The sequence below is a fragment of the Pseudosulfitobacter pseudonitzschiae genome (assembly GCF_900129395.1).
Classification (GTDB): domain Bacteria; phylum Pseudomonadota; class Alphaproteobacteria; order Rhodobacterales; family Rhodobacteraceae; genus Pseudosulfitobacter; species Pseudosulfitobacter pseudonitzschiae.
In genome coordinates this window covers 1-88,260 of record NZ_FQVP01000012.1, presented here as the reverse complement: position 1 = coordinate 88,260, position 88,260 = coordinate 1, and the positions used below count along the sequence as shown (strand labels likewise).

Sequence of the window (88,260 nt, the reverse complement as noted above, 5' to 3'; positions counted from 1 at the left end):
GATGTCGCCCTTGGACACCAACTGGCCAATGGCCTCCGGCGTGTCACCCCAGAAACCCGAAGCGCACCCGATGCGCAGTTGTCGATCCGACATATACCCCCCTATCTGCCCGTCCATTCCGGCGCGCGCTTTGTGTCACGAACAGCACGCTGTCCGGCCCGAAAAGCCGTGAATGCCGCCCGTAGCTGCAGAAATCCCGAAGGACGCTCTCTTTCGATTACGTCCGATGGCCCCCGTTTCCGCACCGCGCGCAACGGCGTCAAATCGCAAAAAGCGCGGCTTGCAAATATTTCTAACATATGTTTGATTTTGGTCAACAGGTCAATCTGACATTCTGCTCGGGAGGAAAACCATGAACAGTCAAGACAGTACGGTGATGGCCGATCTGCAAGCCATCAGGGCAAACTACTCGCTGACCAGTGAGCAGCGACAGATCGTCGATCACGTGGATCGCGTATCGCGCGAGGTGCTGCACCCGCTGCAGGCGCGTATGGACGCTGAGGATTGGTGGCCTGACGATCTGTTCAAGCAGATGGGAGAACTCGGCCTTCTGGGGATCACTGCGCCCGAGGAAATGGGCGGCTCCGGTCAGAACGAATTCACCCAGGCGCTGGTGTCCGAAGTGATCTCGAAATGGAATCCGGCGGTGGGTCTGTCGCACGGGGCACACGACAACCTGTGTCTGAACAACCTGCTGCGCAACGGCTCCGAGGAGCAGGTAAAGAAGTATGTGCCTGGCCTGTGTTCCGGTGATCTGGTCGGAGCCCTGGGGCTGACCGAACCCGGCGCGGGCTCGGATGCGCTTGGCTCCATGGCCACCACCGCGCGCCGCGACGGTGAAGACTATATCATCAACGGCTCGAAGATTTACATCACGAACGGGCCGATCGCCGATGTGGTCCTGCTTTATGCCAAGACTGACAAATCCAAGGGCGCCAAGGGCATTTCGGCGTTTATCATCGAAACCGACAATCCCGGGTTCAAGGTAGCGCAGAAGCTGGACAAGATGGGCTTTCGCGGCTCGCCAACCGGCGAGCTGGTGTTCGACGAGTGCCGCGTGCCGGCCTCTGCCATGGTGGGTGCCGAAAACAGCGGTGTATCAGTGGTGATGAGCGGGTTGGATCTGGAGCGCGCGATGGTCACTTCTGTCTGCGTCGGCATGGCCGAGCGGGCGCTGGAACTGGGTCTGGAGTATGCAAAGATCCGCGAACAATTCGGCAAACCCATCGCAAGTTTCCAGATGGTTCAGTCGAAACTAGCCGAGATTTACACCGAGGTCGAAACCGCCCGCGCCTTCAGCTATCGCGCGCTGGCGGCCTGTGTCGGTTTGCCCAAGGGGGCCGGAGGACGTGGCGAGATTCACAAGCTGACCGCCGCCGCCTGCCTTTACGCGGGCGAAGCGTTCAACAAGGCCGTCACCGAAGCCTGCCACATCCATGGCGGTTCGGGTTACATGCAGGACACCGAGATCAACCGGTTGTTCCGCGCCAACAAACTTTTGGAGATCGGTGCGGGCACCAGTGAAGTCCGCAAGATCATCATCGCCGAAGAACTTTTGCGCGCCTGAGGGAGGACCCAGCCATGAACAAGCAATTACGCAACGACATCGACCTTCCGACACATTTCATGACCGATGAACAGCAGGCGCTGGCCGATCAGGCCGGCAAGTTCTTCATGTCGGAGTTTCATCATCTGAACGCGGAAATGGACGACACCGATGATCTGCCGCCGTCGGTCTTTCCCAAGCTGGGCGAGATGGGCTATCTTGGCCTCAACGTGCCGCTGGAATACGGCGGGGCCGGGCTCGATTTCACCTCCGCCTGCATCATAAGCGAGGAATTGTCGCGCGCCTCTGCCGCGATCGGTCTTAGCCAGGTGGCGCATGATAACCTGTGCGTCAACAATATCTATCGCAACGCCAGTGAGGATCTGCGCCGCAAGTATTTGCCCGGGCTGTGCGACGGCACGCTGATCGGCGCTTTGGGCCTGACCGAACCCGGTGCCGGCTCCGATGCGCTTGGCTCGATGCGGACCACGGCGAAAAAGGATGGCGACGACTATATTCTGAACGGCGCCAAGATCTACATCACCAACGGGCCGATTGCGGATCTGGTGCTGGTCTATGCCAAGACCTCGCCCGAAAAGGGGGCCAAGGGCATTTCCGCCTTTATCGTGGAAACCGACACGCCCGGCTTCAAGGTGGCGCAGAAGCTCAACAAGATGGGGTTCCGCGGATCGCCGACCGGCGAATTGGTGTTCGAGGATTGCCGTGTGCCCGCCAAGAACATGGTCGGCAAGCTGGACGGTGGTGTTGCGGTGACAATGTCGGGGCTGGACCTGGAGCGCGCTATCGTCTGTTTCAATGCTCTGGGCATTGCGCAGCGGGCGCTGGATATCTCTATTGATTACGCCAAGACGCGCAAGCAGTTCGACAAACCGATCGCCAGTTTCCAGATGGTACAGGCGATGCTGGCCGACATGTACACACGGATCGAGGCGGCGCGCAGTCTGTCACTGAAAACCGTCGCCATGTGCGAGGGTCTGGAAGAAGGCGAAGGCGGGCGCGGCGAAATTCACAAACTGACGGCAGCGGCGATCTTCAAGGCTGCCGAGGCGACATCATTTGTGCTGGACAAGGCTGTTCAGATCCATGGCGGATCGGGCTATATGCGCGATACGGAAGTGAACCGGCTTTACCGGACCGGGCGCGTGCTCGAGGTCGGTGCGGGCACTCAGGAAGTGCGCAAGCTGATCATCGCCGGCGAGCTTCTTAAGGAATGAGGGGAAAGACATGAGCGACCGAAAGACACCGCGTTATGCCTCTGACCTCATGGCGGGTCAGGTGGCCCTCGTCACCGGTTCCGGATCGGGCATGGGCCGGGCCACGGCGCTTGAGATGGCGTCTTGCGGGGCCAGGCTGGCCCTGTTCGCACGCCGCGAGGAGCCGCTGGAAGAAACCGCCGAGATGATTCGCACCGCGGGGGGCGAGGCGTTTGTCGTGCCCGGCGACACCCGCGATGAGGCCAGTATCGAAACCGCGATGGGGCGGATCAAGGAGCACTACGGACAGCTTGACGTTCTGGTGAACAATGCGGGTGGTCAGTATATTGCCTCGGCCCGCGACATCACGAACAAGGGTTTCGAGGCGGTGATTCGCAACAACCTGATCGGGTCGTGGCAGATGACCCGCGCGGCGGCGGATCATTTCATGTATGACTCCGGCGGCTCGGTCGTATTCGTTACCGCGATTTCGGGCCGTACGGCCCTGACCGGTTTCGCGCATACCGTTGCTGCACGCGCCGGCGTGACCGGGATGATGAAGACGCTGGCCGCCGAATGGGGCGAATACGGGATTCGTCTGAACTGCGTTGCGCCGGGCACGATCAAGACCGACGCGCTCGGGCGCTATCCCATTCCGCCAGACCGGTGGAAGGATCTGAACCGGTCGGTCCTGAATCGCATGGGCGCGGCAGAGGACATCGCGGGTACGATCATCTTCCTTGCGTCCGATTTGGGGAATTTCATTACCGGCGAGGATATCTATGTTGACGGCGGTGAAACACTGCATATGGGCCATGATGCCCGCGACATGATCAATCCGGACATGTTCGAGAAACGAGAGCGCGGAGACGGGAAAAATGAGTGAACCCAATGTCCTTCTGGATATCAAAGACCGCATCGCGACTGTTACCCTGAATGACCCGGAACGCCGTAATCCGATTACCGGAAACGATATGATCGAGGCACTTCTGGAAAAGTTTGCAAAAGTGCAGGCCGACCCCGAAGTCAGCGTCATGATCCTCACGGGTGCTGGTTCCGCTTTTTGTGCGGGCGGCGACATCAAGGAGATGAACGACCCCGACGGTGTTTTTCGAAAAGAGCCGTTGGCGGCGGCGCAAAGCTATGTCGACGGCGTGCAGAGATTGCCGCAGGCGCTTTACAACCTCGATATTCCGACCATTGCAGCGGTCAACGGTGCGGCGGTCGGTGCGGGGTGTGACCTGACCATGATGTGCGACATGCGCATTGCGTCGGAAAAGGCGAAGTTCGGTGAGGTGTTTCTGAACCTCGGGATCATTCCGGGCGACGCGGGCAGCTGGTTCCTGCTGCGCCGTCTGGGCCATCAAAGGGCAGCCGATCTGACGTTTTCGGGCCGCATGGTCGCGGCCGATGAGGCGCTAGAGATCGGCATGGTGCTGGAGGTAGTGCCGCATGACACCCTGTTGGAGCGTGCCCGCGAACGTGCAGCGGTGATTGCTGCGAAACCGCCACGGGCGGTACGGATCGCCAAGCGCCTGATGCGCAACGCCGAACGGATGGATTTGCCGGATTTCCTGAATTCCGCGGCGGCCTATCAGGCCTTGATGCATCAGACCGAGGACCACCATGAGGCAGTCTCTGCGTTCATCGAGAAACGAAAACCCCACTTCACGGGGCGCTAAGGAAAGAACGCATGGCTGAAATCAGCAGAGAATATATGGAGCAGATCGCGCAGATGTGGAATGCGCGCGGCAAGGGGCTGATTACCCACATGGCGCTCGAGATCGAAAATGTGTCGAGCGAAGGCGTTCGGGTGCGGATGCCGTTCAATCCGGACTTTTGTGTGGATAAGGATCAGACCCTGCTTCACGGTGGCATTCTGACCGCCTTGCTGGACAGTGTTTTCGGGTTGGCGAACTTTGTGACCATCAAGGGGGTCAGCTCGATGGCGACCCTGGACCTCAGGGTTGATTATCTGCGGGCCGCACGGTCGCGCGCAGACGTCATCGTCAGCGCGCATTGTTTTCGGAAAACCCGCCATATCGCCTTTAATGCCGGCAACATCTGGTTCGATGGCCACGAGGATGCGGAAATCGCCCGTGGAACCGCCTCGTTCGCTTTGACCCGCGGTGACACCAGCCTTCTAGAAGCGATGACCAAAGGAAAAGCCTCGTAATGAACTTGCAAACCGTCAATGCCAACGTGGCCAGGGTGCCGTTTTTCCGGTTTCTGAATTTCGAGGTTCAGAGCATGGACGACTTTCATGCCGAAGCCGAGATGACTTTTGAAGCTCATCATATCGGAAACCCGATCATGGAGCATTATCATGGCGGCATCATCGCCAGCTTCATGGAAGCGACAGCCGCTATTGCCGTCCAACCAGATTTCACCGAAGTTCCGGCCAAGCCGATCAATCTGACCGTGGATTATCTTCGGCCTGGCGTGAAGGGTCCGCTGTATGCCCGTGCGAATGTCACCCGCAAGGGCAAGCGTATCGCGAGTGTCAGTGTAATTACATGGCAGACGGGTCGGGAAAAACAGGTTGCAGAAGGACTGTATCACTTCCTGTTGGTCTGATCACAACCCTTGAACGGTCAGTTGGCCGTTTCGTGTTCGGTGTAGGGGGTCGTCTCTCTTGAGCAAACCCCTTCGAGAAGCAGTTTGATAAGCATGCCGGAGAATTCGGGCAGCGAAAGATACCCGTCTTTTGCGGGTTCATTCGGGTCGAACCACTCCACCGTCCAGTTCAGTGCCCCCAGCATCACCTGGCGCAATGGGACGATCTTGATATCCGACCGGATAGCACCGTCATCCTGCGCTTCGCGCAGGACCCTGTCCCATAGTCTTCCGTATTCATGACGAATTCCTCTGTGCCGTTCCCTGAAACTGTTGGGTAGCATCCCATAGCTTCGGATGTTCGCAGACGTGAACTCGCTCGCCTTGAAAAGAAAATCCAGATGCGTCCAGATTGCTGTCGCTATCCTTGCGTGATGATCGTAAGGGGCCTCAAAATCCTGAACTGCTGCGCTTACACCCGTCAGAAGGTCGCTCAACCCGGCGTTCAGAACCTCGTCCACGATCGCTTCCTTGGACTTGAAATGGTAGTAGACGCTGCCCGCCTTCATCTCCGCTTCGTCGGCGATCTGTCTCAGCGTGGTTGCTTTGTAACCATTGTCCCTGAGAACGCGCGCTGCGGCGATCAGGATTTCCGCGCGGCTCTTCTCGGCCTTGCCGATGGGGTCGGGGATGTCGACAGAGTTGGCGGCTTTCGTCTTTAGTCCTGTCGTGACGACCATGTGCCGGGAACACATTCCATCAAGTATCAGCTTGCTCATGCGTTCGGCGAGAACATGCACCGGATAGCGATCCACATCATACCATTCCACTGTCCAGTTCATGGCACTCAGTATGAACTGGCGGATTGCAGCCACGGAGATGTCGACCCTCAGGTGGCCCGCATTTTTCGCATTATTCAAAAAGCAACTCCAGACCCGCGCATAAGCCGCGCGCAACTCACGGTGCGGAGCGCGTGCCTCATCGGACAACATCGGGTAGTTGCGGATATTGGCAGAGGTAAAGTCGCTGTCGGTCAGCAGATAGGTCAGGTGCGTTTCGATGAGCAATGCAAAGGTTTTGCGAAAATCATGGGAATCCCCTTTCGTCGACCGGACGATCTCACTGACCTTCTCGTAGAGTTGCCGCACACCAATATCCAGAACCTCGCTCAGAATCTGGTCTTTGGATTGAAAATGGTAATAGATACTTCCGGCTTCTATGCCGGATACCTGCGCAATGTCGCGCATCGTCGTGGCGTTGTAGCCTTCGTGCCGGAACAGGCGAGCGGCCGCAACGAGGATACCGCCTCGTGTCCGCTCCGACTTGCTCATTTCATCGTCGGTTCTCTTGATGGCATCAGTATATCTCACCATTCGTTGTCGATACTGAACAGTCACAACACTGTCCATTGTAATAAATCTAACAACTGTTAGAATACACCAAAGAAGGCTTCGAATCAAGTTCTTTGCCAAGATGTAAGCGGAAGAGGAGGATCTCTCTATGCGAGGGTTGAATGGAAAACGTGTAATCCTGACAGGTGGCGGTAGCGGCATCGGTCGGGCCGTATGTGAACGGTTCGGCGAAGAAGGTGCCGAAGTTGCCGTTTTCGATATGAACGAAGAGGGGGCGCAGGAAACTGTCCAGCATATTCTGGACGCCGGAGGCAAAGCGAAGGCGTTCAAAGTGGACATTACCGACCGTGCTCAGGTCGACAAGGCGGTGGCCGAGTTCGAGGCCGGTGGACCGGTCGACATCCTTGTGAACAACGCTGGTTGGGATGTGGTCAAGCCGTTCCTCGACAGCGATGCAGAACACTGGAAGAAGCTTATCGACATCAATCTATACGGGCCGTTGAACATGCATCACGCTGTACTCCCCGGTATGGTCGAGAATGGTAGAGGCCGCGTGGTCAACATCGCCTCCGACGCCGGTCGCGTGGGATCATCGGGAGAGTCCGTTTATGCAGCCTGCAAGGGGGGAATAATTGCATTTACCAAGACTGTCGCGCGTGAACTGGCTCGCAAGGGCATCCAGTTGAATGCAGTTGCACCCGGTCCGACCGACACACCGCTTCTTGCCCAATTCGCCCAGGGCGATACCGGTGCCAAGATCGCCGAAGGCCTCAAACGGGCCATACCGATGAAACGCCTTGGCCAGCCAAGTGACTATCCCGGGATCATTTGTTTCCTGGCGTCGGATGATGCGGGCTTCATCACCGGCCAGGTTATTTCGGTTTCCGGTGGCTTGTCGATGCACGGTTGATCGCCTGGCAGCCGTGCTTGCTCTAATGCGCAGCTGCCAAGCCATTTCCGAAGTTACCTCCCCAACTGGTCGCGCCTTCAGTGCGGCCTTTTTTCATTGACGAAAGATGACAAATAACCCGGTAGCCTCCGAGATTAAGCGGTTCAGCCCGGTTGCCGCTTTTTCGGATGGCTCTGGCACTACCACCGCCGAGTACCCGGCGCGCTGTACCGAAACCCTGAATGCCATCACGGCCCTTTGAAAGGAAACGGAATGATTACTGTATTTGGAGCAACCGGCACCACCGGCGCCCCCCTTGTCGATACACTGTTGGCAAAGGGCGCCAAAGTGCGTGCTGTCACCAGCGATCCGAGCAAGCTCGGCAAACTCAGGGACAAGGGATGCGAGGCGGTCACTGCAAGCTTCTCCGACCTTTCCGCGCTCGAACAGGCTTGCACCGGGGCGGACAGGATCTATCTGGTCACGCCTGCGCATCTGGACATGCGCCAATGGAAAGCAAACGCGATTGCGGCGGCCAAGTCAGCAGGCGTGCAGCACGTCGTTCTGGCCACCGGGCTTGGGGCATCGCCCAAGGCGGGGCTGACCTTTGGCAAGTGGCATTCCGAAGCTCAGGAATTGCTGAAGGAAAGCGGTCTGGACTGGACCTTTATCCAGCCGACCTATTTCATGCAGAACCTGCTGTGGCAGGCCGACAGTATCGCGAAGACCGGCGTTTATCATGATGATCTGGGCGGGCCGGTGTCCTGGATCGACGCCCGCGACATTGCCGATGTCGCTGCCGAGGCGCTGACCGGCGCAGGCCACGCGGGCAAGGGTTATGGCCTGACCGGGCCCAAAGCCCTGACCGGCGAAGATATTGCCGCAATACTGTCAGACGAGACCGGACGCTCTATCACCTCAACGCCCTTGTCGGCCGAGGACGCCAAGGGCGCGATGGTCGCCGCCGGGATGCAGGACGAGGTCGCTGCGGCCATGGTCGAACTGGCTTCCATCGCGCCCAAAGGTTACCTCGGCGGCATCGAGACCACCGTGAGCGACGTGCTCGGTCGTCCGGCGCGCTGCTTCCGCGATTTCGTTGCCGAGAATCGTGATGCTTTCGTCCGATAACTGGGTGGCGGTGCCGCTCTATCTTGAGCTGGCACCGCCTGCGGACGCTGCGGCGCAGGTCGCCCATCTATTTGTGTTCCGCGACACCGGCGCGTTGAGCGGGCGCGGCAGCGGGCGTTTCGCCACCGATCTCTTCACCCTTTCGGTGACAGGTGGCGACAGGGCGCAAATATCGCTTGCGCCACCCCGCCCGGATTTTACCCGCCGACAGTCTTCCTTTTGCGGCATCGTGGCCGGGCTACGGCTGTCGGCCCGACCGGAACATATGCCAGAGGCCGCAACGCTGGAGTCCTTGGCATTGGCATTGGCCCGCGTTCGGGAGAGTGATGATGGCCTGCCATCGCTTGTTTCAGCGCTGGACGATGTTGCATGTAGGCTGAGCTTCGCGGCGCGCCCGAAGGCGGTTAGCGATCGGACCGAACGGCGCAGGACGCGCGCCGATACCGGGATTTCACGACGGCGGCTCACCGCCACCCGGCGATTTCGCCGGCTGCTGGAACAGCTCGCGGGCCCCACCCCGCCGTTGAGCGATCTGGCGCTGGACGCGGGCTACTACGATCAATCGCATATGTCGGCGGTCTGCCGGGCCTATGCCGGCAGACCGCCGGGTGCGCTGCGGTCTCAGGCGACCCCGCGCCCTTTTGGCCTTTCGTTACAAGATGCACGCCTCAAGGATCGGCTACGATTGCTCATCACGGATGACTGCAAGGAGTGAGATCATAGTATGGCACAATTCGATCCGAGGAACCCAGATTTTGACGCGCGCGTGCGCGAAAGTTTCGAACGCCAGAAGGTGATGCACACGCTGGGGATCGGCATTGCCGACCTCTCGCCCGGTCATATCGTTCTGGAGATGGCAAACAGCGATGCGCTGACCCAGCAGCACGGGTTTCTGCATGCCGGTATTGTCTCGACCGCGCTGGACAGCGCCTGCGGATATGCGGCGTTTTCGCTGATGCCCGCGGACGCGGCAGTGCTGACGGCGGAATTCAAGATCAACCTGCTCAACCCCGCCGACGGGGAGCGGTTTCGATTCGTCGCCGACGTGGTGAAACCGGGCAGAACGCTCACGGTCTGCGAGGCGCGCGCCTACGCAATGAAGGGGCAGGATGAAAAACTTGTTGCCACGATGACCGGAACGCTGATGGCGCTGGTGGGACGGACGGGCGTTGCCGGGTGACCATCACCCCGACAACGGCTGCGGTGTTGGGCCGACGCCTGTGAACCGGCCACCGCACATCCGGGCGACCGGGTCGTTTCATCGGAAAGCTGGATCAGCTGTTCCAGCGTTTCGCAGTTTCAACCAAACGTTGACCATAGGACCGCGCCGTGTCCAGATCGCCGCCAGCCGGATATTCCTCGGGGGAGCTGTCGGAGGGGGCAATCGCGAGAAGACCGGAATATCCGCCCGTCCAGTTCATCTTTTCCGGGCCGTCCGCCTTGGTGTTGGCGGGCATGAGACCGACGCCGCACCAGAGCTGGCCGTGTTGCTGCGACAGGGTAATGAAATACTGGATGGTCGAGAACTTGTCACCATTTGCTGTCGCAGAAGTGGTAAAGCCACCGGCGATCTTGTCCTTCCAGTTCTGCGTGAACCAGGGCTTCGAGCTGGCATCGGCGAATTTCTTGAACTGCCAGGCGGGGGCGCCCATGTAGGTCGGGCTGCCATAGACGATGGCATCGGCCGCATCGAGCGCCGCCCAGGCCGCCGCGTCCAACTCTCCGTCTTCAGACAGTTTCAGCAATTCAACCTCGGCGCCTTCGACACCCCTGGCCCCTTCGGCGACGGCATTGGCCTGAACGTCCGTGTGGCCATATCCGCTGTAATAGACAATCGCTAGCTTCGTCATGGTCGGTACACCTTTTGCTTAATTTGGAATAGCCATGACTTAGGAAAGACGGTTACTAAAAGAAAGCTGATTGTTTTTCAAAACCTGATCAGTGGTCCGAAGGCCCGTCATTGATAATCAACTTCGTAGCTTACTAAGCTATTGATAAATAAAAATATAATAGCACGACCGCGGGTCTCCGGCCGAGTTCTGAGCGCAGCTGCACAGCAATTGTGCGCCGGGTCACTCTTCAGGTGCAAGATTCTTCATCATTCAGACGGGCTTCGAGCACATGGCGCTGAACCTTGCCACTGGTCGATCTCGGGAAATCATCGAACGAAATAAACCGAATTTCGCGGGGCCGCTTGTATCCGGCCAGATACTCCCGGCAAAGCTGCATCAGTTCTTGCGCCTGTGGACCTCCATCGACGCAGGCGACGAAGGCCACCGGGCTTTCGCCCCATTTCGCGTCGAAGGCGCGCACCACTGCAGCGTCGACCACACGCGGATGCGCAAGAAGCACCCGCTCGATTTCCGCTGGATACACGTTTTCGCCGCCCGTCTTTATCAGGTATTTCGCCCGGTCCACGAAGTCGATGGTGCCATCGGGATTGCGTCGGAACAGATCGCCCATGTGAAAGAACCCGTTGCGAAAGTCGCGGGCGTTGGTGTCGTCGGCGTTCCAGTATCCCGAAAACAGGGTCGGACCCCGCACCGCCATTTCGCCAGGCATTCCAACCGGCACCTCGTCGCCGTTGGGATCGACCAACCGAACCTCGCAGAAGGCGCTGACGCGCTTGGACAATGTCTGTGGCACGACACCGGGGGCGATCAGGTCGGCGGTTCCCGGCGGCAGCCCGGTCTCGGTGGCCCCGAAGGAATTCAGATAGGGCGTGGCCAGAAGGCCTGTCAGCTCCGCAATCTGATGCGGTGGCACCAGATCGGCCATCGCGCCGCAAACTTTGATCCCTTTTACGGGCAGCGGATTGGCGCGTCGTTCCGCAATGAAGGCCTCCAGCGTGCCCGGCATCATCACGAACCAACCGATTTTGTGGCGTGACAGCGCCGCGTTGATGACCGCGGACTGCAACCCGTCCACCATGACCACGGTACCGCCGCGCAAAAGCGTCGCAAGGGCATGATCGGTGGAGGCCATGTGAAACATCGGTGCCCAGGCGATGAATCCGTCGCCGGGATCAAGCGCCAGTTGCGCGGCAAAGACCATGGACCGCGCGATGTGCGCGCGATGGCTGATGAGCGCCCCTTTGGGCAATCCGGTGGTTCCCGAAGTGTAAAGGATCGTCAGCCCCGCCTCCGGATCGTCCACCAGGGTGCCGACGCGCGCGTCTGGCCGTGCCCCGGCCAGGGCTGATTCCAGCTCGGGCCCGATTTCCAAACAGGGGGTTGAGGCAATATCCTGATATGCCGCCTTGAGGCCGGGTTCGACAAGCGCCAGAACCGGTTCGACCAGTTCGACGCAATGCCGCAATTCGTCCGGCGCAAGCCGCCAGTTCAGGCAGGCAACGATCGCGCCGATCCCCGCCGCAGCCAGTTGCAGCTCCAGGTACTCTGCCCGGTTGTGCGACAGAATCGCAATCCTGTCCCCCGGTGCTATGCCCCTGGCCAGAAACACGGACGCCAGCCGGTCAACCCGGTCGTGCAATTCGGCATAGGTCAACCGGTTGCTGCCGTCCTCCACGGCCAGAGCCTCCGCGCAGTTGCGCACACGGGTTCGAAAGATTGAGTACAGATCGGCGCGGCCGGCGCGCATCACTTCGGGCAGCATTGTCTTCTCCCTCGCTCTTGAGCCTCAGAGACTTTGCGCCAAACGCACCCCTTCATCAATAGCGCGCAGAGCGTCGAGTTCTGCCGCCTCCTTTGCACCACCAATCATCGTGACGGTGACACCCTGTGCAATGAGCTCCTCAGCCAAAGCCCGTTCCGGTTCCTGACCGGTGCACAGCACGATGGTATCGGCGGCTATGATCTTTGGCTCGCCGTCCATGACAATATGCAGCCCCGCGTCGTCGATGCGGTCGTAGACCACGCCGCCCAGAGCCTCGACCCCATGCTTGCGCAGCGCATTGCGCAGGATCCAACCGGTCGAGACGCCAAGACCCGCGCCCGCTTTCGAGGTTTTACGCTGTAGCATGACGACCTTGCGGCGTGATGGTTTCGGGGCCAACGGATCGCCCGCCAACGCCCCCGACGTGGTGAAATGCGGGTCCACGCCCCAGGTTTCGCAGAACGCGTCGGTGTTGTGGGTTTCGGCCGGTTCGGTCACGAGGAACTCGGCAACGTCATGCCCGATGCCCCCTGCCCCCATCACCACGACGGTGTCACCGGCCGCGCGGTTGCCCGACAGGATCTCGGCATAGGTCGCGACACTGGGATGGTCGATGCCCGGCAGATCGGGAATCCGCGGCGTGACCCCGGTCGAGATGACCACATGGTCAAAGTCAGTGAGATCATCCGACCCGGCGCGCTGTCCGAGGCGCAGCTTGACGCCGTGTTTTTGCAACTGGCCCCCATAGTACCGCAAGGTCTCGTTGAACTCGTCTTTGCCCGGTGCCGCTTGCGCCAGATTTAACTGACCCCCCAGTTTGTCTTGCGCTTCGAACAGGGTAACGTCATGGCCCAGCATTGCTGCCTCAGAAGCTGTGGCCATGCCCGCGGCGCCACCGCCGACAACGGCCACTTTTTTGGGTGATTCGGTCGGACTGTCCCGAAATTCGGTTTCGCGTCCGGCCCGTGGGTTGACGAGACAGCCGACCGGTCGATCCGAAAAGATGAAATCCAGACAGGCCTGATTGCAGGCAATACAGGTATTGATCTCGTCCGCGCGGCCCTCGCGCGTCTTTTTGACGAAATGCGGATCGGCCAGAAAGGGCCGTGCCATCGAGATCATGTCCGCCTCGCCGGAAGCAAGTATGTCCTCTGCGATCTCGGGCGTGTTGATTCGGTTTGAGGCGACCACCGGAATAGAAACCGCAGCTTTCACGTTGGCCGCCGCCTGACGCCAGGCGCCGCGCGGCACCTGATAGGCGATCGTCGGCACGCGGGCCTCGTGCCAGCCGATGCCGGTGTTCAGAATATCGGCACCCGCTGCCTCGATCTTGCGCGCCAGGTCTGCGATTTCCTCGGCGGGCGCGCCGCCCTCGACCAGATCGGCGGCGGAAATCCGATAGATGACAAGAAAGTCCGACCCGCAGCGTTCGCGCACCGCGCGCACGATCTCAACCGAAAAACGGTGGCGGTTCTCGGCGCTGCCACCCCATTCGTCTTCACGCTTGTTGGTATGGGTGACTGTGAATTCATTGATAAGGTATCCTTCGGAGCCCATGATCTCGACGCCATCGAACCCCGCTGCCTGCGCGTTTTCGGCGGCTTTCGCAAAATCCTCGATAGTGCGGCGGATATCGGCATCGGTCATCTCGCGCGGAACAAAGCGGTTGATCGGGGCGCGGATCGGGCTTGGGGCGACGCAGCCCTCGATTTTTGCATAGCGCCCGGCGTGCAGAAGCTGCGCGCAAATCAGACTGCCTTCGGCCTGGACCGCCTCGCAGATCGGACGCAGGCTGCGCGCGTCCTCCGGGTCGTCAATACGTGGCCCTTCGGGATCGAACATGCCCTCGGCATTGGGCGCAAATCCGCCCGTAACCAGAATCGCCGCCTCTCCCCGCGCCCTTTCGGCGTAAAAGGCAATCTGCCGCGCAATACTGTCGGGCTCGGTTTCCAGCCGGGTATGCATCGAGCCCATGATGACACGATTTCGCAACATGTGTTGCCCTGCGCGTATCGGCGAAAGCATGGTTCCGAAGCTTTTCTTTTGCATGTCTGTCATTGTGAGGATCCTCCTAAAACTCCGCTTGATCTGTATTCTAACATTTGTTAGATTTTAGGGAAGAACATATTTCGGTCATGGGGAGGATCGCGGGTGCAATTCCAGCCAACAGAAGATCAAAAGGCCTTTCGCGAAACGGCAAAGAGGTTTGCCACCGAGAAGCTGGCGTCGAGTTATCAAGAGCGCGCAAGCGGCCACACCTTCGACCGGGCGCTGATCAAACAGATGGGTGCGCTGGGGTTGATCGGTGCCGATCTGCCCGAGGAGTTTGGCGGGCTTGGCGAAAGCTCGGTCACGTCCGGCCTGATCGTCGAAGAAATCGCCTATGCCGATTTCAACGCCAGCTATGTGCAGCTTCTGGGCTCTCTCATGGGCGGCATGGTGGCGCAGCACGCTTCGAAAGAGATTGCGTCGGAATGGGTGCCCAAGGTTGTGTCCGGCGAAGCGGTCATCGGGCTGGGTCTGACCGAACCACGCGGCGGGTCGGACGCGGCGAACCTGATTCTGAAGGCCGAGAAATCCGGCAACGGCTGGCGTCTGAACGGCGAAAAGACATCTATGAGCTTTGCCAGTCAAGCCGATGCCGCGGTGGTTTTTGCCCGCACCGGCGATCCGGACGCAGGCGCGCGTGGGGTCAGCGCCTTTTTCGTTGATCTGAACCAGGAGGGTATCAAGCGCACCCATTTCGACGACATCGGCACAAAACCTGTCGGGCGCGGATCGGTGTTTTTCGACGACGTTTTTGTACCGGCGGAAAACATGATGGCTGAACAAGACCGCGCCTTTGGTACCATCATGGCCGGGTTCGACTATTCCCGCGCGCTGATCGGGTTGGAATGTCTGGGTGCCGCCCAGGCGTCGGTTGACGAAACCTGGGCGTATGTCCAGGAGCGCGAAGCCTTCGGCGCGCCCCTTGTGCAGTATCAGGGTGTCAGCTTTCCGCTGGCCGAGGCAGAAACCCAGCTGACCATGATGCGCCAGCTTTGCTATTATACGCTGGACCTGCGCGACCGTGGTCTGCCCCACACATCGCAAGCGGCGATGTGCAAGTGGTACCTGCCCAAGACAGCCTGCGAGATCCTGCACCAGTGTCTGATCCTGCACGGGCACTATGGCTACACAACCGACCTGCCGCACCATCAACGCTACAACGACGTTCTCGGCCTGCAGATCGGTGACGGCACCGCGCAGATCCAGAAGCTGGTGATCGCCCGCGAAAAAGTCGGGCGGATGGCGCTGCAATACGACAAGAGGGCGAAGGGAGGTTCGAAATGAGCGATCCCGTCATCGCCAGTATCGAGGGTGCGACCGGCATCATTGATCTGGCCCGCCCCGAGAAGTTCAATTGCCTGTCACTGGACGTGCATGAGCGCATCGCTGCCGCGCGTGCGGAATTCGAGGCGAACCCGGACATTCGGGCGATCCTCATTCGCGCGCAGGGCAAGCACTTTTGCACCGGTGCCGACCTGAATGAAGTGAAAGGTAAATTGAATGATCCCGCCGCGCTGGACCACTTCATCGCCTTCGGCATGAAGAACCTGCGCGCGCTCGAAACGTCCTCCCTCCCTGTCGTGGTGGCGGTGCAGGGGCTGTGTCTGGCCGGCGGGATCGAACTGATGTTGGCCTGTGACGTGTGCTTTGCGGGCGAAAGCGCGCAATTCGGCGATCAGCACGCGCAATTCGGCCTGATCCCGGGTTGGGGCGGGTCGCAGCGGCTGACGCGGCTGATGGGCCAACGCCGGGCACTCGATCTGATGTTTTCGGCCCGGTGGCTAAAGGCGGGCGAAGCCAGGGAGGCCGGTCTGGTCAACTATGTCGTGCCGGATGCGGAATTGCACGAGGCCGCGCTGGAATATTGCCAGACGATCGCGGGCCGCTCGCGCAACGGTATCGCCGAGATGAAGCGCCTGGCACGCGAAGGTGCAGACCTTGGCATCGACCAGCAAATGCGGCTTGAGCGTGACGCCGCCGTGCGCGCCCTGCCCAGTGATGATGTCGCAGAGGGGCTCGACGCCTTCGAGAACCGCCGCAAACCCGCTTTCAAGAGTTGAGTAGACACCATGGATTTTACCCTGAACGACGAACAACGCCAGATTTACGAATACGGCGGTCAGCTGGCGCAGAAATACGACAATGCCTATTGGCTGGATCACGCCCGCAAGCATGAATTCCCTCACGACATGTTCAAACAGATTGCCGATGACGGTTTTCTGGGGATCATGGTGCCCGAGGAATACGGCGGCGCAGGTCTGGGCATGACTGAAATGGCCCTGTTCATGGAAGGCACCGCCAACCACGGCATACCGCTGCTGATGATGGTGGTCGGTCCGACCATGTCGCTGGCGCATATCGCCAGCCACGGGTCCGAATTCCACAAGAAAGAGCTTCTTCCGGCAGCATGTCGCGGCGACATCCAGTTTTGTTTCGCGATCACCGAACCGGGCGCCGGATCCAACACGATGAAGGCCACCACGCTGGCCAAGCGCCGGGGCAACCGGTTCAGCCTGTCGGGCGAAAAGACCTTTATCACCGGCGCCGAGGTATCCGATTATTGCCTGGTGGTGGCGCGGACAAAGCCGCATGATGAAGTGAGCCGCAAGACCGATGGCTTTACACTCTTTGCCGTGGACCTGAAGAAAAAAGGCGTCGAAAAGCAGCGGGTGAAGATTTCGATCCCCCTGCCCGAGGAACAATGGACCCTGTTCTTCGACGAGGTCGATCTGGGCCCCGAAGATGTGGTGGGCGAGGTGGACGAGGGATTCTCGATCCTGTTCGACAGCCTCAACCCCGAACGGATTATCCTTGCCGCGTTGTGCTGCGGCATCGGACGGTTCGCGCTGAACAAGGGTGTGGCCTATGCATCCGAGCGCAGTGTTTTCGGCCAGCCCATCGGCGCGCACCAAGGTGTACAGCACCCGATGGCCAAGGCGCACACTGCGGTCGAGATGGCCAGCCTGATGACCCGTCGTGCAGCGTGGGAATTCGACAACAAGCTGCCTGCCGGAGCGTCTTCGAACATGGCAAAATACGCCGCCGCCGAAGCGGGGATCGAAGCCGTGGATGCCGCGCTTCAGGCCCATGGCGGATCGGGCTTTACCGAAGATACGGGGCTTTACGAAATGTATCCGCTGGTCCGCCTGCTGCGCACGGCACCGGTGAACCGCGAACTTTGCCTCAGCTATATTGGCGAAAAGGTCATGGGGCTGCCGCGATCCTATTGATCGCGCGGCCGGGAAGGGAGGACGACATGCAATTTGGAATGCGCTTCCGGCGGCAGGACGCCGCCGACAAGGTGAACGACCGCTTCTGGCACGAGATCGAGGGTAAGCCGCTTGATGAGGTGCGCCGTATTCAGGAAGAACGGCTGCGCGATCAGATGGCCTATCTCAAGGCGAATTCTACCTTCTATCAGGAGAAGTTCGCCGAGGCGGGCGTGGATTTCGATGACATCCGCACCATCGAGGACCTGCAGAAACTCCCCTTCACCTACAAGACCGAAATCCGAGAAAGCCTGGCCGCCGAACCGCCCTTTGGCAAGCACCGTGCTGCGCCGATGTCGGACATTATCCAGATGCAGGCGTCGTCCGGGACCACCGGCAACCCGTCCTATGTGGCGCTGACCGAAGCGGATACCGAGATGTGGCACGAGATGACGGCGCGCTGTTTCTTCGCCAACGGCGTGCGTCCCGGTGACATGGTACTGCACGCGTTTTCGCTGGCCAAAGGCTTTGTCGGGGGCATTCCCGTGATGCAGGGCCTGCAGTACATGGGCACAATCGACGTACCGGTCGGGGCCGACGGCGGTGCGGAACGGCTGTTGCGCGCCTGTGCCGATACACGCCCGCGCTGCATTGTCGGGGCCCCGAATTTCGTTCTGCACCTGGCGGAAAAAGCGCCGGAAGTGCTGGGCTGCAAGGCCAGCGAACTGGGCGTCGAGCAGATCGTCGTCGGCGGCGAACCCGGCGGCGGTATTCCAGCCATCCGTGCCAAGATCGAAGCGGCCTGGGGCGCGAAATGCACCGAGATGCTGGGCGGCACCGATCTGGGCGTGACTTACTGGGCCGAATGCGATGCCCAATCGGGGATGCATATGGTCAATATGGATTATATCATCACCGAACTGCTCGACCCCGAAAGCGGCGAAATCATTCCTTGGAAAAAAGGCGCCGAGGGCGAAATGATCTATACTGCAATCGGTCGTCAGGCGAGTCCGGTCGTGCGCTTTCGGTCAGGTGACTATATCGAGGTCATCGACACCGAATGCACCTGCGGCCGCACCGGTCCGAAAATCCGTTGCACCGGACGGACCGATGACATGCTGATCGTGCGGGGGGCCAACGTGTTCCCGTCGGCCATCAACAGCGTGATCACCGAAATGGTGCCCGAAACCAACGGAGTCATGCGCATCGTGGCCGATTTCGAAGGCCACACCACGCAGGGCGCGCTGACGGTGATCGTGGAACGCGGCACTGACCGCAATACGGCAGATGATGCTGGCCTCAAGAAAAAGATTGAACAGCGCCTGCGTGACGCCCTTGTCTTCAAGGCTGACGTTCATCTCGTGGCCGCCGACACCTTTGAAAAACCCGGCGCCGCCAAGGTCGCCTTTGTTCTGAGAGAATACCCTGACTTGCCATGACGAAAATGAAATCCCTCCTCGACACCGGATCTGATGATTTCCGCAAGAACAACGCGCAGTATCGCGAAAAAATCGACGAACTGCATGCGCTTCGGCTCACGCAGCGGGTTGGTGGACCTGAGAAGGTGCGGAATCGACACATCGAAAAAGGCAAAATTCTGCCGCGCGAGCGCATTGAACGCCTGGTCGATCCGGGTACGCCGTTTCTTGAACTCGGCGAACTGGCCGGACTGAACATGCACAAGGGCGTGCCGCCGGGTGCCGGCATCATTACCGGGATCGGTGTGATCGAAGGCCGCCAATGTATGATCATCGCCAATGACGCCACTGTTAAGGGCGGCACCTATTTCGGGATCACCTGTCGCAAACATGTGCGCGCGCAGAAAATTGCCTGGAAAAACCGCCTGCCCGTCATCACGCTGGTCGATTCCGGTGGCGCGTTTCTGCCCGATCAGGCGAATCTGTTCCCCGACGAAGGCCAGTTCGGTTCGATCTTCCATCAGCAGGTCGGCATGTCGGGCGATGGTGTGCCGCAGATCGCCGTGGTCATGGGGCCCTGCACGGCGGGCGGCGCCTACATCCCCGCGCTCTGTGACGAAGTGGTGATCGTGCGCGGTCAGGGCTTTATGTATCTGGGCGGGCCGGAACTAACCTTTGCCGCAACCGGTGAAAAGGTCGAAGCCGAAGAACTGGGAGGCGGCAAGATGCACTCCTCCGTCTCCGGCGTAACCGACCATTTGGCCGAGGATGACGCGCATGCGTTGGCGATCACCCGCGATATCGTCAGCCACTTGGGCGAAAAGCCCCTGCCCCGCAAAACACCCACCGAACCGCGTGCGCCTGCTTACCCGACCGAGGAAATCTACGGCATCATCAGCCGCGATCCCAAGGTGCCGACCGATAACCGCGAAATCATCGCGCGTCTGGTGGATGACAGCGATTTCCACGAGTTCAAGCCATTGTACGGTGACACGATCATGACCGGCTGGGGCCGCATCCACGGCCACGAAGTTGGCATTATCGCCAACACCGGCGTGCTGTTCGTCGAGGCTGCGCTGAAGGCCACCCATTTCATCAACCTCTGCGTCCAGCGCGATATTCCGCTTCTGTTTCTGGCGGATGTGAACGGCTTTATGGTGGGCCGCGAGGTCGAGCAGATGGGCATCGCCAAGGCCGGTGCAAAGATGATCACCGCGATGTCCTCGGCACGGGTGCCTAAATTCACCATCATCACCGGCGGATCCTATGGGGCCGGGTATCTGGCAATGTTGGGCCGCCCGTTCCAACCCGATGCAATGTTTGCCTGGCCAACCGGTCGATCGGCGATCATGGGTCCGGAACAGGCCGCCAGCGTGCTGGCACAGGTCCGCGCCCAAATCAACGAACGCGAAGGCGAAAGCTGGACGCCGGAAGAGGAGGAAGCCTTCAAGGCGCCCATCCGCAAGGAATACGAGGATTTCCAAGGTGCTTACAATTTTGCCTCGAACCTGTGGATCGACAGTGTGATCGAGCCTTGTGAAACCCGCGATGTCATGGCGCTGATGCTGGATGTGACGTCGCGCAGACCCAAGGTCGAAACCAATTTCGGCGTGTTCAGGATGTGAGGCCCGAGAAATGAAAATCAAAACACTTCTCATCGCCAATCGCGGCGAAATTGCCTGCCGGATCGCGCGCACCGCGCGGGCCAGCGGTATCACCCCTGTCGGCGTGCACTCGCAAGCTGACGCCGACGCCCTTCATGTCCGCGAAATCGGACACTCCGTCTGTATCGGCGGCGGCCCGGCATCCGAAAGCTATCTGAAGATCGACGCGGTGATCGACGCCGCGAAATCGGTCGGCGCGGATGCGATCCACCCCGGGTATGGCTTTCTCGCAGAGAACTCCGAATTCGCCCGTGCGGTAGAAGCCGCCGGAATGATCTTTATGGGGCCGACACCCGACACGCTTGACCGTTTCGGCGACAAGGCCAGCGCCAAAAAAGCCGCCGTTGCGGCCAGCGTCCCGGTCATTTCAGGTGCCGAAGGCGCGCGGTCCGATCCACACGAAATTGCCACCGAGGTGCGTGCGATGGGCCTGCCTGTTCTGCTCAAGGCTGTCGGCGGCGGTGGCGGGCGCGGCCAACGGCTGGTGACCGACGAGACCACACTTGAGGAAGACATCGAAGGCGCGCTGCGTGAGGCAAGGTCCACCTTCGGCTCCGAAGGGCTGTTGCTCGAGCGGTTCCTGCCAGAGGCCCGCCATGTCGAGGTGCAGATCGCGGGCGACGGCAAGGGCCATGTGGTGCATCTGTTCGAACGCGACTGCACGCTACAGCGCCGTCATCAGAAAGTTATCGAAGAAGCTCCGGCATGGGGGCTCCCCCGCACGCTGCTGGACCAAATCGCGCAGGACGCGGTGCGCCTGGGTGAAACGCTTGATTATCGCGGTCTGGGCACGGTCGAATTTCTGGTCGCAGGGGAGGAGTATTACTTCCTTGAGGTAAACCCCCGTATTCAGGTGGAGCACCCTGTCACCGAGGCAATAACCGGGCTTGATCTGGTCGCGCTTCATCTGCGCATCGCCGAAGGCGCGGGCCTTGGCCTGGTTCAGGACGATCTGGCAATCAACGGCCATGCGGTCGAGGCACGGCTTTACGCCGAAGACCCGGCAATGCAGTTCGCCCCCTCGACAGGCACGCTGACGACACTCAGCCTGCCGGATGGTCTGCGCATCGACAGCGGTGTCGAAGAAGGCGACGCGGTAACGCCGTTCTACGATCCGATGATCGCCAAGCTGATCGTTCACGCACCTGACCGGGAAACCGCCCTGGCCCGGCTGGCGACGGCGCTTGATCATGTCGCGGTCGAAGGTGTGCAAACCAACCGGGCTTTCCTGACGGCGTTGGCGCGCAACCCTGAATTTGAACAGATGCAGGTGCATACCCGCTGGATCGACGGCAAACTCGACGCGCTGACACAATCAGGTCCCCTTGCCCGCCCCGAATTATGGAAGGCCGCCGCGGCCATTCTTTTCGTGGCGGCATCGCGCAGCGACGCAAGCGCCAATCCATGGACCAACCGCGACACCTTTACCGGTTGGCGGCTTGGCCTGGGTGGCGGTCCGATCGAGGTGGTACAGCGTGTCACGCTGACCGATTCCGCCGACACCTCCGAGGAATTGCGTGTCGGACCCGTCAAAGCACGCGGAAGGTACACCGTCCTGACGGAAAACGGAATTGCGGCGACACTGTCGATGCGTGAAGTCGCGCCGGGCCGTTGGCGCGTGAGCGAGGGTGACACGGTCTACCTCATCGACGCACGGATTCACGCAGGCGTAATCGAGATGGCCACACCCGAGGGCCGGCTCGTCTACCGCCCGGCCGCGCCTTTGGACTTTGCTGGAGGCGATGCGGCGGCGGATCGGGCCGTGGCCTCACCGCTTACCGGCATGATCGTCGAAATCAAGGTGGCCGATGGTCAACCCGTGGCCGAAGGCGACGTGATCGCGGTCATGGAATCCATGAAACTTGAAATATCGATCCGCGCTGCCGCAGCAGGGATCGCCAGCAACATATCCGTCTCGAATGGGGACATGGTCGATCGCGGCCAGGTCATCGCCGAGATACTGCCATCCGAGGAGTGATAAGATGAGCGACTTTCCCAAATTCGTCGAGTTCAGAGAAGAAGGCCCGCGCGAGGGCTTTCAGATCGAAAAGAAGATTTACCCGATCGAAAAGCGGATCGAACTGATCGACATGCTCAGCGAAACCGGTTTGAAACGCATTCAGGTCGGCAGCTTCGTCAGCCCGAAATACGTGCCGCAAATGGCCGATACCGGCGAGCTGTTCCAGCGTATCAAGCGCAAGCCGGGAGTGAACTACACGTCGCTTTGGCTGAACGACAAGGGGTTTCGCAAGGCACTGACCGCGCATGAGGTCGATATCGACCCGCGCCTGTTATTCTATCCATCCGAGGCGTTTGCGCAATCGAACAACAATTGTTCTTCCGCCGAAATGCGCGAGAAGCAACGTGACTGGGTCCGGCTTTACAAGGAAGAAGGCTATACCGTCGACGCCGCCTACGTGATGACGGCCTTCGGCTGCAACTTCGAAGGCCCGATTTCGCAAGAGCGCATTCTCGACGATTTCCGCTTTATCCTCGCGCTTTGCGAGGAGGAACAGATCCCTGTGCCAATACTTGTCGTCGCGGATACAATGGGGTGGGGAAACCCCGAAGCAGTGAAGCGGATGATCGGTGCCCTGCGCGAACTGGCCCCGGACGCCCGGATCGGCATGCACATCCACGACACGCGTGGGCTTGGTATCGCCAATCTCCACGCCGCCCTTTCGATGGGCGTGGACATGTTCGAAAGCTCGGTCGCCGGTCTTGGGGGCTGTCCTTTCGCGGGTCACGGCCATGCGCGCGCTGCTGGCAATGTCTGCACCGAGGACGCGGTTTTCCTGTGCCATGAGCTGGGCATCGAAACCGGCATCGACCTGGACAAGCTGATCGCGGCCGCGCTCAAGGCGGAAGAGATCATCGAAGCGCCGCTCATGGGCCGCGTCATGCATACCGGCGGTCTCGACAAATACCGCAAGACAAGCTGAGGGAGGACGAAGATGTCAAAGGCACTTGATGGAAAGGTTGTTCTGGTCACCGGAGCGGGTGGCGGGATCGGTCGAGATATTGCGCTGATGGCTGCGGCCGAAGGCGCCGCCGTGGTGGTTAACGATCTGGGCGCGTCGCTGAAAGGCACCGGCCAGACGGAAACTGCGGCGCAAAAGGTGGTTGAGGAAATCAAGGCAGCGGGCGGCGACGCGATTGCCGACGCCGGCAGCGTCACCGAACCGGACGCCGCGCGCGCGATGATCGAGGCTGGCGTCAAGGAATTCGGCCGCATAGACGCCGTGGTGAACAACGCCGGCATCCTGCGCGACTGCTTCTTCCACAAGATGACCTACGAGGATTTCGACGCGGTGGTGAAGGTCCATCTTTACGGTGCCTTCAACACCAGCCGCGCCGCCGCCGACTATTTCCGCGAACAGGAAAGCGGGGCATTGGTGCATATGACTTCGACCTCGGGGCTGATCGGCAACTTCGCCCAGGCGAACTATTCCGCCGCCAAGCTGGGCATCGCCGCCTTTTCGAAATCGGTGGCGCTGGACCTCAAGCGCTGGAACGTGCGGTCGAACTGCATCGCGCCCTTCGCCTGGAGTCGGATGATCTCGTCGATCAAGACCGACACGGAGGAACAGAAGGCGCGCGTCGCCAAGATCAAGGAGATGACACCGGCGAAGGTTGCGCCAATGGCCTGTTTCCTGATGAGCGACCGTGCGGCAGATGTGTCGGGGCAGATCTTCGCGGTGCGCAAGAACGAGATATTCCTGTTCAACCAGCCTCGCCCCCTGCGCTCCGTCCATTCCGGTGAAGGCTGGACCGCAGATGAAATCGCCGAGCGCGCTATTCCCGCGCTCAAGTCGCAATTCACACCGCTGGAAGTATCAGCGGATGTCTTTCCGTGGGATCCGGTCTGATGGCTAAACGCAAAGAGAAAATTACCTCCGACATCGGCTGGAGCACCCCCGACCAAATCAGTGTGCGGGGGCTCGACCTGCCGAATGAGATTTTGGGCCACATGAATCTCGGCGATCTCGCCTTTCTGCAACTGACGGGCCGCAAGGCCACGCCCGAAGAAAGCCGCGTTTTCAACGCCATCGTGATTACCCTGGTCGAACATGGCATCACGCCGTCGGCCCTGGCCGCACGCATGACCTATATGGGTGCGCCGGAGTCGCTTCAGGCGGCTGTCGCGGCTGGGCTGTGCGGGTTGGGCACCGTGTTTGTCGGCTCGATGGAGGGCGCATCGAAGATGCTTTACGAGGCGCTGCCCGAGGACAAGCTTGGCACCGGCGCCGATCTGGACGCCATCGCGCTGGAGACCGTCGAGAAATTCCGCGCCCAAAAGGCCATCGTGCCGGGCTTGGGCCATCCTGTGCACAAGCCGGTCGATCCGCGTGCTCCGCGCCTGTTCGAAATTGCGGCGCAGAACGGCAAATCCGGTGAATACATTGAGTTGATACAGAAGATACAGGCCGTTGCCGAAGAGAAGTCCGGCAAGATGCTGCCGATCAATGCCACCGGTGCAATCGGTGCGATCTGCTGCGAATTCGGCTTTCCCTGGAAGATCGTGCGCGGTTTCGGTGTCATGGCACGCGCCATCGGGCTGGTCGGTCATATCCTTGAAGAAAGCGAGAACCCGATTTCCTATGAGCTGTGGCAGCGCGCCGAAGAGGAAATCCTCGAAACTTCCGGCCCCGGAGCATCCTGAGCCATGCAAACATCGGCCCCTGAAACCCATAATGATCTGCGCGACGCGTTGCGTGCGCTCTGCGCGCAGTTCCCGCCCGAATACCATCGCAACTTCGGCGAGGATAACACCTACCCCGAGGAGTTTGTCGATGCCCTTACCCGTGAAGGTTGGTTGGCGGCAATGATCCCCGAGGAGTACGGCGGATCGGGTCTCGGCCTGACCGAAGCCTCGATCATCATGGAAGAGGTGAACCGTTGTGGCGGCAACGCGGGTCACTGTCATGGGCAAATGTACAACATGGGCACGCTTTTGCGGCACGGTTCAGACGCGCAAAAGCAGCAATACCTGCCCGGTATCGCCAGCGGCGAGCTGCGCCTGCAATCCATGGCCGTGACCGAACCGACCACCGGAACCGACACCACCAAGCTCAAGACTACAGCTGTCAAAAAAGGCGACCGCTATGTGATCAACGGTCAGAAGGTCTGGATCAGCCGTATCCAGCATTCTGACCTGATGATCCTGTTGGCGCGGACCACCCCGTTGAAGGACGTCCAGAAGAAATCACAGGGCCTGTCGATCTTCATGGTCGATCTGAAAGAGGCCATCGGCAATGGTATGGAGGTCCGTCCCATTGCCAATATGCCGGGACACGAGACCAACGAAGTGTTCTTCGACAACCTCGAAATTCCCGCCGAGAACCTGATCGGCACCGAAGGGCGCGGCTTCTACCATATCCTGGACGGGTTGAACGCGGAGCGGACCCTGATCGCGGCGGAGTGTATCGGCGACGGCTACTGGTTTGTGGACAAGGCCCGCGCCTATGCCGGCGAGCGCATCGTGTTCGACCGCCCCATCGGACAAAATCAGGGTGTGCAGTTTCCCATCGCCAAGGCCTATGTGAACGTCGAGGCGGCCAACCTGATGCGCTTTGAGGCTTGTCGGCGTTTTGATGCGGGGCAGGAATGCGGAGCGCAGGCAAACATGGCCAAGCTGCTGGCCGCCGATGCCAGCTGGGAGGCGGGCAACGCCTGTATCCAGACCCACGGAGGCTTCGGCTTCGCGCGGGAATACGATGTCGAGCGCAAGTTTCGGGAGGCCCGGTTGTATCAGGTGGCCCCGATCTCGACCAACCTTATCCTGTCCTATGTCGGCGAGCATATTCTCGGTATGCCGCGGTCTTTCTGAGGAACGCCTGATGCAGATCGATCTTGAATCGCTCAAGCCCTGGCTGGGACGGACCGAAACCAAAGAGGACATCCTGACGCCGAGCCTGATAGACAGGTTCCGCGCCACGTTCGACGCGCATCTTTGGGCCGGTGCGGGCGACGTCCCGCTGGGAATTCACTGGTGTCTGACCCTCGATTCTGCACCGGGAGGCTCTCTCTCGGACGATGGGCATTCTCCACAAGGCAGGTTCCTGCCCCCTGTTCCGTTGCCCTCGCGGATGTGGGCCGGGAGCGATGTCACGCATATCGCGCCGCTCACTGTCGGGCAAACGGTCACGCGCCGTTCGACCATCGGGGACATAACCGCCAAACAAGGGCGCAGCGGAACCTTGGTTTTTGTAGCCGTCAATCACGAGTATTCGAATGGCGAAAAGGTCTGCATTCAGGAAAAGCAGACTATTGTCTATAAAGACATCAGCCGATCGCAATCCGAAAAGCACACGTTCGTAGCCCCGGACCCGACGACGCTCAGATCGCGCCTCACCCCGGATTCGGTGCTGTTGTTTCGCTATTCGGCGCTGACGTTCAATGGCCACCGTATCCATTATGACCAGCCCTATACGACCGAAGTCGAAGCCTATCGCGGACTTGTCGTGCATGGCCCCCTGCAGGCAACGCTGCTCCTGAACCTTGCAGCGGATGCCTTGAACAAGGCTCCTCAAGGATTTTTATTCCGAGGCCTCGCTCCGCTCACCCTGCCCTGTGAAATACAGCTAAATTGCCGACCCGATGGCACCACAGGTACGGTCTGGTGTCAGGACGAAACCGGCGTGCGTTGTTCTTCCGCCGATTACTCCGCGACCTGATTATTTATGCGAAGTTATCAGAGTCAGTTGTTGATTTATTTTTCTAACATGTGTTAGTTTTAGATAACCGCTCGGTGGAAAAGCCGGGCAAACTTCCGGCAAAGATTCCGGGAAAAGCGCGGGGAGGAGCGTTGATGCGAGGAGACCTCGACGTCAATCGGGTGGCAGTTCATGCCTTGTCGATTGACCGCACAACATGCTGTCGCAGGCAGATGTGGATCACGGTGTGACCACATCTTCGGAATTGGCGCCTTTGGCGGTTCGCGGCGCGACACTGAAATTCGGCGGTGTGACCGCGCTGGACGACGTAAGCATCACTGTGAATGACGACGAGTTGCTTGCAATCATCGGTCCGAACGGTGCCGGCAAAACGTCGCTTCTAAATGTCACGGCAGGGTTTTACCGCCCACAGAAGGGACACGTCGAACTCTCCGGCAAAAACGTGACGGGCCTGCGCGTGGATCAGATCGCCCGGCGCGGTCTGGCGCGTACCTTTCAGGGCACCCATCTTTTCGCCGGCCAGACCGTGGTCGAAAACATCATGATCGGTCGGCACATGCTGATGAAATCGAATGTGATCCAGGCGTTTTTCCAGTTTGGTCCCGTGATGCGCGAGGAATCGGAGCATCGAGAAGCGGCCGAGGAGATCATTGATTTTCTGGAGATCGAGGCGATCCGAAACAGGCCCGTGGGCACATTGGGTTACGGGCTGCGCAAGCGGGTCGATCTGGGGCGTGCGCTGGCGCAGGAACCATCAATCCTGCTGATGGACGAACCGATGGCGGGCATGAACTCGGAAGAGAAAGAAGACCTGGCGCGCTTCATTCTCGATGTGCGCGAGGCGCGCAAGATACCGGTGGTTCTGGTCGAACATGACATGGGCGTGGTGATGGATCTTGCCGACCGGATCGTGGTGCTGGATTTCGGACGGGTGATTGCCGAAGGCACGCCCGAGGAGATTCAGAAAAACCCGGCTGTGATCAAGGCATATCTGGGGTAGCGGAATGGTCAAGCAACGAACAGCAATGGTTTATTCCGACCCGGCAGTGACGCAAAGTGAAACCCTGCCCCAGGTCCTGCTGGCCCGCGCGCTTTCCGAGCCCGGCGGGCTTGCCGAACGGCACAAGCGTCTGGGTATCTGGCGCGAATTCACGTGGGCAAATGTGCTGGAAAGGGTCCGTGCGTTGGCGCTCGGGCTGGAGAGCAAAGGCCTGAAAGCCGGCGATTCCGTCATGTTGATCGGGGAAAATGAGCCCGAGCATTTCTGGGCGGAATACGCGGTACAGTCGCTGGGCGGGAAAGTCCTGTCTGTCTATCCCGACCAGACCGCCGAGGAGATCCTCTATCTCGCTCAGGATTCGCAGACCCGTATTTTTCTGGCGCAAGATCAGGAACAGGTCGATAAATGTCTCGAGGTCGCGGATGAGTATGACGGTGCCATTGCGATCGTGTACTGGGACGGGTCGGGCCTGTGGGGCTACGACCATCCGCTGCTGGATTCCTTCGAAAGCGTAAGCGACGCCGGGCGGCAGATCCACGACAGCGACCCAACCCGCTTTGAAGAGCACGTCAAGCGCGGAAAAGCAGAAGATACCGCGCTACTGTCCTATACGTCTGGGACGACGGGCAAGCCGAAGGGTGTCGTCATCAGTTATCGCTATCTGTTCGATAACTGCTCTCGGGTGATGGGTGCGATCGACATCGCGCCGGGGACGGAATACCTGACATACATTTCTCCCGCCTGGGTGACGGAACAGATCTTTGGCCTGTCGATCGGACTGATCGCGCCCATGGTGGTGAACTTTCCCGAAGGCCCGGAGGACGTGCTGACAAATATCCGCGAACTGGCGGTCGACGCGCTCGTGTTCAGCCCGCGCCAGTGGGAGAACCTTGCCTCCATCGTTCAGGCCCGGATGCTGGGGGCCGGTAAGGTCCGCAACGCGATGTACGATTGGGGCATGAAGGTCGGTCGCGCGGTTCACGTCGAACGGTTGGAAGGGCGCACCCCAAGTCTTGCCGCGCGGTTGCAACTGCCTCTCGCCGAGGCGCTGGTCCTGCACCACCTGCGCGACAATCTCGGTCTCGGCAAAGCCCGGAATGCGCTGAGCGGTGGTGCCCTGATGGCACCGGACGTCTTTCGCATGTTCCACGCCATGGGCGTGAAGCTGCGCAATGTCTACGGGGCGACAGAAATCGGGTTGCTGACCGCGCATGTGGGCGACAGCTATCAGCTGGAGACGAGCGGCAGCTGGATGCCGAGCAATACCGCCTATGGCGAACCGCTGGAATACCGGGTTTCCCCCGAGGGCGAGCTTCAGGTTCGCGGCGGATCGGGTTTCGGAGGCTATCACGGCAAACCTGACAAGTCAGCCGAGGCGCTGACCGATGACGGCTGGTATGAAACTGGCGACGCCGTGTCGATGACAAACGACGGCGAGCTGTTGTTCTTTGACCGTGTCAAGGACATGCGCCGGCTGGCAAACGGGCACAGTTATCCGCCGCAATTCATCGAGACACGGTTGCGCTACAGCCCTTTCATCAAGGATCTGATGACCCTGGGCGACGAGACCCGAGATTTCGTGAGCGCGCTGATAAATATCGACATGGAAGTTCTCGGGCGTTGGGCAGAAGAGAACAAGATCAGCTTTTCGACCTATACCGACCTGTCGCAGAAGCCGGAGATTCTGGATCTTATCAAAGGCGAAGTGGCACGGATCAACACCCTTCTTCCGGAAGGTTCACGCGTTGCCCGGTTCGCTAATTTCCCAAAGGAACTCGACCCGGACGAAGGCGAGCTGACCCGCAGCCGGAAACTCCGTCGGGCGTTTCTCGAAGAGCGGTATGAGAAGCTTGTTCAGGCGATCTATGACGGCAAGGCGGAGACCGACCTTGAAATCGCCGTGACCTATCAGGACGGTCGGCAAGGCGTGCTGAAGGCCACGGTTCGGGTATCGGATGTGGAAAATGCATCAAAGGCTGCCGGTCGGCAGTCGCAAACCTAAGGGAGGTCGACAAGAATGGTCTATTTCATCAATGACATTATAACCGGGGCTTTGATCGGCCTGTTGTACGCATTGGTCGCCATGGGATTTGTCGTGATCTACCGCGCCAGCAAGGTGTTCAACTTCGCGCAGGGCGAACTTGTGATCATCGGTGGTTTCATCGTTTGGTTCACGACAATGCAGGTCGGGCTAAGCCTGTGGTTGTCGATACCTCTATCGTTGGTTCTGGCGGGTCTGGTCGGATATGCGATCGAACGGATCTTCCTGACAAAGCTGATCGGTGAATCCGTGTTTTCGATGGTCATGGTCACCGTCGGCCTGCTGATCTTGTTGCGCGGGCTCGTGCTGCTGCTGTTCGGCCCCGCTGTCCGGCCCTTCCCGATCATCTTTCCGTTAAAGCCGCTTTTTCTCGGAGATATGTTGATCCCGATGAACCTTTTGATCGGCGGGATCATCACCGTCGTCGCGGCTGTTGGCCTGTCGTGGTTCTTTAACCGGACCCGGTCTGGCCTGCGGATGACCGCCGTGGCGGAGGATCATGTCGTCGCCTCCTCGATGGGGATCTCCGTGAAGGGATCGATTGCCTTCGCGTGGATCTTGGGATCAATCCTGTCCACGATCGGTGCGATGATCTTTCTCAGCGGCAAGTCGCTGACCTTCCTCGCGTCCGATATCGGGTTCGCGGCGCTCCCCGTTGCGCTGTTTGCCGGGCTCGAATCCATCGGCGGTCTGATCCTTGCCGGGGTGATCATCGGTGTGGCGCAGAGTCTGACCACAAACTACCTCGATCCGATGATCGGCGGTTCGCTGGGCAGTGTCGTGCCCTATATAATCATGCTCGCCATCTTGCTGGTACGGCCCACGGGGCTGTTCGGCTGGCGCACGATCGAGAGGGTGTAAGTCATGGATCCTTCCGGCATTTTCCCCACCAGCTATCGCACCGACAGGCGTGTTGTCCGTACGCGCTGGCAAATGGCTGCTCTCGCGCTTTTCGTCGGTCTCATGCTGGCAGCGCCCTACCTCGTGAGCGGACGCATCGTCGCAATTCTGAACATGATGATGATCAGCGCGGTCATCGCCGTCGGGCTTCAGATCTGCACCGGATATGCGGGGCAAATCAACCTTGGCCAGGCCGCGTTCATGGGTGTCGGGGCCTATACCGCCGCGATTCTGGCATCGAAAACGGGTCTCACATTCCTTCTGACGATCCCGCTGGCCGGGTTATCTGCTGCGCTGTTCGGTTTTCTCTTCGGGCTGACCGCGGCACGGATCAAGGGGTTCTACCTTGCCCTCACCACCATTGCGGCGCAGTTCATCTTTCACTTTGCCGTCCTGAACCTGCCCTCGAACTGGATGGGCGGATCGAACGGCATTACCGTGCCTCCCGCAGAGCTATTCGGGCTGCGTTTCGTCGGCGAAACCGCGCAATTCTACATGAATTTCGCGGTCACTGCGATTATGATCGCAGGTGCGTTCGGTATTGTGCGCTCGCGCTTCGGACGTGCCTTCGTGGCGGTCAGGGACGACGATGTGGCGGCCGGGATCATGGGGATCAATGTCGCGGCCACCAAGGCGAATGCCTTTCTCATCGGAGCGTTCTATGCCGGGGTCGGCGGGGCACTCTGGGCCTATATGATACGCTTTGTGGGTGTCGATCAATTCACCCTCTTCCATTCAATCTTTTTCGTGGCGATGATCATCGTCGGCGGCATGGGATCCATTGTGGGCGCATTGGTCGGGGTGTTCGTCATCCGCATCATCCAGGAAATCATCGCGACCGTCGGCCCGAATATCGCCGATTCGGTATCTTTTCTGGGCGGCGACATCGTGTTCGCGGGCATGAACGTCATTCTGGGCGGCGTGATCGCATTGTTCATGATCCTGGAACCCAAGGGGCTGATGCACCGCTGGAATATTATGAAATCGTCTTACCGTATCTGGCCGTTCCCCTACTGACCGATAGAACGGCTTTCAACCTGGGAGGAATAACAATGACCTACAAGACACGACACGGGCTTCGCGGCATGCTGGCCGCAGGTGCCATGGCCCTCGCGGCGACCATACCGCTGAAGGCACAGGCCGAAACGACGTATAACCTTGCCCTCCTATCGGACTTCTCCGGCCCCTATGCCGATATCATGCCGACACTGGCTTCGAGCCGCGAAGCGGTTTTCGACTGGTGGAACGCCACCAGCGGTCAGAAACTTGGTGTGAAGCTGAACTATAAGAACTACGAAACCCGTTATGACGCCGCCCAGGTGGCGAGCCTTTGGCCGGGAATCAAATCGGAACTGGACCCGATTGCGGTCGTCGGCCTTGGCGGACCGGATGTTGCCGCCCTTTCCGAGCGCCTGCCGGAAGACAAGATCCCGATGTTCATGGCGACAGCCGCCTACGGCTATGCCTGGCAATCCGACGCGTGGATTTTCAATCCGCGTCCGACCTATTCGCACGAGAGCGCTGGCTTCCTGAGCTGGATGCGTGAACAGCGCGGCGGTGACGAACCCCTCAAGGTCGCAATCCTGGCGTCCGAAGCCTCGCCCGCCTACGTCGACATGGCAAAGGGCCTGGAACTCTACGCAGAAGAACATCCCGAAGAGCTCGATCTGGTCGAGATCATCTATACCGAGGTGCAACCAACGGATCTGACGGCCCAGATGCGCCGCGTCGCGCGGGCAGGTGCCGAGGCGCTGATCGTCCAGACGAACACCTCTATCGTGGTTGCGGCGAAACGTGGATTGCAGGCCAACGGTGCCGACATCCCGATCATGATGAGCTCGCATAACGGGCTCCCTGCCTCGGGCGGCGCGCTTGGCGGACTTGATCAGCTCGAAGGCGATTACGAGGCCTACGGCATGGCAGTTGCTGCGGATGAAGACACACCCGCGCGGCAATTCTATGAAACGCTGGCTGCGGATTATGGCCTGGAAGCACCTTGGAACGTTGTCACGGCGATGGGTATTTCCCAAGGGCTTTATACCGTGGCCGTAATCGGCCACGCGATCGAGGAGAACGGGGCCGAAGGTCTGACCGGCGAGAAAGTACGCGAGGCGCTCTTTGCCCAGCCGATCACAGCGGAGGAAACCCAAGGGTTCCTGCCGACGCTGACCTTCACCCCCGATGCGCCATTTCCTCTGAAAGGTCTTCAAGTGAATGTTGGCACCGTCAAGGACGGCAAGATCACCATCGAAGCAACGGGCGTGGATGTTCCCGACGTCAAGAAGTGGTGAACACAACCGGGCGCCGCGATCGCGGCGCCCGTTCTGAACCCTAACCCCGGGCACAATACCATGCTGGAACTCAACAACGTAGAAGTGACCTATTCCGATGTCATCCTGGCGCTCAAGGGCGTTTCGATGAATGTGCGCGAAGGTCAGTGTGTTGCGCTGCTCGGCGGCAACGGGGCGGGGAAAAGCACGACGCTGAAAGCTATTTCAGGCACGTTGAAGTCGGAGGACGGAACTGTTTCGGCGGGCTCCATCACGCTGAACGGCACGCCGATCCAGAACATGGAAGCGTCAAACGTGGTCAAGACCGGTCTCATCCATGTGATGGAAGGGCGGCGCGTGCTGCGCCACCTCACGTCCGAGCAGAACCTTATCGTAGGCGGGCATATGGTGCCCAACTCCGCTGAGCTGAAAAACCGGCTGGATCATGTCTATACTTTGATACCTCGCCTGACCGAGCTACGCAGCCGAACCGCCGGATTCATGTCCGGTGGCGAGCAACAGCTGCTGCTGATCGGTCGCGCCATGATGGCGAAACCCAAGATCATCGCCATTGACGAGCCATCGCTCGGGCTCGCCCCGATGATGATCCGGGATGTCTACGCGGTGCTTAGGCAACTCAAATCCGAAGGGACGACCTTTTTCCTGGTCGAGCAGAACAGCGCCGCGGCGCTGTCGATCGCGGACTATGCCTATGTGATGGAAAACGGGCGTATCGTGATGGATGGCCCCGCCGACAAACTCGCGGACAACGAGGACATCAAGGAATTCTATCTCGGTGTCACCGCGTCGGGCGAACGCAAAAGCTATCGCGACATCAAACACTATCGGCGTCGCAAGAGATGGCTTGGATAGAAAGGGACAGACTATGAGTGAACTGCTCGACATCAAGGGCCGTACCGCATTTGTAACCGGTGCCGGACAGGGGGTGGGCCGTCAGGTCGCGCTGTATCTGGCGCAGCACGGAGCTGGCGCCGTTGTGGTCAATGATTTCCACGCCGAGCGCGCAGAAAGCGTTGCTGCGGAGGTGGAAGCCGCAGGCGTCAAGGCGCTTCCGTTGGCATTTGACGTATCCGATTTCGAGGCCGTTGGCGCAGCCTTTGCCGAAGCGCAGGGAACCTTTGGCGGCGTTGATATCCTGGTCAACAATGCGGGCAACGCCGGGCCGACGTCCCGGCTTGACGATCTTGTGCCGTTCTGGGAATCTGACCCAACCGAATGGCGTCGTTGGATGGCCACGAATTACGACGGGGTGCTGAACTGTACCCGCCACGCGATGCCGTTGATGGTCAAAGGCGGCTATGGGCGGATCGTGACCGTCATCTCTGACGCGGGCCGCGTCGGAGAGCCGCATCTGGCGGTATACTCCGGTGCCAAGGCGGGAGCCGCGGGCTTTATGCGGGCCATTGCAAAGGCCGGTGGCCGGTTCGGGATCACCGCGAATTGCGTCGCCCTCGGCGGAACACGCACGCCGGCGGTCGCCGATCTGATCCCCGACGCAGAGACCGAGAAGCGGGCCCTGTCGCAATATGTGATCCGCCGGTTGGGAGAGCCGGAAGACCCTGCCGGCATGATCCTGTTTCTGTGCTCGGACGCGGCGAGTTGGATCACCGGACAGACCTATCCGGTGAATGGGGGGTATTCCTTTGCCTGCTAGGGCCGAATGTGGGCGGGCGACTTTAGTCGGATCCGCCCGCGAACACGCTGTCATTGTCAGCGCCAAGCTCGGGCGGAAGGCCCGAAATTCCGGATACAAAGTCATTGAATTTCAAGGGCTGAACCAGGAAAGTCTCGGTTTTGCCGCTGTCATGCGCGACGGTGCGCAGCAATTGCCGTGCACGTACATGCGGGTCGTCCAGCGTTTCGACCAACGAATTGAGCGGCCCCCAAGGCACGCCCGCGGTGTCAAACAGAACTCCCCAATCGGCACGCGTTTTGCTGACCAGCACCGCCGCGATCTCTTCGCGCAGTGCGTCCTTGCGGGCGACGCGGTCACGGCCTTTCAATCCGGCCAGGTCCGGCTTGCCGATCACATCGCAGAACGGCTTCCAGAACCAGTCCTCATGCGCGATGGACAGCGTCATCAGCTTGCCATCCTTGCAGGTGAAAACGCCATAGGCCGGTTCGGAGATGAATTCGCCCAACGGCGTGCCATTCGCGGCTGGAACGAGGAAGGCGGTGAGCATGGAGACCACTGCGTCCGACATCGAGACGTCCACGTACCTCCCCTGCCCCGTGCGCTCGCTGGAAACGACCGCCGACAGAATCGCAATGGCCGCGAACAGCGCCGCGCCGACATCCGCAAGTGGAATGGTCGGCAGCGGTCCGGGCTGTCCGGCATCCGCCTGATCGGCCAGCAGCCCACCGACACCTTCGTAGCTCAGATCGTGGCCCGCCCGGTCTCGATAGGGACCATCCTGCCCGTATCCCGAGATCGACACGTAAACGAGGCGCGGATTGATCGCGCGCATGTCTTCGAAACCGGCGCCGAGCGCCGCCAGTTTGCCGGGTCGGAACCCCTCGACGATGACATCGGCACCTTTAGCCAGATCGTGAAACTGTGCCATTCCTTCGGTCGATTTCAGGTCGAGCGCAACGCTGCGCTTGCCCCGGTTCAGCGCCCGGAACAGGGGTGGAAACTGCCGGGCCGGATCGCCGATACCCGGCCTTTCGACCATGATGACCTCGGCGCCCATGTCCGCGAGCAGCATTGTTGCATAAGGACCGGGGAATTGTTCGGCGAGGCTGAGAATTTTCATGCCGGCCAGGGGTGCAGTGCTCATATCAGGCTCCATCTGTCGTTTTCCGCGCGAGCGGGTCCGCCTCATAGCAGCGTATTTCAGCAAGAAAAGCAAGCCGAAAACCTAAAATACTGTTTTTATTCATGAGGTTAACGTGACTGAAGCACCCCCGACCCTATCCGTCGAACGTATGTCCAGAACCGAATGGATCACCCTCCAGCGGACTGACCAGATGAACGCCATGTCCATGCAGATGTTGCATGAGATGACCGCCGCCCTGGAGAACGCGATGTCCGACGACGCAGTCCGCGCCATCGTTCTGACCGGATCGGGGCGGGCGTTCTGTGCCGGTGCGGATCTCAAGGAAGTCGCCGGTTCCAATCATGAACCCGGCCAGCCGGACCTGCTCGATCTGGTCGATCATACCTTCGGCCTGATGCGCGACGGCCCCAAACCCGTGATTGCCGCTGTGAACGGGCTTGCCATGGCAGGAGGGCTCGAAATGGTGATGGCCTGCGATCTGGTCTTTGCCGCTGAAAGCGCCAAACTGGGCGATGCCCATTCCAATTTCGGCGTGTTTCCGGGGGCCGGGGGCGCAGCGATTTTGCCACGGCGGATCGGTCTGAACCGCGCCAAATACCTGCTGTTCTCGGGCGAAAACGTATCCGCACAGGACATGATGGACTGGGGACTGGTGAACAAGGTAGTCCCGGATGCGGAACTGCACGACGCCGTCCAAGCCTTCACCGACAAGCTGGCCGACAAAAGCCCTGCCGTGCTGCGCCGCATGAAAGCGGTCGCGAACCGGTCACTGAACGTCGACGAAGCTGCCGCCTTGTCTGAAGAAATGCTGAATCTGCGCGCGCACATGAGGTCGTGGGATATGCGCGAAGGTCTGGCGGCTTTCAATGAAAAGCGCAAACCGCAGTTTCGCGGCTACTGAACAAGGAGACTGCAAGATGCAGGATATCTATGTCGTTGGCGTCGGGATGACGCCGTTCGGGAAATTCCGGGACAAGACCATCAAGGACATGACGGGCGAAGCCGTCACCGCCGCGCTTTCGGACGCCGGGGTGACCGCTGATCGCATCGACGGTGCATTCTTCTCGAACGCGGTGCAGGGTCATATGGACGGCCAGCACATGATCCGGGGCGAGATCGCGTTGCGCGAGATGGGCATTCAGGGCATTCCGGTGGTCAACGTCGAAAACGCCTGTGCCAGCGCCTCGACCGGGTTCAAGCTGGCCGTGGATTTTCTCAAGGCAGGGAACGGTGATTGCTGTTTGGCCGTGGGTGCCGAGAAAATGTATTCGGATGACCGCGCGCTGATGTTCTCGGCCTTCGACAGCGGTTGGGATGTCAGCAATGGCGAAGAAGTCGCGCGGCGTCTGGCCGATCTGGGCGCCGGGGTCGAGGAACCGGAAGGGTCGAAATCGCCCAAGCCCTACAGCGTGTTCATGGATGTCTATGCCGGTTTCGCGCGGCTGCACATGAAGACCTTCGGCACGACGCAGGAACAGTTCGCGGCCGTCTCTGCCAAGAACCACGCGCATTCCGCGCATAATCCGCTGGCACAATACCGCGATGCGATGACAGTTGAACAGGTTCTGCACGCGCCGCCCATCACCTACCCGCTGACCCTTCCGATGTGCGCGCCGATCTCCGATGGCGCGGCCGCGGCGGTTCTGTGCACCGGCGAAGGGCTCAAGCGGCTGGGTCTCGATTCATCCCGCGCGATCAAGGTCAAGGCCGCGATCCTGCGCTCAGGCACCGACCGTCCGCCGGAGGATTACAAAAACCACCTGACCCGCCTTGCAGCACTTCAGGCCTATGAACAGGCGGGGCTTGGCCCAGAAGACATGTCGGTCGCCGAGGTACATGACGCCACCGCCGTGGGCGAAGTCATCCAGATCGAGAACCTCGGTTTTGTCCCGTTTGGCGAGGGTGGGCCAGCCAGCCTGCGCGGCGAAACAAAGATCGGCGGGCGGATCCCCGTGAACCCCTCTGGCGGGCTGGAATCCAAGGGGCACCCGGTCGGGGCCACCGGGATCGGACAGGTTTTCGAACTGGTCACGCAACTGCGGGGCGAGGCTGGCGCGCGTCAGGTCGAAGGTGCGAAGAATGCCATCGCCGAAAACGGTGGCGGCCTGCACGGCGTCGAAGAGGCCGCTGCCTGTGTCACCATTCTGGGCCGTTGAAACAAGGAAAAGAATATGGAAAACGTGATCGCCGCCGCTCAGGCAATCTATACAGACGAGCAGCGCATGTTGCTGGAAAACTTCCGCAAGATGGCCGAAGCGGAGTTCGCTCCGTTGGCAGAAAAATACGAGGATCTCGGCCACCCGCCGGATGCGGACACGCTGAAATCCCTGTTCGCCAAGGTCGAGGAATTCGGCCTGATCAGCGGACTGATACCGGAGGAAGACGGCGGTGCCGGGATCGACCGGATGACCTACGGCATCCTCTACGAGGAACTGGCCCGCATCTGGGCCGATTTGGCGATTGCGGTGCTGATCCAGGGCCATGCTGTTTTCGCGGTCAACCTGCTGGGCGATGCGGCGCAAAAAGAGACATATCTGAAGCCGCTCCTGCGCAGTGAACGCATTTGTGCCACCTGCATTTCCGAACCGGAAGTCGGCTCGAACGTGCGCGAGGTGAAGACCCGCGCGGAACGTAAGGGGGACAAGATTTTCGTTACGGGCCAAAAGCTATGGATTTCCAACGGGGCGCAATCGGACTTCGCAATCGTGGTCTGTAATCTCGACGATGGGATCTCCATGGTCATCGTCGATCGCGACAAGGGGGGCTATGAAAGCCGCGAGTTGCGCAAGATGGGGCTTGTCGGTGCCTCGACCTGCGAATTGTTCTTTGACCGGGCCGAAACGACGGACGCCCATGTTCTGGGGAACTCCGGCGGCGGTCTGTTCCAGACACTGAAGCTGTTCGAAAGCGCGCGTGTGTTTGTCGGCCTGACCAGCATCGGCATCGCCCAGGCCGCGCTGGAATGCGCCGTCAAATACGCGCAGGACCGCGAGCAGCACGGAAAGCGGATTGGCGGGCATCAGTTGATCCAGGGGTATCTGGCCGACATGGCCACCCATCTAGATGCAGGACGGCTGTTGTGCCAGCGCGGGCTGCAACTTCTTGATATGGGCGTGCGCTGCGACACCCAGACCTCGATGGCAAAATGGTATGCAACCGAGATGGCCGTCGAAATCGCCGGAAAAGCGGTGCAGATCCACGGCGGTAACGGCATCACCAAGGAATTTCCCGTCGAACGCCACTTCCGCAATGCGAAAGTCATGCCGATCCCGGATGGCACCACCGAGATTCAGAAGCTGGTGATCGGGCGGAACCTGACAGGGTTGAACGCGTTCTGAAAGCGATTCCTGCCCTGACAATGTAGGACCGCGCAAGTGACAAGGTTCGCGCGGCAGCGCGCACCTGCCACAGACGGCGTCGGGCCTTTGGCCCGTGCACATCGGGTTCTCCGTTTATCGAAGGGCGATTGCAGCTTCATGCGATTGCGCTGGCCGAAACCAATGTGGTGTTCTCACAAGCGGATGCTGGATCGCCTGGTTCTGACCGATCGGACGGCCGAACACGATGCGTTCGCGCGCATAGGCCGCCGCATTTTCCAGAACGTACATCCCGAACCCGACCTCTGCCGAAGCGACGACAATCCGCTCGGCGTTCCGTCCGTGCAGCAGGACCTTGAAGCACGGCGACGCGCAAAGGTGAATATGTGCGTGGTGTCAAGGACGACGTCCGGTTCAGTGACGCCAAAGCAGGAGCGGTGTGCCCCCCGGATCAGCGGCCGCAGCATCCGGGCCTTCCGTTCGTCGGTGCCAAAGCCGACCACAGGTTGCAGCCCGAAAATGTTGATCTGCACCGCAGAATTGGCCGCCGCACCGTAGCGCCCGATCTCCTGCATGACCAGAGATGCCTTGTTGATGCCGGGACCCGATCCGCCACTGCTCTTCCATGGTCACGCCATAGAAGCCGCCCTTTGCGATCTCGGCGGTGAAAACGTCGCAGCGGATATGGGCGATATGGGCTATGACCGGTCGGCCTTCGGGATCAAACAGGCGCGAGACGACACGGGCCACCGGCTCGCTGAAGGTGACGCCCAGCAAGTGGGCGGTGGCGACATCGGCCCGGACGATAGTGATGATCTGGTAGCCCGACAGGTCCGTCAGGCCGGTATGATCGCGCGACAGTTGCGAATAAAGCTGCGTTTCGTCGGCACCCTCGGGCAGCATGTCAAAATAGTGCTGCGGCAACCACAGATCGGCCAGCGAATAGGGCTGCGCCTTGGTATAATGGCGCTTGCGCACATGAAGCTGCGGCGTTTCCATCCCCGTCAGGTCGCGGCCAAGATCGGAAAGCGCCAGCGGATCGTGGGCGGGCGCGCGCGGCTTGATCTGCTCGGCCTGCGCGATGACAAAGATGCGCAGTCCGAGTGCGCTTTCGATCAGGCCCGCACTGCGCAGAACCCCCAAGGCCTGACGGACGGCCCCGTTCCTGTGTGGGACTGGGCAACCAAAGACGCTCAGATCCCTGCCGGTGGGCACGTCTACTTCGACTCTCAGCCCGGCTGCTCGTTATGCGGCTGAGATCCGGGCCAACCGTGCATAGGTTCGGCAACGTCGATCCCGACTCTGAAGACACATTGATATGGTACGAAAGCGGGCGAATTGGGTCAAACTTGCCGCACGGCGTTACCACCGAGCATAGCCACATCCGAGGATGGGAACCCGCGGTGGTGTAGCAAACCCGGTCAGCTGATCCGTGCGTTCATCCAATTCAGAACCGAAGCCACGTCTGCGACCGGTGAGGTTTGGCCGCATCAAATGACGGGCCGCACTAAATGGATCTATAGCGTGATCGTCGACTGCAGACCTGCTCGTGTCCATTCGAGACCCATCTTTGGTAAGGGTGTATCTGAAATCACGACAGACGGGATCCCGATGATCCACAGACTCTTGGATCATGACCTTTCTTTCCCAGATTCCGAACAATTTCTTCACGCATGATCTTAACAATCTCGTTTTCGGATCGCAGGATGACATCCGTTGGGGCACCAACCCCGACGGCGAAAAGACGAGAACTCTGGTGGCTGGGGAAAGGCATGGAGATCAATCCCGCGCCTTTGACAACTTGATCGGTGGAAAGATAGTACCCCTTGGCGCGGGTCTGGGCCAACGAGGCGACGAAGGCCTTCACGTCCACTGCCGGTTCGTCGGGCGCACGGTAGGCATTGATTCTTCGCAACAGACGGCACACTTCTTCATCGCTGAAGCGGCTCATCAGAACCCGCCCAAGCCCCGAAATTCCCAGCGGTCGTCGCGTGCCAAGTGAAATGTGGTGGATCGGCGACTTTTTCGGACGGATCAGGTGCACATATTCCGCGTCGTCACCGTTCTTGGTTGCCAGGACCACCACATGCCGGGTCCGTTCCGAAATAGCCTTCAGCAGCCGCTGAATGATGCCTTCACCGAACAGGTCGGGATTCATCCATGACCCCAAAAGCGGAACCCGCTCGGTGGGGAAATAGCTCTTCCGTTTAGCGTCGTGGGTCAGGAACCCCAACTCGACCAAACTTTTCAGGAGCGCCGAGGTGCTCGATTGCGGATACCCCAATTCCTTGGAGACCTCCACGACCGATAGCGGTCGACGAACCTCGTCGAAATACACCAAGGTCTGGCATGTGCGCGCGACCGATTTCACAATGGGGGTCCCGCGTGCCTTCACCGAAGCCCGATGCGCGTCATCCATAATCCCCTCCCGGCATACTATTATATGAACAGTATTCAGAAAGTAGAATGGCGGCGGATGTAATTTCTGTCAACTGTTAGAAAATTACACAAAGCCCGCCACATGCGTCGGAGGCTCGAGAAGGTGTCGGGTACGGGTGTCAGTTGCCTCCTCTCCTCGTGGGGATAATTACGCCATCTGCGGCCACGGCGCCTTGGCCACTCGGACCGATGATCAACGGGTTGACGTCAATGGTCTCAAGCGCGGCGCCGTGATGGGCCGCAAAGGCTGACAGGCGCGCGAGCGCGTCGGCGAGCGCGTCGATGTCGCGTTCGGGCGCGCCGCGGAATGCGTCCAGCAGCTTGCGACCGTGGATTTCGTCGATCATACGACGCGCTTCGGCGGGGCCGAAAGGGGCAACCCGGAAGGACACGTCCCCCAGGGCCTCGACCAGCACCCCGCCCAGACCGAACATCACCACCGGCCCGAATGCCGGATCCTGGGTCACGCCGAGTATAGCCTCCAGCCCCGGTGCGGCCTGTTCTGCCACAACCAGCCCGTCGATCCGCGCATCGGGCGCTTTCTCTGACGCCAGTTCCAGTATACGCGCCCCGGCAGAGCGGACCTCTTCGACCGAGCGCAGGTTCAGCGCCACGCCACCGATATCGGATTTATGCAGGATGTCAGGCGAGGCAATCTTGAGCACGATCGGAAAGCCTATCTCCTGCGCCGCCTCGGCTGCCGCTTCCGGGGTCTTGGCCAGAATTTCGCGCACGATCCCGATGCCGGCCTCGGCAAGCAGCGCCTTGGCCTCGATCTCGTTCACCATGCCGTCCGGCAACGGCGACAGGTCCGGCAGTTCGGGTATCGGGTCGTCTTCGCCCGCGCGCGCAAAGGATTTGGCGAAATAGCGCAATGCGGCCATCGCGCGGACCGCACGGGTCGGTTCCTCGAACACGATGAACCCCGACTTTTCATATGCGGCACGACCCTCGGGTTCGGTCAGCGAGCAGAACAGCATCGGCCTGCCGGGGTACTTCTCGCGGATGCGCTCCAGCCCGGTCCGGATGGCTTCGTTCATGTCGGCAACAAGACCGACCGTGGACATGAAGATGATGGCACCGTCAATTTCGCCGTCGCCAAACAACACATCCATGTTGGTTTCCAGCAGGTCGATCTGGTTCACCAATTGCGCCGTCACATCGACGGGGTTTCGGACACCGGCGAAGGGCAACACCGCTTTCAGCTTTTTCTGCGCATGATCGGGAAGCGCGGGCACATCCAGCTTCAGTTTCTCTGCCTCGTCGGCCATCAGCACCCCAACGCCACCGGACACCGTCACGAGGCCCAGCCGGTCGCCCTGCATCATCGACGCGGATTCGGCGCAGGCATAGGTCACATCGAACATTTCGTCGACAGAGTGCGCCCGGTAGACACCGTATTGCCGGAAAGCCGCGTCATAGACCGCGTCGGACCCTGCCAGTGACGCGGTATGCGACTGTGCGGCTTCGGCGCCAACCGCGCTGCGTCCGACCTTCATCATGACCACTGGCTTTTCGCGGGCACGGGCGAGTTCAAGAGCCTCGACCAGCCTGTCGCGGTCGGTCGCGCCTTCGAGATAGCCCATGATCACGCGGGTTTCGTCATCCTGCGCGCAATAGGCTACGGCATCGGCGAAATCGACGTCGCAGGAATTGCCCGTCGTCGCCCACAGGTTAACGCCCAGTCCGCGCATCCTGACGAGCGTCATGCAGTACGACCCGAAGGCCCCGCTCTGGCTGACGATTGACACGCCGCCGGGTTTGGGCAGGTACTTTTCAACCCCCGGCGTGAAGGTCGCGTAAAGGTTGTGGCGGACGTTGGCGATGCCAAGGCAGTTCGGCCCGACAAGCCGCATACCGCCTTCGCGCGCGATATCGACCATGCGCGCCTGAAGCGCTGCACCTTCGTCATTGACCTCGGAGAACCCCGAGCTGAAGATCACCGCGCCGCGCACGCCGCGCGCCGCGCAATCCTCGACCGCCTGAACCGCCAGCCGCGCAGGCAACGCGATTACCGCCAGATCCGGTGTCGTCGGAGCCTCGGTGATCGACGGATATGCCGTCAGCCCCTGCACCTTGGACGTTTTCGGGTTTATCGGCAGGATCGTACCGTCGAACCCATGCCGCCTGAGAAAATCCACCGGTCGTCCGCCGATGCGTTTGGGATCACTCGACGCGCCGATCACGGCAACAGAACGAGGGGCGAAAATGGCATCCATTCCGTCAATTCGCATGGGTTTTCCTTTGATGTTCGTATTAATAGGATTTCGGCAGGCCAAGCGCGTGCTCCGCAATGAACGACAACACCAGTTGCGGTGTGACCGGCGCGATGCGGAACAGGATGGCTTCGCGCACCAGACGCTCGACATGGTATTCCTTGGCATATCCGAAACCGCCGAATGTCAGCTGCGCGGTCTGCGTCGCCTTCACCGCCGCTTCGCCGGCCAGGTATTTGCCCGCATTTGCTTCGTTTCCACACGGCTTGCCAGCATCGTAAAGCGCGCCGGCGTTCATTGCCATGAGGTTGGCCGCTTCCAGTTCGGCCCAGCAGGCGGCCAAGGGGTGCTGCACACCCTGGTTCTGGCCGATCGGCCTGCCAAACACGACACGCTCATTGGCGTAATCCGCAGCGCGGCGCAGCGCGTTGCGCCCGATGCCAACTGCTTCGGCGGCAATCAGAACCCTTTCGGGGTTCAACCCGTGCAGGATCTGGCGAAAGCCCTGACCTTCCTCGCCGATCAGATCCTCGGCCGGAATCGGCAGCCCGTCGATGAACAGCTCGTTTGAATCGACACATTTGCGGCCCATCTTCTCGATCTCGCGCACCGTGACGAATGTCCGGTCGAGATCGGTGTAGAACAGGCTCAGGCCTTCGGTCGGTTTCTTGACCTCTTCCAGCGGCGTGGTACGCGCCAAGAGCAGGATCTTGTCGGCAATCTGGGCGGTCGAAATCCAGACCTTCTGCCCGTGCACGACATAGCGGTCGCCCTGACGCACGGCACGGGTCTTCAGCTTGGTCGTGTCCAGGCCGGTGGTTGGTTCGGTCACGCCGAAACAGGCCCGTTGCGCGCCGGCCACCAGCGGCGGAAGGTGCTTTTTCTTCTGGTCGTCGGTGCCGAATTTGACAACGGGATTGAGTCCGAAGATGTTCATGTGCACCGCCGAGGCCGCGCTGTTGCCGCCCCCTGATTCCGCGATGGCCTGCATCATGATGGCCGCATCGACGATGCCCAGACCGGCGCCGCCGTACTCTTCGGGGATGGCGATGCCCAGCCAGCCATCGCGGGCCAACTTTTGATGCAATTCGTGCGGGAATCCACCCTCGCGGTCCCGGTCTAGCCAAAATTCATCATCGAACTCTTCGCAAATCCGAAAGATCGCGTCCCGAATTCCCTGCTGCTCCGATGTCATTTGATAGGTCATGATTTTTCTCCTTCATTCTCGCGGACCCCGATCAGGAGTCCGGCTCGCCAACCGTGCCATTATCAATCAACGCGGCAATCTGTTCGGGGTCGAAACCAAGCTCTTCCAGCACCGCACGGCTGTCGGCCCCCAGTTCGCCGCGTCCGAGCCAGCGCAATCGTCCCGGCGTCTTGTCCAGCTTTGGCACGGGTCCGACGACCCTCGTGTCGTCTCCCTCGACCCCAACGATGTCGCCGCGCGCCGCGATCTGCGGATCGGCCAGGATGTCATCGACGTCATAGACCATCGCCGCCACGGCATCGTGGGACTTGAAGATGTCGATCGCTTTCTGCGCGTCATGCTGTGCCACGAATGCGCCGAGCCGGTCGACGATCTCTTCCGTATGATCCGCAAAGCCATCCAAGCTTTGGAATTGCGGCTGTTCAGCCCATTCCTGTCCGCCCGCGGCTTCCAATAGGCGTCGCCCGGTCGCCGCGCTGCCTGCGCTGACCGTGACCCACTTCCCGTCCCGAGCGCGGAATACGCCCGCCGGGGCGTAGGCGTTGGGAGCCTGAAGCCCGTTTCGATCAACCGGCAGGCCCGCGCCGGTCCGCGTTGGAACGTGATAGTCGATCAGACGCAACAGCGGCTCGAAGATGGCCAGATCCACCACCTGCCCCCGGGCGCTGCCGTTGTGCACCGCATGAAGCGCCATCATCGCGCCGTAGGCCGCCATAAGGCCAGTGGTTGAATCTGCCGCCGGAAAGCCGGGGTGCATCGGTGCGTTGTCGGCAAAGCCGGTCATGTTGGCCAGTCCGCTCATGGCCTCGCCGGCTCGACCGAAACCGGGCCAGGAGGACCGCGGCCCGGTCTGGCCATAGCCCGAGATCCGCACGATCACCAGATCCGGGTTCCATTCATGCAAGACCTCCGGCGCCAATCCCGCTCTTTCAAGCACACCGGGGCGAAAGTTCTCGATCAGAACCTGCGCGTTTTCGACCAGGCGGCGCAGAACCTCGCGGCCCTCGTCGGTCTTCCAATCCAGCGCCACCAGCCGCTTGTTTCTCGCCAGTGTTTTCCACCAGACACCTACACCATCCTTGGCGCGCGCGCTCAGAACCCGCAGCATGTCGCCCTGCCCCGGTCGTTCGATCTTGATCACCTCGGCACCGAAATCGGAGAGCAGCGCGCCGCACATCGGCGCGGCAATCACATGCCCCAGTTCAATCACCCTGAGATCGCTCAGCGGCCCGTCTTTTACCTTCATTCGGTCGTCTCCCAGATTGTCATTTCCCGGTCGTCAAGCCCCAACCTCTAGGTTCAGCGCTCTCAGTCTCCCCGGAACCGAAATACATTGCGAGAATAATCGAACGCCCGTTAGATCTTTGGAAAAGGCAACGACGTTTTCACTTGACGGAGGAAGAAATGGTTGAGTTAGACACGAATCGAATGGCTGAGCGCCGACGCACGGTTGCACAGGCATTGGACGGTCTGTTCGATCCGGGTACCATCGCCGTGGTCGGGGCGTCCCGCACCAGGGGCAAGCTCGGACAAGCCGTGCTGGCGCTGCTGAAGAGCAACGGCTATCGCGGCAGGATCATCCCGGTGAACCCTTCGGGCGGCGAGATCGAGGGCCTTGAGGCTGTACGCAGCCTGGAAGAGATCGACGGTCCGATTGACGTGGTCGTTCTGGCCACCCCGGTCGGTGTTGCACTTGATGCGCTGGAAAACTGCACGCGGCTCGATGTCAAAGTCGTGGTCGGGGTGACGTCGGGGTTTTCGGAAGCCGGGGAAGACGGGCAGGAAAACGAACTGCGATTGCGCAGGATCATGCAGAACGCACCCTTTCGCCTGGTCGGACCGAACTGCGAAGGCGTGGTGCGCCCCGCGTCGGACCTGCAACTGACCTTCAGCCCCATGTTCAACGACCTCCGCCCCGGCCCGGTAGCGATAATCTCCCAATCCGGCGCGCTTGCGGGTCTTATGGCGCTGCGCCTGGGCGAACGCGGCGTGGGGATCAATGCCATCGTCTCCAGCGGTAACGAAACCGATCTGACGGCGGCAGATCTGCTCGACTACCTGGGAAACGACCCGCAGACGCGTGTGGTTCTGTGCTATGTCGAGGAACTGCGCGACGGGCGTCGGTTCGTCGAAGTTGCACGCCAACTGGCAAAGGCAGGCAAACACGTCGTTGCGGTCAAGGGCGGGCGCAGCCGCGCCGGATCGCGCGCGGTCCAGTCGCATACCGGCGCGATGGCCGGAGACGACCGGGTGATCAGCGCGGTGTTTCGTGAAACCGGGGTAATCCGCGCGCGCGAGTCCGTGGCCGCTGTCGATGCCGTCACGGCGCTCGCCGCGGGGCGGCGGCCTGCCGGCAACCGGGTCGGCATCATCTCTGTCACCGGCGGGCTTGGCGTCGAGATGACCGATCTGGCCGAAAGCGCGGGGTTCGAGGTGCCGGTGCTGGCCGAGGCGACGCAGACCGCGCTATCGCGCTATGTGCCGTTCTACGGGTCGGTCTCGAACCCGGTCGACCTGACCGGCGTGGTTCTGGCGAATCCCACCTATGTGGGTCGCTGTCTGGAGGCCGTTGCCGATGATCCGGGCGTCGATATCGCTATCGCAATCATCACATTTGTGCCGGATCAACAGTTCATCGAAGCCTTGGCCGAAGCGTTCGACAGCACCGGCAAGCCGATCCTGATCGTCTGGACCGGCGCTGCGCGCAGTAATGCCTCGGGCGAGGCGCTGCGCGAACGGGCTGTTCCGGTGTATGATTCGCCCGCGCGGGCGGCGTCGGGCCTTGCGGCGCTGGCAGCCACGACGGGAGAAGTATCATGACCCCCAGAGAAACACTGGAAAGCTGGCACCGTGCCGGGCGCAAAGTGGTGCACGAGGCCGACGCGAAGGACCTGCTGCAGCGGATCGGCATACCGGTGCCAAAACGCAACCCCGCCGAAGGGCGCTGTGTCGCCAAGCTGTGTCACGACGACTATCCGCATAAATCCGATCATGGCCTTGTCCGGCTGGGGCTCTCGCCCGAAGAGGCGAAGCGAGCCACCACCGAAATGGCGCAACGGTTCCCGGGCGGCACGACGCTGATCGAGGAAATGGAAGACGGGTCCGTGGCCGAATGGATCATCGGCTGTAAACGCGACGACACTTTTGGCCCGATCGTTCTGGCCGGTCCCGGCGGCATTCTGGTGGAACTGATCGACACGGCCGAAATCCGGCTCGCTCCGGCAAAGCCACAAACCGCCGAATCTATGGTGCGCTCGGGTCCGGGCGCCAGGATGCTGGCTGGCCTGCGCGGCGCGGAACCGGCCGACCGGGGGGGCCTGGCGGACCTGATTTCGCGCATATCTGTTTTCTTCGCCGAAAACGCCGATCTGATCTCGGAAATTGAAATCAACCCTGTGATGGTTCGGGCGGACGGGAAAGGTTTGGTCGCTGCCGATGCCTTGATCGTGTTGTCACCTAACGCGGATGAACAGGAGAGTTAAACGTGATACGTCACCCTTTCGGAGAGTTGTCACTGGGCCAGACCGGCGTGTCGAGCGGGCGAACGATGACGGAAACCGATGTCGTTAATTTCTGCATGCTTACCGGGAACTGGCTTGAACTGCATTCCAACATTGAGCATGCCAAGGAGGCGATCTACGGCCAGCGTCTTGTTCAGGGCAGCCTCGTGTTTTCCATCGTCAATGCGATGATCCCCTTCGACAGCTCCGTGCTCGCCGCCTTCTACGGCTGCGACAAGCTGCGCTTTCTGCGGCCGACCTTCATCAACGACACCCTCTGGGCGCGCGTGGAAATCGTCAATCTGAAGGACCATGACGAAAAGCACGGCGTCGTGACCAGCAAGCTGGAAGGCATCAACCAACGCGACGAAACGGTCCTGCGCTGCGAATTCAGTCTGCTGATCCGCAAGACACGTCTGGATCGCCCCGGAGAGCCCGCCAAGATCCGCGCCGCGCATGACAAAACACACGGAGAGAACGCATGAACTTTCTGACACCCGAACAAGAGATGTGGCGCACCACCGTCGCGCGTTTCATCGACGAAGAGATCGGCCGCGACTACATCCGCAAATGCGACCGTGAGCGCGAATACCCCTATGAGGCCTACGAAAAGGTCGCCAAGCAGGGCTGGCTTGGCATCCTCTTTTCCGAGGAAAGCGGCGGGCTGGGCGGCGATATCGTGGATTACGCCCTGATGTGCGAGGGGCTGGCGAAATACGGTTTCGATTTTTCCACCGGTCTGATGGTCGCCACCTTCACCGCGATGAACATCGAGAAATTCGGCACGCCCGAACAGAAAGAGCGCTACATCCAGCCGTTCCTTGATGGCGACATCCGCTTCTCGATTTCGATTTCCGAACCCGGCGCCGGGTCGGACGCGGCTTCAACCAAGACCCGCGCGCGGCGTGATGGCAATGGCTGGGTGGTAAAGGGGCAAAAGCTCTGGTGCTCGGGCGCAAAGGCCGACAATGCGATTCTGGCCATGCTGACCCGCACCGACCCCGACGCCCCCAAGCACAAAGGGCTTTCGGTGTTCCTGATCCCCAACGACGCTGAAGGGCTGGACATCCGCAAGCTGCCGACCCTGGCGCGGCGCGCAACGGGCACCACCGAGATTTTTGTCGACGATGTGAAACTGCCCGCCGACGCGCTGCTGGGGACCGAAAACGAAGGCTGGAAAATCATCACCGACCATCTGGAACTGGAACGCGTCGCCGTGGCCGCCGCCTATGTCGGCAACGCCCAGACAGCGGTGGACGACGCTCTGCGTTATGCCCATGAGCGGATACAGTTCGACAAGCCGATCTTCGACTTTCAGGTGATCCGCCACATGCTGGCCGATATGCAGACCCAGGTCGACGCCGCGCGGTTGCTGGTCTATCGTGCCGCCAACCTTGCCGCGGCCAAAACGCCCTGCACGCGCGAAGTGTCGATGGCAAAGCTCTTTGCCTCCGAGACCCTGCAAACCGTCACACGCAACGGCATGCAGATCCTCGGTGGTCATTCCATGCTGCCGGACGCGGATATGGAACGGTATTTCCGCGAAGGAATGCAAAGCACCATCGGCGGCGGGACATCGCAGATCCAGCGCACGCTGATCGCCAAGACCATGCGCCCGAACTGACGTCGGGACCGCATCGGAACGACGGGACAACAGGGAGAAAGAACCTATGAAGAACGGACGCGATCCGGTGATCGTCGGCCTTGCCGACGCGCCTATCGAGGACGGGAAATTCGTCACGAAGGCGTCGGTCTTGGGCCATGCCGCATTGGTGGCAAAGGCCGCCGTCGAAGAAGCCGGCCTGACGCTTGATGATGTTGACGGTCTGCTGACCGCCGGCATGTGGGGGGTGCCGGGGCCGGGACAGCTCGCCACTGTAACGCTGGGCGAATATCTGGGCATCATGCCGACCTACGTTGACGGTACCAATATCGGCGGCTCTGCCTTTGAAGCGCATGTCGCCCACGCCGCGATGGCATTGCGCGAGGGCTATTGCGAGGTTGCGCTGATCGTTTACAGCTCCGACCAGAAATCCCTGCGCAGCCGCAATCTGGGCGGGCGTCCCTCAGTTCTGTCGATGCAGCACGAAACCCCTTACGGGATGCCAACGCCTGTGGGTGGCTACGCGATGGCCGCACAACGTCACATGCACGAATACGGCACGACCTCCGAGAATCTGGCCGAGATTGCCGTTGCCACCCGGAAATGGGCACAGTTGAACCCTGCAGCGACACGGCGCGATCCGCTGACCGTCGACGACGTTCTGTCCAGCACGATGATCTCGGAACCGCTGCACCTGCTCGACTGCTGCCTTGTCACCGACGGCGCGGGCGCCATCGTGATGACCACCGCCGAACGCGCCAAGGACCTCAGGACCAAACCCATTGCGGTCAAGGGCTATGGCGAGGCGCACACCCATTGGGCCATCGCAGAGATGCCCGACCTTGCCCGTCTGCTGCCGGCGCAAAAGGCCGGCGAAACCGCGATGAAAATGGCCGGTGTAAGCCATTCCGACATTGACGTGGTGGAGGTCTACGACAGTTTCACCATCACGGTCCTGCTGACGCTGGAGGCGCTGGGTTTCTGCAAGATCGGCGAAGGCGGCGATTTTGTCTCTGGCCAACGCACGGCGCCGGGCGGCGCCTTTCCGATGAACACCAATGGCGGCGGCCTGTCCGCGCTGCATCCGGGCATGTACGGGATATTCCTGCTGATCGAGGCCACCCGCCAGTTGCGGGGCGTCTGTGGCGACCGGCAGGTCGCGGGAGCCGAGACCGCGTTGGTGCATGGCACCGGGGGCACGCTGTCCTCTGGCGCGACTGTAATTTTGCAAAAGGACTGAGCCGATGAGCACTGAACAACCGCTTCCGGTGATCGACCACGACAGCGCCCCTTATTGGCAGGCCGCGCATGAGGGCCACCTTGACATCCCGCTATGCGGCGATTGTGGCAAGCATCACTTCTATCCACGGGCGATCTGCCCGCATTGCCATTCCGACAATCTGAATTTCGATACGGTCAGCGGGCGGGGCGAGGTGCATACCTTTACCGTCGCCCGCCGCCCGGCGGGCCCGGCCTTTGCTGACGACGTTCCCTATGTTGTCGCGCTGATCGAGCTGGAAGAAGGCCCGCGGATGATGAGCCGGATCCAGACCGACGACCCGGAGAAAGTGCATATCGGGGCCAAGGTCGAAGTGACCTTCGTGAAAGCCAGCGACGAGATCACCTTTCCCTACTTCAGGATGACCTGAGACAGCAGGCACAGGTCCGCGCAACCAATCGTAAAAGGGCCGCCGCAGGTATTTTGCGGCGGCCCCGTTCTTTGAAAGAGCAGTGGCGTCACCCGGTGCTGAGGGTCTGCCGCTCTCCGCGCATAAACCGCCAAACGATCAGACCGGTCAATGCCAGCCCACCGATAATATCGGCCATCGGCGCGGCATAGAACAGCAAGGCAGCCGACGCCAGAAACACCCCCCGCCCAGGTATGGACAGCGTTCCCCGAAAGTAACCGCTCAACCCGACGCTGACCGCAAAGACGGCGGCGCTTGCCACGCCCAGATCCAGAACGATCTGACCGGTCCCGCCCTGCGCCAGAATGCCCGGTCTGAACACAAACAGGAAGGGCACCACATAAACCGCCCCGGCAAGCACCAGTGCACGACCGGCAACTTTCCAGAAATTGGCCCCGGCCAGCGCGGCGGCGGCATAGACGCTGGCGCAGACCGGCGGCGTGATGGCTGACAGAATCGCGTAGTAGAAGACGAACAGATGCGCCGTCAGTTCCGGCAGGCCAAGCCGCACAAGGCTGGGTGCTGCAACCGCCGCCGCCAGAACATAAGAGGCCGTGGTCGGCACATCCATTCCCAGCACGATCGACAGCACAGCCGCCAGCAGCAGGGCAACGATCAGGCCCTGATCGGACACTGAAAACAGCAGGTTCGAGATTTTGACCCCCGCGCCCGTCGCTGTCAGAACCTTGACGACGATCGCGGCACAGGCCAGCAACGCGGCAATCATCACCAGCGCGCGACCGGCCTCGACCATCCCCTCGTAAACGTCGCGGGCCAACCCGGTCCAACATGCCTTCAGCCCCTGCTCCCGTGTGTCGCGGCCAAAGGGGCGCACGGCTGCACAGGCCAAGATCAAAACGATGATCGACGCGGCACCGGCAAAGCTTGGCGTGTAGCCCTGGAACAGGAAATAGACCACCGTTGCGATAGGCAGGAACAGCGGGATCGCCTTGTCGGGTGCCAGGAAATCCGCCGGTTTCGGCATTTCGTTTTTCGGTGTGGGCTGAAGGCCCGTGCGGCGTGCATAAAGGTCCACTCCGAGCCATATCGCGAGGTAGTAGAGAAACGCCGGGCCCATCGCTGCCACAGCGATCTGGGTGTAGGGAATGTTCAGGAACTCAGCCATGATGAAGGCCCCCGCCCCCATCACCGGCGGGGTCAACTGACCGGCGGAAGACGCAACCGCCTCGACCGCGCCGGCAAAGGCCGGCGGGTAGCGCAGCCGCTTCATTGTGGGGATCGTAATCGACCCCGTCGCCATCACATTGGCCACCGCCGATCCGGTCACCGTCCCGAACATCGCCGAGGACAGCGCGCAGACCTTCGCAGGGCCGCCGAAGGTGCGCCCGGCGATCCATGTCGCCATCTTCATGAACACGTCGGTCGCCCCGGTGGACAAAAGCAATGCCCCCAGAAGCACATAGATCGTGATGACCCGCGCGCCGACATCCGCAAGATAGCCGAAAATACCGGTGGTCGAGCTGTAGAAGGTTTCGACCGCCGTGCGGGCCGAAACGCGCGGCGGGCGCCAGCCCCCGTCGATCAGATCGTATCCGAAGTAATAATAAAGAACGGTAATCAGTGCCAGCAAGGGCAGGAACCACCCGATCACCCGCCGGGCCGCTTCGAGCGTCAGCAAGACGGCCAGCAACCCGGCCGCCTTGTCGAGCGGCCCGTACTGTACCATGATGTCGGAAAAGCGATCCCGGTTGAGGATCACATAGAGGCACACGCCAAAGGCCAGCAGCCCGAGCGTGATGTCGATGGTCCGCTCCAGCCCGTTTCGACCGCCGGTCCGCGCTGCACGCGCGGCGTAAAGGAAAAACGCACCGCCCAGACCGAAGCCGATAAAGATCGGTCGTTGAACCAGCGGTTCGAACTGTCCGAACAGGGCATTGTAGAAATGCAAAGCGACAAATGCCGCAAACAGCGCGCCGAGCGCCTGTGTTCCGCGCCGTTGCCAGGGCGAAGCCTCGGCCGATGAGTGTCTCATTGTCGTGTTCCCTTTCAGGCGGCGGGGCGCAAATGGCGCCCCACTCGACCGGTCCTTCCGACCGGCAGCGTGACCGTCCGCAGTGCGGAATCAGTTACCCATGGCTTCTTTCCAGTAGCGCGCCGCGCCCGGATGATAGACGATACCGGCCTCCATCGTCGCGACGGCATCGGCGGCGATGTCGTACTCCGCCAATTGCGGCCAGGCCTCGACCAGCAGGTCCATGTTCTGGTGGATGCTGCGCGAGATGTCATAGGCCGTGTCGTCGTCCATGACGCCGGTGCGTGTCAGGAAAAAGACGTTGAGCTTGGGCACCCGCATCTCCTCGGACCCCGCAATAAGGCCTGCGGGAAGGGTTGTGAAACCGACGCCTTCCATGGCTTGTGTCGCCGCTTTTTCCTGCTCTTCGGAGAATCCGATCAACCGCATCTCTGTGCTGGTCATCAACTCTTGCAAGGTCGCATCGACAGAGTTTGCGGCCCCGTATTTGCTGTAGCCGATGATCTGGCGGTTCTTGATGCCTTCCACCGCGTCCCCGACGGCTCCGTGCACGAGGTCGGCGTTGATGTCGAACATCGACAGGACGGTGGTTGTCAGGTTCTCGGCAGCAGATCCGCGAATACCTGGATTGAATTTCTTGCCATCCAGATCGTCAAGCGTGGCCACACCCGATGCTTCGGTTGCGGCAATCAGCAGCACCGACGCGCTGTAGGGATACAGCGCCACCGTATCGGCAATGGCGTTTCCGTCGAACTTGCCGGTTCCGTTTCGGGCAGCGATCAGAATGTCAGTGGTGGCAAGGCCGAGATCGATTTCATCCCGCGCGAGGCGCAGAACATTGTCCACGCTGGCGCCGGTTTCGATCACGTTGACGGTGGTATCCTCCATACCGGTCTCGATCGCCTTGCTCATCGCGACCGAGATCGTAAAGTGGCTGGACGTCGGGCTCGTGGTCCCCATCGTAAGGTCTTTGGCCGAAACCGCGCCGCCCACAAGAAGGGCACTGAGCGCCACTGCGGTGCCGATGGCCCCCCTGCTTCCGATTGTTTTGCGTTTGAACATGTCTTCCTCCCAGTTGTTGTTCAGAATTACCCGTACTTGCGCGTCAGGCGCGCAAAGTTCCGGTCTTGTCGATCCGCTCACGCAGAGCCGTCAGTTCCTCCTCTGTTGGCAGCGGCGTTTGCGGCACGTTCTGAGTGATCCCAAGGTCAAACCCCGTGTGGCGCTGAACCTCTGCGGCCGTATGGCCCGCGTGGACAGATTTCAGTCGCATCCGCAGCGTCGCCGGGTCGAAATCCAGAACCGCGCGGGGTGTCACTACGAACCGCGGCCCTTCGTTGGTCAGGCCGGCGACGCGCTTTGCCTCGGGGCCGGAAAGGTGCCCCGGTATGGTGACGAAATCTACTTTTTCGACAAAATTCCGCGTCGTATGAAGCGTCGGGCAGATGTAGAACCGCGTCGAAGTGTGGCAGTAGGACAGGTTGGCCGCCCCCGGTCCGCGCACCTTGGGCGCGTGCAGCGTGCCACCGACGTGATGCAGGTTGATGTTGCCATAGGCGTCATGCTGCAACCCGCTGTGAAAGAAGAATTCCAGCCCGTGATGGCTGTGGCCGAACAGCTCGATGAACGTCTCTGCGGCCTCGCAGCGGCCCAAAGCGCGGTCGTCCAGCATAGAGGGATAGAGCCGTCCCGGCTCGGGGTTGAAGAACATCTCTCCGCCGACTGTCAGGTTGGGTGCGTGCAGTTCGCGCGCCAGTGCGATCGCCGCCATCGGCACCAAGGCCGCAGCACCCGCCGCGCCCAGTTCGCCATCGGCCAGATCGCGGGCCAGCACCACGACCATCTGCTCAAGGGGGGAAATCGCAGCACTCATCCTTTCCGCGTCTCCGCGTTAAGCTGCGCGAGATATTCTGCGCCCCCGACTGTTTTGATATAGTCTTCCTGATCTTTAGGCCCGGTCACATGGCGCGCGATGTAGGCATCCAGCCCCGCGCGGTCGCCGGCCCGGGCGGCGTCGCCCAGATCGGCGTAGGCGTCGATATGATCCTCGTCCATCGCGTAATTGGGGAAGCTCGCGGTGGGATGCGCGCCGTAAGGCACTTCGACCACGGCGTCGACATAGTGTGATGGCACCGTGACCCGTGACGGGTCATCAAGGATCACCTCGTCCGGCACGATCCTGTCCACGCTGGCAATGACCATGTCCGAGGCGCGCGCCATCAGCTGATCGGCATAGACCATCGTGCTGAGATGGCGCAGGTTCCCCCAGCGGTCGGCTTCCTGCGCGTGCAGGAAGGTCACGCGGGGCCGGATCGGTCCGACGGCGTGGATGCGGCGGCCCGAAAACGGACAGTCGATTTCGCGGATCAGCGGATTGTGCTTCAGCACGTCCGACCCCCGCAGCGCGTCGATCGGCTGAAACGGCACACCGTGGGCCGACGCCATCAGCCCCCCAACTACGGTCAAGGCATCAAGTGCATGGGCAGTCACCTGCCCCGCCTCGACCGCGCTTCTGAAATTGGGGCAAAGACGGTTCTCCAGCGTGACGCCGGGAATGAACACCTGCTCGACCGCGCCCGCCGCGATCATCAGATCGACGTCATAGCCCGCACCGGGCGAGGAATAGATATGCAGGCCCTTTGCCCCCACCGCCAGCAGCCCGCGCACCAGAGCGACCGGCCTGCCCTGCTTGAACAGCCCGCCAAGGCACAGGTCCGGACGTTCCCGCAAAGCGTCCCGGGCCCGGCGCGCTGCGTCCTGCAGCCCCGTGACCTTGCTGCGGCGCGTGAGTGTCGTTTGGCCTTCCATTGTTCGGTACGTCGCTCCGATGCTGCTGTTTTACCGGGCCGACCGCCGGGGAGTTTTCGCAGAACAACTGTACTCGACCGCACGCGATCCAGCACCTTCCGGGATGTGACGGAGGTGATCGAACACATATGTGCGATTGGCCGCGCAGGGCGCATGGCGCAGGATCAGGACATCAGAGCGGGCCTGCCGACGACAATGAGAGCAATGAGAAGGATGCTGACCAGACCGAACAGCCCGTTCCATCTCAAACCGATGGTCAGGGGCCGTTCCCTGACGATGGAAGACGCATAAACGACGGCGGTGATGGCAAGCCTCATACAAATGATGCTGCTCCATCCACCGGCCAGCGCAAGGCCCGGAGCAAGGGGTGACAAACCATCCACGCCGATGCGAATGACCACTTCCGCCAGCAACACCACCGAGATCATCGGGTGCATACCCAGCAGCCCCGTCAGGAATACCGTCATGATCAACAGCACAACGGTCACGTCAGGCCGCGTTGCGATCCAGCCAAGAGGGTCGGCAATCCATTCGACGGGACGACCTAAAGTGCGACAAGGCCGATGAACCCCGCCGAAGCGGTAACGCTCATTTCGGTCGCGAATCCCGGTGCCCGTTTCACGAACCGTCGCGACGTGTCGGAAATGCTGCCGGCAGACCCGACCAGAGAAGGGCATAAACCGGCACGATGGTAATCAGGACGGTTTGGAAACTGTATTCCGTCGCTCTGTCCAGTATCACGACGATGCCACCCAGCATAAGGATATGACCCACAACGACTACGACCGACCAACAGGCCCAGCCCGGCAAGGCCCCGGTCAGGGGCGCAACCCTGCCGCGCGCCGACGGCGGACGTCACCATTCGACCGAGTCGAACAACCCCCCCCAAAGAAAAAGCACCCCGGCCAGCCGGGTTTCGTGCGGCGGGCCGTTTCAGAGCATCAATGGACGGCATCTGCACCCGCTGTTACGAGGCATTTGGCCTGCCTGCAAAGCTGCGCCAGTTCCGGACACGCTGGTCGGGCTGCGATGTTCTGGATGCCAGCTTCATCCGCTGCGGCCCGCAATGCGCCTTTGCCTTCCAGACCATTCGCGCAGACATCCCCAACCGCAGTTGCGCTTCGCTTCAACGTTATTCCGACACGTCCGGCGTTTGATCTCCAAAAGGGTTCAGATGAAGGATGGCCGTCCGGCTGCTTTAACCCTGCGGGGATCACAACGCGATAGCCCAGTTCAACACATATGTGCGAAAAGGGGGTCATCTGAATTGATAGCACCTCCTGACTTGGGGCAATGTGCAGTACCAGAGAGGATCAGGACATGGTCAGCGATTTCACCCGCCGTCTGACGCGGTTCATCACCGCGCGGCATCGGCTGGACACGCCAAATGCCGAGCAGGCCGCGCTATGCGTGGAAGATACGGTGGCTGTTATCTACGGCGGCTGGCACGCGCCGGTGGTCCGCCGGCTGGCGGCACTTGACGGGGACGAGGCCGCAACACCGGTGGGTTCCGTCGGAGAGCGCGGCGTCGAACGGGTCGCGTTCCTCAACGCCGTTGCCGGTCATGCGCTGGATTTCGACGATGTCCACACCCTCAGCGTCACCCACCCCAGCGTAGTGCTGGTGCCCGCGCTGCTGGCCATGGCAGAGGCTCGACCCGAGACGACCGCCCGCGTCGGCCCCGCGCTTGCGGTGGGAACAGCCGTCAATGTGGCGCTGGGTCAGGTTCTGGGCTTTGGTCACTACGCCAAGGGCTGGCACGCCACATCGACGATCGGGGCTGTAGCTGCTGCGGCGGCGGTCGCGCATCAGCTTGCCCTCGACGAAGCGGCAACCGGCAACGCGCTGGCGCTGGCCGCATCGCAGGCCGGTGGATTGCAGATCAATTTCGGCGCGATGGCCAAACCGATCCAGGCCGGCAATGCTGCCCTCGTCGGGGTGCGGGCCGCCCGCATGGCCGAGGCCGGAATCACCGCCGCACCCGATATTTTCGCGCCGCGCGGATTCTTCGATCTTTATGCCGGTCCGGACGGGCTTGCTGCCGACCCTGCCAAGGTGGAGCCAAGAATTGATCTCGGCAGCGTGTCACGCAAGCTTTATCCCTGCTGCTATCTCACCCACAGGATGATCGCCGCAGGGCGGCACCTTTACGCCCAACGCGGAGGAAACGCGGTGCCCGATGGCTCTGTGATCGAAATGACAGTGCCAAAGGGCGTCATGCTGCCCCTGCATATCGTTGATCCCAACGATGGAACAGAAGCCAAGTTCTGCGCCGCCTATACCTTGTCGGCAGCCTTGCATCAGGGCCGGGTCGGGCTTGCGGATTTCGAGGACGACAGTCCTCACCGCCCCGAGATCCGCCGTCTCATGAGCATGGTAATCATCGAAACCAAACCGGACGCGGGACCGGATCGCGTCGGTGTGGACCACGGAGCGGTCCATGTCCGCCTGCGCAGGGGGAACGAAACCCTTGCCGAAACCTCGGTCGCGGCGCATCCCGGTTCGCCCGCAGACCCGGCAAGTCCCGCCGAGATCGGTGAGAAGATCGCCGATTGTCTTGAGAAATACCGCAAGAACGGTGGCACGCCACCCGCCACCGGGGCGTTTCGTAAGGAACTGCGCACACGTCTTCATCTGCCGCCGCTGCGCGATCCGGCGACCCCCGATGGCAAATCGGACCGGTCCCGGAACAGAACACCGGGACAGGGCGCTGCTGCCGCCAACCAAGCACCTTTTGAAAGGACCACCTGATGGAATCAATGATCCATGACATGGCCGAGCGGCTTTTCCGCGACCATGTCCACCATCGCCTGCGCGCGGATGCCGCTGCCGGGCAATGCCCCGAGACGCTCTGGACCCGGATCGAAGAGGCCGGGCTGCACATGGCCCTGGTGCCCGAAGAGGCTGGCGGTTTCGGCGTGCCCGCCGCCGAGGCGCTTGGGCTGGTGCGCGTTGCCGGTGCGCACGGCTTGCCATTGCCTCTGGCCGAAACACTGATTGCAAATGCGGTGCTGGCGGGCGCGGGTTTGGCGCTGCCCCGCGGCAGGCTGACCATCGCCGAGGACGCGGCGCTGCGGCTGGAACGGCGCGGCGGTGCTCTCCATGCGAGCGGTCACCTGGCGATGGTGCCTTTTGCCCGCTGGGCGGACCGGATCGTGACCATCGCCGCGCTGGACGGCGTCAACCATGTTCTGTCCCTGCCGGTCAAGGATCTGACAGTCACCCCGGCGCAGGATCTCGCCGGGATGCCGCGCGACGATGTTGCGGTCGACCTTGCGCTAACGGACGCTGATGCCGCTCCCGCGTACCGATCAATGGGCGGAATGCGCGGGCTTGGTGCGCTTGTCCGCAGTCTGGCCACGGCCGGCGCGCTGGAGACTATCCTGCGGATGAGCGTCGAATACGCCAATGATCGGGTGCAATTCGGGCGGCCGATCGGCAAGTTTCAGTCGATACAACAATACCTCGCGACAATGGCCGGAGAAACCGCCGCGGCGCGTGCGGCCGCCGAAATGGCGGCCGGCAGCTATGACACCGCCGCCTTCGCGCTGACCGTTGCCGCCGCCAAAAGCCGCTCCGGAGAAGCTGCGCAGACGGTCGGTGCGCTGGCCCACCAGATTCACGGGGCCATCGGCTATACTGAGGAACATGCGCTGCACCATTTCACCAAACGGATCTGGAGCTGGCAAGACGAGTTCGGCACCGAATTGGACTGGAACAGGGAATTGGGGCGTGCCGCCCTGTCGAGCCCCCACGACACTTTCTGGCACTTCATCACCGACAGCACTGCACAAGGCGTTCTGACATGACACTCACCGCATTCCCCCCGCCCCCGTCCGGCGCCGATCACAACGACCTGCGCCAGGAGGTCCGCGCGTTCCTGGCTGAGGAACTGGCCGATTTCTCGCCCGAGAAGCGTGCGAAATCATGGAACGGGTTCAGCCGGGACTTCTCGCGCAAGCTGGCGCAACGCGGCTGGGTCGGTATGACCTTTCCCGAGGAATACGGCGGCCACGCGCGCAGCGCGCTGGAACGCTATGTCGTGTCCGAAGAACTGCTGGCCGCCGGCGCGCCGGTAATCGCGCACTGGATCGCCGACCGCCAAAGTGGCCCTCTGATTCTGGCCAAGGGAACCGAAGAGCAAAAACGCGCGATCGTGCCGCGCATCGCTGCGGGCGAGCTGTGTTTCTGCATCGGGATGAGCGAACCCGATTGCGGCTCAGACCTCGCGGCGACGCGCACCGTCGCCACCGAAGTCGAGGGCGGTTTCCGCGTCAACGGCACCAAGGTCTGGACGACCTACGCCCATGTGGCCGATTACATGATCCTGTTTTGCCGCACCGGCAAGAGCGACGACCGCCACGGCGGGATGAGCCAGCTTCTGGTCGACCTCAAGGCCACGAAGAATATCCAGATCAGCCCGATCATCGACATGGCCGGAGAGCATCATTTCAATCAGGTGATTTTCGATGACACGTTCCTGCCATCCGACGCGCTTCTGGGCGAAAAGGGCGAGGGCTGGTCACAAGTCATGAGCGAACTGGCTTTCGAACGCAGCGGACCGGAACGGTTCCTGTCGTCCTTTGCCCTGATCGAGGAACTGATCCGATTGCTGCGGCAAGACGCCACAGAGGCCCAACAGGCCGAGATCGGCCGCCTGTCCGCGCATCTGATGGTGCTGCGGCAAATGTCGCGCTCGGTCGCCGGGATGCTGAACGTGGGCAAGAACCCCGCGCTTCAGGCCGCCATCGTCAAGGATCTCGGCGCGCTCTTCGAGCAGGATATCCCGCGTCTGGCCCGAAGCCTGATTTCACGTCCGGCCGTGCCCGGAGGACGCGACAGCTATGCGGCGGTGCTGGCCTATACCGAACTTGCGGTGCCGTCGTTCTCGCTCCGGGGGGGCACCCGCGAGATCCTGCGCGGCATCATCGCACGCGGGTTGGGCCTGCGGTAACGAAGGGGTCCGACCGGACGGATCGGCGCGCACCTAATTCAGGGCAGTTCCGGTCTGGTCCGGACGATAGCCTAGCGCAAGAGAAAGCTGTTCGGCGCTCGCTTTGGCCGCTGTCACGCACAGTTTCCGGTTCCGGGCGGCGCGTTCCAGCGGCGCGCCGATCACCAAAGCCCCTGCGAGATTTCCATCGGCACGAAACACGGGAACTCCGAAGCCCGCTGCATCGACATGCGCCGTACCGACCGTTCTGGCGTAACCGGTTTCACGAATTTCCGAAACCATGTGCCGCAATGCGTTTTCGTCGGTGATCGAATTGCCGGTAAGCGGCGTCAGTTCCGTCCGTTCGAAGTAGGCATCAAGCTCCTCTGGGGTGTCATAGGCCAGCATGACAAGACCCGATGCCGAACAGAACAAAGGCCGGTCGACTCCCGTCTGGGCCACGTACCGCACGGGCTGCGGGCTTTCGATGACCGACGAATAGACCACACGATCGCCATCGCGAACAGCGTAGAGGACCGTCTCGCCGGTCTGTTTGACGAGGTCGTTCATTACCCCGCGCAGGACCGACCCGAACGGGTGGTTGGCCAGGATGGACTGGGCGAACTGAAAAATCCGTGGCCCGAGGAAATACGCGTCGTTCTCGCGCATCAGGTAACTCATTTCAGTGAGGGGGCGCAGCAGCACCAGCAAACTGCTCTTAGGGCAATCCAGCGCGCTGCTGAGTTCGGACAGGGACATGCGCCGGTTGCTTTGCGCGAGCAGATCGAAAAGCGACAGAATGCGGTTTAGCGACCGTGGCCCTTCCGATGTGCGTCCGGCAGATCCAATTCCGTCAGATTGCGCGGTTTTCATGGTCGACGCCTCCAGTTTCGCGATGCGACAAGGTATTGGCAAAACCAAAGCGGCAGTCCACCCATATTCGGCCGGGATCGGACCTGCGCAGCGTACCAAAAAAGGTCTAGTCCTCTCCCGGTTCCTTGTCCGCCGTGCGTGCCTTGATCATCCGCAGGGGCGTGTAGTCCAGCACCTGCTCCCCGGTTTGTTTGAAAACCCTGTTCCGGGTCCGAACCAGGCCGCGGTTCGGCCGGCTCTTCGAGCGGCGCGACTCGATGACCTCGACCTCGCAATGGATCGTGTCCCCCGCGAAGGTCGGCCCCAGAACCTTCAGCTCCATTTCCAGAAAGGCAAAGCCCGTGTGTTGCATCGTGGACTGGGTCAGCAGACCCTCCATGAAGGTATAGACAAGCGCGCCGGGGGCGGCGAAGCCGTCGATATTGGATTCCTTTTCGCGAAAGTCGCTGTTGATGAACAACACTTCGAGCATGCCGGTGACACTGACGAAATTCGTGATGTCTGTTTCGGTCACAGTACGGCCGATGGTCCGAAATTCGCGCCCCACCGGCAAATCTTCATAACAAAATCCAAGGCCCACAGTTTCCATGCCGCTCTTTCTCCTGTCGAGTCCCATCTGGTGCGAAGGTACGGCCACGCCAGTCCCGCGACCTGAACATTCCCCGCTTTCCGCAGGTTAAGGTGCAACAGCGAGACTAATCAATCGAAGCGGCCACTTTTGTGGGGCGCACTCGAATCAAGCACATCCGTGATGAATCCGGTTTGGCGGTCCGTTTCGCCGTTCTCGATGCGACATTGCACATATGTGGTTTCGCACGACCACCGGGCGTTAGTGTTTGGTCAGGCCCGATAGCCAACCTACCGTCGGCCAACACCCACTCGATCTTCACAACTGCAAGGAGGTACTCCGGCATGAATTTCGGATTTTCCGAGGAGCAGGATACCATACGCGAAACACTGGCCCGGATGCTGGGCGATCACGCCACCCTGAAGAGCGCGCACAACCGGCTCGACGGCGCCGACGGGTTCGATACGGCCACCTGGTCCGTACTGGCCGATGGCGGCTGGCTTGGCCTCGCCATATCGGAAGCGGAGGGTGGCGCAGGGATGGGCGCGGTGGAACTGGCGATCCTTGCCGAGGAAATCGGTCGCAGTCTGGCCGCAGTACCTTACCTGCCGGCCCTGTGTATGGCGGTTCCGGCCCTTCAATCCGCCGGAACGCAAGACCAGCGCACATCGCTTCTGCCCGGCATAGCCAAAGGCCGCACGATCATAGCCACGGCGCTTGCCGAGGGCGGCGGGCTCGCACCCGATACCGTATCGGCAAAAGTGGTGCAGGATCGTCTTTCGGGACAGAAAGCGCCGGTCACGTTCGGTGCCGAGGCGACCCACGCTCTTGTCGCTGCGACCGATGAGGAAGGCACGCCGCGTCTTTATCTTGCGGATCTTTCCGGCTCGGGCGTGACAATCGGTGCGCTCGACCCGATCGACCGCACACGTCCGGCGGCCAGAATCGACTTCGACAACGCGCCGGTCGAGCTGCTGCCCGGCTCGGACCCTGCGGCGATCCGGCGGCTGCTGGACGGCGCCGCAGTGCTGGCCGCCTTCGAACAGATCGGCCTAGCGGAGCGCGCCCTTGCCCTGACCACGGACTATGCCGGCGAGCGGCACGCGTTCGGGCGTGCGATTGGCGGGTTTCAGGCGGTAAAGCACCGGCTCGCGGACATGTTCGCCAAAATTGAATTGGCGCGGTCCAATGCCTTCTTCGGTGCCTGGGCGCTGGCGAGCGGTGACAGTCGACTGCCCGAAGCGGCCGCAGTCGCGCGCCTCACCGCTCTCGATGCCGTGCAATTCGCCACTGAGGAATCGATCCAGCTGCACGGCGGTATCGGATTCACATGGGCGGCCGACCCGCATCTGTTCTTGCGGCGTGGCTGGCAGTTGAAGGCCGAACTTGGCACGGCGGCCATATGGCGCGAGCGGCTGCTCGGGCATCTGGCGACACCTCTACGGGCCGCAAGCTGACAGGGAAATCAGACACATGGATTTTAGCGACAGCCCCGAAGAAGCTACCTTTCGCTCAGACGCGCGGAGCTGGCTGGATGCCAACGCAACCCTGCGGGACGGCAGCGAGAAAGCTCAGGATCACTTTATGGCCCGCGACGCCGACGAGGTCGCGCGGGCGCGCGACTGGCAGGCCCGCAAGGCCGAAGCGGGCTGGGCCGGACTGACCTGGCCGCGCGCCTTCGGCGGACGCGATGCGACGCCGATCGAACAGGTGATCTGGAATCAGGAAGAAGGACGCTATGCCGTACCGCCCAACGCCTTCCTGATCGGCATCGGACTGGTCGGGCCGACGGTCATGATGCACGGCACCGAGGCCCAGAAAGCCGCGGTCCTTCCGCGCGCCCTGACCGGAGAGGATATCTGGTGTCAGTTGTTTTCCGAACCCGCTGCCGGATCTGATCTGGCAGGCATACGCACCCGTGCGCGGCGCGACGGGGACGACTGGGTGATCTCCGGCCAGAAAGTCTGGACCTCGGGCGCGCATTATTCCAGCCACGGCATCCTTCTGGCACGCACAGACCCGCAGGTGCCCAAGCACAAGGGGTTGACCATGTTCCTTGTGGACATGTCAGATCCGGCCATCGAAACCCGTCCGATCCGCCAGATTTCGGGCGGTGCCAGCTTCAACGAGGTGTTCATCGACGACCTGCGCGTACCGGACAGCGCCCGCCTGGGCGGCGAATCCGAAGGCTGGAAGGTGGCGTTGACGACGCTGATGAACGAACGGTTCAGCATCTCGGTCGGGCGTGCCAGCGGCGGGGCCCGCGCGGAGGAATTGATCGCCCTTGCCACCCGTGTCGAACGCAACGGACGCCCGGCCATCGAAGACGGCGAAGTGCGCTCACGTATTGCCGATTTCGTCGCGCGGCAGCGCGGACTGGAATTCACCTCTTACCGGGTCATGACGTCGCTTTCGCGCGGTGAGGCTCCGGGTGAGGAAAGTTCGATCGGAAAGCTGCTGCTGGGCAAGCTGCGGCAGGAGATGGGCGCCTTCGGGATGGAACTGGCCGGGACGGCGGCGGGCATTTCGGTCAAAGCTGGAGACGATACCGCGCGGTGGCGCAACGAATATCTGACCGCCCCCGGTAACCGCATCGCCGGCGGCTCGGACGAGATCCAGCGCACGATCATCGGCGAACGCATTCTCGGGCTGCCGCCCGACATTCGCGTGGATAAGAGCGCGCCATTCTCGGAACTTTAGGCTTACCGCCCGGTCGCGCCGGAATAAACCAACAAGGAGGAGATCAACATGAACTTCAAATGGACAAGTATCGCTGCTGCCGGGTGTCTGGCGATGGCCGCGCCGGTCGGCGCGCAGGACATCGAGCTGCCCGACGTCATCGCCTGGTCGGCCTATGACACGGGGTCGGCGGGCCACGCGCATTCAATTGCCATCGGTAATATGATGCGCAGCCGGTTCGGCACGACGATCCGGGTGCTTCCGGGGCGCAACGACGTCTCGCGGATGACGCCTCTCAAGAATGGCGCGGTGGATTACTGCCTGTGCGGGATCGCGTCCTACTTCGCCGGCGAAGGGGTGTTCCTGTTCGCCGCACCGGAATGGGGTCCACAGCCGATCCGCGCTGTGCTTCAGGCCGTGGGCGACTACGGTCTGGGTGTGGCCGTCGCGGCCGATGCCGGTATCGAGACGGTTGCCGATCTCAAGGGCAAACGGGTTGGCCGCGCCGCCAGTTCACCCGCGATTGATGTCAATATGGAGGGACTGCTGGCCTTTGCGGACCTGACATGGGACGATGTGGAGGCAGTCGAGTTTTCGGGCTACGTGAATTCTCTCAAGGGCATTCTGGAGGATCGCGTGGACGCCGCCTTTGCGCTGACGACAACCACCGTGAACTATCAGATCGAATCCAGCCCCCGGGGCCTCAAGTGGCTTGAAACACCGGCGGACGATGCCGAAGCCTGGGCCCGTTATACCGGCGTCACGCCCTTCGTAACGCCGCACATGGTGTCTGTGGGACCAGCAATCGACCCCGCCTCGCCTTTGCCCATGGCGCTGTACCCCTACCCGATCCTTGTCACCGAAGCCGATCAGAGCGCCACCGAGGTGCGCAACATCGTCGCCGCCCTCGATGCGGGATTTGACGAATACAAGGACGCCGCCCCCGGCGCGAATGCCTACGGGGTAGATCGCCAGATCCTGTCCTGGGTGATGCCGTGGAGCGATGGCAGTGTTGCCTATTTCAAGGAAAAGGGCCTCTGGACGGCTGAAGCTCAGGAAAATCAGGACGTGATGGTCGATCGGCAGAAGGTTCTGATGGACGCCTGGGAAGGCTTCGTCGACGGCGCCCCGGATGATGAACAAGAGTTCACCGCTGCCTGGATGAAGGTGCGCGCCGAAGCGCTGGAAGCCGGCGGTCACGAGGTCTTTTTCCGCTGAAACGGCGCGGCGCTTTTCTGGCGCCGCGTATCATCGGATTGGCTGGGACAACATAGGGAAATCGGGCATGCCACGGGAAATACAGGACGAAGCGGCACAGCCGATGGGCATGGGCGCCCTGCCCCCCTCCCTTCGCGGGTTGCTTGCCGCATCGGCGATTCTGTTGTCGGCGGCGTCAATCAATCATCTCTTCAATCTCGGGTTCTTCATGAACATCCGCCTGCTTGAGATTCATTACCTCTACGTGATGCTGCTGCTGACGTTACCCCTCGTTTACCTGATCTTTCCGTGCAGCAAGACAAACCCGCATGGGTCAACGCGGTGGTGGGATTACTTCCTGGCCTTTCTGGCGTTGATCACCTGCGCGTTCTTTGCCTATTACGGGAACAGCGTGGTCAACAAGGGATGGGATTTCGCAGCCCCCACCCATGCCGTGATTGCCAGCTTCGCCTTCTGGTTCCTGCTGCTGGTGGCGGCGCGGCGCACCGGCCGATGGATGCTCTTCGGCGTCATCTTGATGTTTTCCGTCTATCCGATGATCGCCGATTATGCGCCGGGGCCAATTCAGGGGTTCCAGCGCCCGCCGGTTGAAACGGCGATCTTCCACGCCATGAGCGGCGAAAGCGTTCTGGGCATCCCGATGCGCAGTTTCGTCAATCTTGTCGTCGGCTTCATGATTTTCGGGGTCGCGATGCAGCACACCGGCGCGGGGCCGTTCTTTATCGACATCGCCTTTTCCGCGCTCGGACATGTCCGGGGCGGACCTGCCAAGGTCGGCGTTCTGACCAGCGGGCTTACCGGCTCGATGAGCGGCAGCGTCATTACCAATGTGCTCACCACCGGCTCGATTACCATTCCGGCGATGAAAAAGGTGGGCTTCAGGCCCAGCTATGCCGCCGGGATCGAGGCGGCGGCGTCGACCGGCGCAGTGCTGATGCCACCGATCATGGGGGCCACGGCGTTTGTCATGGCGAGCTTTCTGCTGACCGACTACACAAACATCGTGGTTGCGGCGGTGCTGCCCTCGCTGCTTTATTTCTTTGCCCTGTTCGCCCAGATCGACGCTTATTCGGCGCGCAACGGGCTGAAAGGCGTGCCGCGTGCCGAACTCCCCAGGTTCGGCAAGGTGCTGCGTGAAGGCTGGTACTTCCTCGCCGTCTTCGGGCTTCTCATCTGGATGCTGCTCTATCTCAAGCGCGAAGCGATCGCCCCGTTCTATGCGACCGCGCTGCTGATCGGTCTGAACCAACTGCTGTCGAAATCGCGCTGGGGGCGGCAGGAACTGATGAACTTCCTGGTGGCGACGGGGCGGCTGTTTGTCGAACTGGTCGCGATCCTCGCGGCGGTCGGGCTGATTGTCGGCGGGCTGGCGGTGACCGGCATGTCCGGCACGATTTCAAACGACTTGCTATTCATCGCCGGGGGGAACACCTTCCTGCTGCTGCTTCTGGGGGCTTTGACCAGCTTCATCCTCGGGATGGGCATGACGGTGACAGCGGCCTATGTCATCCTTGCCGTGTCTCTGGCCCCGGCCCTGATCGCCGGCGGGCTTGATCCGATCGGCGTGCATCTGTTCATCCTCTACTGGAGCATGCTGAGCTACATTACCCCGCCCGTGGCGCTGGCGGCTTTCGCCGCAGCGGCGATTGCACAGGCCCGGCCCTTCGCTGCCGCCTACGAGGCGATGAAACTGGGCACCATTATCTATATCGTGCCCTTCTTCTTTGTGCTCGATCCCGCGTACACCTTGCAGGCGGGGTTGGTTGACAGTGCCTTGACGGTCCTGCGCGCGGGTATCGGTGTCCTGCTGATCTGCGCTGGATTGCAGGGGTACCTGCTGGGGGTCGGCCGTATCGAACCCGGGCCCACGGGCGCGGTCGCACGGATTCTGCTCGGGATTGCCGGGTTGGCCTTCGCCTTGCCCTCGACCCCGATGTTGGCCGTTCCGATCCCCGGCGCGGTTGGGGCCGGTGTCGCTATCACGGTGCTTGGGGCGGTCATGGTGGCGTTTTCGCGCGATCGAAAGGCCGCCTGAGATGAGTGCACAGGATGGCAAACCCGAGGTGCCCGCCCCGTTCAACGCCTTGCTGGGCGTCCGCTTCGTTTCCTGGTCCGAGGGCAGGGCGGAATTGCAATTGAAGATCACCTGCGACCACCTGAACGGCGCTTTCGCTGTGCACGGCGGGGTCTACGCAACCATGCTGGACAACGCGGTCACGTTTTGCGCAGCATTTGCGGGCGAAGGCCGCCCCGGTCATCGCTGCCTGACACTTTCGCTCACCACCAGTTTTGTCGGACCAGCGGTCGAGGGCGACACGCTGACGGCACACGCGCACATCGCCGGAGGCGGGCGCAAGCTGGTGTTCGCGCAAGGCGAGATTGTCAATCAGGACGGACTACGCCTGGCGCATGGCGATGCGGTGATCAAGCGGGTTACGCCGCCATCGCCCCAACCCGAGCCGGGCGGCGGAAACCCTGTTGCAACAACGCATGAAGTGAGGAGACAGAAATGATCAACCCGATGTCATTGGAAAATCAGGTGGTTATCGTTACCGGCGCCGGTCAGGGTATTGGCCGCGGCGTGGCGCAACTGGCGGCCGAGCTGGGTGCCAGTGTCATTGTGAACGATCTTAACGAAGACGGGGTCAAGGAAACTGCTGAACAGATCGGCGGCAATGCCCGCGCCCTTGTCGGGAACGTGGCTGACCCGGACTTTCCCGAGAAACTGGTGAAATTCGCGCTAGACGAATTCGGGGATATCAACGGGCTGGTGAACAACGCCGGCATCGTGCGCGCCGCGATGATCCACAAGATGGACCGTGCCACATGGCAGCAGGTCATCGACGTCAATCTCACCGGCGTCTTCGCCTGTTTGCAGGCTGTAGGCACCTATTACAGGGACCAGGCCCAGAAAGACCCGGACAGCGCGGCGCGGCGTGCCATCGTCAATATTTCCTCCGATGCCGGCCGCCGCGGCACGATCGGCCAGATCAACTATGGTGCCGCGAAATCCGGCGTGCTCGGCCTCACCATGAGCGCCGCGCGCGAATGGGGCCGTTACAGGATCAACGTCAACTCGGTCTGTTTCGGAATGGTGGAAACGCCGATGACCGAAACGATCCGCTCGGACAAGTTCGCCGACAAGTACATGGCGCAGATCCCGATGGGGCGTATGAGCACCCCCGAAGAAGTAGCGCAACCGGTCTGTTTCCTGTTGTCAAACGCGGCATCCTACATCACCGGCCAGCACCTGAGCGTGAATGGCGGCTATCACATTGGATTCTGAGATGACTGATATGAAAAACAGCCCGGGGCCGGACGCCGTCTTTGCCGCCAAGCTGGCCGAGGGCGTCTTCGAGATCCAGAAATGCGGTGCCTGCGGTGCGCATGTCTTTCACCCGCGCGTGATCTGCCCGACATGTGGCAGCGCAGACCTTGGATGGGTGGCACCCACGGCGCGGGGAACGATCTATGCGCGGACGGTTGTGCGTCGAAAGCCGGAAAGGGGCGGCGACTACAACGTGGTGCTTGTGGACCTTGAAGAAGGCGTGCGCATGATGTCGCGCGTGGACGGCATCACGCATGACGAAATCGCCGCCGGACTGAAGGTCAGGGCCTCGATTGGCGAAGGGGCAGACGGCGGACCTGCAGTGGTGTTCCGGCCCGAAAGAGGTGCATCATGAGTTTGCGGGGAAAAGCCGCCATCGTCGGAGCGGCGCTGGCCGGCTGTGGCGAGGCTCATGGCAAGAGCGCGATGGAAATCACTGTCGAGGCCGTACATGGCGCGCTGGCCGATGCCGTGGTGTCGCTTGGCGACGTCGACGCCATTGCCACCTGCCAGCCATTGGACATGCTGTCGGGGCTTACGCTGGCCCAGGAACTGGGGCTGAACCCCAAGTTCACCATGAACAACCGCACGGGCGGATCGTCGTTCCTGTCGCACACGCTCTGGGCCGCAATGCTGCTGGAGCTGCGGCTCGCCGACACCGTGCTGATCTGCTACGGATCGAACCAGCGCACTGCCTCGGGCAAGTTGATGACCGCGCTCGGTCTGCCAACCTATGAAGCGCCCTATAAGCCGATGTTCCCGCTGTCGTCCTACGCGCTGGCCGCAGACCGTCACATGACGCAGTTCGGCACCACGCGCGAACAGCTGGCCGATGTGGCGGTAGCTGCCCGCGCTTGGGCGCAAAAGAACCCCGAGGCGTTCATACGCGATCCCCTGACGCGCGAGGATGTCATTGCCTCGCGGCTGGTCTCGGATCCGCTGCGGGTGCGCGACTGTTGCCTTGTCACCGACGGCGGCGGCGCGCTGGTGATGCGGCGGGCCGAGACGGCCAAAGATCACCCCAGGCCCCCGGTCTATCTGCTGGGGGGCGGCGAAGGTACGACGCACCGCGACATTTCCGAGGTGCCGGACCTGACCGTGACCGGCGCGGCCCAATCCGGTGCGACGGCGATGAAAATGGCCGGCGTCAAGCCCGCCGACATTGACGTTGTGCAGCTTTACGACGCCTTTACGATCAACGTGATCCTGTTCCTTGAGGATCTGGGCTTTTGCAAGAAAGGCGAAGGTGGTGCCTTTGTTGAAAACGGCGGCATCGCGCCCGGCGGTCATCTGCCGGTCAACACCAACGGCGGCGGGCTGTCCTGTGTGCATCCTGGCATGTACGGCATCTTCACGCTGGTCGAAGCGGTGCGCCAGCTGCGCGGCGACGCCGGAGACCGCCAGATCGACGGGGCCGAGTTGGCAATGGCGCACGGCAACGGCGGTGTCCTGTCCAGCCAGGTCACGAATATTCTGGGCACCGAGTCGACGCTCTGATCAACGGATCGACCCAATATAAAGGCGGCACCATCAGAGCCCGCCGTTTCTCGATCAGCGCCTCCGGATTCTCGGTTTCGCAGTATATCCCTGGTTGGGCCATGGCCAGATTCTTGGCGAATGGCTCACGTTCCTCAAGCGAAAGGGTCTGTCAGAACTTTGGGTTGGGTGCAAAGATCGAACAGGGCTATTGGTGTGCAGCTAAACGCACTGCATATGTTCAACTTTGACGTTCGTACCTCAGCAAACCGTAGGGCCCGCGGTGATCCTGCTGAGGGTTCTCGCGTGTTCGATCCTGGCCGCAGCAAAACACGTCAGGAACGCACGCTTCAACTCGTCGCTGTCGCAAGTGGTGATGATCCGGTGCGAGACGTTCTAATCGTGGGCAATCGGCGTGGTGCTCCGACCGTATCCCGGTATCCTTACTTCCGCGTCTGGGCAATCAACGGCCGAGAAGATGTGAGCCATGCGATGCATAGTGGTGGTCCTGTCATGTTTCACGACATCAGCAACCGCCCTTTTGACGGGAATCCATCGACACTGGGGCTGACAGCTGATCACGGCAACGAGGGTCGTCGTGCGGGCGTGCTGGCGGCTGTTGCAGATCCGCGCGGGTTCGACGGTCCAGTGGTACCGATGCCATTCCGGGCACCGGTTATCTCAGCAGAATAAAAGGCAATTATCTCGAACGGTCGGTACGTCCGAATGTCCGGCGCGACGCGTGAGGTGGCCAGCGGGGGATCGGCGCGGCACACGCGGCGGCGATGACAGCTGCGTATGTTGACCAGTCTCGGCAGGGAATGCCTCGGCGCGAAGATGACGCTCCGCGCCTGAGGCATGAAGGAGAGAGTAGTTGTCTTTTCCCCCTTTCGGGGTGCGGTCGACCGAACTCGGATGCAGTTTAAGCAACCTCAGTTGTCTTTCTGATTGACGATCAGATCCGCATTCTCCGGCAACTCCGAGATGACGCTCACAGCGTCGGCTCGAATCCTTGAATGCAGTTTGAAGGCTTCGGCGGCGGCTGTCTCGGCAGTGGATACGTCTGCACCATCTTCCAGGACAAGTGAGATCTTGATCATGTCGCGGTCGTTATCTCGGGTGACGACGGCCTGGGCGGCACTGGCGCCGGGCGTGGCGATGACAACTTCCTCTATGACCCGCGGATAGACGAATATCTCGCGCACTTTCACTGCCGCCCCAACCCGGCCTTGCAACGCTGAAATACGTTTGGCGCTGCCATCCTCATTGCTTTCCAGCGCAAACGCACTGTCGCCAGTGCCGAACCGGATCATCGGCCAGGTGGCGTCGCGTGCGGTCACAACGACCTCACCGGGTTCACCGTGGTCCACCTGTGCGCCGCTGACGGGATCGCAGATCTGCACCACACGGTCTGGGTGGACCACATAGCCTTCGCCGCCATCTTCATAGCCGACGAGACCCAGATCGGCAGTGGCATAAGCGGCCCAGGTCGACACGCCATACTCGGCCTCGATCCGGCGGCGCTTGGCCACCCAGTCGCCCATCTCACCACCGAGAAAGGCGGTTTTCACTTTCCACGCGTCGCGGCCATAGGTTTCGATTACCTTGTCCGCCAGCGTGAGGAAAAACGCTGTCGAAGCGCAAATCGAGGTGACGCCCGTTTCCACGATGATCTGTGCCTGAAGCTCGGTATTGCCCACGCCGCCGGGAATGACGGTGGCACCTGCGGCCTGTGCCGCTTCGTCGAACAGCAGGCCAGCCGGTACAAGGTGGTACATCCAGGTGTTCAGGATGATGTCCCCTGCGCCTACTTCTGCCGCCTTGAAAAGCAGATCAAGGCCATGTCCACCGCCACCCGCGAGCGCTGGTTCGAAGATAGGGCCGGGTGAGACGTATATCCGCGCGACATCCTTCAGATCAGAAGCGAGGAAACCGCCGAAGGGCGGGTTTTCACGCTGAATCTTCAAGAGGTCTTCTTTCTTCATCACCGGCAGACCCGACAAGTCCGCCAGCGACCTGACGGCTGCCGGATCGAATCCGGCAGCCGCAAATCGTGATTTCAGTCCCGGGGCCTTTTCGGCCGCGGCGCTATAGGCCTGAGCTATGTCCCGGTAGATGTCTTCAGACATGTCCATGCCTCCTTGACCATTCGTGAGTTAAATCGGGCAGTCTTTGCGGAAGTTCGGCGCGCGCTTCTCGCGGTGCGACAGAACGCCTTCCTTGACGTCCTCACCCATGAAGCCAAGCATCTCCAGCGCGGTCGAAGCATCAAAGATAGGCCCGGCCTGACGCAACCAGTTGTTCAGCGAATACTTGGTCCAGCGGATCGCGCTCTGCGAGCCGTTCGACAGTTCCGTCGCCGTATCGAGCGCAATTTGTTGCAATTCTTCATCCTCGACACACATCGACACCAGACCGATGCGCTCGGCCTCTTCACCCGACACTGGTTTGCAGGTCATCAGATAGTATTTCGCCTTCGCCATCGAGGTCAGCAACGGCCAGATGATCGCCGCGACGTCCCCGGCGGCAACGCCCAGACGCGGGTGGCCGTCCACGATCTTGGCCTTTTTCCCTGCGATCGAGATGTCGGCAAGAAGGGCAACCACAAGCCCGGCACCGGCGGCGGGGCCGTTGATCGCGGAGATGATCGGCTTGTTGCAATTGATGATATTGTAGACGAGGTCCTTGGCCTCTTTCCACGTCTTCATGATCTCGTGCGAATCCCCGATCATCTTTTCGATCAGGCTGAAATCGCCACCGGCCGAAAACGCCTTGCCCGCGCCGGTTACGATGACCGCGTTGATGTCGGGGTCACGGTCGATATCGATCCACATATCCGTCATCTGTGTATGCATCTCAGAGTCGACAGAGTTAAAAGTCTCGGGCCGGTCGAACGTAATACGCAGAACACGGTCCGCCGGGTAGTCGAATTTCATCTTGTGGTATTTCGCATAGCGGTCAGACATGCTTCTTTTCCTTTGTTTTGATATTGATGTGGGTTCAGCCAGGCAATCCGAGGACGGCCTTGGACAGGATGTTGCGCTGAATTTCGTTTGATCCGCCGTAGATCGTTGTCGGTCGTGCCTTGTAAAAGCTCGCCAGAACGTCGACGTTTACATTGCCGACCTGCAGTGGGCCGACCGTGCCGCCATCGGGGCCAGCCGCCTCGATCATCAGTTCGGTGATGCGCTGGAAGCATTCGGTCACCCAGATCTTGAGCATCGAGACATCCGCGCCCAGCGTTTCGCCACGCTTGAGCTGATCGGCGAATCGCGAATAGAGAGCGGCATGATCCTCGACATCGAGGGCGGCCTGGGCAAAACGGTCGCGGAAGACAGGGTCTTCAAAAGCGCCCCGTCCACGGGCAAAGCTCTCAAGCTGGCCCAGTGCATTTTGAGCCAGGTTCGGCGCCCCGATGAAAATACGCTCGAAGCTCAGCAGCGCCTTGGCCATCGTCCAGCCCTTGTTAAGCTCACCGACCAGGTTCGCGCGCGGCGTCCGGGCATCATCAAAGAACACCTCGCAAAACTCAGTCTCCCCCGACAAGGTGGTGATCGTACGCACTTCGACACCCGGCTGATCCATCGGCGCAAGCAGGAAACTGATGCCCTGCTGCTTCTTTGGGGTGGCCTGATCGGTCCGCACCAGCATGAAGATGTGGGTTGCGTCATGCGCCATCGTGGTCCAGATTTTCTGCCCGTTGATGACGAAGTCGTCGCCATCGGTCTCTGCGCGGGTGCGCAGATTGGCCAGATCGGACCCGGCGCCCGGCTCGGAATAGCCTTGGCACCAGATGTCTTCACAACTCAAAATACGGGGCAGCCAATAGTCTTTCTGTTCCTGGGTACCGAACTTGATAATCAACGGTCCGACCATCTGCACGCCCATATCGCGCCCGCGATTCACGCCCCAGCGCTGCTGCTCTTCGTAATAGATAAGCAGCTTGGCTGCGTTCAGCCCCATACCGCCGTATTCTGCAGGCCAGGCCGGTGCGACCCAGCCTTTCGCGTGCAGCTTGCGATGCCAATGTTCGATCTCGGCAAATTTGGGACGGTGCGGCAGATTGCGCAGGTCCTCGGGATATTCCGCTTCGAAAAAACCGCGCACTTCCTTGCGGAAATCCGCATCGCTCATTGCGTTCCAATCGGTCATTGTGCGGCTCCTTCCTCTTCTCGCGCTTCGAACCAAAGCCGTCTGTGATAGGCGTCGTCACCCAACCACGCGGAAAGAACCAGTGCGCGGTTGAGGTAAAGCGCGATCTCGAACTCGTCCGTATACCCGACCGCACCATGCAGCTGGATCGCGTCGCGCGTGATCTTCTTGGCAGCCGTGACCGCGCGAGCCTTGGCCCGGCTGGCAAGTCGCGCCCGTGCTTTCGGATCGGTTTGGCGATCCATCAGCCCGAGAGCTTCGCGCACCCCCGATTGTGCGACCTCGCACATCACGTTCAGGTCGACAGCACGGTGCTGGATGACCTGAAACGATCCGATGGGCTTGTCGAATTGCTCCCGGGTCTTGATGTAATCCAGAGTGATTTCGAAGGCGCGCTCGCTCAGACCGACAAGCTCGGCGGCGGCAAGCGCCGTTGCGTCATTGACCGCCTCGGCGAGCGCGGCCCGAACCGCACCCCCACTGGCCAATTCTCCCGCAGGCGTGCCCGAGAACGAAAGCTCGCCCATCGCGCTGCCATCGGCCTGCCTGCGCTCTTCGACGGACAGCCCGTCCGCACCGGCTTCCGCCAGCACAAGAACCGGACCGGCATCCCCTTCGGCCACGACGAGGAAACCCCCTGCCCCGCCTGCGCCGGCGACCCAGGCCTTGCCGCCGGTCAGCTTTCCGTCGGCGTAACGACAACTCGGCTCGGCGGGACCACCGTTCGGTCCGCGCTCCTGCCAGGCGACGGCCAATACGGTGGCCCCCTCAACAAGCTGTTCCATCATGGCATGGTCCGGGCAAAGACGGCGCAGAAGTCCAAGGCTCAGCCCGACTGTCACCACCACCGGTTCCGGGGCAATCACCCGGCCCACTTCCTCGGCGATGACGCCGCCGGCAGCCAGGCCCATGCCCAGCCCGCCGTTTTCCTCCGGTAAGGTCACACCGAAAATGCCAGCCTCGGCCATTTCGCGGATCATATCCGCATCCCAGCCGCCACCGGCATCGCGCAGTTTTCTGGACCGTCCACTACCGCCCGCGCGCTCGAACAGGGTCCGCGCACTTTCACGCAGCATGCGAAGGTCTTGTTGGTCGCTTGGTTGCATATCAGTCTGGGTCATTCTGTTTTCGCTGGATCATTACGGGCGTATCGGTCGAAAAAACGACCTCACCCTTTGGGTTTTTTGCACTGAGTGTATAGTTCAGAACGCCACGGTCGGGTTTGCTTTTCGACGGCGTGACCGAGTTTACCGTCAATTCGATATCGAGCGGTTCATTCGGGCGCACGGGACGCAACCAGCGCAGGTTATCGAATCCGATGCCGCCGATGTTGGCAACACCAACCATGAACTCGGTCATGATCGGCTTGAACACCTCAAGCATCGTCTGAAAGCCCGAGGCAATCAGTCCACCGTGCACGGTGGTCGCATAGTCTTCGTCGGTGTGCAGCCGTTGCGGGTCCCATTCCTCGGCGAAGGCTATGATGGCCTCCTTGCTCATCGGCTCGCTATGAAAGCGAAAAACCTGGCCCGGCGCGAAGTCCTCCAGATATTTCAAGATGTCCCCTCCTTTGAGAAACCCGCATCGTACCCGGCCGAATCGCTGGAAATTCGCACGCGGTTGAACTCTTCCAGTTTTGGATAGGTTTCCTTGAAGGCCTGGAGGAACTCCGTGATCGGCGCGTCGACGTAGAGACCCCGGTCATTCACATATTCCATGTGCCGGTGGTTCTGTTCGTCGAATTCGTGGAAGAGAGCATCGTGATACCCGTCGAAGACCAGCGGCTTCACCCCGAATCGTTCGCACAGCTCCATGTTGAAGGCGGGCGTGACCTTGTAGGACTCACCATCAAGCCAAAGTTGAACATAGCCGTGATAGATGAAGAGGTCAGTGCCCATCAACTCTTGCAGCTTGGGCGTGTTCAGGTGGTTTCGTACATCTGCAAACCCCACTGCGGCGGGGATGCCGACGGCTCTCAGACAGGCCGCAAGAAGGATTGCCTTGGGCACGCAAAACGCCGCCTCCGCACCGGCGATTCTGCTGGCGCGATAGGAATCTTCATCCAGCGCGAAGCAATAGGGATCGTATCGGATGTCATCACGAACCGCCTCGAAAAGCCGGATCGCCTTGTCACGGCGGGACGCGTCGGAGGGAATATCACGCAAGGCGTTGGACACGAACCCCTGGACTTCAAGGCTGTCGCTTTCGACAAAATGCGCCGGCATGACGTAGCGCTCTGCTTCGGCAGGCAGGTCATCTACGGACTGTGGCATAGGATCCCCCTTTTCTAACACCTGTTAGATTAATGAATGAAGGATGGTCCGTCAACGGGATTCACTCTGAATCCCGTGGTTCGGCACCATAGTGAAGATTGTCTTCTCCCAAAGAGGCAGCGCGCCCCGCTACATCCTTCGAAACGCGGAATTCCGGCGCAATCGGCAAAGGAAGCGCGGGCACGGACTTGCCGGAGATATCCAGTTTCCGGTCAAACACGCCACGCGCACTGAAATGCGGATCGGTCGCGGCTTCGGCGGGCGTTTTCACGACGGAACAGCAACAATCAGCCGCCACCAGCAGCGGTTCCCAGTGAGTCGAAGGCTGGCTTCCCAAACGTCGTGCCACTTCGGCGCTGCAGCCTTCCGGGTCGCTCCAGTCGTCCCTAAGGTCCGCAGGCTGATCGATGACATCACAGAATGCCTGCCAGAACTTTTCTTCCAGCGCTCCGACCGCGATTTGCCGGCCATCTGCGGCTGAGTACAGCCGATAGCGCGCCAATCCTCCGGTCAGACGGCCGCCGCCGTTCTCGATGTCCTGCCCGGCGATCACGCCTTCGGCATGGGCCCAATAAGCAAAGGCAAACGCGCCCTCGGCCATCGCGATATCCAGATGCGCGCCCTTGCCGGTTTTCTGCCGCGCTATCAGCGCAAGCAGGATGTTCACCACAGCGGGGTAAGTGCCACCCCCGATATCCGCGATCAGCCCGAACGGCATCGTTGGGTGGGCTTCCGGTCCTCGGCTCAGCGACAGGACGCCCGCGTCGCCCACGTAATTAAGATCGTGGCCCGCTGCGGTGGCCTTTGGCCCGGTCTGGCCATAGCCAGTGATCGAACAGTAGACGATTCCCGGATTGATCGCTCGCACGGCCTCGTATCCCAATCCAAGCCGTCCCATCACGCCCGGACGGAACTGCTCTACCAGAACATCTGCCTTTTCCAGCAGGGGGCGCAATATATTCACCGCGTTCTCTGCCTTTAGATCGAGCGCCACCGACCGTTTACCCTGGTTCAGCACGGCAAACCCGATGCTTTCACCGTCGATCATGGGATCGGTATGGCGCGCGTCCTCACCTGTGCCGGGACGCTCGAACTTGACCACTTCGGCGCCGGCCTCGGACAGCATGAGCGTCGCCATCGGACCGGGAAGAAGGGTGCTGAAATCCAGCACCAGTATATCCTTGAGCGGTTGCGCCATCTGCCTTACCTCACGCGAAACGCGCGGCGCCATTGTTCAGAACCACGACATCGCGTTCCGGTATGGACGCGCGGAACCGGGCCTGACCATCCTCTTCCCAGATTTCGAACCGCACGGTTTCGCCGGGATAGACGGGTGCAGAGAACCGGACGTCCAGTCCGACCAGTCGGGAGGCATCATAGTCAAGCGAGGTCTTCAGGATCGCCCGCGCTGCGAGGCCATAGGTCGCCAGGCCGTGCAGGATCGGCCGATCAAACCCAACCGAGCGGGCAACATCAGGGTCTGCATGCAGCGGGTTGTAGTCACCGCTGAGACGGTAGATCAGCGCCTGACGCGGCAAAGTTTCGATATCACATATGTGGTCTGGCGCGCGGTCCGGCAACACAGCGGGTGCGGGCCCGGGCTTGTTCTCGCCGCCGAACCCACCATCGCCCCGGCAGAACGCCGACATCGCGACGCGTGCCAGCTTTTCACCGCTGTCCGCGTCGATGATTTCACGGCTTTGGTAGATGACCGCACCCTTGCCCTCGCCCTTGTCGGAGATAAAGTCGATCTTACTGCGGCCGATGATATTGCCGTTCACGGGCAACGGCTTGTAGATATCCAGCCATTGCTCGCCGTGCAGCACCTGCTGCCAGTTCACGCCGGTCCTGGGGTCGCGCAGCCAGAAGCCGGGATACCCCATCGTGACGGCCATTGAGGGAACCGCCTTCAGGCCGTCCTCATAGACAAAAGCCAGTTCCTTCTTGTCGGTCGGGTCCTCCCCGAATCCCAGGCCGAGTGCGTAGAGTATGGTATCTCGCTCGGTCAGCGACTGCCGAATCTCTTCAAAATCCCAGTCTGAAAGTGCTTCGAAATCCAGTGGCATGATCTTTCCTCCCTTGATCGTCGTCAGAGCGTGGCTTGTGAGCCCAGAATGGCCGTGACCTGACTGGACAGCACGCCGCCGTTGCCATGTGCCAGAGCCACGTCGATATCGTTCAACTGAATGCCGGGCGCATCGCCCCGGATTTGGCGCGCCGCCTCGATGACGGTGAAAATACCGTACATGCCAGGATGCACGCAGGACAGACCCCCGCCATTTGTGTTCACCGGCAGGACGCCGTCCGGCGCGATGCGTCCGCCCTCTACAAAGGCACCGCCCTCGCCCTTGGCACAGAAACCAAGGTCTTCGAGAAACAGGATCGTGTTGATGGTAAAGGCGTCATATAGCTCAACCGCCTGAATATCGCCCGGAGACACCCCCGCCGCCGCAAAGGCGCGTTTGCCCGATTCGCGGGCCGCGGTCACTGTAAAGTCCTTCATCTGCGAAATCTGCCTGTGCGCGCTTTGCGCCGCACTGCCCAGAACATAGACGGGCGGCTTGGGGAAATCCCTTGCTCGATCCGCACGGACCAACACGATGGCGCCGCCGCCATCTGTCACCAGACAGCAATCGCGCACCGTCAGCGGATCACCTACCATGCGCGCACCCAGCACGTCCTCACGGGTCAGCGGGCCGCGCTCGAACGCTTCGGGGTTGTGCCGCGCCCAAGCCCGGGCGGCCACCGCCACATCGGCCAGTTGTTCGCGGGTGGTGCCGTATTCATGCATGTGACGTGCCGCCGCCATCGCATAACCGGAAATCGGATAGCGCGGATTATACGGCGCTTCATAGGCTGGCGGGCGCGAAGCCGTCACCAGCTTGCCCGACGCGGTGCGTTGGTTGGAGCCGTAGACGATCAGCGCGACATCACACAAACCGGCGTCCAGCGCCATGGTCGCGGATGTCAGATAATTCACGAATGACGACCCCCCCGACATGGTACCGTCGATGAAGCGGGGCTGAATGCCAAGATATTCGGCTGCCATGAGCGCCGGCATGCTGTCTTCCATCATGGTACAGAACAGCCCGTCCACGTCCGATAGCTTCAGCCCGGCATCCCCAAGCGCTGCAAGCGCGGACTGTGCCATCACATCGAAGGACGTCAGCCCGTGCGCCTCGCCGAAACCGGCGTGTCCGGTGCCCACAATCGCGGATTTTCCCCGAAGTTGATCAGTCATGCGTTATACCTCCGCCGGTCTGAAAAGCACAATCGGGGTATCCTCGGCCGCGCCCACGAAGGCGGTCACGGCCATATCAATGACGACATCACCTGGGGCGATCCCCTCGACCCGGCTCATCATCCGAACGCCTTCCTCCAGTTCGACCATACACACGTTGTAGTCACCGCCGCGCTCGGGCTTGCGGCGCACGACAGTGGTGGTGTGGACCCGGCCTTTGCCGCTCGCACGTTGCCATGAAATTGCAGTGCCATGGCAGTGCGGACACAGGACCCTCGGAAAGAAGTGAAAGGCCCCGCAGTCATCACATTTGGGAAGCAGGATTTCCTGTTCGGCTAGAGCGCGCTGAAAAATCTGGTCTGGCCCTTTGGTGTTCGGCACCTGCGGTCTCCTTCAAATGATCCACTATCTGATTGAGCGTATTGCTCTTATTTCTAACATCTGTTAGATTTTGTCAAGCTCCTTGGAACAAACGCGAGGTCGCCATGTCAGGTTCAGATGCAGCCCCCCTCTCAGGCAAACTCGTCGTTGCGCTCGAACAGGCGGTTGCCGCACCTTTTTGCTCTTCCCGGCTGGCCGATGCCGGCGCGCGTGTAATCAAGATCGAACGTAAGGGCGCAGGTGATTTCGCGCGCGGTTATGACAGGGCTGCAAACGGCGAAAGCGCCTATTTCACTTGGCTGAATCGCGGCAAGGAGTCGGTCGCGCTGGATATCAAGGACGCGGAAGACCGTGAAATTTTGCTGAGAATGCTGCAAAACGCGGATGTGTTCATTCAAAACCTCCTTCCCGGCGCGCTGAAGAAACTGGAGCTTGATTCTGCCACGCTGCGGCAGAAGTTTCCGCGCCTTGTGACGTGCGACATCACCGGATACGGCGAGGACGGTCCAATGCGAAATGCCAAGGCCTATGACCTTCTGGTGCAATGTGAAAGCGGCCTCGCCTCGGTGACCGGTACGCCGGACGCGCCGGGCCGGGTTGGCGTTTCGGTCTGCGACATCGCCACCGGAATGACGGCACACGCCGGAATCTGCGAAGCGCTGGTGGGGCGTGATCGCACCGGCGAAGGAAGCGGTGTGTCGGTTGCGATGTTCGACGTCATGGCCGATTGGATGGCGGTTCCCCTGCTCTTTCACGACTACGCCAATCAACCCACGCCGAGGACCGGCCTTGGGCACTCTGTCATCTGCCCTTACGGCGCGTTTCGCTGCCAGGGCGGTGATCTGGTCGTCATATCTGTCCAGAACAGCCGCGAATGGGAACGGTTCTGTACCCAGATTCTAGGGAACCCGGCGTTGGCCAGTGATCCACGATTCCACGACAATTCGGCCAGGATTCAGCACAGATCCGAGCTCGAATCCCTTATCAAGACCGTGTTCGGCACGCACGAACGTGCCGGGCTTCTGCAGCTGCTGGATAGTGCGGGCATCGCATCGGCGGCAGTGAACGACGTGGGCTCGCTGTCGGATCATCCCCAACTCGACCGTTCGACCATCGGAACGCCCTCCGGTCCAGTCAGTGTCGCAATGCCTCCGATACGGCGCAACGGGTCCGAGCCCGCGCTTGGCCCTTCGCCAGGTTTCGATGCCGACGGCGCCGCCCTTCGCGCCGAGTTCGGCTCTCACTCCTAGAACTGGAAATCACTGCAAATGACCACCGCAAAGAACACCGCAATCCTGGAGGGTGTCAGGATCATCGACCTGACGTCAGTGGTGTTCGGCCCCTTGGCTACGCAGATGCTGGGCGATCTGGGGGCTGATGTGATCAAGGTGGAAGCCCCTGAGGGCGATCTTTTGCGGCAGGTCCAGCCATCAAACAACAAGTTGATGGGGGCCGCCTTTCTGGGTGCCAACCGTAACAAGCGTAGTGTGGTTCTCGACCTGAAGGAGAGAACCGGGCAAGATCAGTTGCGCAAGCTGCTGAAAGACGCCGACGTAATGATTTCGAGCATCCGGCCTGCGGCGCTTGCCCGATTATCGCTGGATCCCGAAACGCTGCGTCGCGCGTATCCGGACCTGATCACGGTATCCGCCACCGGTTTCGGCCAGGACGGTCCCTATGCCGCCAAACCCGCCTTCGACGACATTGTCCAGTCGGTTTCGGGGTTCGCCAGCCTGGCAACGCTGCGCGACCCCGACGCTGCGCCGGCCTATGCGCCGACAATCCTCGCCGACAAGCTTGGCGGGGTGACGGCGGCCTATGCCGTGATGTCCGCGCTGTTCCACCGTCAGCGCACCGGCGAGGCCCAGCATGTCGAAGTGCCGATGTTCGAGACTTTGACGGCGTTTCTGTTGGCCGAACATATGGATGCGGCCACATTCGAAGACACGCCGCAGAGTTTTGGTTACTCACGGATGCTGGTGCCCCACCGCCGCCCGGTTCAGACGGCAGACGGCTACATCACGATTTTACCCTACACCAACGTACAGTGGGCCAGGTTCTTCCAGGTGGTTGATCGGAACGACATGGTCGAACATCCCTGGGTGACCGATATGGATACCCGCAGCCGCAACATCGGCGCGGTATACGATATGGTGGCCCAGATTGCACTGACACGATCGACGGAAGAGTGGCTTACCCTGATGGAGCAAGCAGACATTCCCGCCATGCCGGTCCGCAACCTGTCGGACCTGCCAAGCGACCCGCATCTTGCCGCGACCGGTTTCTTTCAGCAAATTGATCATCCGACCGAAGGTACAATCTGGACAACACGCCCGCCGATTCATTTCTCGGCGACACCTGCGCGGCACGATCACTGTCCTGCGCCTCGCCTGGGCGAGCATAGTAAAGAGATTCTGGGGCCGGACGAAAAGTAACCTCGGCCGGCCCCGGCGGAATCAAACGTCCATTGAACGCGCAATCAGCTCCTTCATGATCTCGTTTGTACCACCGTAGATCATCTGGACCCGGCTGTCGGCATAAAGACGGGCAATCGGGAACTCCATCATGAAGCCGTAGCCACCGTGGAGCTGCAGACATTCATGCATGACCTCGTTTTGTGTCTGGCTACCCCACCATTTCGCCATTGATGCCGTGGCCGCATCAAGCTGGCCTGCCTCAAGCCGCGTTATACCGTCATTGACAAACGTGCGCAGCAATTCGGCCTTGGTCTTGCATTCCGCAAGTTTGAACCGGGTATTCTGGAAATCCATGATCCGGTTACCGAACGCCTTGCGATCCTGAACGTATTTGACCGTTTCGGCGATTGCGAAGTCAATGAAGCCAAGCGCCGTGATGCCGATCATCAGCCGCTCCCACGGCAATTGCTTCATCAACTGGTAAAACCCCTGCCCTTCTTCCGGGCCAAGCAGGTTGGCGGTGGGCACGCGCACATTCTCAAAGAAAAGCTCGGCTGTGTCGGATCCCTTCATGCCCAGCTTCTTAAGGTTCCGCCCACGGCGAAAGCCTTCCGCTTCCTCGGTTTCAAGAACGATCAGTGACACGCCCTTCGCACCGGCGCCGCGATCCGTCTTGGCCACGACCACGATAAGATCGGCGGTATGTCCGTTGGTGATAAAGATCTTCGAGCCGTTGATCTTGTAGTGGTTGCCGTCCTTTTCAGCATAGGTCTGGACGTTCTGGAGATCGGACCCCGTTCCCGGTTCGGTCATGGCGATGGCCGCAACACTGTCGCCGCTGATAAGCCGCGGCAACCACTTCGATTTCTGCTCTTCGCTGCCGTAGGCGTTGATGTAATGGATAACGATAGTTTGGATGCCATAGCCCCAACCCGTGTCTCCGACGCGCCCCTGCTCGTAAATGGCAATCGCATCAAATGCGATGTCGCCGCCGGATCCGCCGTAGTCTTCGGCGATCGCACCACCCATAACGCCCTGCTGGCCAACCGTTTTCCAGAACGCGCGGTCGACAATACCTTGTTCCGCCCATTTATCGACATTCGGGGCCATTTCGGCCTCAAACAGTTTGCGTGTACTGTCCGCGAACATCTTGTGTTCATCGGAAGCCCAAGTTGTTGTGTCCTTGATCAGTGACATGTTTCTTTTCCTGTTCAGCCTTGTTGGTATCCCGCCGGAATCTAACAAGTGTTTTGTTTTTTGACAACGATCGAGAGCCCGTGTGAGCAAAGCAGTTGCTTTGCGCAGACTTGCGCCTCACGAAAATCTCGAAACTGATACCGATATCCCTACCACCTTATCAAAAAGACTCGCTGCGATCAGCGGGCGTTCTTTAAGTGTTTGGTATTGGGGGTCAGTGTCTTGGGACCGGATCAAAATCCCTGTCTTCGAAGGCATGTGCTTCCCCATCCCTGTCGATCACAACCTTGAACCGCATCGGCGCGCTGATGCGCACAGGGCGTTTGCGTTTGCCCCGTTTTCCAACCGCGTTTCCTTCTTGGCGGCAATTCGACTGCAGTTTCTTCCGGTTCACCGTCCCGGCTTCCCGGTACGGGTACATTCATCTGCGGTCCTGTCACGTTCCTGACGTTTATTCGACGGCTTTACCGGTCTTTGAATTCAGGCTTTCGTTTTTCGGAAAACGCCTTCATGGCTTCCGGAAAGTCATGCGCGCAGAGCAGAATACTCTGGGCATCCCGCTCGATATCCAATGCTTCGAGATAGCCGCATTCCGCCGCGGCGCGCATCACCCGCTTGGCTGTCTGAACTCCGAACATTGGATGTCGGGCAATCTCGCGGGCGGTTTCAAGCGCCCGTGCTTCGACCTGATCGGCCGGAACGCATTCTTCCACAACCCGCAGATCTTTGGCGGTGCGACCGTCGATCTCCCGACCGGTAAGCACAAGCATGCGCGCCACCCCCGCGCCGGCGCGTTGCTGAAGCAACCAGCTCGACCCGGTGTCTGGGCAGCCGCCCACACGGGCAAAAACCTCGCACAACCGGGCGTCTTCGGCCGCGACGACAATATCCGCCGACAACGCCAGACTCAGACCGGCACCATAGGCCACCCCGCAGACGGCGGAAATCAGTGGTTTGCGAAAGCGATATGCAGCCCGCCCGCCTTCATGAACCTCGTCGATCATTTCGGACATGGCCCTGGCCCCCTTGGTGATTTCGGACTGGAAACCGACCAGATCTCCACCGCTGCTGAAATGATCGCCACCGGTCATCACCACGGCCCGGATCGTATCGTCCCGTTCGGCTGCGTGCAGTTGCGTTACCAATTCCTCGGCAAAGGCAATGCTGTAAGGGTTGCGTTTGTCGGACTGCAGAAAGCGCAGGATGCCGACAGGGCCATCCCTTTCGAGGCGCATAAGCTCGGTCTTGTCGACCTTCGTCATGTCCCGGTCCAGACCGGATCGCGTTTTTCGGCGAAAGCCTTAGGGCCTTCGATCGCGTCATTGCTGGCATAAACGACCTCATGCAGGCGCTTGCCCTCTTCCAGACCGTCTGCACAGCCCAGATCCATGGTGGCGCGAACGCTGCCCTTTGCCGCCACAACAGAAAGCGGGGCCATACCGGCGATTCGTTTGGCAAGGGCATATGCCCGCGCACGCACGTCGTCGGGCGTATCTTCGAGATAATTGGTAAACCCGTAATCATGCAGCCGCTCAATCGGCATCAGATCACCGGTCAGAACAATTTCCATGAGAATGGGCTGTGGCAGCATCGACAGCGCCGGAGCCGCCCAAGGCGACCCGCGCCCGATCTTCACTTCGGTAATGCCCACCTTGGTGCCTTTGAGGCCGACACGGAGATCGCAGTTCAGTGTCAACATCATACCACCGGCCATCAAGGATCCGGTCATGGCAGCGATGATCGGCTTTTTGCAAGCGCGCATGGTTTCGTGAAACGGATCGCGCATCTTGCTCAGGATATCGACGCCCTCGTCCCGCGCGATCTGGGTTGCTTCCTTGAGGTCCAGTCCGGCGCTGAACACACCGCAATCGGACGATGTCAGAATGGCTACCCGGATGGAGTCATCCGATTCGATTTTCTCCCAGGCATCGGTCAGACCGTTCGTCGCGGCGACGGACAATGCATTCTTGCGCTCGGGCCGGTTGATACAGACGGTCGCAATGCCGTCTTCAATTGTCACTTCGATTGGGCTCATGATAACTGCTTCGTCTCTTTGGCATCTGCTTGATGCGAATGGCGGTGAAAGGTTTCCCCGCGACATTACTGTCGCGGGGAAGGTCTGGTTCACTCGACGGTGAACTTTTCGGAGCTTTCCTTGATCACGTCCCACACCACGTCGAGGTAGTCGGCGCTCCAGTCGGTCAGCGGAACCCAGGTTTCGCCATCCCACTGCTCAACGCGGGTCTTGCCGCCGCCACCGTGGTCCTCGCCGGTTACGGTGACCGGAGCCATGACGCCATCGCCATCGAAGTTCTCGATCGATTCATAGGGCATTGCCAACTTGCTACCGCACCTTGGCGCGACTAGCGTTTTGTCATGAGGATACCATCTGAGATGCCGCGCCTGAAGGGCTATCGTTTCCCC

Annotated in this window: 83 protein-coding genes and 2 pseudogenes; 52 read left to right on the top strand and 33 right to left on the bottom strand. The window is 60.9% G+C overall.

The window, feature by feature from the left end; all coding sequences use genetic code 11:
* Positions 1–352: 352 nt before the first annotated feature.
* From BUC08_RS22085 to BUC08_RS22060, 6 genes are read left to right on the top strand one after another with little or no spacing between them, the layout of a single operon-like run.
* Complete coding sequence (locus BUC08_RS22085) at positions 353–1,567, top strand: acyl-CoA dehydrogenase family protein (protein WP_051694608.1); 1,215 nt, start codon at positions 353–355, stop codon at positions 1,565–1,567.
* 14 nt (positions 1,568–1,581) lie between these two features.
* Complete coding sequence (locus tag BUC08_RS22080; RefSeq protein ID WP_037929775.1) at positions 1,582–2,781, top strand: acyl-CoA dehydrogenase family protein; 1,200 nt, start codon at positions 1,582–1,584, stop codon at positions 2,779–2,781.
* 10 nt (positions 2,782–2,791) lie between these two features.
* Positions 2,792–3,646 carry an SDR family NAD(P)-dependent oxidoreductase gene (locus BUC08_RS22075; RefSeq protein WP_037929778.1) on the top strand — a complete coding sequence of 285 codons (855 nt, stop codon included), beginning with the start codon at positions 2,792–2,794 and terminating at the stop codon, positions 3,644–3,646.
* A complete protein-coding gene (locus BUC08_RS22070; RefSeq protein ID WP_037929781.1) occupies positions 3,639–4,442 on the top strand; it encodes an enoyl-CoA hydratase-related protein in 804 nt (267 codons plus the stop codon). Before BUC08_RS22075 ends, BUC08_RS22070 begins: the two co-directional genes overlap by 8 nt.
* A gap of 11 nt (positions 4,443–4,453) precedes the next feature.
* Positions 4,454–4,936 carry a PaaI family thioesterase gene (locus tag BUC08_RS22065; protein ID WP_037929785.1) on the top strand — a complete coding sequence of 161 codons (483 nt, stop codon included), beginning with the start codon at positions 4,454–4,456 and terminating at the stop codon, positions 4,934–4,936.
* Positions 4,936–5,337 carry a PaaI family thioesterase gene (locus BUC08_RS22060; protein ID WP_037929788.1) on the top strand — a complete coding sequence of 134 codons (402 nt, stop codon included), beginning with the start codon at positions 4,936–4,938 and terminating at the stop codon, positions 5,335–5,337. The genes BUC08_RS22065 and BUC08_RS22060 overlap by 1 nt, the downstream gene beginning before the upstream one ends.
* A gap of 17 nt (positions 5,338–5,354) precedes the next feature.
* Here the strand turns inward: BUC08_RS22060 and BUC08_RS22055 are convergent, their stop codons facing one another.
* Complete coding sequence (locus BUC08_RS22055) at positions 5,355–6,713, bottom strand: TetR/AcrR family transcriptional regulator (RefSeq protein WP_224556200.1); 1,359 nt, start codon at positions 6,711–6,713, stop codon at positions 5,355–5,357.
* 103 nt (positions 6,714–6,816) lie between these two features.
* Here BUC08_RS22055 and BUC08_RS22050 point away from each other — a divergent pair, with 103 nt between their 5' ends.
* The 4 genes from BUC08_RS22050 (at position 6,817) to BUC08_RS22035 (ending at position 9,865) form a co-directional block, all read left to right on the top strand.
* The gene (locus BUC08_RS22050) at positions 6,817–7,578 is read left to right on the top strand and encodes a glucose 1-dehydrogenase (protein WP_037929794.1); all 762 of its coding nucleotides are present in this window, start codon (positions 6,817–6,819) and stop codon (positions 7,576–7,578) included.
* Between the two features lie 252 nt (positions 7,579–7,830).
* Positions 7,831–8,685, top strand: a complete 855-nt coding sequence (locus tag BUC08_RS22045) for an NAD(P)H-binding protein (protein WP_037929797.1) — start codon at positions 7,831–7,833, stop codon at positions 8,683–8,685.
* Positions 8,669–9,400, top strand: a complete 732-nt coding sequence (locus BUC08_RS22040; RefSeq protein WP_037929800.1) for a helix-turn-helix domain-containing protein — start codon at positions 8,669–8,671, stop codon at positions 9,398–9,400. Before BUC08_RS22045 ends, BUC08_RS22040 begins: the two co-directional genes overlap by 17 nt.
* A gap of 9 nt (positions 9,401–9,409) precedes the next feature.
* Positions 9,410–9,865, top strand: coding sequence for a PaaI family thioesterase (locus BUC08_RS22035; protein ID WP_037929801.1), 456 nt, complete (start codon positions 9,410–9,412; stop codon positions 9,863–9,865).
* A gap of 94 nt (positions 9,866–9,959) precedes the next feature.
* Here BUC08_RS22035 and BUC08_RS22030 read toward each other — a convergent pair whose 3' ends face one another.
* The 3 genes from BUC08_RS22030 to BUC08_RS22020 all read right to left on the bottom strand — a co-directional run bounded on the left by BUC08_RS22030 (position 9,960) and on the right by BUC08_RS22020 (position 14,358).
* A complete protein-coding gene (locus tag BUC08_RS22030) occupies positions 9,960–10,535 on the bottom strand; it encodes a flavodoxin family protein (protein WP_037929803.1) in 576 nt (191 codons plus the stop codon).
* Between the two features lie 229 nt (positions 10,536–10,764).
* Positions 10,765–12,300: a class I adenylate-forming enzyme family protein gene (locus BUC08_RS22025; protein ID WP_037929804.1), complete on the bottom strand. Its 1,536-nt coding sequence runs from the start codon at positions 12,298–12,300 to the stop codon at positions 10,765–10,767.
* A gap of 24 nt (positions 12,301–12,324) precedes the next feature.
* On the bottom strand, positions 12,325–14,358 hold the full coding sequence (locus BUC08_RS22020; RefSeq protein ID WP_081855451.1) for an oxidoreductase: 2,034 nt from the start codon (positions 14,356–14,358) through the stop codon (positions 12,325–12,327).
* Between the two features lie 93 nt (positions 14,359–14,451).
* Between BUC08_RS22020 and BUC08_RS22015 the strand changes: the two genes are divergently transcribed.
* From BUC08_RS22015 to BUC08_RS21930, 18 genes are all read left to right on the top strand, one after another.
* Positions 14,452–15,633 (top strand): acyl-CoA dehydrogenase family protein, encoded by a 1,182-nt coding sequence (locus BUC08_RS22015; protein ID WP_037929806.1) that lies wholly within the window; start codon positions 14,452–14,454, stop codon positions 15,631–15,633.
* Positions 15,630–16,409, top strand: a complete 780-nt coding sequence (locus tag BUC08_RS22010; protein WP_037929808.1) for an enoyl-CoA hydratase/isomerase family protein — start codon at positions 15,630–15,632, stop codon at positions 16,407–16,409. Before BUC08_RS22015 ends, BUC08_RS22010 begins: the two co-directional genes overlap by 4 nt.
* A gap of 9 nt (positions 16,410–16,418) precedes the next feature.
* Positions 16,419–17,579, top strand: a complete 1,161-nt coding sequence (locus tag BUC08_RS22005; protein ID WP_037929810.1) for an acyl-CoA dehydrogenase family protein — start codon at positions 16,419–16,421, stop codon at positions 17,577–17,579.
* A 26-nt stretch (positions 17,580–17,605) separates the two neighbouring features.
* The gene (locus tag BUC08_RS22000) at positions 17,606–18,997 is read left to right on the top strand and encodes a phenylacetate--CoA ligase family protein (protein ID WP_037929812.1); all 1,392 of its coding nucleotides are present in this window, start codon (positions 17,606–17,608) and stop codon (positions 18,995–18,997) included.
* Positions 18,994–20,601, top strand: a complete 1,608-nt coding sequence (locus BUC08_RS21995) for an acyl-CoA carboxylase subunit beta (RefSeq protein ID WP_037929814.1) — start codon at positions 18,994–18,996, stop codon at positions 20,599–20,601. The genes BUC08_RS22000 and BUC08_RS21995 overlap by 4 nt, the downstream gene beginning before the upstream one ends.
* A 10-nt stretch (positions 20,602–20,611) precedes the next feature.
* Positions 20,612–22,618, top strand: a complete 2,007-nt coding sequence (locus BUC08_RS21990) for an acetyl/propionyl/methylcrotonyl-CoA carboxylase subunit alpha (protein ID WP_037929816.1) — start codon at positions 20,612–20,614, stop codon at positions 22,616–22,618.
* Between the two features lie 4 nt (positions 22,619–22,622).
* Positions 22,623–23,582 carry a hydroxymethylglutaryl-CoA lyase gene (locus BUC08_RS21985; protein WP_037929818.1) on the top strand — a complete coding sequence of 320 codons (960 nt, stop codon included), beginning with the start codon at positions 22,623–22,625 and terminating at the stop codon, positions 23,580–23,582.
* Between the two features lie 12 nt (positions 23,583–23,594).
* The gene (locus BUC08_RS21980; RefSeq protein WP_037929821.1) at positions 23,595–24,509 is read left to right on the top strand and encodes an SDR family NAD(P)-dependent oxidoreductase; all 915 of its coding nucleotides are present in this window, start codon (positions 23,595–23,597) and stop codon (positions 24,507–24,509) included.
* On the top strand, positions 24,509–25,303 hold the full coding sequence (locus BUC08_RS21975; protein ID WP_037929991.1) for a citryl-CoA lyase: 795 nt from the start codon (positions 24,509–24,511) through the stop codon (positions 25,301–25,303). The genes BUC08_RS21980 and BUC08_RS21975 overlap by 1 nt, the downstream gene beginning before the upstream one ends.
* 3 nt (positions 25,304–25,306) lie before the next feature.
* Complete coding sequence (locus tag BUC08_RS21970; RefSeq protein ID WP_037929824.1) at positions 25,307–26,470, top strand: acyl-CoA dehydrogenase family protein; 1,164 nt, start codon at positions 25,307–25,309, stop codon at positions 26,468–26,470.
* Positions 26,471–26,480: 10 nt separating this feature from the next.
* Entirely contained in the window at positions 26,481–27,317 is an 837-nt protein-coding gene (locus BUC08_RS21965; RefSeq protein WP_037929827.1) for an HTD2 family dehydratase, read from the top strand.
* 196 nt (positions 27,318–27,513) lie between these two features.
* Positions 27,514–28,317, top strand: coding sequence for an ABC transporter ATP-binding protein (locus BUC08_RS21960; RefSeq protein ID WP_051694609.1), 804 nt, complete (start codon positions 27,514–27,516; stop codon positions 28,315–28,317).
* A 25-nt stretch (positions 28,318–28,342) separates the two neighbouring features.
* Positions 28,343–30,319, top strand: coding sequence for an AMP-binding protein (locus tag BUC08_RS21955; RefSeq protein ID WP_037929830.1), 1,977 nt, complete (start codon positions 28,343–28,345; stop codon positions 30,317–30,319).
* 15 nt (positions 30,320–30,334) lie between these two features.
* Positions 30,335–31,219 (top strand): branched-chain amino acid ABC transporter permease, encoded by an 885-nt coding sequence (locus tag BUC08_RS21950; protein WP_037929833.1) that lies wholly within the window; start codon positions 30,335–30,337, stop codon positions 31,217–31,219.
* A 3-nt stretch (positions 31,220–31,222) separates the two neighbouring features.
* Positions 31,223–32,275 carry a branched-chain amino acid ABC transporter permease gene (locus tag BUC08_RS21945; protein ID WP_037929836.1) on the top strand — a complete coding sequence of 351 codons (1,053 nt, stop codon included), beginning with the start codon at positions 31,223–31,225 and terminating at the stop codon, positions 32,273–32,275.
* A 35-nt stretch (positions 32,276–32,310) separates the two neighbouring features.
* On the top strand, positions 32,311–33,549 hold the full coding sequence (locus tag BUC08_RS21940) for an ABC transporter substrate-binding protein (RefSeq protein WP_037929839.1): 1,239 nt from the start codon (positions 32,311–32,313) through the stop codon (positions 33,547–33,549).
* 60 nt (positions 33,550–33,609) lie between these two features.
* Positions 33,610–34,401: an ABC transporter ATP-binding protein gene (locus BUC08_RS21935; RefSeq protein WP_037929841.1), complete on the top strand. Its 792-nt coding sequence runs from the start codon at positions 33,610–33,612 to the stop codon at positions 34,399–34,401.
* A 13-nt stretch (positions 34,402–34,414) separates the two neighbouring features.
* Positions 34,415–35,203: an SDR family NAD(P)-dependent oxidoreductase gene (locus BUC08_RS21930; protein ID WP_037929844.1), complete on the top strand. Its 789-nt coding sequence runs from the start codon at positions 34,415–34,417 to the stop codon at positions 35,201–35,203.
* A 22-nt stretch (positions 35,204–35,225) separates the two neighbouring features.
* On the opposite strand, the gene BUC08_RS21925 is transcribed toward BUC08_RS21930, so the two are convergent.
* Entirely contained in the window at positions 35,226–36,329 is a 1,104-nt protein-coding gene (locus BUC08_RS21925; RefSeq protein ID WP_224556204.1) for a CaiB/BaiF CoA transferase family protein, read from the bottom strand.
* Positions 36,330–36,441: 112 nt separating this feature from the next.
* On the opposite strand from BUC08_RS21925, the gene BUC08_RS21920 reads away from it, so the two are divergent.
* Genes BUC08_RS21920 through BUC08_RS21910 form a run of 3 tightly spaced genes read left to right on the top strand, consistent with a single transcriptional unit; the run spans position 36,442 to position 39,667 of the window.
* Positions 36,442–37,230: an enoyl-CoA hydratase/isomerase family protein gene (locus BUC08_RS21920; protein ID WP_224556207.1), complete on the top strand. Its 789-nt coding sequence runs from the start codon at positions 36,442–36,444 to the stop codon at positions 37,228–37,230.
* Positions 37,231–37,246: 16 nt separating this feature from the next.
* Positions 37,247–38,485, top strand: coding sequence for a thiolase family protein (locus BUC08_RS21915; RefSeq protein WP_037929853.1), 1,239 nt, complete (start codon positions 37,247–37,249; stop codon positions 38,483–38,485).
* Between the two features lie 15 nt (positions 38,486–38,500).
* Complete coding sequence (locus BUC08_RS21910) at positions 38,501–39,667, top strand: acyl-CoA dehydrogenase family protein (RefSeq protein WP_037929856.1); 1,167 nt, start codon at positions 38,501–38,503, stop codon at positions 39,665–39,667.
* A gap of 114 nt (positions 39,668–39,781) precedes the next feature.
* On the opposite strand, the gene BUC08_RS25265 is transcribed toward BUC08_RS21910, so the two are convergent.
* The 7 genes and pseudogenes from BUC08_RS25265 to BUC08_RS21880 form a co-directional block, all read right to left on the bottom strand.
* Positions 39,782–39,994 (bottom strand): acyl-CoA dehydrogenase family protein, encoded by a 213-nt coding sequence (locus BUC08_RS25265; RefSeq protein WP_224769650.1) that lies wholly within the window; start codon positions 39,992–39,994, stop codon positions 39,782–39,784.
* A gap of 155 nt (positions 39,995–40,149) precedes the next feature.
* Positions 40,150–40,221, bottom strand: a pseudogene (locus tag BUC08_RS25260) (hypothetical protein); the annotation flags it as partial.
* Between the two features lie 103 nt (positions 40,222–40,324).
* A pseudogene (locus BUC08_RS25255) lies at positions 40,325–40,645 on the bottom strand (UTRA domain-containing protein); the annotation flags it as partial.
* Positions 40,646–41,237: 592 nt separating this feature from the next.
* Positions 41,238–42,065, bottom strand: a complete 828-nt coding sequence (locus BUC08_RS21895) for an IclR family transcriptional regulator (RefSeq protein ID WP_037929863.1) — start codon at positions 42,063–42,065, stop codon at positions 41,238–41,240.
* A gap of 139 nt (positions 42,066–42,204) precedes the next feature.
* Positions 42,205–44,319: an acetate--CoA ligase family protein gene (locus BUC08_RS21890; RefSeq protein ID WP_224556209.1), complete on the bottom strand. Its 2,115-nt coding sequence runs from the start codon at positions 44,317–44,319 to the stop codon at positions 42,205–42,207.
* A gap of 22 nt (positions 44,320–44,341) precedes the next feature.
* Positions 44,342–45,508 carry an acyl-CoA dehydrogenase family protein gene (locus tag BUC08_RS21885; protein WP_037929869.1) on the bottom strand — a complete coding sequence of 389 codons (1,167 nt, stop codon included), beginning with the start codon at positions 45,506–45,508 and terminating at the stop codon, positions 44,342–44,344.
* A 31-nt stretch (positions 45,509–45,539) separates the two neighbouring features.
* Entirely contained in the window at positions 45,540–46,754 is a 1,215-nt protein-coding gene (locus BUC08_RS21880) for a CaiB/BaiF CoA transferase family protein (protein ID WP_037929872.1), read from the bottom strand.
* Positions 46,755–46,936: 182 nt separating this feature from the next.
* Between BUC08_RS21880 and BUC08_RS21875 the strand changes: the two genes are divergently transcribed.
* The 6 genes from BUC08_RS21875 to BUC08_RS21850 are packed head-to-tail and all read left to right on the top strand — an operon-like array spanning position 46,937 to position 52,260.
* Positions 46,937–48,328, top strand: a complete 1,392-nt coding sequence (locus BUC08_RS21875; RefSeq protein ID WP_037929875.1) for an acetate--CoA ligase family protein — start codon at positions 46,937–46,939, stop codon at positions 48,326–48,328.
* Positions 48,325–48,990, top strand: coding sequence for an acetate--CoA ligase family protein (locus BUC08_RS21870; protein ID WP_037929878.1), 666 nt, complete (start codon positions 48,325–48,327; stop codon positions 48,988–48,990). The genes BUC08_RS21875 and BUC08_RS21870 overlap by 4 nt, the downstream gene beginning before the upstream one ends.
* Positions 48,991–48,992: 2 nt before the next feature.
* Complete coding sequence (locus tag BUC08_RS21865) at positions 48,993–49,493, top strand: MaoC/PaaZ C-terminal domain-containing protein (RefSeq protein ID WP_037929881.1); 501 nt, start codon at positions 48,993–48,995, stop codon at positions 49,491–49,493.
* Positions 49,490–50,632 (top strand): acyl-CoA dehydrogenase family protein, encoded by a 1,143-nt coding sequence (locus BUC08_RS21860; protein WP_037929884.1) that lies wholly within the window; start codon positions 49,490–49,492, stop codon positions 50,630–50,632. The genes BUC08_RS21865 and BUC08_RS21860 overlap by 4 nt, the downstream gene beginning before the upstream one ends.
* A 46-nt stretch (positions 50,633–50,678) precedes the next feature.
* The gene (locus tag BUC08_RS21855) at positions 50,679–51,851 is read left to right on the top strand and encodes an acetyl-CoA acetyltransferase (protein WP_037929887.1); all 1,173 of its coding nucleotides are present in this window, start codon (positions 50,679–50,681) and stop codon (positions 51,849–51,851) included.
* Between the two features lie 4 nt (positions 51,852–51,855).
* Complete coding sequence (locus BUC08_RS21850; protein ID WP_037929891.1) at positions 51,856–52,260, top strand: Zn-ribbon domain-containing OB-fold protein; 405 nt, start codon at positions 51,856–51,858, stop codon at positions 52,258–52,260.
* An 88-nt stretch (positions 52,261–52,348) separates the two neighbouring features.
* Here BUC08_RS21850 and BUC08_RS21845 read toward each other — a convergent pair whose 3' ends face one another.
* From BUC08_RS21845 to BUC08_RS25055, 5 genes are all read right to left on the bottom strand, one after another.
* Positions 52,349–54,292: a TRAP transporter permease gene (locus BUC08_RS21845; RefSeq protein WP_224556211.1), complete on the bottom strand. Its 1,944-nt coding sequence runs from the start codon at positions 54,290–54,292 to the stop codon at positions 52,349–52,351.
* 90 nt (positions 54,293–54,382) lie between these two features.
* Positions 54,383–55,354, bottom strand: coding sequence for a TAXI family TRAP transporter solute-binding subunit (locus BUC08_RS21840; RefSeq protein ID WP_037929894.1), 972 nt, complete (start codon positions 55,352–55,354; stop codon positions 54,383–54,385).
* A gap of 43 nt (positions 55,355–55,397) precedes the next feature.
* Positions 55,398–56,165 carry a CoA-transferase gene (locus tag BUC08_RS21835; protein WP_037929896.1) on the bottom strand — a complete coding sequence of 256 codons (768 nt, stop codon included), beginning with the start codon at positions 56,163–56,165 and terminating at the stop codon, positions 55,398–55,400.
* Positions 56,162–57,100 carry a CoA transferase subunit A gene (locus BUC08_RS21830; protein WP_037929899.1) on the bottom strand — a complete coding sequence of 313 codons (939 nt, stop codon included), beginning with the start codon at positions 57,098–57,100 and terminating at the stop codon, positions 56,162–56,164. The genes BUC08_RS21835 and BUC08_RS21830 overlap by 4 nt, the downstream gene beginning before the upstream one ends.
* A 164-nt stretch (positions 57,101–57,264) precedes the next feature.
* Positions 57,265–57,588: a hypothetical protein gene (locus BUC08_RS25055; protein WP_224556213.1), complete on the bottom strand. Its 324-nt coding sequence runs from the start codon at positions 57,586–57,588 to the stop codon at positions 57,265–57,267.
* A gap of 456 nt (positions 57,589–58,044) precedes the next feature.
* Here BUC08_RS25055 and BUC08_RS21820 point away from each other — a divergent pair, with 456 nt between their 5' ends.
* The 4 genes from BUC08_RS21820 (at position 58,045) to BUC08_RS21805 (ending at position 62,054) form a co-directional block, all read left to right on the top strand.
* Positions 58,045–58,257, top strand: a complete 213-nt coding sequence (locus BUC08_RS21820; RefSeq protein WP_037929902.1) for a hypothetical protein — start codon at positions 58,045–58,047, stop codon at positions 58,255–58,257.
* A gap of 163 nt (positions 58,258–58,420) precedes the next feature.
* The gene (locus BUC08_RS21815) at positions 58,421–59,851 is read left to right on the top strand and encodes an MmgE/PrpD family protein (RefSeq protein WP_037929905.1); all 1,431 of its coding nucleotides are present in this window, start codon (positions 58,421–58,423) and stop codon (positions 59,849–59,851) included.
* A complete protein-coding gene (locus tag BUC08_RS21810; RefSeq protein ID WP_037929907.1) occupies positions 59,851–60,909 on the top strand; it encodes an acyl-CoA dehydrogenase family protein in 1,059 nt (352 codons plus the stop codon). Before BUC08_RS21815 ends, BUC08_RS21810 begins: the two co-directional genes overlap by 1 nt.
* Complete coding sequence (locus tag BUC08_RS21805; protein WP_037929910.1) at positions 60,906–62,054, top strand: acyl-CoA dehydrogenase family protein; 1,149 nt, start codon at positions 60,906–60,908, stop codon at positions 62,052–62,054. Before BUC08_RS21810 ends, BUC08_RS21805 begins: the two co-directional genes overlap by 4 nt.
* A 33-nt stretch (positions 62,055–62,087) precedes the next feature.
* On the opposite strand, the gene BUC08_RS21800 is transcribed toward BUC08_RS21805, so the two are convergent.
* Positions 62,088–62,906 carry an IclR family transcriptional regulator gene (locus tag BUC08_RS21800; RefSeq protein WP_073194533.1) on the bottom strand — a complete coding sequence of 273 codons (819 nt, stop codon included), beginning with the start codon at positions 62,904–62,906 and terminating at the stop codon, positions 62,088–62,090.
* Between the two features lie 106 nt (positions 62,907–63,012).
* Positions 63,013–63,495, bottom strand: a complete 483-nt coding sequence (locus BUC08_RS21795) for a MaoC family dehydratase (protein ID WP_037929914.1) — start codon at positions 63,493–63,495, stop codon at positions 63,013–63,015.
* A 323-nt stretch (positions 63,496–63,818) separates the two neighbouring features.
* On the opposite strand from BUC08_RS21795, the gene BUC08_RS21790 reads away from it, so the two are divergent.
* The 9 genes from BUC08_RS21790 (at position 63,819) to BUC08_RS24450 (ending at position 72,868) form a co-directional block, all read left to right on the top strand.
* Positions 63,819–64,931, top strand: coding sequence for an acyl-CoA dehydrogenase family protein (locus BUC08_RS21790; protein ID WP_037929918.1), 1,113 nt, complete (start codon positions 63,819–63,821; stop codon positions 64,929–64,931).
* A 16-nt stretch (positions 64,932–64,947) separates the two neighbouring features.
* The gene (locus BUC08_RS21785; protein WP_037929921.1) at positions 64,948–66,174 is read left to right on the top strand and encodes an acyl-CoA dehydrogenase family protein; all 1,227 of its coding nucleotides are present in this window, start codon (positions 64,948–64,950) and stop codon (positions 66,172–66,174) included.
* Between the two features lie 48 nt (positions 66,175–66,222).
* Positions 66,223–67,371, top strand: coding sequence for a TAXI family TRAP transporter solute-binding subunit (locus tag BUC08_RS21780; RefSeq protein ID WP_037929923.1), 1,149 nt, complete (start codon positions 66,223–66,225; stop codon positions 67,369–67,371).
* A gap of 67 nt (positions 67,372–67,438) precedes the next feature.
* Positions 67,439–69,406 carry a TRAP transporter permease gene (locus BUC08_RS21775; RefSeq protein ID WP_037929926.1) on the top strand — a complete coding sequence of 656 codons (1,968 nt, stop codon included), beginning with the start codon at positions 67,439–67,441 and terminating at the stop codon, positions 69,404–69,406.
* Between the two features lies 1 nt (position 69,407).
* On the top strand, positions 69,408–69,884 hold the full coding sequence (locus BUC08_RS21770) for a PaaI family thioesterase (RefSeq protein WP_037929929.1): 477 nt from the start codon (positions 69,408–69,410) through the stop codon (positions 69,882–69,884).
* The gene (locus BUC08_RS21765; RefSeq protein ID WP_037929932.1) at positions 69,881–70,657 is read left to right on the top strand and encodes an SDR family NAD(P)-dependent oxidoreductase; all 777 of its coding nucleotides are present in this window, start codon (positions 69,881–69,883) and stop codon (positions 70,655–70,657) included. Before BUC08_RS21770 ends, BUC08_RS21765 begins: the two co-directional genes overlap by 4 nt.
* A gap of 1 nt (position 70,658) precedes the next feature.
* Positions 70,659–71,054, top strand: coding sequence for a Zn-ribbon domain-containing OB-fold protein (locus BUC08_RS21760; protein WP_037929935.1), 396 nt, complete (start codon positions 70,659–70,661; stop codon positions 71,052–71,054).
* Positions 71,051–72,196, top strand: coding sequence for a thiolase (locus BUC08_RS21755; RefSeq protein WP_037929937.1), 1,146 nt, complete (start codon positions 71,051–71,053; stop codon positions 72,194–72,196). Before BUC08_RS21760 ends, BUC08_RS21755 begins: the two co-directional genes overlap by 4 nt.
* Positions 72,197–72,481: 285 nt before the next feature.
* Positions 72,482–72,868, top strand: a complete 387-nt coding sequence (locus tag BUC08_RS24450) for a hypothetical protein (RefSeq protein ID WP_143186811.1) — start codon at positions 72,482–72,484, stop codon at positions 72,866–72,868.
* 239 nt (positions 72,869–73,107) lie between these two features.
* Here the strand turns inward: BUC08_RS24450 and BUC08_RS21745 are convergent, their stop codons facing one another.
* The 10 genes from BUC08_RS21745 to BUC08_RS21700 form a co-directional block, all read right to left on the bottom strand.
* A complete protein-coding gene (locus BUC08_RS21745) occupies positions 73,108–74,304 on the bottom strand; it encodes a phenylacetate--CoA ligase family protein (protein WP_224556214.1) in 1,197 nt (398 codons plus the stop codon).
* 27 nt (positions 74,305–74,331) lie between these two features.
* Entirely contained in the window at positions 74,332–75,141 is an 810-nt protein-coding gene (locus tag BUC08_RS21740; RefSeq protein WP_037929946.1) for an enoyl-CoA hydratase/isomerase family protein, read from the bottom strand.
* Positions 75,142–75,175: 34 nt separating this feature from the next.
* Positions 75,176–76,327 carry an acyl-CoA dehydrogenase family protein gene (locus tag BUC08_RS21735; protein ID WP_037929949.1) on the bottom strand — a complete coding sequence of 384 codons (1,152 nt, stop codon included), beginning with the start codon at positions 76,325–76,327 and terminating at the stop codon, positions 75,176–75,178.
* Entirely contained in the window at positions 76,324–77,403 is a 1,080-nt protein-coding gene (locus BUC08_RS21730; RefSeq protein ID WP_081855453.1) for an acyl-CoA dehydrogenase family protein, read from the bottom strand. Before BUC08_RS21730 ends, BUC08_RS21735 begins: the two co-directional genes overlap by 4 nt.
* A gap of 31 nt (positions 77,404–77,434) precedes the next feature.
* Positions 77,435–77,884 (bottom strand): MaoC family dehydratase, encoded by a 450-nt coding sequence (locus BUC08_RS21725; protein WP_037929955.1) that lies wholly within the window; start codon positions 77,882–77,884, stop codon positions 77,435–77,437.
* On the bottom strand, positions 77,881–78,600 hold the full coding sequence (locus tag BUC08_RS21720; RefSeq protein ID WP_037929958.1) for a transglutaminase-like domain-containing protein: 720 nt from the start codon (positions 78,598–78,600) through the stop codon (positions 77,881–77,883). The genes BUC08_RS21725 and BUC08_RS21720 overlap by 4 nt, the downstream gene beginning before the upstream one ends.
* A gap of 61 nt (positions 78,601–78,661) precedes the next feature.
* Positions 78,662–79,798, bottom strand: a complete 1,137-nt coding sequence (locus BUC08_RS21715) for a CaiB/BaiF CoA transferase family protein (protein WP_037930001.1) — start codon at positions 79,796–79,798, stop codon at positions 78,662–78,664.
* A gap of 10 nt (positions 79,799–79,808) precedes the next feature.
* Positions 79,809–80,666 (bottom strand): MaoC/PaaZ C-terminal domain-containing protein, encoded by an 858-nt coding sequence (locus BUC08_RS21710; RefSeq protein ID WP_174226635.1) that lies wholly within the window; start codon positions 80,664–80,666, stop codon positions 79,809–79,811.
* Between the two features lie 23 nt (positions 80,667–80,689).
* Positions 80,690–81,841 carry an acetyl-CoA acetyltransferase gene (locus tag BUC08_RS21705; protein ID WP_037929960.1) on the bottom strand — a complete coding sequence of 384 codons (1,152 nt, stop codon included), beginning with the start codon at positions 81,839–81,841 and terminating at the stop codon, positions 80,690–80,692.
* A gap of 3 nt (positions 81,842–81,844) precedes the next feature.
* A complete protein-coding gene (locus BUC08_RS21700) occupies positions 81,845–82,222 on the bottom strand; it encodes a Zn-ribbon domain-containing OB-fold protein (protein WP_037929963.1) in 378 nt (125 codons plus the stop codon).
* A gap of 104 nt (positions 82,223–82,326) precedes the next feature.
* Here BUC08_RS21700 and BUC08_RS21695 point away from each other — a divergent pair, with 104 nt between their 5' ends.
* Complete coding sequence (locus BUC08_RS21695) at positions 82,327–83,472, top strand: CaiB/BaiF CoA transferase family protein (RefSeq protein ID WP_037929966.1); 1,146 nt, start codon at positions 82,327–82,329, stop codon at positions 83,470–83,472.
* 18 nt (positions 83,473–83,490) lie between these two features.
* Positions 83,491–84,657 carry a CaiB/BaiF CoA transferase family protein gene (locus BUC08_RS21690; RefSeq protein ID WP_037929969.1) on the top strand — a complete coding sequence of 389 codons (1,167 nt, stop codon included), beginning with the start codon at positions 83,491–83,493 and terminating at the stop codon, positions 84,655–84,657.
* Positions 84,658–84,678: 21 nt separating this feature from the next.
* Here the strand turns inward: BUC08_RS21690 and BUC08_RS21685 are convergent, their stop codons facing one another.
* The 4 genes from BUC08_RS21685 to BUC08_RS21665 form a co-directional block, all read right to left on the bottom strand.
* Positions 84,679–85,836 carry an acyl-CoA dehydrogenase family protein gene (locus BUC08_RS21685; protein ID WP_037929972.1) on the bottom strand — a complete coding sequence of 386 codons (1,158 nt, stop codon included), beginning with the start codon at positions 85,834–85,836 and terminating at the stop codon, positions 84,679–84,681.
* Between the two features lie 464 nt (positions 85,837–86,300).
* Positions 86,301–87,098 (bottom strand): enoyl-CoA hydratase/isomerase family protein, encoded by a 798-nt coding sequence (locus BUC08_RS21675; RefSeq protein ID WP_037929977.1) that lies wholly within the window; start codon positions 87,096–87,098, stop codon positions 86,301–86,303.
* Positions 87,095–87,964, bottom strand: a complete 870-nt coding sequence (locus BUC08_RS21670; RefSeq protein ID WP_231021297.1) for an enoyl-CoA hydratase/isomerase family protein — start codon at positions 87,962–87,964, stop codon at positions 87,095–87,097. Before BUC08_RS21670 ends, BUC08_RS21675 begins: the two co-directional genes overlap by 4 nt.
* Complete coding sequence (locus tag BUC08_RS21665; RefSeq protein WP_037929985.1) at positions 87,961–88,170, bottom strand: hypothetical protein; 210 nt, start codon at positions 88,168–88,170, stop codon at positions 87,961–87,963. The genes BUC08_RS21670 and BUC08_RS21665 overlap by 4 nt, the downstream gene beginning before the upstream one ends.
* Between the last annotated feature and the right edge of the window lie 90 nt (positions 88,171–88,260).

Excerpts from the sequence above, each read along its gene's own strand:
- BUC08_RS22085 (WP_051694608.1), top strand. The coding sequence starts at position 353 with ATGAACAGTCAAGACAGTACGGTGATGGCCGATCTGCAAGCCATCAGG.
- BUC08_RS22080 (WP_037929775.1), top strand. The coding sequence starts at position 1,582 with ATGAACAAGCAATTACGCAACGACATCGACCTTCCGACACATTTCATG.
- BUC08_RS22075 (WP_037929778.1), top strand. The coding sequence starts at position 2,792 with ATGAGCGACCGAAAGACACCGCGTTATGCCTCTGACCTCATGGCGGGT.
- BUC08_RS22070 (WP_037929781.1), top strand. The coding sequence starts at position 3,639 with ATGAGTGAACCCAATGTCCTTCTGGATATCAAAGACCGCATCGCGACT.
- BUC08_RS22065 (WP_037929785.1), top strand. The coding sequence starts at position 4,454 with ATGGCTGAAATCAGCAGAGAATATATGGAGCAGATCGCGCAGATGTGG.
- BUC08_RS22060 (WP_037929788.1), top strand. The coding sequence starts at position 4,936 with ATGAACTTGCAAACCGTCAATGCCAACGTGGCCAGGGTGCCGTTTTTC.
- BUC08_RS22050 (WP_037929794.1), top strand. The coding sequence starts at position 6,817 with ATGCGAGGGTTGAATGGAAAACGTGTAATCCTGACAGGTGGCGGTAGC.
- BUC08_RS22045 (WP_037929797.1), top strand. The coding sequence starts at position 7,831 with ATGATTACTGTATTTGGAGCAACCGGCACCACCGGCGCCCCCCTTGTC.
- BUC08_RS22040 (WP_037929800.1), top strand. The coding sequence starts at position 8,669 with ATGCTTTCGTCCGATAACTGGGTGGCGGTGCCGCTCTATCTTGAGCTG.
- BUC08_RS22035 (WP_037929801.1), top strand. The coding sequence starts at position 9,410 with ATGGCACAATTCGATCCGAGGAACCCAGATTTTGACGCGCGCGTGCGC.
- BUC08_RS22030 (WP_037929803.1), bottom strand. The coding sequence starts at position 10,535 with ATGACGAAGCTAGCGATTGTCTATTACAGCGGATATGGCCACACGGAC.
- BUC08_RS22025 (WP_037929804.1), bottom strand. The coding sequence starts at position 12,300 with ATGCTGCCCGAAGTGATGCGCGCCGGCCGCGCCGATCTGTACTCAATC.
- BUC08_RS22020 (WP_081855451.1), bottom strand. The coding sequence starts at position 14,358 with ATGACAGACATGCAAAAGAAAAGCTTCGGAACCATGCTTTCGCCGATA.
- BUC08_RS22010 (WP_037929808.1), top strand. The coding sequence starts at position 15,630 with ATGAGCGATCCCGTCATCGCCAGTATCGAGGGTGCGACCGGCATCATT.
- BUC08_RS22005 (WP_037929810.1), top strand. The coding sequence starts at position 16,419 with ATGGATTTTACCCTGAACGACGAACAACGCCAGATTTACGAATACGGC.
- BUC08_RS22000 (WP_037929812.1), top strand. The coding sequence starts at position 17,606 with ATGCAATTTGGAATGCGCTTCCGGCGGCAGGACGCCGCCGACAAGGTG.
- BUC08_RS21995 (WP_037929814.1), top strand. The coding sequence starts at position 18,994 with ATGACGAAAATGAAATCCCTCCTCGACACCGGATCTGATGATTTCCGC.
- BUC08_RS21990 (WP_037929816.1), top strand. The coding sequence starts at position 20,612 with ATGAAAATCAAAACACTTCTCATCGCCAATCGCGGCGAAATTGCCTGC.
- BUC08_RS21985 (WP_037929818.1), top strand. The coding sequence starts at position 22,623 with ATGAGCGACTTTCCCAAATTCGTCGAGTTCAGAGAAGAAGGCCCGCGC.
- BUC08_RS21980 (WP_037929821.1), top strand. The coding sequence starts at position 23,595 with ATGTCAAAGGCACTTGATGGAAAGGTTGTTCTGGTCACCGGAGCGGGT.
- BUC08_RS21975 (WP_037929991.1), top strand. The coding sequence starts at position 24,509 with ATGGCTAAACGCAAAGAGAAAATTACCTCCGACATCGGCTGGAGCACC.
- BUC08_RS21970 (WP_037929824.1), top strand. The coding sequence starts at position 25,307 with ATGCAAACATCGGCCCCTGAAACCCATAATGATCTGCGCGACGCGTTG.
- BUC08_RS21965 (WP_037929827.1), top strand. The coding sequence starts at position 26,481 with ATGCAGATCGATCTTGAATCGCTCAAGCCCTGGCTGGGACGGACCGAA.
- BUC08_RS21960 (WP_051694609.1), top strand. The coding sequence starts at position 27,514 with ATGCTGTCGCAGGCAGATGTGGATCACGGTGTGACCACATCTTCGGAA.
- BUC08_RS21955 (WP_037929830.1), top strand. The coding sequence starts at position 28,343 with ATGGTTTATTCCGACCCGGCAGTGACGCAAAGTGAAACCCTGCCCCAG.
- BUC08_RS21950 (WP_037929833.1), top strand. The coding sequence starts at position 30,335 with ATGGTCTATTTCATCAATGACATTATAACCGGGGCTTTGATCGGCCTG.
- BUC08_RS21945 (WP_037929836.1), top strand. The coding sequence starts at position 31,223 with ATGGATCCTTCCGGCATTTTCCCCACCAGCTATCGCACCGACAGGCGT.
- BUC08_RS21940 (WP_037929839.1), top strand. The coding sequence starts at position 32,311 with ATGACCTACAAGACACGACACGGGCTTCGCGGCATGCTGGCCGCAGGT.
- BUC08_RS21935 (WP_037929841.1), top strand. The coding sequence starts at position 33,610 with ATGCTGGAACTCAACAACGTAGAAGTGACCTATTCCGATGTCATCCTG.
- BUC08_RS21930 (WP_037929844.1), top strand. The coding sequence starts at position 34,415 with ATGAGTGAACTGCTCGACATCAAGGGCCGTACCGCATTTGTAACCGGT.
- BUC08_RS21925 (WP_224556204.1), bottom strand. The coding sequence starts at position 36,329 with ATGAGCACTGCACCCCTGGCCGGCATGAAAATTCTCAGCCTCGCCGAA.
- BUC08_RS21915 (WP_037929853.1), top strand. The coding sequence starts at position 37,247 with ATGCAGGATATCTATGTCGTTGGCGTCGGGATGACGCCGTTCGGGAAA.
- BUC08_RS21910 (WP_037929856.1), top strand. The coding sequence starts at position 38,501 with ATGGAAAACGTGATCGCCGCCGCTCAGGCAATCTATACAGACGAGCAG.
- BUC08_RS21895 (WP_037929863.1), bottom strand. The coding sequence starts at position 42,065 with ATGGATGACGCGCATCGGGCTTCGGTGAAGGCACGCGGGACCCCCATT.
- BUC08_RS21890 (WP_224556209.1), bottom strand. The coding sequence starts at position 44,319 with ATGCGAATTGACGGAATGGATGCCATTTTCGCCCCTCGTTCTGTTGCC.
- BUC08_RS21885 (WP_037929869.1), bottom strand. The coding sequence starts at position 45,508 with ATGACCTATCAAATGACATCGGAGCAGCAGGGAATTCGGGACGCGATC.
- BUC08_RS21880 (WP_037929872.1), bottom strand. The coding sequence starts at position 46,754 with ATGAAGGTAAAAGACGGGCCGCTGAGCGATCTCAGGGTGATTGAACTG.
- BUC08_RS21875 (WP_037929875.1), top strand. The coding sequence starts at position 46,937 with ATGGCTGAGCGCCGACGCACGGTTGCACAGGCATTGGACGGTCTGTTC.
- BUC08_RS21870 (WP_037929878.1), top strand. The coding sequence starts at position 48,325 with ATGACCCCCAGAGAAACACTGGAAAGCTGGCACCGTGCCGGGCGCAAA.
- BUC08_RS21860 (WP_037929884.1), top strand. The coding sequence starts at position 49,490 with ATGAACTTTCTGACACCCGAACAAGAGATGTGGCGCACCACCGTCGCG.
- BUC08_RS21855 (WP_037929887.1), top strand. The coding sequence starts at position 50,679 with ATGAAGAACGGACGCGATCCGGTGATCGTCGGCCTTGCCGACGCGCCT.
- BUC08_RS21850 (WP_037929891.1), top strand. The coding sequence starts at position 51,856 with ATGAGCACTGAACAACCGCTTCCGGTGATCGACCACGACAGCGCCCCT.
- BUC08_RS21845 (WP_224556211.1), bottom strand. The coding sequence starts at position 54,292 with ATGAGACACTCATCGGCCGAGGCTTCGCCCTGGCAACGGCGCGGAACA.
- BUC08_RS21840 (WP_037929894.1), bottom strand. The coding sequence starts at position 55,354 with ATGTTCAAACGCAAAACAATCGGAAGCAGGGGGGCCATCGGCACCGCA.
- BUC08_RS21835 (WP_037929896.1), bottom strand. The coding sequence starts at position 56,165 with ATGAGTGCTGCGATTTCCCCCCTTGAGCAGATGGTCGTGGTGCTGGCC.
- BUC08_RS21830 (WP_037929899.1), bottom strand. The coding sequence starts at position 57,100 with ATGGAAGGCCAAACGACACTCACGCGCCGCAGCAAGGTCACGGGGCTG.
- BUC08_RS21820 (WP_037929902.1), top strand. The coding sequence starts at position 58,045 with ATGGACGGCATCTGCACCCGCTGTTACGAGGCATTTGGCCTGCCTGCA.
- BUC08_RS21815 (WP_037929905.1), top strand. The coding sequence starts at position 58,421 with ATGGTCAGCGATTTCACCCGCCGTCTGACGCGGTTCATCACCGCGCGG.
- BUC08_RS21810 (WP_037929907.1), top strand. The coding sequence starts at position 59,851 with ATGGAATCAATGATCCATGACATGGCCGAGCGGCTTTTCCGCGACCAT.
- BUC08_RS21805 (WP_037929910.1), top strand. The coding sequence starts at position 60,906 with ATGACACTCACCGCATTCCCCCCGCCCCCGTCCGGCGCCGATCACAAC.
- BUC08_RS21800 (WP_073194533.1), bottom strand. The coding sequence starts at position 62,906 with ATGAAAACCGCGCAATCTGACGGAATTGGATCTGCCGGACGCACATCG.
- BUC08_RS21795 (WP_037929914.1), bottom strand. The coding sequence starts at position 63,495 with ATGGAAACTGTGGGCCTTGGATTTTGTTATGAAGATTTGCCGGTGGGG.
- BUC08_RS21790 (WP_037929918.1), top strand. The coding sequence starts at position 63,819 with ATGAATTTCGGATTTTCCGAGGAGCAGGATACCATACGCGAAACACTG.
- BUC08_RS21785 (WP_037929921.1), top strand. The coding sequence starts at position 64,948 with ATGGATTTTAGCGACAGCCCCGAAGAAGCTACCTTTCGCTCAGACGCG.
- BUC08_RS21780 (WP_037929923.1), top strand. The coding sequence starts at position 66,223 with ATGAACTTCAAATGGACAAGTATCGCTGCTGCCGGGTGTCTGGCGATG.
- BUC08_RS21775 (WP_037929926.1), top strand. The coding sequence starts at position 67,439 with ATGCCACGGGAAATACAGGACGAAGCGGCACAGCCGATGGGCATGGGC.
- BUC08_RS21770 (WP_037929929.1), top strand. The coding sequence starts at position 69,408 with ATGAGTGCACAGGATGGCAAACCCGAGGTGCCCGCCCCGTTCAACGCC.
- BUC08_RS21765 (WP_037929932.1), top strand. The coding sequence starts at position 69,881 with ATGATCAACCCGATGTCATTGGAAAATCAGGTGGTTATCGTTACCGGC.
- BUC08_RS21760 (WP_037929935.1), top strand. The coding sequence starts at position 70,659 with ATGACTGATATGAAAAACAGCCCGGGGCCGGACGCCGTCTTTGCCGCC.
- BUC08_RS21755 (WP_037929937.1), top strand. The coding sequence starts at position 71,051 with ATGAGTTTGCGGGGAAAAGCCGCCATCGTCGGAGCGGCGCTGGCCGGC.
- BUC08_RS21745 (WP_224556214.1), bottom strand. The coding sequence starts at position 74,304 with ATGTCTGAAGACATCTACCGGGACATAGCTCAGGCCTATAGCGCCGCG.
- BUC08_RS21740 (WP_037929946.1), bottom strand. The coding sequence starts at position 75,141 with ATGTCTGACCGCTATGCGAAATACCACAAGATGAAATTCGACTACCCG.
- BUC08_RS21735 (WP_037929949.1), bottom strand. The coding sequence starts at position 76,327 with ATGACCGATTGGAACGCAATGAGCGATGCGGATTTCCGCAAGGAAGTG.
- BUC08_RS21730 (WP_081855453.1), bottom strand. The coding sequence starts at position 77,403 with ATGCTGCGTGAAAGTGCGCGGACCCTGTTCGAGCGCGCGGGCGGTAGT.
- BUC08_RS21720 (WP_037929958.1), bottom strand. The coding sequence starts at position 78,600 with ATGCCACAGTCCGTAGATGACCTGCCTGCCGAAGCAGAGCGCTACGTC.
- BUC08_RS21715 (WP_037930001.1), bottom strand. The coding sequence starts at position 79,798 with ATGGCGCAACCGCTCAAGGATATACTGGTGCTGGATTTCAGCACCCTT.
- BUC08_RS21710 (WP_174226635.1), bottom strand. The coding sequence starts at position 80,666 with ATGCCACTGGATTTCGAAGCACTTTCAGACTGGGATTTTGAAGAGATT.
- BUC08_RS21705 (WP_037929960.1), bottom strand. The coding sequence starts at position 81,841 with ATGACTGATCAACTTCGGGGAAAATCCGCGATTGTGGGCACCGGACAC.
- BUC08_RS21695 (WP_037929966.1), top strand. The coding sequence starts at position 82,327 with ATGTCAGGTTCAGATGCAGCCCCCCTCTCAGGCAAACTCGTCGTTGCG.
- BUC08_RS21690 (WP_037929969.1), top strand. The coding sequence starts at position 83,491 with ATGACCACCGCAAAGAACACCGCAATCCTGGAGGGTGTCAGGATCATC.
- BUC08_RS21685 (WP_037929972.1), bottom strand. The coding sequence starts at position 85,836 with ATGTCACTGATCAAGGACACAACAACTTGGGCTTCCGATGAACACAAG.
- BUC08_RS21675 (WP_037929977.1), bottom strand. The coding sequence starts at position 87,098 with ATGACGAAGGTCGACAAGACCGAGCTTATGCGCCTCGAAAGGGATGGC.
- BUC08_RS21665 (WP_037929985.1), bottom strand. The coding sequence starts at position 88,170 with ATGCCCTATGAATCGATCGAGAACTTCGATGGCGATGGCGTCATGGCT.